Origin of the sequence: Rhodococcus sp. 4CII, from assembly GCF_014256275.1 — a bacterium.
In the GTDB taxonomy this organism is placed as follows: Bacteria; Actinomycetota; Actinomycetes; order Mycobacteriales; family Mycobacteriaceae; genus Rhodococcus_F; species Rhodococcus_F wratislaviensis_A.
In genome coordinates this window covers 2172134-2287476 of sequence record NZ_JACCFE010000002.1, presented here as the reverse complement: position 1 = coordinate 2287476, position 115343 = coordinate 2172134, and the positions used below count along the sequence as shown (strand labels likewise).

General features: G+C 69.1%; 93 protein-coding genes and 2 pseudogenes (2 of these 95 running past the window's edge). 50 read left to right on the top strand and 45 right to left on the bottom strand.

Going from position 1 to position 115343, the window contains the following annotated elements; genetic code table 11:
• The 3 genes and pseudogenes from H0B43_RS11165 to H0B43_RS11155 all read right to left on the bottom strand — a co-directional run.
• Window positions 1-146, bottom strand: the 5' end (the start) of a protein-coding gene (locus H0B43_RS11165; protein WP_185727833.1) for an iron-siderophore ABC transporter substrate-binding protein. 919 nt of this gene lie to the left of the window's left edge; the window shows 146 of its 1065 coding nt (coding positions 1-146); its start codon is at window positions 144-146; its stop codon lies off the left edge, out of view.
• Window positions 143-7254 (bottom strand): annotated as a pseudogene (locus tag H0B43_RS11160) (amino acid adenylation domain-containing protein). The gene H0B43_RS11165 and the pseudogene H0B43_RS11160 overlap by 4 nt, the downstream one beginning before the upstream one ends.
• 99 nt (window positions 7255-7353) lie before the next feature.
• Window positions 7354-8001 (bottom strand): isochorismatase family protein, encoded by a 648-nt coding sequence (locus tag H0B43_RS11155; RefSeq protein WP_185730015.1) that lies wholly within the window; start codon window positions 7999-8001, stop codon window positions 7354-7356.
• Between the two features lie 222 nt (window positions 8002-8223).
• Between H0B43_RS11155 and H0B43_RS11150 the strand changes: the two genes are divergently transcribed.
• The 5 genes from H0B43_RS11150 to H0B43_RS11130 are packed head-to-tail and all read left to right on the top strand — an operon-like array spanning window position 8224 to window position 11853.
• Window positions 8224-8820, top strand: a complete 597-nt coding sequence (locus H0B43_RS11150; protein WP_185730016.1) for a DUF4178 domain-containing protein — start codon at window positions 8224-8226, stop codon at window positions 8818-8820.
• Complete coding sequence (locus H0B43_RS11145; RefSeq protein WP_185727835.1) at window positions 8817-9377, top strand: DUF2617 family protein; 561 nt, start codon at window positions 8817-8819, stop codon at window positions 9375-9377. The genes H0B43_RS11150 and H0B43_RS11145 overlap by 4 nt, the downstream gene beginning before the upstream one ends.
• Entirely contained in the window at window positions 9365-9778 is a 414-nt protein-coding gene (locus H0B43_RS11140; protein WP_185727836.1) for a DUF4247 domain-containing protein, read from the top strand. Before H0B43_RS11145 ends, H0B43_RS11140 begins: the two co-directional genes overlap by 13 nt.
• Window positions 9779-9806: 28 nt before the next feature.
• Complete coding sequence (locus tag H0B43_RS11135; RefSeq protein WP_185727837.1) at window positions 9807-10277, top strand: DUF350 domain-containing protein; 471 nt, start codon at window positions 9807-9809, stop codon at window positions 10275-10277.
• Between the two features lie 4 nt (window positions 10278-10281).
• Window positions 10282-11853 (top strand): polyamine aminopropyltransferase, encoded by a 1572-nt coding sequence (locus H0B43_RS11130; RefSeq protein WP_185727838.1) that lies wholly within the window; start codon window positions 10282-10284, stop codon window positions 11851-11853.
• A gap of 6 nt (window positions 11854-11859) precedes the next feature.
• On the opposite strand, the pseudogene H0B43_RS11125 reads toward H0B43_RS11130, so the two are convergent.
• Window positions 11860-12207, bottom strand: a pseudogene (locus tag H0B43_RS11125) (IclR family transcriptional regulator); the annotation flags it as partial.
• Between H0B43_RS11125 and H0B43_RS11120 the strand changes: the two are divergent.
• The 8 genes from H0B43_RS11120 to H0B43_RS11085 all read left to right on the top strand — a co-directional run bounded on the left by H0B43_RS11120 (window position 12194) and on the right by H0B43_RS11085 (window position 19518).
• On the top strand, window positions 12194-12397 hold the full coding sequence (locus H0B43_RS11120; RefSeq protein WP_252189822.1) for a hypothetical protein: 204 nt from the start codon (window positions 12194-12196) through the stop codon (window positions 12395-12397). The pseudogene H0B43_RS11125 and the gene H0B43_RS11120 overlap by 14 nt on opposite strands.
• 70 nt (window positions 12398-12467) lie before the next feature.
• Entirely contained in the window at window positions 12468-13022 is a 555-nt protein-coding gene (locus H0B43_RS11115) for a MarR family winged helix-turn-helix transcriptional regulator (protein ID WP_185727839.1), read from the top strand.
• Between the two features lie 99 nt (window positions 13023-13121).
• Window positions 13122-14321, top strand: coding sequence for a homogentisate 1,2-dioxygenase (locus H0B43_RS11110; protein ID WP_185727840.1), 1200 nt, complete (start codon window positions 13122-13124; stop codon window positions 14319-14321).
• 2 nt (window positions 14322-14323) lie between these two features.
• Window positions 14324-15181, top strand: coding sequence for a hypothetical protein (locus H0B43_RS11105; RefSeq protein WP_185730017.1), 858 nt, complete (start codon window positions 14324-14326; stop codon window positions 15179-15181).
• Window positions 15178-16359, top strand: a complete 1182-nt coding sequence (gene fahA, locus H0B43_RS11100) for a fumarylacetoacetase (RefSeq protein ID WP_185727841.1) — start codon at window positions 15178-15180, stop codon at window positions 16357-16359. The genes H0B43_RS11105 and fahA overlap by 4 nt, the downstream gene beginning before the upstream one ends.
• A 43-nt stretch (window positions 16360-16402) precedes the next feature.
• Window positions 16403-17185 carry an enoyl-CoA hydratase gene (locus H0B43_RS11095; protein ID WP_185727842.1) on the top strand — a complete coding sequence of 261 codons (783 nt, stop codon included), beginning with the start codon at window positions 16403-16405 and terminating at the stop codon, window positions 17183-17185.
• 157 nt (window positions 17186-17342) lie between these two features.
• Window positions 17343-17951, top strand: a complete 609-nt coding sequence (locus H0B43_RS11090) for a hypothetical protein (RefSeq protein ID WP_185727843.1) — start codon at window positions 17343-17345, stop codon at window positions 17949-17951.
• Between the two features lie 43 nt (window positions 17952-17994).
• Window positions 17995-19518: an acyl-CoA synthetase gene (locus tag H0B43_RS11085; RefSeq protein ID WP_185727844.1), complete on the top strand. Its 1524-nt coding sequence runs from the start codon at window positions 17995-17997 to the stop codon at window positions 19516-19518.
• Between the two features lie 24 nt (window positions 19519-19542).
• On the opposite strand, the gene H0B43_RS11080 is transcribed toward H0B43_RS11085, so the two are convergent.
• Window positions 19543-20577: a LacI family DNA-binding transcriptional regulator gene (locus H0B43_RS11080; protein ID WP_185727845.1), complete on the bottom strand. Its 1035-nt coding sequence runs from the start codon at window positions 20575-20577 to the stop codon at window positions 19543-19545.
• Between the two features lie 147 nt (window positions 20578-20724).
• Between H0B43_RS11080 and H0B43_RS11075 the strand changes: the two genes are divergently transcribed.
• The 6 genes from H0B43_RS11075 to H0B43_RS11050 all read left to right on the top strand — a co-directional run bounded on the left by H0B43_RS11075 (window position 20725) and on the right by H0B43_RS11050 (window position 27579).
• Window positions 20725-21897 carry an acyl-CoA dehydrogenase family protein gene (locus tag H0B43_RS11075; protein WP_185727846.1) on the top strand — a complete coding sequence of 391 codons (1173 nt, stop codon included), beginning with the start codon at window positions 20725-20727 and terminating at the stop codon, window positions 21895-21897.
• A complete protein-coding gene (locus H0B43_RS11070; RefSeq protein ID WP_185727847.1) occupies window positions 21894-23030 on the top strand; it encodes a CaiB/BaiF CoA-transferase family protein in 1137 nt (378 codons plus the stop codon). The genes H0B43_RS11075 and H0B43_RS11070 overlap by 4 nt, the downstream gene beginning before the upstream one ends.
• A gap of 137 nt (window positions 23031-23167) precedes the next feature.
• Complete coding sequence (locus tag H0B43_RS11065; RefSeq protein ID WP_185727848.1) at window positions 23168-24535, top strand: MFS transporter; 1368 nt, start codon at window positions 23168-23170, stop codon at window positions 24533-24535.
• Window positions 24536-24549: 14 nt separating this feature from the next.
• Window positions 24550-25212 carry a response regulator transcription factor gene (locus H0B43_RS11060; protein ID WP_185727849.1) on the top strand — a complete coding sequence of 221 codons (663 nt, stop codon included), beginning with the start codon at window positions 24550-24552 and terminating at the stop codon, window positions 25210-25212.
• Window position 25213: 1 nt separating this feature from the next.
• On the top strand, window positions 25214-26641 hold the full coding sequence (locus H0B43_RS11055) for a HAMP domain-containing sensor histidine kinase (protein WP_185727850.1): 1428 nt from the start codon (window positions 25214-25216) through the stop codon (window positions 26639-26641).
• Window positions 26638-27579, top strand: coding sequence for a TAXI family TRAP transporter solute-binding subunit (locus tag H0B43_RS11050; RefSeq protein ID WP_185727851.1), 942 nt, complete (start codon window positions 26638-26640; stop codon window positions 27577-27579). Before H0B43_RS11055 ends, H0B43_RS11050 begins: the two co-directional genes overlap by 4 nt.
• Before the next feature lie 9 nt (window positions 27580-27588).
• On the opposite strand, the gene H0B43_RS11045 is transcribed toward H0B43_RS11050, so the two are convergent.
• Both H0B43_RS11045 and H0B43_RS11040 read right to left on the bottom strand, forming a co-directional pair.
• Window positions 27589-28353: a trans-aconitate 2-methyltransferase gene (locus H0B43_RS11045; protein WP_185727852.1), complete on the bottom strand. Its 765-nt coding sequence runs from the start codon at window positions 28351-28353 to the stop codon at window positions 27589-27591.
• A 51-nt stretch (window positions 28354-28404) separates the two neighbouring features.
• The gene (locus H0B43_RS11040; RefSeq protein WP_185727853.1) at window positions 28405-29562 is read right to left on the bottom strand and encodes an acyl-CoA dehydrogenase family protein; all 1158 of its coding nucleotides are present in this window, start codon (window positions 29560-29562) and stop codon (window positions 28405-28407) included.
• A gap of 327 nt (window positions 29563-29889) precedes the next feature.
• On the opposite strand from H0B43_RS11040, the gene H0B43_RS11035 reads away from it, so the two are divergent.
• The 6 genes from H0B43_RS11035 to H0B43_RS11010 all read left to right on the top strand — a co-directional run bounded on the left by H0B43_RS11035 (window position 29890) and on the right by H0B43_RS11010 (window position 35969).
• Window positions 29890-31221 carry an MFS transporter gene (locus tag H0B43_RS11035; protein WP_185727854.1) on the top strand — a complete coding sequence of 444 codons (1332 nt, stop codon included), beginning with the start codon at window positions 29890-29892 and terminating at the stop codon, window positions 31219-31221.
• Window positions 31222-31306: 85 nt separating this feature from the next.
• The gene (locus tag H0B43_RS11030) at window positions 31307-32440 is read left to right on the top strand and encodes a thiolase family protein (protein ID WP_185727855.1); all 1134 of its coding nucleotides are present in this window, start codon (window positions 31307-31309) and stop codon (window positions 32438-32440) included.
• A 34-nt stretch (window positions 32441-32474) separates the two neighbouring features.
• Window positions 32475-33239 carry an SDR family NAD(P)-dependent oxidoreductase gene (locus tag H0B43_RS11025; protein ID WP_185727856.1) on the top strand — a complete coding sequence of 255 codons (765 nt, stop codon included), beginning with the start codon at window positions 32475-32477 and terminating at the stop codon, window positions 33237-33239.
• A gap of 17 nt (window positions 33240-33256) precedes the next feature.
• A complete protein-coding gene (locus H0B43_RS11020; RefSeq protein ID WP_185727857.1) occupies window positions 33257-34906 on the top strand; it encodes an AMP-binding protein in 1650 nt (549 codons plus the stop codon).
• Window positions 34907-34990: 84 nt separating this feature from the next.
• The gene (locus tag H0B43_RS11015) at window positions 34991-35344 is read left to right on the top strand and encodes a hypothetical protein (protein WP_185727858.1); all 354 of its coding nucleotides are present in this window, start codon (window positions 34991-34993) and stop codon (window positions 35342-35344) included.
• Window positions 35337-35969 carry a Dabb family protein gene (locus tag H0B43_RS11010; protein ID WP_185727859.1) on the top strand — a complete coding sequence of 211 codons (633 nt, stop codon included), beginning with the start codon at window positions 35337-35339 and terminating at the stop codon, window positions 35967-35969. The genes H0B43_RS11015 and H0B43_RS11010 overlap by 8 nt, the downstream gene beginning before the upstream one ends.
• A gap of 3 nt (window positions 35970-35972) precedes the next feature.
• On the opposite strand, the gene H0B43_RS11005 is transcribed toward H0B43_RS11010, so the two are convergent.
• From H0B43_RS11005 to H0B43_RS10980, 6 genes are all read right to left on the bottom strand, one after another.
• A complete protein-coding gene (locus H0B43_RS11005) occupies window positions 35973-36782 on the bottom strand; it encodes an enoyl-CoA hydratase/isomerase family protein (RefSeq protein WP_185727860.1) in 810 nt (269 codons plus the stop codon).
• Window positions 36783-36910: 128 nt separating this feature from the next.
• Window positions 36911-37798 carry a LysR family transcriptional regulator gene (locus H0B43_RS11000; protein WP_185727861.1) on the bottom strand — a complete coding sequence of 296 codons (888 nt, stop codon included), beginning with the start codon at window positions 37796-37798 and terminating at the stop codon, window positions 36911-36913.
• Between the two features lie 3 nt (window positions 37799-37801).
• Window positions 37802-38689, bottom strand: a complete 888-nt coding sequence (locus H0B43_RS10995) for a LysR family transcriptional regulator (protein ID WP_185727862.1) — start codon at window positions 38687-38689, stop codon at window positions 37802-37804.
• A 47-nt stretch (window positions 38690-38736) separates the two neighbouring features.
• Complete coding sequence (locus H0B43_RS10990; RefSeq protein WP_185727863.1) at window positions 38737-39498, bottom strand: crotonase/enoyl-CoA hydratase family protein; 762 nt, start codon at window positions 39496-39498, stop codon at window positions 38737-38739.
• 11 nt (window positions 39499-39509) lie between these two features.
• Window positions 39510-40577 carry an MBL fold metallo-hydrolase gene (locus H0B43_RS10985; protein WP_185727864.1) on the bottom strand — a complete coding sequence of 356 codons (1068 nt, stop codon included), beginning with the start codon at window positions 40575-40577 and terminating at the stop codon, window positions 39510-39512.
• Complete coding sequence (locus H0B43_RS10980) at window positions 40574-42142, bottom strand: long-chain-fatty-acid--CoA ligase (RefSeq protein WP_185727865.1); 1569 nt, start codon at window positions 42140-42142, stop codon at window positions 40574-40576. The genes H0B43_RS10985 and H0B43_RS10980 overlap by 4 nt, the downstream gene beginning before the upstream one ends.
• Before the next feature lie 167 nt (window positions 42143-42309).
• Between H0B43_RS10980 and H0B43_RS10975 the strand changes: the two genes are divergently transcribed.
• Window positions 42310-42681 (top strand): helix-turn-helix transcriptional regulator, encoded by a 372-nt coding sequence (locus H0B43_RS10975; RefSeq protein WP_185727866.1) that lies wholly within the window; start codon window positions 42310-42312, stop codon window positions 42679-42681.
• Window positions 42682-42689: 8 nt separating this feature from the next.
• A complete protein-coding gene (locus H0B43_RS10970) occupies window positions 42690-43886 on the top strand; it encodes a CaiB/BaiF CoA-transferase family protein (RefSeq protein WP_185727867.1) in 1197 nt (398 codons plus the stop codon).
• A gap of 116 nt (window positions 43887-44002) precedes the next feature.
• On the opposite strand, the gene H0B43_RS10965 is transcribed toward H0B43_RS10970, so the two are convergent.
• From H0B43_RS10965 to H0B43_RS10930, 8 genes are all read right to left on the bottom strand, one after another.
• On the bottom strand, window positions 44003-44431 hold the full coding sequence (locus H0B43_RS10965; RefSeq protein ID WP_185727868.1) for a hypothetical protein: 429 nt from the start codon (window positions 44429-44431) through the stop codon (window positions 44003-44005).
• 190 nt (window positions 44432-44621) lie between these two features.
• Window positions 44622-45224, bottom strand: a complete 603-nt coding sequence (locus tag H0B43_RS10960; RefSeq protein WP_185727869.1) for a hypothetical protein — start codon at window positions 45222-45224, stop codon at window positions 44622-44624.
• A gap of 182 nt (window positions 45225-45406) precedes the next feature.
• Window positions 45407-46477, bottom strand: coding sequence for a class I SAM-dependent methyltransferase (locus H0B43_RS10955; RefSeq protein WP_185727870.1), 1071 nt, complete (start codon window positions 46475-46477; stop codon window positions 45407-45409).
• Window positions 46478-46528: 51 nt separating this feature from the next.
• The gene (locus H0B43_RS10950; protein WP_185727871.1) at window positions 46529-47335 is read right to left on the bottom strand and encodes an energy-coupling factor ABC transporter ATP-binding protein; all 807 of its coding nucleotides are present in this window, start codon (window positions 47333-47335) and stop codon (window positions 46529-46531) included.
• Entirely contained in the window at window positions 47320-48084 is a 765-nt protein-coding gene (cbiQ, locus tag H0B43_RS10945) for a cobalt ECF transporter T component CbiQ (protein ID WP_185727872.1), read from the bottom strand. The genes H0B43_RS10950 and cbiQ overlap by 16 nt, the downstream gene beginning before the upstream one ends.
• Window positions 48085-48086: 2 nt before the next feature.
• A complete protein-coding gene (locus H0B43_RS10940) occupies window positions 48087-48434 on the bottom strand; it encodes a PDGLE domain-containing protein (RefSeq protein ID WP_185727873.1) in 348 nt (115 codons plus the stop codon).
• Window positions 48431-49126, bottom strand: a complete 696-nt coding sequence (locus H0B43_RS10935; protein WP_185730018.1) for an energy-coupling factor ABC transporter permease — start codon at window positions 49124-49126, stop codon at window positions 48431-48433. The genes H0B43_RS10940 and H0B43_RS10935 overlap by 4 nt, the downstream gene beginning before the upstream one ends.
• A gap of 96 nt (window positions 49127-49222) precedes the next feature.
• A complete protein-coding gene (locus H0B43_RS10930; RefSeq protein WP_185727874.1) occupies window positions 49223-50149 on the bottom strand; it encodes a DNA-3-methyladenine glycosylase in 927 nt (308 codons plus the stop codon).
• Between the two features lie 73 nt (window positions 50150-50222).
• Here H0B43_RS10930 and H0B43_RS10925 point away from each other — a divergent pair, with 73 nt between their 5' ends.
• Window positions 50223-50744 (top strand): ribonuclease H, encoded by a 522-nt coding sequence (locus H0B43_RS10925; RefSeq protein WP_185727875.1) that lies wholly within the window; start codon window positions 50223-50225, stop codon window positions 50742-50744.
• 70 nt (window positions 50745-50814) lie between these two features.
• Window positions 50815-51690: an amidohydrolase family protein gene (locus tag H0B43_RS10920; RefSeq protein ID WP_185727876.1), complete on the top strand. Its 876-nt coding sequence runs from the start codon at window positions 50815-50817 to the stop codon at window positions 51688-51690.
• Window positions 51691-51700: 10 nt separating this feature from the next.
• Here the strand turns inward: H0B43_RS10920 and H0B43_RS10915 are convergent, their stop codons facing one another.
• From H0B43_RS10915 to H0B43_RS10905, 3 genes are read right to left on the bottom strand one after another with little or no spacing between them, the layout of a single operon-like run.
• The gene (locus tag H0B43_RS10915) at window positions 51701-51883 is read right to left on the bottom strand and encodes a hypothetical protein (protein ID WP_185727877.1); all 183 of its coding nucleotides are present in this window, start codon (window positions 51881-51883) and stop codon (window positions 51701-51703) included.
• 28 nt (window positions 51884-51911) lie between these two features.
• A complete protein-coding gene (locus H0B43_RS10910; protein ID WP_185727878.1) occupies window positions 51912-52718 on the bottom strand; it encodes an ATP-binding cassette domain-containing protein in 807 nt (268 codons plus the stop codon).
• Complete coding sequence (locus H0B43_RS10905) at window positions 52715-53407, bottom strand: FadR/GntR family transcriptional regulator (RefSeq protein WP_185727879.1); 693 nt, start codon at window positions 53405-53407, stop codon at window positions 52715-52717. The genes H0B43_RS10910 and H0B43_RS10905 overlap by 4 nt, the downstream gene beginning before the upstream one ends.
• A gap of 94 nt (window positions 53408-53501) precedes the next feature.
• Here H0B43_RS10905 and H0B43_RS10900 point away from each other — a divergent pair, with 94 nt between their 5' ends.
• Entirely contained in the window at window positions 53502-53963 is a 462-nt protein-coding gene (locus tag H0B43_RS10900) for a PPOX class F420-dependent oxidoreductase (protein ID WP_185727880.1), read from the top strand.
• A 12-nt stretch (window positions 53964-53975) separates the two neighbouring features.
• Here H0B43_RS10900 and H0B43_RS10895 read toward each other — a convergent pair whose 3' ends face one another.
• The 6 genes from H0B43_RS10895 to H0B43_RS10870 are packed head-to-tail and all read right to left on the bottom strand — an operon-like array spanning window position 53976 to window position 60764.
• Window positions 53976-55118, bottom strand: a complete 1143-nt coding sequence (locus H0B43_RS10895; protein WP_185727881.1) for a CaiB/BaiF CoA-transferase family protein — start codon at window positions 55116-55118, stop codon at window positions 53976-53978.
• A complete protein-coding gene (locus H0B43_RS10890) occupies window positions 55115-57328 on the bottom strand; it encodes an acyl-CoA dehydrogenase (protein WP_185727882.1) in 2214 nt (737 codons plus the stop codon). The genes H0B43_RS10895 and H0B43_RS10890 overlap by 4 nt, the downstream gene beginning before the upstream one ends.
• Before the next feature lie 11 nt (window positions 57329-57339).
• Entirely contained in the window at window positions 57340-58209 is an 870-nt protein-coding gene (locus H0B43_RS10885) for an SDR family oxidoreductase (protein ID WP_185727883.1), read from the bottom strand.
• A 10-nt stretch (window positions 58210-58219) separates the two neighbouring features.
• Window positions 58220-59095 carry a MaoC/PaaZ C-terminal domain-containing protein gene (locus tag H0B43_RS10880; RefSeq protein ID WP_185727884.1) on the bottom strand — a complete coding sequence of 292 codons (876 nt, stop codon included), beginning with the start codon at window positions 59093-59095 and terminating at the stop codon, window positions 58220-58222.
• A gap of 5 nt (window positions 59096-59100) precedes the next feature.
• Window positions 59101-59532 carry an SRPBCC family protein gene (locus H0B43_RS10875; protein ID WP_185727885.1) on the bottom strand — a complete coding sequence of 144 codons (432 nt, stop codon included), beginning with the start codon at window positions 59530-59532 and terminating at the stop codon, window positions 59101-59103.
• Between the two features lie 47 nt (window positions 59533-59579).
• On the bottom strand, window positions 59580-60764 hold the full coding sequence (locus tag H0B43_RS10870; RefSeq protein ID WP_185727886.1) for a lipid-transfer protein: 1185 nt from the start codon (window positions 60762-60764) through the stop codon (window positions 59580-59582).
• 102 nt (window positions 60765-60866) lie between these two features.
• Between H0B43_RS10870 and H0B43_RS10865 the strand changes: the two genes are divergently transcribed.
• Window positions 60867-61562: a TetR/AcrR family transcriptional regulator gene (locus tag H0B43_RS10865; protein ID WP_185727887.1), complete on the top strand. Its 696-nt coding sequence runs from the start codon at window positions 60867-60869 to the stop codon at window positions 61560-61562.
• Between the two features lie 23 nt (window positions 61563-61585).
• Window positions 61586-63871, top strand: coding sequence for a serine/threonine-protein kinase (locus H0B43_RS10860; RefSeq protein WP_213015123.1), 2286 nt, complete (start codon window positions 61586-61588; stop codon window positions 63869-63871).
• Here the strand turns inward: H0B43_RS10860 and H0B43_RS10855 are convergent, their stop codons facing one another.
• Window positions 63872-65134, bottom strand: a complete 1263-nt coding sequence (locus tag H0B43_RS10855) for an Nramp family divalent metal transporter (protein ID WP_185727888.1) — start codon at window positions 65132-65134, stop codon at window positions 63872-63874.
• Window positions 65135-65301: 167 nt separating this feature from the next.
• On the opposite strand from H0B43_RS10855, the gene H0B43_RS10850 reads away from it, so the two are divergent.
• Window positions 65302-66480, top strand: coding sequence for a hydroxylase (locus tag H0B43_RS10850; RefSeq protein WP_185727889.1), 1179 nt, complete (start codon window positions 65302-65304; stop codon window positions 66478-66480).
• Between the two features lie 38 nt (window positions 66481-66518).
• On the opposite strand, the gene H0B43_RS10845 is transcribed toward H0B43_RS10850, so the two are convergent.
• Window positions 66519-67820: a bifunctional o-acetylhomoserine/o-acetylserine sulfhydrylase gene (locus H0B43_RS10845; RefSeq protein ID WP_185727890.1), complete on the bottom strand. Its 1302-nt coding sequence runs from the start codon at window positions 67818-67820 to the stop codon at window positions 66519-66521.
• Window positions 67821-68153: 333 nt separating this feature from the next.
• A complete protein-coding gene (locus tag H0B43_RS10840; RefSeq protein ID WP_185727891.1) occupies window positions 68154-69563 on the bottom strand; it encodes a PLP-dependent aminotransferase family protein in 1410 nt (469 codons plus the stop codon).
• A gap of 50 nt (window positions 69564-69613) precedes the next feature.
• On the opposite strand from H0B43_RS10840, the gene H0B43_RS10835 reads away from it, so the two are divergent.
• Genes H0B43_RS10835 through H0B43_RS10825 form a run of 3 tightly spaced genes read left to right on the top strand, consistent with a single transcriptional unit; the run spans window position 69614 to window position 70931 of the window.
• Window positions 69614-70072 (top strand): carboxymuconolactone decarboxylase family protein, encoded by a 459-nt coding sequence (locus tag H0B43_RS10835; RefSeq protein ID WP_185727892.1) that lies wholly within the window; start codon window positions 69614-69616, stop codon window positions 70070-70072.
• Complete coding sequence (locus H0B43_RS10830) at window positions 70024-70251, top strand: hypothetical protein (RefSeq protein ID WP_185727893.1); 228 nt, start codon at window positions 70024-70026, stop codon at window positions 70249-70251. The genes H0B43_RS10835 and H0B43_RS10830 overlap by 49 nt, the downstream gene beginning before the upstream one ends.
• A gap of 32 nt (window positions 70252-70283) precedes the next feature.
• Window positions 70284-70931 carry an IclR family transcriptional regulator gene (locus H0B43_RS10825; protein WP_185727894.1) on the top strand — a complete coding sequence of 216 codons (648 nt, stop codon included), beginning with the start codon at window positions 70284-70286 and terminating at the stop codon, window positions 70929-70931.
• 5 nt (window positions 70932-70936) lie between these two features.
• Here H0B43_RS10825 and H0B43_RS10820 read toward each other — a convergent pair whose 3' ends face one another.
• Entirely contained in the window at window positions 70937-71479 is a 543-nt protein-coding gene (locus H0B43_RS10820) for a gamma carbonic anhydrase family protein (RefSeq protein ID WP_185727895.1), read from the bottom strand.
• A gap of 213 nt (window positions 71480-71692) precedes the next feature.
• Between H0B43_RS10820 and H0B43_RS10815 the strand changes: the two genes are divergently transcribed.
• The 4 genes from H0B43_RS10815 to H0B43_RS10800 all read left to right on the top strand — a co-directional run bounded on the left by H0B43_RS10815 (window position 71693) and on the right by H0B43_RS10800 (window position 77691).
• A complete protein-coding gene (locus tag H0B43_RS10815; RefSeq protein ID WP_185727896.1) occupies window positions 71693-72910 on the top strand; it encodes a CaiB/BaiF CoA-transferase family protein in 1218 nt (405 codons plus the stop codon).
• Window positions 72911-72924: 14 nt separating this feature from the next.
• Window positions 72925-73794 carry a hydroxymethylglutaryl-CoA lyase gene (locus H0B43_RS10810; protein WP_185727897.1) on the top strand — a complete coding sequence of 290 codons (870 nt, stop codon included), beginning with the start codon at window positions 72925-72927 and terminating at the stop codon, window positions 73792-73794.
• A 28-nt stretch (window positions 73795-73822) separates the two neighbouring features.
• The gene (locus H0B43_RS10805) at window positions 73823-75193 is read left to right on the top strand and encodes an SLC13 family permease (RefSeq protein WP_185727898.1); all 1371 of its coding nucleotides are present in this window, start codon (window positions 73823-73825) and stop codon (window positions 75191-75193) included.
• A gap of 221 nt (window positions 75194-75414) precedes the next feature.
• A complete protein-coding gene (locus tag H0B43_RS10800) occupies window positions 75415-77691 on the top strand; it encodes a bifunctional SulP family inorganic anion transporter/carbonic anhydrase (RefSeq protein WP_185727899.1) in 2277 nt (758 codons plus the stop codon).
• A 1-nt stretch (window position 77692) separates the two neighbouring features.
• On the opposite strand, the gene H0B43_RS10795 is transcribed toward H0B43_RS10800, so the two are convergent.
• Window positions 77693-78589: a diiron oxygenase gene (locus tag H0B43_RS10795; RefSeq protein WP_185727900.1), complete on the bottom strand. Its 897-nt coding sequence runs from the start codon at window positions 78587-78589 to the stop codon at window positions 77693-77695.
• Between the two features lie 99 nt (window positions 78590-78688).
• Complete coding sequence (locus H0B43_RS10790; protein WP_185727901.1) at window positions 78689-80251, bottom strand: MFS transporter; 1563 nt, start codon at window positions 80249-80251, stop codon at window positions 78689-78691.
• Window positions 80252-80341: 90 nt separating this feature from the next.
• Between H0B43_RS10790 and H0B43_RS10785 the strand changes: the two genes are divergently transcribed.
• Window positions 80342-81013, top strand: a complete 672-nt coding sequence (locus H0B43_RS10785) for a TetR/AcrR family transcriptional regulator (protein ID WP_185727902.1) — start codon at window positions 80342-80344, stop codon at window positions 81011-81013.
• Between the two features lie 203 nt (window positions 81014-81216).
• Here the strand turns inward: H0B43_RS10785 and H0B43_RS10780 are convergent, their stop codons facing one another.
• On the bottom strand, window positions 81217-82281 hold the full coding sequence (locus tag H0B43_RS10780) for an adenylate/guanylate cyclase domain-containing protein (RefSeq protein WP_185727903.1): 1065 nt from the start codon (window positions 82279-82281) through the stop codon (window positions 81217-81219).
• 235 nt (window positions 82282-82516) lie between these two features.
• Here H0B43_RS10780 and H0B43_RS10775 point away from each other — a divergent pair, with 235 nt between their 5' ends.
• Window positions 82517-83230 carry a DUF6319 family protein gene (locus H0B43_RS10775; protein WP_185727904.1) on the top strand — a complete coding sequence of 238 codons (714 nt, stop codon included), beginning with the start codon at window positions 82517-82519 and terminating at the stop codon, window positions 83228-83230.
• 121 nt (window positions 83231-83351) lie between these two features.
• Window positions 83352-84005, top strand: coding sequence for a S1 family peptidase (locus H0B43_RS10770; protein ID WP_185727906.1), 654 nt, complete (start codon window positions 83352-83354; stop codon window positions 84003-84005).
• Between the two features lie 68 nt (window positions 84006-84073).
• Here H0B43_RS10770 and ilvD read toward each other — a convergent pair whose 3' ends face one another.
• Together ilvD and H0B43_RS10760 are read right to left on the bottom strand one after the other, a co-directional pair.
• Complete coding sequence (gene ilvD, locus H0B43_RS10765) at window positions 84074-85768, bottom strand: dihydroxy-acid dehydratase (RefSeq protein WP_185727908.1); 1695 nt, start codon at window positions 85766-85768, stop codon at window positions 84074-84076.
• 37 nt (window positions 85769-85805) lie between these two features.
• Window positions 85806-86372: a TIGR03086 family metal-binding protein gene (locus H0B43_RS10760; RefSeq protein WP_185727910.1), complete on the bottom strand. Its 567-nt coding sequence runs from the start codon at window positions 86370-86372 to the stop codon at window positions 85806-85808.
• Window positions 86373-86456: 84 nt separating this feature from the next.
• Between H0B43_RS10760 and H0B43_RS10755 the strand changes: the two genes are divergently transcribed.
• From H0B43_RS10755 to H0B43_RS10740, 4 genes are all read left to right on the top strand, one after another.
• Window positions 86457-87455, top strand: coding sequence for an aldo/keto reductase (locus tag H0B43_RS10755; protein WP_185727911.1), 999 nt, complete (start codon window positions 86457-86459; stop codon window positions 87453-87455).
• A 45-nt stretch (window positions 87456-87500) separates the two neighbouring features.
• Window positions 87501-88778: a nitrate/nitrite transporter gene (locus H0B43_RS10750; protein ID WP_185727913.1), complete on the top strand. Its 1278-nt coding sequence runs from the start codon at window positions 87501-87503 to the stop codon at window positions 88776-88778.
• A gap of 82 nt (window positions 88779-88860) precedes the next feature.
• Window positions 88861-90441, top strand: coding sequence for an FAD-binding oxidoreductase (locus H0B43_RS10745; protein WP_185730020.1), 1581 nt, complete (start codon window positions 88861-88863; stop codon window positions 90439-90441).
• Window positions 90438-91352 carry a diacylglycerol kinase gene (locus H0B43_RS10740; protein ID WP_185727914.1) on the top strand — a complete coding sequence of 305 codons (915 nt, stop codon included), beginning with the start codon at window positions 90438-90440 and terminating at the stop codon, window positions 91350-91352. Before H0B43_RS10745 ends, H0B43_RS10740 begins: the two co-directional genes overlap by 4 nt.
• A gap of 3 nt (window positions 91353-91355) precedes the next feature.
• Here the strand turns inward: H0B43_RS10740 and H0B43_RS10735 are convergent, their stop codons facing one another.
• Window positions 91356-91739 carry an RNA-binding S4 domain-containing protein gene (locus H0B43_RS10735; RefSeq protein ID WP_185727916.1) on the bottom strand — a complete coding sequence of 128 codons (384 nt, stop codon included), beginning with the start codon at window positions 91737-91739 and terminating at the stop codon, window positions 91356-91358.
• Between the two features lie 25 nt (window positions 91740-91764).
• Complete coding sequence (locus H0B43_RS10730; RefSeq protein WP_185727917.1) at window positions 91765-93255, bottom strand: MFS transporter; 1491 nt, start codon at window positions 93253-93255, stop codon at window positions 91765-91767.
• A gap of 174 nt (window positions 93256-93429) precedes the next feature.
• Between H0B43_RS10730 and H0B43_RS10725 the strand changes: the two genes are divergently transcribed.
• Entirely contained in the window at window positions 93430-93849 is a 420-nt protein-coding gene (locus H0B43_RS10725; RefSeq protein WP_185727918.1) for a hypothetical protein, read from the top strand.
• Window positions 93850-93861: 12 nt separating this feature from the next.
• Here H0B43_RS10725 and H0B43_RS10720 read toward each other — a convergent pair whose 3' ends face one another.
• Window positions 93862-95307 (bottom strand): MFS transporter, encoded by a 1446-nt coding sequence (locus H0B43_RS10720; protein WP_185727920.1) that lies wholly within the window; start codon window positions 95305-95307, stop codon window positions 93862-93864.
• Between the two features lie 338 nt (window positions 95308-95645).
• Between H0B43_RS10720 and ubiG the strand changes: the two genes are divergently transcribed.
• Window positions 95646-96479, top strand: coding sequence for a bifunctional 2-polyprenyl-6-hydroxyphenol methylase/3-demethylubiquinol 3-O-methyltransferase UbiG (ubiG, locus tag H0B43_RS10715; RefSeq protein WP_185730021.1), 834 nt, complete (start codon window positions 95646-95648; stop codon window positions 96477-96479).
• On the opposite strand, the gene H0B43_RS10710 is transcribed toward ubiG, so the two are convergent.
• The 3 genes from H0B43_RS10710 to H0B43_RS10700 all read right to left on the bottom strand — a co-directional run bounded on the left by H0B43_RS10710 (window position 96476) and on the right by H0B43_RS10700 (window position 99428).
• Window positions 96476-97324, bottom strand: a complete 849-nt coding sequence (locus H0B43_RS10710) for a 3-hydroxybutyryl-CoA dehydrogenase (protein ID WP_185727921.1) — start codon at window positions 97322-97324, stop codon at window positions 96476-96478. The genes ubiG and H0B43_RS10710 overlap by 4 nt on opposite strands.
• Before the next feature lie 74 nt (window positions 97325-97398).
• On the bottom strand, window positions 97399-98559 hold the full coding sequence (locus H0B43_RS10705; protein ID WP_185727923.1) for an acyl-CoA dehydrogenase: 1161 nt from the start codon (window positions 98557-98559) through the stop codon (window positions 97399-97401).
• A gap of 158 nt (window positions 98560-98717) precedes the next feature.
• Complete coding sequence (locus tag H0B43_RS10700) at window positions 98718-99428, bottom strand: TetR family transcriptional regulator (protein ID WP_185727924.1); 711 nt, start codon at window positions 99426-99428, stop codon at window positions 98718-98720.
• Between the two features lie 118 nt (window positions 99429-99546).
• On the opposite strand from H0B43_RS10700, the gene H0B43_RS10695 reads away from it, so the two are divergent.
• A protein-coding gene (locus H0B43_RS10695; protein WP_185727925.1) for a non-ribosomal peptide synthase/polyketide synthase crosses the window boundary here: on the top strand, window positions 99547-115343 show its 5' portion. 10978 nt of this gene lie beyond the right edge of the window; the window shows 15797 of its 26775 coding nt (coding positions 1-15797); the start codon lies at window positions 99547-99549; the stop codon falls past the right edge of the window.

Sequence of the window (115343 nt, the reverse complement as noted above, 5' to 3'; positions counted from 1 at the left end):
AAGGCCGACGCGTCGGCCTGTCCGGTCGCGGATCCCGCCGCGTCGGTCGAGTCGGACGTCGACTCGCTGCAGGCACCGGCGAACAACGCGGTTGCCGCCATCATCACGATTCCGGCTCTACGCCAGTATCTTCCGGACGTTTTCATCGATCTCCCTGTTCTCTTACTTGTTGGGGTCTGGGTGTGAGCCGAATGCGGCGAGGGCCGCGTTCACGACGGTGCCGACTTCCCCGATCCAGCGGGGCTGAGTCATGTCCTTGTGCTCACAGTCGAGGTCGTGGTTGACGATCGTGCCGGTCACGAACGGCTGCCACAGGTCGTAGGTCGCGGACGTCGCGGGGTTCCGGGCCGCCGTGAAGAACAGCAGGTCGGAGTCCACCACGATCTGCGAGGGTTCGGATTCGAGGCGCACGGCGTTCGCGAAGTTGTCGATCATCGCGGCCGGGGTGTGCTCGTTGATCCCGGCGAGGGCGCTGCCCTCGCCGCGCAGGATGTCGATGACCTGCTGCCGGGTCAGTCCGTCGCCGCGGTGCGGCTCGGTGTCGGAGGCGATGAGCGGTTCCGGGTCGTAGCCGACCATGTAGAGCAACGCGGCGAGTGCGTCCTGCTCCGTCGGCATCGACGCCCACGCATCGGAGGGGAAGGAGTCGAGCAGGACGAGCATGCCCAACTCCTCGCCCTGATTCTGCAGGGCGCCGGCGATGGCGTGCGCGACGACGCCGCCCAGCGACCATCCGAGAAGGTGATAGGGGCCCGTCGGTTGCACGGTTCGCATGTGCTCGATGTATTCGGCGGCCATGTCCTGCAGCGTTTCCGGCGGTCGCGTCGACGTCGACAGGTTGGAGGCCTGCACGCCGTACAGCGGGTAGTCGTCGTCGATGTGCCGAAGCAGACCCGAATAGCCCCAGCTGATTCCACCGGCGGGGTGGAAGCAGAACACCGGCGGCCGGGACCCCTCGGTGCGGAACGGCAGCAGAACGGCCAGGGCGTCGGCGTCGGAGTCGTCGTCGAGGCGGTCGGCGAGTTGCGCCACCGTGGGAGCCGCGAACAGCGACGCGACCGTCGCGCTCACCGACAGCCGGCTCGAGATCGCGCTCATCAGGCCGGCCGCCATCAGCGAGTGGCCGCCGAGGTCGAAGAAGCTGTCGTCGATGCCGACCCGCTCGATCCCGAGGGCCTCGGCGAACAGCTGGCACAGCACCTCCTCGCGGGCCGTGCGCGGTCCCCGCTCGGACACCTGCAGCGACAGGTGCGGGACGGGAAGCGACGACTGGTCGAGCTTGCCGTTGGGGAGGGAGGGGAACTCGTCGACGGCGATGAACGCCGCCGGGATCATGTAGTCCGGCAACCGGCTCGCGGCGCGACGGTGCAACTGGTCGGGATCGATCCGGCCGCCCGGCACCGACGTGGCGTACGCGACGAGCCGTTGATCGCCGGGACGGTCCTCGCGCACCACGACGACGATGTGCTCGACGTCCGGGTCACCGGACAGCACGGCCTCGATCTCGTTGAGCTCGATGCGGAATCCGCGCACCTTGACCTGGGAATCGGCCCGGCCGGTGAAGTAGATCTGGCCGTCGCGGCCCCACCACACGACATCCGACGTCCGGTACATACGACCGCCCGGGTCCGCGAACGGGTCGGCGACGAAACGTTCCGCGGTCTTGGGGCTCTGGTTGCGATATCCGCGGGTGACGCTGTCGCCGGCGAGATACAGCTCGCCGGACACACCCGGCGGCACCGGTCGCAGCGCGTGGTCGAGGACGTAGGCGTGCTTGCCCGGATCGACGACGCCGATGGGGACGGGGCCTTCGTGTCCCGGTTCGACGAGGGCCAGGGTCGCGTTGACCGTGCACTCGGTGGGGCCGTACGCGTTGAACAGCCGGCGGCCGGGTGCGTACCGCTCGATCAGCTGGGGTGTGAGCTTCTCGGCGCCGAGCATCAGGTCGACGCCGTCCGGGATGGGGTGCTCCGGCGGGAACGCGGCGGCGAACGACGGTGGCACGCCGACGAAGTTCACGTCGTGTTCGGTGATGACGCGGGCGAGCGGTTCCCCGGGAACACGGTCGGCATCCGTCGCGACCACCAACGTTCCACCCGACAGCAACCCCCACATGATCTGCCAGAACGCGAGGTCGAAGCTGATCGACGAGAAGTGCAGCGCACGAGTGGTGTGGTCCATGCCGATCACGTCCGACTGCAGCGACAGCAGGTCAGCGATGCCCCGGTGGGGGACGACGACGCCCTTCGGCACGCCCGTCGAGCCGGATGTGTAGATGAGGTACGCGGCGTCGTCGAGTCGCAGTGGCCTGCTCCGGTCGGCGTCCGTGGGGGCGGTGACCGGCTGGGAATCGAGCAGGGCCTGCACGTCCGGATCGTCGAGGTCGAGGAGGGGCACGCCGGTACCCAGCGGCGTGCGGTCGGGCACGCCGACGGACGAGGTGACGATCGCGACCGGGGTGCCGTCGGCGAGCATGTGCGCGATCCGGTCGGCCGGGTACGTGGGGTCGACGGGGAGGTACGCCGCACCGCTCTTGAGCACCGCGAGAACGCTGACGATCAGCTCGGCGGAGCGGTCGAGGGCGAGCGCGACCACGTCCCCTGGCCCGGCGCCACGCGAGATCAGCAGGTGCGCAATCCGATTCGCCCGCTCGTCGAGCTGCCGGTAGGTGAGGGAGACCGCGGGCCGCACGCTCGCACCGACGGCGAGGGCCTCGGCGCCGGGTGTCTGCGCCACCTGCTCGGAGAAGTACTCGTCGAACGTGCGGGACGGGACGGAGTGCCCCGCGTGGGACCAGTCCCCGAGCACCCGGCCTCGCTCCTGCGGGGTCAGGATGTCGAGCCGGCCGATTCGCTGCTCATGGTTCTCGACGAGTCGCTCGATCACCACGGCGAGGCGGTCGGCGAGCGATTCGACCGTCGCAGCATCGAAGAGTTCGGTGGAGTACTCGAACGTGACGTCGACTCCGCCGCTGTCCGGGCGTTCCTGGAAACGCAGCGCCAGATCGAATTTCGCGGACGTCGCATCGAGCATCCGCACGTCGGCGGGGGTCCCGTCGAATCGTTCCTGCGCGCCGTCCAGCTTCCAGTGCGAGAGCATCACCTGGAACAGCGGGTGGCGGGCCGAGGACCGCGGGGGATTGACGAGTTCCACGATGCGGTTGAACGGCACGTCGGCGTGGTCGACGGCGTCGAGGTCGACGGCCCGGACCCGGTCCAGCAGTTCGTCGAACGTCGGGTCGCCCGACACATCGGTGCGCAGGACGACCGTGTTGATGAAGCAGCCCACCATCGCGTCGAGGTCGGGGTGACTGCGACCGGCGACGGGCACACCGAGGGCGATGTCCTCACCGGCCCCGAGTCTTTCGAGGAGCACGGCCACCGCGGCGTGGACGATCATGAAGAAGCTTGCGCGCCGCTCGGCGGCCAATCGGTCGACGGCGGCGTGCAATTCGGGTGAGAGGCTGCGGCGCACGGTGTCGCCGCGATGCGTCGGCAGCGCGGGGCGCGGCCGGTCCGTGCGCCAGCCCAGTTCGAGCGGCAGTCCGGCCAGTTGGTTCCGCCAGTAGTCGAGTTGGCCGCGCAGCAGGGCGGTGTCCTCGCCGGTGCCCACCCCGATCCGATCCCGTTGCCACACCGCGACATCCGGGTACTGCAGCGGCAGCGGCTCGAACGCCGGTGCGCGGCCCGCCCGGCGCGCGTTGTAGGCGAAGGCGAGGTCGTCGAGAAGCTTCGACTGCGACCATTCGTCGCCGATGATGTGGTGCATCAACAGCACCAGGGTGTGCTGGGGCTCGTACAGGACGGCCCGCAGCGGCGGCTGGTCCGTGAGCCCGAGACCCACGGTCGTCATCGCCCCGATGTGTGCCTCGATGTTGCCGACGTTGTCGACGCGTTCGAGCCGGACCTTCGCGCGTCCGGCGGGAAGCACGACCTGGTGCGGCATCGCGTCGACGAGGGGAAACACCGTCCGCAACGACTGGTGCCGGGTCACGACGTCCCCCAGCGCCGCGGACAGGGCGTCGGGTTCGAGGCCGTCCCCGAAGTCGACCGCCAGGGCCAGCAGGTACGCTCCGCCGCCGGCCGCGCCGTCGAGGAACCACAGGCGTTCCTGCGCCGGCGACAACGGCACCGGGGTGCCCTCCGGGAGGTCGCGGGGGATCGGCCTGTTCGCCGACGTCCGCTCGTCGGCGTCCTCGACGAGCGCGGCCACCGCGGCCACGGTGGGATTCTCGAACACTGCCGCAACCCGCAGCGGCACACCCAGTTCCGCGGTGATCGCGGACACGAGGGCGGCGGCGAGGAGGGAGTTGCCGCCGAGCGCGAAGAAGTCGTCGTGGACGCCGACCTGCTCGGCGCCGAGCACCGAGGTGAACAGCGGCAGGATCCGGGCTTCGGTGTCGGTGCGCGCGACGTCGTCGGCCTGTCCGAGCCACCGCGGGGCGGGCAGCGCGTCCTTGTCGACCTTCCCGTTGTGGGTCAACGGCAACCGGTCGAGCAGCACCAGTGCGGCCGGTGTCATGTATCCGGGAAGGGACCGGACGACGTGCGCCCGCACCTGCTCTTCGACCACGTCGGGCGACGCGCCCGGCCGGGGCACGACGTACCCGACGATCCGCTGGTCGCGGCCGGCCTGCTCGTGCACCGTGGCCACCGCCGCCTGCACGTCGTCCACCGCGGTCATCGCGGCGGTGATCTCGCCGAGTTCGACACGGTACCCGCGTAATTGGATCTGGTCGTCGATCCGGCCGTGGTAGTGGAGAACGCCCGCCGCGTCATAGCGTGCGAGGTCGCCGGTGCGGTACATGCGCGTCCCGCCCGGTGTGAACGGGTCGGCGACGAACCGCCCCGTCGTCAGGCCGGGACGCCCGAGGTAGCCGGGGGACAGTCCGGGGCCGGACACGTAGATCTCGCCGGTGACACCGGGCGGCACCGGGCGCAGCCCCGCGCCGAGAACGTAGGTGCGCAGGTCGCCGAGCGGAACCCCGATGTCCACGGCGTCGGCCGCGGTGACCTTCGTCGCGGTGACGTGCACGGTGGTCTCGGTGATTCCGTACATGTTGACGAGTTCGGTTCCCGCAACCGTTTCCGCGGCGGCGAACCAGGCGCGCAGCACGGCGGGATCGAGGGCCTCACCGCCGAACACGACGTACCGCAGTCGCAGTCGGTCGAAGGAGTCCGCGCGGGCGAGCGCGTCGACGAGATGCCCGAATGCGGACGGCGTCTGGTTCAGCACGGTGACGCCCTCGTCGACGAGCAGCGCGGCGAGGTCGGCCGGCGACGTCAGGGTGGCCTCGTCGACCGTGACGAGGCGGCCACCGTGCAGCAGCGCGCCCCAGATCTCCCAGACGGAGAAGTCGAACGCATACGAGTGCAGCAGCGGCCAGCAGTCGTCCTCGGTGAACGTGAACCATTCGCGGGACACGTCGAACAGCCGCATCACGTTGCGGTGTGGAATCGGAACACCCTTGGGCACACCGGTGGACCCGGAGGTGTAGATGATGTACGCGATGTCGCCCCCGTGCACCGCATTCGCGAGTTCGCCGATCTCGGACGATTCGGCGTCCTCGTCGATCCGGGGAAGGTCGCCGAGCAGGTCGGCGGATCCGATGCCCAGCGACGGCTGCGCATCCCGCAGGATGAACCGGGCACGCTCGGCGGGCGACGACGGGTCGATCGGCAGGTAGGTCCCGCCGCTGCGGAGGATCGCGAGGACGGCGACGATCAGGTCGGTGCCGCGGGGGAGGTTGACGGCCACCACCGTGCCGCGCCGGGCGCCGGCCGACCTCAGGCGCGACGCCAGTGCGGCGCTGCGGCGCGAAAGTTCCTGGTACGTAAGATCGTTCACGGCCACGCGGTCCGGGTGGGTACGCGCCTGAGCGAGAAAGGCGGAGACGATGCTGTCGCTGTCGGGCAGTGCGGCGCCGGTGGTCCGGTCCAGTCCGGCGGCCAATCGCCACCGCCGCAGTTCGTCCGGGGCGCAGACGTCGACAGCGGAGACGGGTTCCGTCGCCGTGGAGATGTTTCGGAGGTAGTGCGCGAAGCGGTGGGCGTGATCCCGGATCTCGGTCGCGCTGTACACCTCGGGGTTTCCGGCCCACTCGAGGGTGAGCTCGTCCCCGGCGCCTGACACGGAGATCACCACGTCGTCGACCGGGCCGGTGGCGAGTTGGTGCACCAGGCCGAAGGTGGGGCCGAACGCGATTCCGGCGGCGAACGGTTTGACGTTCACGACCGGTCCGCCGGTGACGCTGCCCCCGGCGTCACGGACTCGCTGGAACGGGCGCGTGTCCGACAGCGCCGCCGCCACCCGCGCGATGACGTCGGCGAACGTCGGTTGCGATCCCAGCGTAATGCGGAGCGGCACAATGTTCGTGGCCGTCACGGGCGAGGTCAGCTCGATGCCCTGCCGTGCCAGCACCGGGACGCGCAGCCGGATCTCCTCGGCTCCCGTGTGGGCGCCCAGGTATGCGGCCGCGGTCGCGTAGACCGCTTCGACCCAGGTGGCCGCCCGCGCCGTGGCCGCGTCGCGGAGGCTCTTCGCCGTTCGGGGGTCGATCGGGATCGTGCAGCGATGCGGGTCGGGGGCGGGCCTGCGCGCGGTGTCGCTGAACCCGGCCGGACGGCCGGTGCCTCGGGGCGCCTCGACGTCGGGTGTCGCGGCATCGAAATCCCGGGCCGCCTCCACATGCGCCCGCAACGACGGGAACTTCGCCGGCCGTGGCTCCGTGCCCGCGATCCGCGCGGCGTACAGCGCCGCCACGCGCCGGGCGAGCAGTGAATACCCGTACGCGTCGAGCAGCGCGTGCGGAGCGCGAAGGTACCAGAGCACACCGGATTCGATCGTGATCACCGCCGTCCGCACGAGGGGAGCGGCGGAGTCGAAGTCGAGCGGTGCGCGCACGTCCGCGTGCATCCACTCCAGGGCCGCAGCCCTGCCGAGTTCGAGGCGTTCGACATCGGGTGCGCGGAGCGGATCGTGCGCCTGGACGACGTCGGCCGAATCGGCACCCGGCTCGGCCACGAAGCGGACCGAGAGCACCTCGGCCTCCTCGATCACCGTGCGCACCGCCGCCGCGAGGGCCTCGACGTCGACCGAGGCCCCGATCTCGACGTACTCGGCCGTCGTGAAGGCCGCCCCTGTCGGGTCGAGGTGGTGCCCCGCCCACAGTTCGCGCTGGGCGGAGGTCAGGCCGACGACGGCCGTGTCCGCTCCGGTCGGCAGGGCGGACGGCGACGAGATCGAAAGGGACATCTAACAGGCACTCCTGATGCTTTCGGCATTCGGGCTCGGGACTTTCGGCCTACTCAGCGTGTCAGGTTAGCCTAACCACATGTTCTGTGGTGACCCAGCTCAGCCGACCTCGAGCGGGGAGAGCGCCGAGACCAGCGCGTCCGTGGTGGTCACCGAACCGCAGCGCTTCGACGCGTAGGTGAGCGCCATGAGGTGCTCGTCTCGGCTGAAATCCGCAGTCGCGTCGGAGACCAGGAACGGCTGCACGTCGGACATGAACGCCTCGGCGGCGCTCAGCATGCAGCCCATGTGCGTGTAGACGCCGGTCACGATCAGCTGGTCGCGGCCGTGGTGGCCGAGCAACTGCCGCAGGTCGGTGCGCTGGAAGGCCGAATACCGCCATTTGGTCACCTGGATGTCGCCCTCGCGCGGGGCGAGCGGCTCGACCACCTCCGTGTCGCGACCCGACGTCAGTCCCGGCCCCCAGAGGTCGGCGAGAATGCCGCGACGCGACGGGTGCTGGTCGCCCGGCTGCATCGTGTAGATCACGGGAATCCCAGCTTCCGAGCAGAGTTCGCGGATCCGGACCATGTTCGCCAATGCGGTGGCCATCGGCTCGGCCCGGACGTCGTACGCGTCGATGAAGTAGTTCTGCATGTCGTGGACCAGCAGTGCGGAACGCCGCGGGTCGAGGCGCCAGGGCACTTTCGATTCGGGGACCTCGTGCATCTCCGGGATCGTGTAGGTCGGGATGGACGGGATGGCCATATGGTTCCTCACTGTCGGTCTGATCGGCTTCTTGGCGTATGCCGCGCGAATCTCGGTGAAGGACAGCGCTCCGCCCCACCGTTTGCGCATTCGGTTAGGCTAGCCTTTGCTACCTGGCTCTGCAATCGCCAGGTGTGGTGGTGCGCGGCGCACAGTAAGGTGACTGAGCGGTGGGGACCTGTCGCGGCCTCACGCGCCGAAGCCGTCGACCGGGAGAGACTGTTGACCACGCTGCTGTTACTGCTGCTGATCGTCGTCGTGATCGTGGGAATCGTGCTGATCCTGCGGAATCGGGCCGGGAAGAAGGCAACTCCTGCCGCCCGGGTCGATCCACTCGCCGACTACCCGGAGGTCTACGACCCGTACAAGATCGGCGTCGGCGACATCGTCACGTACGCGGGAATCGATCACGTCGTGCGCGGAACCATCACCCTGGACGAAGAGGGATACATCTGGCACGAGCACCTCCTCGACGGATCGACCGGTCAGCGGTGGCTCACGGTCGAAAACGACGAGGGCAACCTCGACATGACGCTGTGGATGCGGCGCGAGGGCACGGGACTCGAACCGAACGGTGACGTGATCCTCGACGACAGGGTGCACCGCCAGATCGAACGGGGCACGGCCTCGTTCACCGCCGAAGGCACCACCGGCACCGCACCGCAGGGCATCGTCGACTACGCCGACTACGAGACGGCCGACAAGTCGGGTCTGCTGTCCTTCGAACGCTGGGCGCGGACGCAGTCGTGGGAGGTCTCCACCGGCCGCGCCGTCACCCGCGGCGAACTCACCGTCATCCATTCCGGCCCCTCGCAGTGACGCTGCACGTCCTCGACGTCGAACCGCGCGATGTGACGGCGGCGGCGCTCGGTCTCGTCGTGAACGCCGAAACCCCGCTTCCGCTGGCAGAACTCACCATCACCTCCGGTGACGACACGGTGACGTTGGGAGTTCTCGGCGCGTCGCACGCGGTGACGGCGCGTCTCGCGGGCCGGCGGATCACCGAGCAGGTGTCGTGCGACGCGGTCCGGGCGGGCGGCAGACCGCTGCCCGCATCCGACGGCGCGCACGGGTACCGGTTCGATTCGACCACCGACGTCGTCGACCGTGCGCGTCTCGAGCAGACCGCCGACTGGCTCCGCCGACAGGCCACCGAGGTGGACGGCTGGATCTGCGGGGCATTTCCCGGAGACCACACCGCACTGACCGCACTCACGGCGCGGCGAGACGAGTCCGGCGGATGGTCCTGGCAGACCTGGCATCTGTACCCGGGAGACCATCTGTACTCGGGAGGCCATCTGTACTCGGGAGGCCATCTGTATGGGGGAGACAGGGGCGGGGTGATCGTGAAGACGCGAAGCAGGTGGCAGCCGTGAACCGGTTCAGGAGACTCGTGCCGATGCTGATCCTGGTGTCGGCCGTGACGGCGTGTGGCGGCGGCGTCCGCGACTACATCGCCGACACCTACGCCCTGCAGAACACCGCGGGCGATGCGAAGACCTACACGTCGAAAGACCCGGTGGGCACGACTGTCTCGAACATCGTGTCCGAGGAGCAGCCGGCGGCGCGGAAGGCCGACGGCGGCAGCGAATACCTGCGCTACGACGACGACATCGTCACGGTCAGCGCCGGGCCGGGCGGCGGCAGTCTCGTCCGCGTCGAAGACATCGACGGCCGCTACCGAAGTGGTGGATTCGCTTATCTGGGGCCCGGTTTCAACCCCGGTTCTCCGGCGGGCGGCGCCAGCGGCAGCGGCGGATCCGGGAGCGCGAAATGATACAGAACCCTCGAGTCGGGAGAAGTACGTGAACACCACCTACACGGCGGCAGCAACGGAAATCGGCAGCGTCGACGTCGGACTGCTCGCCGTCGGCATGCTCGGCACCCTGGCGTATTTCGTCGTCGGCATCGCCGTCCTCGGGGTCGGATTCGCCGTCCTCGACCTCGCCACTCCCGGCAATCTCCGGCACCAGGTGTACGTCGACAAGAACCCCAACGCGGCGATCCTGCTGGCATCGAACCACCTTGCCCTCGCCGTCGTCGTGGTCACGGCCATTCTCACCAGTTCCGACGGGTTCGCACAAGGACTCGCCGACTCCGCGGTCTACGGGCTCTTCGGTGTGCTGCTGCAGGTGATCGCGCTACGCCTGATGAACGTGCTGCTGCCGGGGCAACTCGTCGGCCTGGTCGGGAACCCGCAGATGTGCGGTGCCGCATGGGCCGTCGGTGCGAGCCTGTTCGCCATCGGCCTCGTAAACGCCGCCGCGCTCACCTGATCTCGTGAATGCTCCTGCCATAGAGTCGGATTCCCGTGATGCACTCGCCCTGGGGCCACGGGCCCGGGCTTTCCTGCTGGCCGCGGTGGCCGCGTGCGCGGCGTGCGGGCTGATCTACGAACTGGCCCTCCTGACACTGTCGGTCAGCCTGACCGGCGGCGGAATCACCCAGACTTCCCTGATCGTCGCGGGTTTCGTGGCCGCGCTCGGTGTCGGCGCCCTCGCCGCCAAACCGCTGCTCTCCACTGCCGCCGCGTCGTTCGTAGTCGTCGAGATCGTCCTCGGTCTCGTCGGCGGGTTCAGTGCGGTGACCCTGTACGTGACGTTCACCTTCTTCGGTTCCAGCGCACTCGTTCTGGTGTTCGGCACCGCCCTGATCGGCGTGCTGGTGGGCGCCGAGGTCCCGCTCCTGATGACGCTGCTGCAATCGGGCCGCAGCGACACCGACGCCGAGAGCACCGGAAAGGTGCTGGCCAACCTGAACGCCGCCGATTACGCAGGAGCCCTGGTCGGTGGCTTGCTCTGGCCGTTCGTCCTGCTGCCGATCGCCGGGATGATCCGCGGCGCCGCGATCACCGGCATCGTCAACCTCGTCGCCGCCGCGGTGGTGGCGCTGATCCTGCTGCGGTGGCAGCTGAGCCTGCGCACCCGCGTGCTCGCCGTCGTGGCACTGCTCGTCGCGGCCGCGTGCATCGCCGTGCTGCTGGTGCGCGCCGACGGCATCGAGACCACGTCGCGGCAACGTCTCTACACCGATCCCGTGGTCGCCGCGGAACGGTCGCAGTATCAAGAGATCGTGGTCACCGAGCGCGGGGGAGACGTGCGGCTCTTCCTGGACGGCGACCTCCAGTTCTCCAGCGTCGACGAGCACCGGTACACCGAATCGCTGGTGTACCCCGCGATGGCGGACGACCCCAAGCGGGTGCTGATCCTCGGCGGGGGCGACGGCCTCGCCGCCCGAGAGGTCCTGCGACTGCCCGGGGTCGACGAGATCGTGCAGGTGGAACTCGATCCGGCGGTCATCGAACTCGCGAACACACGGCTGTCCGGGCTGAACCAGGGAGCGTTGCAGGACCCGCGCGTGCACGTGGTCCTCGACGACGCCTTCCGATGGCTGCGCGACGCACCCGACTCGGGATTCGACGCCGTCATCGTCGACCTCCCCGACCCCGACACGCCGGCGCTCGGACGCCTGTACTCCACCGAGTTCTACGGCCTCGCCGCCGCCACCCTCAACCCCGGCGGACTGATGGTCGTGCAGTCGGGCAGCCCCTATTCGACGCCGGACGCGTTCTGGCGCACCACGTCGACCGTCGCGTCCGCGCGTCTGGCCGTGACCCCGTACCACGTGCTGGTGCCGAGCTTCGGGGACTGGGGGTACGTCCTCGCCCGGCGCGGTCCCGAACCACCGGCGCTGCGCCTTCCCCGCGACGTCCCAGAACTCCGCTTCCTCGACGAGCCCACCCTCGCCGCGTCCGCGATCTTCCCGCGCGACCGTCCCCGCCGCGAACTCGAACCCGCGACCCTCGACCGACCGCGCATCGTCGACGACATGCGAAAGGGCTACGAGCGCTGACCTGCGTCAGCGCAGCAGGCTGCCGAGCCTGCGGGCCGCGTCGACGACCGCCGATCCCAAGGCTTCCTCGTCGGGCATCTCGAACACCGACACACCCACGCTCGCGAGTGCATCGCCGCGACGGCCGGGAATGGCAGCGGAAACGCCGAGCACGGACGGGATCACCTCGCCGTCGGTGACGGCGTAGCCGCGAGCACGCGCCTCGGTGACCTCTGCACGTTCGCCCTCGACGGCGGGGAGCGAGGCGAGAATCGCCAGTCCTGCCGAACCCCGGTCGACGGGATCGACCTGGCCGGGTCGGAATGCGACGTGCACCTTCGCGCTGCGCGGTTCCACCACCATGAGAGCCCGGATCGACACCATCGCGGCGATGGGCGGATTCTTCGGTCCGTACGTCATCGGAAAGAACGCCACCGCCGACGACGTCACCATCGGCCTGTACTTCCCGATCGCGTGCCTGCTGATCTGTGCGGTCATGCTCGCGTTCCTGAAGATCCCGAAGAAGGAGCCCGTCGAACTGGAAGACGTCGCCAGCGTCAACTAGTTCATGGATATACTAAGAACGACGGTGGCGGGCACCGGGCCCGCCACCTGCTCGCGATAGGGTTCCCTTCATGACCGATGACGCAGCGCCGGCGCCCGTCGAGGTGCCCGACAGTCTCGACTTCTGGTCGTTCATCGAACTGGCGAACAGGCGCCTGAGCACGGAATACGGCTCGACGCACGAACTCGCCACGCAGGTCCTCCTGACGTTGAACCGCGCGTCGAACGTGGTCACGTACGACCTGGAGTCGTCGATTCACCGACCGCGCGGGCTGTCGTGGTCGGGGTTCCGGCTGATGTTCGTGACGTGGCTGGCCGGTCCCGTCGAGTCGAAGACGGCGGCCAAACTCACCGGTATGAGCAGGGCGGCCGTCTCGAATCTGACGAAGACACTGGTCGGTGCGGGTTTGATGGAACGGACCCCGGACGAGCGGGACGGCCGGTCCGTGCAGTTGTCGCTCACGGAGAAGGGCCGGAGCGAGATCGGTGAGATCTACCGTGAGCAGAACGAGCGCGAACATGCCTGGGCGAGTGTTCTCACCGAACCGGAGCAGCGCATTCTCGTCATGCTGCTGGACAAGTTGATCACCAATCGCAGCCAGTTCGACGTCCGCGGGCGCAACTGACCCTGCTCGAGCCGCTGTCGGAATCTGTGCTTGCCAGCACGCCCGTAAATTAGTTAATGTGTTTACTACTACGGACACGCACTTCTAGGGAGGCCGGTCATGGCGTTCTATCGGCACGTGGGCACCATCCCGCCCAAGCGGCACACGCAGCATCGCGACGACGACGGTCGGCTCTACTTCGAGGAGCTGATGGGAGAAGAGGGGTTCTCGTCCGACTCCTCGCTGCTGTACCACCGCCACATCCCGTCGGCGATCGTCGACGCCACGGTGTGGGAGCTGCCCGACCAGAGCACGACTCCCAACCATCCGCTCAAGCCGCGTCACCTGAAGTTGCACGACCTCTTCCCGGAGACGGTCTGGGCGGACACCGACGTGGTCACCGGACGCCGGCTGATCCTCGGCAACGCGGACGTCCGCATCTCCTACGTGGTCGCCGCCAAGGAGTCGCCGCTGTACCGCAACGCGATCGGCGACGAGATGGTCTACGTCGAATCCGGTGCGGCCACCGTGGAAACCGTGTTCGGTGCGCTGGAGGCGAAGCAGGGTGACTACGTCCTGATTCCGATGTCGACGACGCACCGGTGGATCCCGCAGGGTCCGGAACCGTTGCGCGCCTATGCGATGGAGGCCAACAGTCACATCGTCCCGCCGAAGCGCTACCTGTCGCGGTTCGGTCAGCTGCTCGAGAACGCGCCCTATTGCGAGCGGGATCTGCACGGTCCGTCCGACACGCTGCAGGCCGAGGGCACGGACGTCGAGGTGCTCGTCAAGCACCGGACGTCGCACGGGATCGTCGGCACGCGAATGGTGTATCCGCAGCATCCCTTCGACGTCGTGGGCTGGGACGGGTGCCTGTACCCCTATACGTTCAACATCTCCGACTACGAGCCCATCACGGGCCGTGTGCACCAGCCGCCGCCGGCGCATCAGGCGTTCGAGGGCAACAACTTCGTGATCTGTAACTTCGTGCCCCGCAAGGTGGATTACCACCCGCTGTCGATTCCGGTGCCGTACTACCATTCCAACGTCGACTCCGACGAGATCATGTTCTATGTCGGCGGAGACTACGAGGCGCGCAAGGGTTCCGGTATCGGGCAGGGGTCGATCTCGATCCATCCCGGCGGTCATGCGCACGGCCCGCAGCCCGGCGCATACGAACGCAGCATCGGGGCCGAGTTCTTCGACGAACTGGCCGTCATGGTCGACACGTTCCGTCCGCTCGAACTCGGCGAGGGCGCACTGGCCTGCGAGGACTCGGGCTATGCGTGGACGTGGGCGGGGCGGGGGCCGCAGTCGTGACCGTGATTCCCGCCCTGTTCGCCGGTCTCTGCGACGACGCCGCTCTCTTCCCGCCCGGTAACGCACCCCTTCCCGACGCCGTGCCCGCACACGCCCGGCACCGGTCGGCGCTGTACGCAGACCTGGTCGGCCCCTTCGTGTTTCCGGTCGACCGGCTGAACGAACTGGCATCCGGTCCGCTCGAACTGAGCCTCACGCTTCCCGGCGGCCCGGCCACGCTCGAACCCGCACTCGAACGCCTCGCGCAAATCGACGGTGCCAGGGCGGTCGCACTCGAGATCGCAGTGCCGGCCTATCGGTCCGCGGCGGAATTCTTCGCCGCGATGGATGCGGTCGCGGCGCTGACCGGCGGGGTCGACGTGTTCGTCGAGGTGCCGCGCGGCGAACGCCGGGCCGACTTTGTCGACGCCCTCGCCGGCGGCCCCTTCGCGGCCAAGTTCCGGACGGGAGGTGTTGCCGCCGAAGCCTACCCGGACGAGACCGAACTCGGATCCGCTCTCCGCAGCGTGATCGCGTCGGGTGTCCCGTTCAAGGCGACGGCCGGACTGCACCACGCCGTGCGCAACACCGATCCGCACACCGGGTTCGAGCAGCACGGTTTCCTCAACGTGCTCCTCGCCACCCGGTACGCTCTCGACGGTGCCGGTGCCGACCGAGTGGCCGCAGTCCTCGCCGAGCGCGACGGCGCACGAATCGCCCGCGAACTCGGCGACCTTCCCGCCGACGTGGTCGGCGCCGTCCGCACCGCCTTCCGATCGTTCGGCACGTGCAGCATTCTCGAGCCCCTCGAAGATCTCGTCGCGCTGCACCTCGTACCGAATACCGTTCTCGCCTCCGCAGATCAAGGAGCCCACGCATGACCGTCCTCGACATCCCCGCCGATTCCCTCTTCGGGCTGGAGAACCTGCCGTACGGCGTGTTCTCGACCCCTGACTCGGCCCCGCGGGTCGGGGTGCGGGTGGGAGATTCCGTCGTGGATCTCGCCGCCGCGCTCGGTGACGCCGTTTTCGCGCAGCCCACCCTCAACGCCTTCATGGCGCAGGGTCGTGCGCGCTGGACCGAGGTCCGCAGGCAGATCACCGCACTCGTGCAGGGCGACATCGCCGACACCGCGGTCTTCGCGGTCGCCGAGGTGACCATGCACCTGCCCGTGGCCGTCGCCGATTACGTGGACTTCTACGCCTCCGAGAACCACGCCACCAACCTCGGGCGACTGTTCCGTCCCGACTCCGAACCGTTGATGCCCAACTGGAAGCACCTTCCGGTCGGCTACCACGGGCGGTCGAGCACGGTCATCGTGTCGGGTACCGACGTGGTCCGGCCGTGCGGGCAACGCAAGGCTCCCGGGCAGGACGCCCCCGACTTCGGACCGTCCCGCCGCCTCGACATCGAGGCCGAGATGGGCTTCCTCGTCGGCGTCCCCACGAAACTGGGGGAGACCATCGCCCCGGACGAATTCGCCGACTACGTGTTCGGTGCGGTCGTCGTCAACGACTGGTCCGCCCGCGACATCCAGGCCTGGGAATACGTGCCGCTCGGCCCGTTTCTCGGGAAGAGTTTCGCGACGTCGATCTCGCCGTGGGTGGTTCCCCTCGACGCTCTCGAGGCGGCCCGCATCGACACCCCGACGCAGGATCCGCAGCCGCTGCCGTACCTGCGCGGCGAGGAGAAGTGGGGCCTGGACATCGACCTGGCCGTCGAATGGAACGGGCACGTCGTGTCCCGGCCACCGTACGCACAGATGTACTGGTCGCCGGCGCAGATGCTCGCGCACACCACGGTCAACGGCGCCGCCGCCAGCACGGGCGACCTGTTCGCGTCGGGCACCATCTCCGGTCCGGAGAAGGACCAGCGCGGCGCGTTCATCGAGCTGACCTGGGGTGGGCAGGAACCCGTCGTGGTCGGGGACGAGAAGCGCACCTTCCTCGAGGACGGCGACGAGATCGCCATCTCCGCCACCGCACCGGGCGCAAACGGCACCCGCATCGGCTTCGGTGAGGTGCGGGCCCGCATTGCTCCCCCTGTGAGTACTTCTTAACCGTCGGCGGTTGACAAGTACTCCCGGGTGGTAGGCAGTAGTCATGACCGAGAACTTCGTCGAGACCACTGTCGAGCCGGACGCCGGCGTCGCGTTCCTCACCCTGAACCGCCCCGAACAGCGCAATCCGCTGTCGTCCGAGGCCATGCGGGACGTCACCGCGGCACTTCGGAAACTGGGCGACGACGACACCACCCGCGTCGTCGTCATCAGGGCTGCAGGACCTGTCTTTTCCGCGGGCCACGACATGAGGGAGATGATCGGCCGCACGTTGGAGGACGAGCAGGCGATCTTCGACACGTGCGTCGACATGATGCAGGCCGTGCAGGAGATTCCCCAACCGGTCATCGCGTCCGTCCAGGGCGCGGCCGTTGCGGCGGGCTGTCAGCTGGCGGCGTCGTGCGACCTCGTCGTCGCGTCGTCGAACGCCGTGTTCGGGACGCCGGGGGTGAAGATCGGCCTGTTCTGCTCCACCCCGATGGTGGCTCTCAGCCGCGCGATCGGACGTAAGCGCGCCCTGCAGATGCTGCTCACCGGCGAGACGATCGGCGCGGAGACCGCCGCGGACTGGGGGCTGGTGAACCTGGTGGTCGACCCGGCGGACCTCGACGCGCAGACGCGGGCTCTCGCCGCCAAGATCACGAAGGCCAGCCCGCTCACTGTGAAGATCGGCAAGCAGGCGTTCTACCGCCAGATCGACCTCCCACAGGACCAGGCGTACGCGGCAATGGCCGAGACTATGGCCACCAACGCCGTCACCTGCGACGCCCAAGAAGGCATGCAGGCGTTCGTCGAGAAGCGCACACCGCAGTGGCAGGGAAAGTAGCTCTGTCTGCATTGCGCGGTCCGGCGAACCGGCGAAAAATCAAGTGTGCAGTGGCTGCGGCCGCGGGCCGTCGGTGCCCGCTGACGGTGGACCGCGACGGGTCGGTCACCGAGTTGGTTCTCACTGCGGGGCGATCGTCCCGCGGGAGGTGACATCGATGTTCATCCAGATCATTCAAGGAAAGGTGTCGGACGAGGCCGGCCTCGTCCGGTGCATGGACCGCTGGACCGAGGACCTGCGTCCGGGGGCGACGGGCTTCCTCGGATGCACCCAGGGCCTGTGCGACGACGGAACGTTCATCGCGCTGGCGCGATTCGAATCCGCCGAAGCGGCCCGACGCAACAGCGAGCGCCCCGAGCAGGGCGCCTGGTGGGCGGAGACCGAGCGGTGCTTCGAGGGTCCGGTCTCCTTCATGGACTGCCCCGAGGTGAGCGAGTGGATGGGCGGCGGTTCGGACGACGCGACCTTCGTGCAGGTCATGGAGGGTCACACGACCGACGCCCAGCGGATGCGGGAGCTGCTGGCCGAGTCCGCCGACCGGGTGCACGAGCTGCGACCGGAGATCCTCGGTGGAACGCTATGCACCTACGGTGACGGCGGATACGTCGAGGCGGTGTACTTCACCTCCGAGGCGGAGGCCCGTTCCCACGAGAAGTTGGAGATACCGGACGACCTGAGGTCGTTGTTCGAGGAGGAAGGCCGGCTGACCGACGAGGTGACGTACTACGACATGCACTCGCCGATGTTGGTGTCGGCGGGACGGTGACGAAACTCTGACGGGGTAGTTGGACGTCCTATAACCTTCCTGCATGAGTCTGGATGCGCGTACCGACACCGTCGACGGAGTGCTGCGGCGCTCGGCTGCCAAGTTTCCCGACCGCACGGCGCTGACCTTCGAGGACCGCACGTGGACGTACCGCGAACTCGACGACGCCGTCAGCCGGGCCGCCGCGTACCTGCAGTCGCTCGGACTGTCCGTCGGTGAGCGCGTCGCCGCGTACGGCACCAACTCGGACGCGTACACGATCGGGTTCCTGGCCTGCGCGCGTGCGGGTTTCGTGCACGTTCCGGTCAACTATGCGCTGAAGGGCGAGGAGCTGACCTATCTGGTGTCGCAGTCCGGAAGCGCCGCCGTCCTGGTCGACCCGGCGCTGAGGGACACCCTCGACTCGGTCCGGGACGTGCTGGACCTCCGTCACGTGGTGCCCCTGCGCGACGCCGACGACTCACTGCTCGCCCACAGCGCCTCCGGCGCCGTGCCCGCGCTCGCCGTGCCGGTCGCGTCCACCGATCTGGCGCAGTTGCTGTACACGTCGGGGACGACGTCGAAGCCGAAGGGCGCCATGATGACTCACGGCGTTCTCGTGCACGAGTACGTGTCGTCCGTGATCGCCCTCGCGCTGAGCGCGGATGACAATCCGCTGATCTGCATGCCGCTCTACCACTCGGCGGGCATGCACGTCTTCATGATGCCCTACCTGTCGGTGGGCGCCACGGTGAATCTCATGCAGACACCGGACATCCCGGAGATCCTGCGGCGCATCGAGGCCGATCGCATCGGCTCGCTGTTCCTGGCGCCGACGGTGTGGGTGCCGCTCGCCGGACATCCGGATCTCGAGACCCGCGACATCTCGTCGTTGAAGAAGGCACAGTACGGCGCGTCGATCATGCCGGTGACGGTGCTGAACAGGCTCCGCGATCGCTACCCGGACCTCGGCTTCTACAACTGTTTCGGACAGTCCGAGATCGGTCCGCTCGCCACGGTGCTGCAGCCCGGGGAACACGAGGAGCGGCCGTCGTCGTGTGGCAAGGCGGTGTTCTTCGTCGAGACGCGGGTGGTGGATCCGGACGGCAACGACGTTCCGGACGGCAGCCCGGGTGAGGTGCTGTATCGGTCGCCGCAACTGTGCCAGGGCTACTGGGACAACCCCGACGCCACCGCGGAAGCGTTCCGCGACGGCTGGTTCCACTCGGGCGACCTGGTGACGCGGGACCCGGCGGGGTACATCACCGTCGTCGACCGCATCAAGGACGTGATCAACACCGGCGGCATCCTGGTGGCGTCGCGGGAGGTCGAGGACGCCGTCTACACGCATCCGGACGTGGCCGAAGTGGCCGTCGTCGGGACGCCGGACGAGAAGTGGATCGAGGCGATCACCGCGGTGGTGGTGTTGCGGGACAGCGCGTCCGGTGTGACCCCGGACGGGTTGATCGCCCACGTCAAGGAGCGCATCGCGCCGTTCAAGGTGCCCAAGCAGGTCGTGTTCGTCGACGAGTTGCCCCGCAACCAGAGCGGGAAGCTGCTCAAACGGGAACTGCGGGCCAAGCTCTGACTACTTCCGCGGCGAGCTGCGCCTTCAGCGCAGTGTCGACTCCCGCTCGACCAATTCGACGGGAAGCTTCACCGATTCGACGTCGTTGCCGGCGATGAGCGACAGGAGATGACGCACACCCGTCGCGCCGATCAGGCGCGCGGGTGACCGGACCGTGGTCAGCGGCACCGGCAGCTGGGCGACCACCGGGATGTCGTTGTACCCGATGAGTGCGAGGTCGTCGGGGATCCGCAGTCCGAGGTCCCGGGCGACCCCGAGTACGCCGATGGCGATGGTGTCGCTGACGGTGAAGATCGCCTCGGGGCGCGAATCCGGTTCCAGGAGAACGGTGGCCGCGGCGACACCGCCGGACACGTCGAAGTCGGAGCGGACGACGCGATCGGGCCGCAGTTCGATGCCGTTTTCGGCGAGCGCGTCGCGGAACCCGGCGAGGCGGTCGCGGGATGTGCTTGCGTGTTCGGGGCCCGCGATGGCGGCGATCTCGGTGAAGCCCCGGTCGAGGAGGTGGCGGCCGGCGAGATAGCCGCCTCGGTGGTCGTCGCCGGAGACGAACGGCAGACCCACGTCGGCGTGCCGGTTGAGTTGCAGCATCGGCAGGGCTCCCACCGACAGCGAGTCGACGAACTCCCGTCCGGGGCTGTGCAGGCTGCTGAGCAGCAGTCCGTCCACCTGCCTGCTGACGAGGAATTCGATGGCGCGGCGCTGCGCTTCGAGGTCGTCGGGTGGGCTCGACAGCAGTACCGAATAGCCGGCCTGCGTGGCCGTCTCCTCGATGCCCTGGAACATGGTCGCGACCACCCCGTCGGTGAGTCGCGGCATGACGACGCCGAGGGTGGTGGTCTTGCGGGTCCGCAGGCTCGCGGCCCACAGGTTGGGCTGATAGCCGAGTTCCACCGCGACCTCGCGCACCCGCAGCGCGGCCTCGGACCAGCCGTCGGCGGGTTCGGGCTGGCGGAGCACCCGGGACGCCGTCGACACGTGGACGCCGGCGCGTTCGGCGATTTCGCGGAGGGTCGGCGGACGCCCGGAGGTGCGTGTCGGGCGGTCCGGCAGGTTCACGGGCAATCCTCGCGCTCGGGGACGGGTAGCCGGCGGGCGCGTGGTTGACGGCCGCCGGAATGCGCCTTAGTCTACGGGACGAAATCGTTCGTGCAATCGTTCTCGCGAACGTTTGCACACCAGCCCCACCGGCCCCGTGGAGGAACAATGTCCGACCCGCAGTCCCTGTCCCAGTTGTTCGCCCTCGACTCGCTGCTCGACACCGAGGAGATCGCGATTCGCGACACCGTCCGCCGATTCGCGGACGAGAAGATCCGGCCGCACATCGGCGAATGGTTCGAAGCGGCGGCGCTGCCCGTGCGTGAGCTGGCGGAAGGGCTCGGTGAACTCGGTGTGCTCGGCATGCACCTCGAGGGATACGGCTGCGCAGGCATGAGCGCCACCGCCTACGGCCTGGCCTGCCTGGAACTCGAGGCCGTCGACTCCGGAATCCGCAGCCTCGTGTCCGTCCAGGGCTCGCTGGCCATGTTCGCGATCCATCACTACGGCAGCGAGGACCAGAAGCAGGAATGGCTGCCCCGCATGGCCGCAGGCAAGGCGATCGGCTGTTTCGGCCTCACCGAACCCGACTTCGGCTCCAACCCCGCCGGCATGCGCACCAATGCCAAGCGGGACGGTGACGACTGGATCCTCAACGGCACGAAGATGTGGATCACCAACGGGTCCGTCGCCGACGTCGCCGTCGTGTGGGCACGCACCGACGACGGGATCCGCGGATTCGTCGTGCCCACCGACACCCCAGGCTTCTCCGCACCCGAGATCAAGCACAAGATGTCGCTGCGGGCGTCCGTCACCTCGGAACTCGTGCTCGAGGACGTCCGGCTGCCCGGCTCGGCGATGCTGCCGGAGGCCAAGGGACTGTCCGGTCCGCTGGGCTGCCTCAACGAGGCCCGGTTCGGCATCATCTTCGGCGCGATGGGCGCCGCCCGCGACTGCCTGGAGTCCGCCATCTCCTACGCACAGGACCGGCAGGTGTTCGACAAGTCGCTCGCCGCTTACCAGATCACCCAGGTGAAGATCGCCGACATGGCGCTCGAGGTCGGCAAGGGCCACCTGCTCGCGTACCACCTCGGACGTCTCAAGGATCGCGGCGAGGCGCGCTCCGAGCAGGTCAGCACGGGCAAGCTGAACAACGTCCGCGAGGCCATCGCCATCGCCCGCGAGTGCCGCACGATCCTCGGCGCCAACGGAATCACGTTGGAATACCCCGTGATCCGACACGCGAACAACCTCGAGTCGGTACTCACCTACGAGGGCACGTCCGAGGTGCACCAGCTCGTGATCGGCAAGGCGCTGACGGGCGAGGCGGCGTTCCGGTGAGCCAGGAGAGCGCCCTGGGTGGTCTGCTGATCGCCGATTTCGGACGGGTGCTCGCCGGACCGTACGCCACGATGCTGCTCGCCGATCTCGGCGCCGAGGTCGTGAAGATCGAACGCGCCGTCGTCGGTGACGACACGCGGCAGTGGGGTCCGCCGTGGGTGGGCGACGAATCGACCTATTTCCAGTCCGTCAACCGCAACAAGCGATCGTTCGCGTGGGATCTGCGCGACCCCGCCGACCTGGAACAGGCACGCGAACTCGCCGCCCGCGCCGACGTGGTGGTGGAGAACTTCCTGCCCGGCACGATGGACCGGCTCGGGCTCGGCTACGACGCCGTGCGGGAGATCAATCCCGACGTCGTCTATTGCTCCGTGACAGGGTTCGGCGGCGAGAACGACATGCCCGGATACGACCTGCTGATCCAGGCCGTCGGCGGGTTGATGAGCATCACCGGCCCCGAACCCGGCGTGCCCACGAAGGTCGGGGTGGCGGTCGTCGACATCATCACCGGACTGCACGCCGCGGTCGGGATCCTGGCGGCACTCCGGCACCGCGACCGCAGCGGGGAGGGACAGCGGGTCGAGGTGAACCTGCTGTCGTCGCTGCTGTCCGCCCTCGCGAACCAGACGTCGGGGTACGTGGGCGCCGGTGTCGTCCCACAGGCGATGGGCAACCGGCACCCGAGCATCGCGCCGTACGAGGTGTTCCGGACCGGCGACCGCCCGCTGGTGCTGGCGGTCGGGAACAACCGGCAGTTCGCCTCTCTCGTCCAGGTTCTGGGTGTGCCCGAACTCGCCGGCGACGAACGATACGCGACCAACACGCAACGGGTGGCGCACCGCGAGCAACTGGTCCGGGACATCACCGATGCGCTGTCCGCGGGTTCCGCGGACGGATGGTTCGAGAAGCTGACCGCGCAGGGTGTGCCGTGCGGTCCGCTCAACGACATCGCCGACGCCGTGGCGCTGGCCGAGCGGCTCGGGCTGACCCCGGTGGTCGAGATCGACGATCCCCGCCGCGACCGGCCGGTGCGACAGGTCGCAAACCCGATCCGGCTCAGCGCCACCCCGGCGACCTATCGCAGCGCCCCGCCGCGGTTGGGCGAGGACACCCCGGCCGTGAGTACTTGTTGACGTCCCGCGGTGAACGAGTACTCACGGGGGCACTTGCCTAAGGGAGTGTTAGGAAGCCGCCGGACCCCTTCCGAATCGATGTGACCTGACCCACTGTGGTGGGAACGCAGAGATCCAGGGCATCGAGAGGAGTCCCCGTGAGCACCACATCGACGGGTGAACGCCGAGTCATCGGCAATGTTTTGAAGGGTTCGGTCGGCAACCTGATCGAATGGTACGACTGGTACGTCTACGCGGCGTTCAGCGTGTATTTCGCGAAGGAGTTCTTCCCCGAGGGCGACACCACCGCCCAGTTGCTGTCGACGGCTGCCGTGTTCGCCGTCGGGTTCCTCATGCGTCCGATCGGCGGCTGGATCATGGGACGGTACGCCGACCGGCGCGGGCGCCGGTCGGCGCTCACCCTGTCGGTGACCGTGATGGCGGCGGGTTCGCTCGTCATCGCCGTCACGCCGTCCTACGCGAGCATCGGGCTCGTGGCACCGGTGCTGCTGGTGATCGCCCGGATGCTGCAGGGGCTGTCGGTCGGCGGCGAGTACGCCACCAGCGCCACCTACCTGGCCGAGGTCGCCTCGCCCGGACGGCGCGGGTTCTACTCGAGCTTCCAGTACGTCACGCTCGTCGCCGGGCAGTTGATCGCGCTGGGTGTGCAGATCGTCCTGCAGCTGACGTTGTCCGCGGAGGCCATGCAGTCGTGGGGCTGGCGGATCCCGTTCCTGATCGGCGCCGCCGGTGCGGTTGCGGTGATGTGGCTTCGCCGCACGATGGACGAGTCGGAGGCGTTCACCGACGAGGTGGAGGCCAAGCGCGACGACGATGCGCCGGCGAGTGGGCCGAAGGAAGGTTCGCTCCGGATGCTGCTGCAGTACCCCCGCGAGTGCCTGCTGGTGTGCGCCCTGACGCTGGGCGGGTGCGTGGCGTTCTACACGTACACCACGTACATGCAGAAGTACATGATCAACACCTCCGGCATCTCCAAGGACACGGTGGCGTGGATCAACTTCGCGGCCCTGCTGGTATTCATCGTGCTGCAGCCGATCGGCGGCGCACTGTCCGACCGCATCGGGCGCCGCAAGTTGCTCATCTTCTTCGGTGTGGGCGGCACCCTCCTGACCGTGCCGCTGATGACGGTGCTCGGGAAGACGACGAACCCCCTGATCGCGTTCGGGCTGATGATGCTGGGGCTGATCGTGGTCACCGGATACACGTCGGTGAACGCGATCGTGAAGACCGAATTGTTCCCGACGAAGGTCCGTGCGCTGGGGGTCGGTCTGCCGTACGCCCTGACGCTGGCGATCTTCGGCGGAACGGTCGAGACCGTCGCCCTGGCCCTGAAGCGGGCCGGCCACGAATCGCTATTCTTCTACTACGTGACCGGGTGCATCGCCCTCTCGCTCGTCGTCTACGTCTTCATGCGGGAGACGTCGGACGGATCGCCGCTCGACCGGACCGCCGGCCGGGAGGGCTCCCCGGACGACGACGTCGAACTGGTCGACTCGCGGAGCTGATCGAAGGGACCGAAGTGCAGATCGCGGTGGTCGAGGACGACGACGGGGTCGGCGACGCACTCGTGGAGGCGCTGGGCTCCCACGGCCACGAGGCGGTGCGGATGCGCCGCGGCTCCGATCTCCTTCTCGGCCATCGCGGTATGGACGCGGTGATTCTCGACCTCGGTCTCCCCGACGCGGACGGCCTGCAGGTGCTCCGGCAGCTGCGGGCCGTCAGCGACGTTCCGGTGGTGATCCTCACCGCCCGCGACGACGAACGGTCGGTGGTGCGGGGACTGCGCGGCGGGGCGGACGACTACCTCGTCAAACCGGCGCGGCTCGCGGAATTGCTGGCCCGGCTCGACGTGGTGACCCAGCGGCGCCGGGCGGCCGGACCGTCGGCTGCGGAGAAGAAGGTCACCGAGGGTGACGTGGTGGTGGATCTGGATGCGCGTGAGGTCGAGGTCGGGGGAGTGCCGGTTGCGTTGACGGCCAAGGAGTTCGAGCTTCTCGAGGTGCTGGTGGTGCGCCCCGGCGCCGCCGTGAGTCGTCAGCAGTTGATGGATGCCGTGTGGGGGGATGCGTACGTGGCGATCTCCCGCACCCTCGACGTGCACATGACCGGGCTGCGGGCGAAACTGGGCCGCCCCGGGCTCATCTCGACCATCCGCGGGTACGGCTACCGCTGGGGCACGTGACGTGCGCCGCCGGGTTCTCGCCGTTCTGCTGGTGTTCGCGGCCGTTGCGGTGGTGGCGTTCGCCGTCCCGCTGGCCCTGGCGACCGGTGCGGGGCGAACGCAGGACCTGCGGCTGAGCCGGGAGGCGGACGCGACGCATTTCGCGAGCCTCGCCGGGCAGTCGCAGGCCCCCGGGAGCGCCGCGTTGCTGCGGGAGGAGGTGGCCCGCTACCACGAGTTGTACGGCGAGGGAGTGCTCATCGTCGACGCCAGGGGCAATCTCCGTGCGGGGGCCGGACTGTCGCCGGACGACCCCGGCGTGGCGTCGGCGATCACTGCCGGACTGCGCAACCAGAAGCAGGGGATCAGCGGTTCGCTGACGCCGTGGTCGGCGGACCGTGTTCTGGTAGCCGTTCCGGTCGGAACCGGGGCGCAGGTGGACGGCGCCGTCGTCATGAACGTGTCGACGCGCGCTGCGCGCGAATCCATCCGGACGTCGTGGCTGGTGATCGCCGCGGGCACGCTCGGGGCGCTGGCAGCGGTGACCGCTGTCGCGATTGCGCTGTCCCGGTGGACGGTTCGCCCTCTCGGTGCGCTCACCGCCAGGGTCGGTGCGCTCACCGAGGCGGTCCCGTCTCCGAGCCCGCGGATGGGTCGCAACTCCGGGCGGCCGTCCGGCCGGTACAGCGGACCGCCGGAGGTGCAGGAACTGGCGAAGGCGTTCGACACCATGTCGGGCGCCGTCCAGGCGTCGGGTCAGGCGCAGCGTCAGCTGATCGCCGACACCGCCCATCAACTCCGAAATCCTCTCGCAGCCCTGCATATCCGGCTCGATTCACTCGGCCCGCATGTTGTCGCGGCCGGTGCCGAAACCTACCGCCGGACGGGGATGGAGGTCGATCGGCTCGGCGGGATCCTCGACGGATTGCTGGCGCTGGCCGTCGCGGAATCACCGGCCGAATCCGACGCCACCGAGGACGAGTCCGCGCACGGCGGTTGCGACGTCGGTGCCGTCGTCGCGGACCGGGCCGACGCCTGGACGGAGGCTCTCGGGGAGTCGGCGATGGACCTCGTGCTCGGGCAACCCGGCGAACCGCTGGTCGCCGACTTCCGGTCCAGTCACCTGTCGCAGGTCCTCGACGTTCTGCTCAGCAACGCGCACGCCTACGCCGGTCGTGGATCGACGGTCCGGATCGACACCGAAAGGTCCGACTCGGGAATCGAGATCCGGGTGAGCGACGACGGGGCGGGGGTGCGCGAGGACGAGGTCGGCCGACTGTCGTCGCGGTTCTTCCGCGGGTCCGGGGCGGGGCGGCAGGGCACCGGGCTCGGACTGTCGATCGCGACCGCACTCGTGGAGGGCGGCGGTGGATCGCTCGCGATCGCGGCGGCAGCGCCACACGGTCTCCAGGTGACGCTGACGCTCCCGGAACCGGCGGTGACTTCGTGATCACGCGGCGCGCACTGCTGCGCGGCCTCGTCGCCACGGGAGCGACCGCGGTGACCGGCCCGGTGCTCGCCGCGTGCTCGGGCAGCGGCAGTGACCCGCTCCGACTCGCGGCCGGTGAGGAGGGCGGGTTCTTCTGGGAGTTCGCGCAGTTGACGGCCGAGGCCGCGGACCGTGCCGCGTTGCCGGTGACCATCGTCCCCGTGCGGACCGCCGGGTCGATGGACAATCTGGCGGCGCTGGCGTCCGGAGACGCGGAACTGGCCCTGAGCCTCGCCGACGCCGCCGCGGCGGCCATGGAGGCCGGCGCCGGGTTCACCGCCCTCGGCAAGGTGTACGAAAACTACATGCAGCTTGCGGTGCGCGCCGACTCCGGGATCGAGGACACCTCGCAGCTGCGCGGAACGCGAATCAGTCTGGGTGCCAACGGCTCCGGTGCGGAACTGACGGGTGAACGGATCCTCGAGGTGCTGGGTCTGGCGGGGGCCGGGGACGTGACGCGACTGCACCTGTCGATGATCGATGCGGGGAAGGCCCTGCGCGCCGGCACCGTCGACGCGGTCCTGTGGGCAGGCGGGGTGCCCACGCCGTCGTTCGCGAATCTCGGGATCCCGCTGCGCCTACTCGACCTGTCCGCCGAACTGGAACTGCTGCGGGTGCGATTCGGCCCGCGCTACGAGCCGGTGCTGATTCCACCCGGCACGTACGGACAGCAGACGTCGGTCGCGACGATCGGTCTCGCCAACCTGCTGCTCGCCGTCCCGGCCGTCTCCGACAGCGCCGCCGGCGCCGTCGTCGACGTGCTCATCGACAGTGCGGCGGAACTGGTGCCGGCCCAGGCGACGGGCAGTCAGTTCCTGGACCGGCAGTCGCTGATCGTCACCGCCGGGGTGCCGCTGCACCCGGGTGCGGCCGCGGCGTACCGCAGGCATCACGGTTGAGCTGGTCGATCACTGCACCTGGGCGACGACGAAGATGCGCCGGAACGGGAAGAACGTGGTCCCGTCCGGTCGGCGGGGATACGCCTCGTCCAGGAGCGGGACGAGTTCCGTGCGGAACCGGTCCCAGTCCTGCGCCGAGAGTGCGTCCTTGACGGGGCGGAGCGCCGTTCCGGTGATCCATTCCAGCACCGGATTCTCCCCGGTCAGTTGCTGGACGTACGTGGTCTCCCACGCGTCGACGGCGCACCCGGCGTCGGCGAGCAGTCCCGCGTACGTGGCGGGTTCGTCGACGACCGCGCCCTCACGGAACGGCAGGTCCGGCAGCGACCGGGACCAGCGTTCACTGCCGGCGAGGTCCCGGACGACCGCGTGCGACGGCGCGTCGAAGTTGCCGGGAACCTGCACCGCGATCCACGCCCCCGGCGTCAGTTGAGTCGGCCAGCGACACAACAACTCCCGGTGCTCGGGTACCCATTGCAACGTGGCATTGGAGACGACGACGTCGGTGTCGGGCTTCGGCGTCCAATCGCGCACGTCCTGCCGTTCGGCGTCGAGGCCGCGTTCACGCGCGGCCGCGACCATGTCGGGTGAGCTGTCGGAAGCCTCGAGGACGGTGTCCGGCCATCGTTCGGCCAGGCTGACGGTCAGGTTTCCCGGGCCGCAGCCGAGGTCGACGACGCGGCGCGGTGACCGCGCGTCGACCCGCGACAGCAACTCGAAGAACGGGCGCCCGCGATGGTCCGCGAAGGCGAGGTACTTGTCCGGATCCCACATGTTTCTCCTCCTCGCCCCCAAACAGTACGCTCATACTGTTGGTTTGTCGGGTCAGAGGCCGAGATCCTTCGCGATGATCGTCTTCATGACCTCGCTCGTGCCGCCGTAGATGCGGGAGACGCGCGTGTCCGCGTACAACCGGGCGATGGGGTATTCGAGGATGTAGCCGTACCCGCCGTGCAGCTGCAGGCACTTGTCGATGACGCGGCCTGCGGCCTCGGTGCAGAACAGCTTCGCCTTCGCGGCGTCGGCGACCGTCAGTTCGCCGGCGTCGTGCAGTTCGAGCGCACGATCGGCCATCAACTGGATCGCCTCCACCTCGGTGGCGCACTCGGCGAGCACGAACTTGGTGTTCTGGAACGCCGCGACGGGCTTGCCGAACACCTTGCGCTCCTTGACGTACGCGATCGCGTGCTGCAAGGCCGCGGCCGCGGTCGCCGACCCGCCGAGCGCGATGGAGAGACGTTCCTGTGCGAGGTTGTGGGTGAGGTAGCTGAAACCGGCCCCTTCCTCGCCGAGGCGGTCCGCCACCGGCACCGTCACGTCGGTGAAGGACAGTTCGGCGGTGTCCGACGCCTTCAGGCCGATCTTCTCGATCTTGCGGCCCACCGCGAAACCCTCGGCGGTCGTGTCCACGACGAGGATGGTCAGGCCGGCCCGGCGGTCCTCGGGAGTGCTGGGCGCGGTGCGGCACACCACGAGGATCCGGTCGGCGAGCGCGCCGCCGGTGATGAACGTCTTCGCGCCGCTGAGGACGTAGTGCGACCCGTCCGCCGACAATTTGGCCGTCGTCGCGATGTTCGCGAGGTCCGAACCGGTGCCCGGCTCGGTCATCGCGATGGCGAACATGATGTCGCCGGAAGCGAATCCGGGGAGCCACCGCTGCTTCTGCTCGTCGTTCGCGTACTCCAGCAGGTACGGCAGGATGAGGTTGGTGTGCACGGAATAGCTGCCGAACGTGACTCCGGCGGCCGCCGTCTCCTCGCCGACCACCGCGGCGAACTTGAAACTCTTCTCACCGCCGCCGCCGAACTCCTCCGGCACCTGGATCCCGAGTACCCCGAGCTCGCCGAGGCGGCGGTAGAAGTCGCGCGGCGGATGCCCCTCACCCTCCCACTCGTGGTGGACGGGAGCGACTTCCTTGGCGATGAAGTCGCGGATCGTCTTCCGGAATGCGTCGTGATCTTCGTTGAACACCGTACGCTGCACGGGTTTTCTCCTTCGAATTACAGTGCGTACCTGCGCAGTACGCCTTTGCTGATGAGCAGCGGCGTCTCGCGCATCAGGCGGGTCCGGGCGAGGCGGCTCATAGGTCGAGAATGCCCGATCCGCGAGGGGTCGGCTAGAGGTGTTCGGCTATCGGTCGAATAGCGCACGCCAATGCACGGGCGGCGCCCCTGCGCGAAAGCGCCGGCGACCCATAGGCAGATGTAGCCGGTGCCTTCGCCGAGTGCGTATTGATCGGGGGCACCCCCGTCCGTTGAATGAACCCAGATACTGTGACCCACGCCACCACATCTTCCGAAGGATCACCACGTGACCCGACCTTCTGCCCTCATCGACCGGACCGTCGCCATCGGATCCGAGTCGCGCAGCCGTGCCTGGGGCCTGACCGGCCTCCTCGTGCTGCTCTACGTCGTCAACTACGCCGACAAGGCGGTTCTCGGCATCATCGCCCAACCGCTCGCCCACGAGCTGGGGCTGAACGCCTCCCAGATCGGACTGGTCGGCAGCCTCTTCTTCCTGACGTTCACCGTCGGCGGGTTCTTCGCCGGCGCGCTCAACCGCTGGATGCCGCTGCGGTGGTCGCTGATGGTCCTGGCGCTCGCCTGGGCCGTCGCGATACTTCCGCTCGTGGTCGTCGCGAGCTTCGTGGTCCTGCTGGTCAGCAGGTTGCTGCTGGGGCTCGCCGAGGGGCCGAGTTCCGCGCTGCTCCACACGGCGGCCTACTCGTGGCACGCACCCGCCAAGCGTGGACTGCCGAGCGCGCTGCTCGCGGGAGCCGCGTCGATCGCGAAGATCGCCGTCGCCCCGGTCCTCGCCTACGTGACCGTCACCTTCGGTTGGCGCTACGCGCTCGTCGCGCTGTCCGTGATCGGAGTGCTGTGGTGCGTCGTCTGGCTGACGGTCTGGAGCGAGGGCCCGTACATTCGCAGCGGCAAGGGCGGCGATACCGCGCCCGCCGCCGGGGAGATCGCCGAACCGGCGGTGCCGTGGGGGCGCATCTTCCGGACCCGCACCTTCATCAGCGGCGCACTTCTCGTGATGAGCGTCTACGCGCTGGTCGCCGTCGTGCTGACCTGGCTGCCCTCCTATTTCGAGGTGGGCCTCGGGTACAGCAGGCTGCAGGCCGGTTCGATGTTCGCGTTCCCAAGCCTCGCCGGACTCGTCCTGATGCTCCTCTCGTCGGTGATCGGCGACCGCCTCCTCGCCCGCGGATCCACGTCCCGACTCGTGCGCGTCGTCGTGCCCGCCGTCGGGGTGCTGATCTGCGGAGCGATCCTGCTGGCACTTCCGTCCATCACCACACCCGCGGTGGCCGTACTGGTCGTCTCCGTCGGTTACGGCTTCGCCGCCTCGGTCTTCCCGCTGCTCAATGCGGCGATCTCGGAGATCTGCCCGCCGCGGCAGACCGCAGGCACCCTGGGCGTATTCCTCGCCGTGATGGCGATCGGTGGCCTCGTCGCCCCCTACGCGACCGGTCTGATCGTCGACGCGGCCGCCTCGCCCGCCGAGGGTTACGCCACCGCGTTCCAGGCGCTCGGACTCGTCGCCGCCGTGTGCGCCGTCGGAGCCCTGCTCCTCGCGAACCCCGAGCGCGACAAGAAACTGGTGCGGGGCGACGCTGCGGTCATAGGCACGAACTAACCCTGTGATCGGCCGAAAGTCGTTGTGCCGACGACCTCGCCCGTGATTGATTCGAATCACACCCCTCAGATCGAAGGAACCCACCATGCGCGATGCAGTGATCGTCGACGCCGTCCGCACGCCCATCGGGCGGCGAGGCGGTTCCCTCTCCGGAATCCACCCCGCCAACCTGTCGGCGCACGTCCTCGAGGCCCTCGTCGCGCGCACCGGACTGTCCCCGGACGAGATCGGCGACGTCGTGTGGGGTTGTGTCAGCCAGGTGGGGGAGCAGGCGGGCAACGTCGCCCGCACCGCGGTGCTCGCCGCAGGCTGGCCCGAGACGGTGCCGGGCACCACCCTCACCCGGGCGTGCGGATCGAGCCAGCAGGCAGTGAGCTTCGCCGCCGCCACCGTCATCGCCGGCCACGAGGACGTCGTCGTGGCCGGTGGTGTCGAGTCCATGAGCCGGGTACCGATGGGCAGCGCCAGCAAGAACGGCGAGCACTTCCCGGCGGCCGTCCTCGACCGCTACGGCATCGACGGGTTCAGCCAGGGCACCGGCGCCGAGATGATGGCCGCGAAGTGGGGCCTCTCTCGTCAAGTGCTCGACGAGTACTCGCTGCGCTCGCACGAGCGCGCGGCGCACGCAGTGGACCGCGGCGCGTTCGACGGGCAACTCGCCCCGCTCTCCGACGTCCTCGCCGGGGACGAGGGGATCCGCCGCGGCGGTTCGCTCGAGTCACTCGGCAAGCTGAAGACCGTCTTCAAGGAGGACGGCGTGATCCACGCCGGGAACTCCTCGCAGATCTCCGACGGCGCGGGCGCGCTGCTCGTCACGACGAGCGAGAAGGCCGCGCAACTCGGACTGACTCCGATGGCCCGCATCCACACCTGCGCCGTCGCCGGCGACGACCCGGTCATGATGCTGACCGGACCGATCGCCGCGACGGAGAAAGCGCTGTCCCGGGCAGGGTTGAAGATCGACGACATCGGCGCGTTCGAGGTGAACGAGGCGTTCGCGCCCGTCCCCCTCGCCTGGCAGGCGGAGACCGGCGCCGCGACCGATCGGATGAACCCGCTCGGCGGTGCCATCGCGGTCGGTCATCCGCTCGGCGGTTCCGGCGCGATCCTCATGACCCGCCTGGTGCACCACATGCGGGACAACGGAATCCGGTACGGGCTGCAGACCATGTGTGAGGCGGGTGGCCTCGCCAACGCCACCATTCTCGAACTTCTCTGATCCGGCAACATCTTTCGAAGGGAACATCCGCACGATGGAACTCAAGGGAATCTCGACGGCCGTCACCGGCGGCGCATCCGGGCTCGGGCTCGCGACGGCACGCCGCCTCGTGGACGCGGGCGCCCAGGTCACGCTCATCGACCTGCCGAACTCCGACGGACAGGCGGCGGCGAAGGAATTGGGCAGCGCCGCCCAGTTCGCGCCCGCCGACGTGACCGATTCCGAGCAGTTCGCGGCCGCACTCGATGCCGCCGACGAGCGCGGCGGGCTGCGCGGGCTCGTGCACTGTGCCGGAGCCGGACGCCGGATGCGCATCCTCGACTCCGACGGCAAGGCGGGCTCGGTCGACGACTTCGAATTCGTGATCCGGCTCAACCTCGTCGGCTCGTTCAACGCCCTGCGCCTCGGCGCGGAACGGATGGCGCGGCTGGACGAGGTCGACGGCGAACGCGGCGCGGTGGTGCTCACGGCGTCCGTCGCCGCGTTCGAAGGCCAGATCGGGCAGATCAATTACACCGCGTCCAAGGCCGGCATCGTCGGCATGACCGTCACCGCCGCCCGGGACCTCGCCAGCCGCAACATCCGGGTGTGCACCATCGCGCCCGGCATCATGGACACCCCGCTTCTCGCCCGGCTCCGCGACGACGTGCGCGCGTCGCTGGAGAAGTCGGTGCCCAATCCGTCGCGTCTGGGCAAGCCCAGCGAGTTCGGGCAGCTCGCCTGCCAGATCCTCGAGAACGGCTACCTCAACGGCGAGACCATCCGCCTCGACGGTGCCATCCGCATGGCACCTCGCTGACGAACAGAGGACCGAACGTGAACAATGCTGCACCGGCACTGCACTACCCGGATCTGACGCTGGCGGCGTTCCCGCCCGGCATGGCGCGCCTGTACGGAGACCGGGCCGCGGTGGTCGACGGCGACACGGTGTGCACCTATCGCGAGCTCGACGAGCGGTCGGGTGCCTTCGCCGCGGCGCTGCGGGACGCGGGTGTGACCGAGCGCGACGTGGTGCTCCTGCATCTGGGCAATTGCGTCGAATTCGTCGTGGCCTACTACGGCGCGCTGCGTGCCGGAGCGACCGTCACCCTGGTCAATCCGCTGCAACCCGCCCCCGGTCTGCGGTCGCAGATCGTGGACACGGCCGCGGTCGCGGCCGTCACGCAACCCGCGCAGCTGGGCACCCTCGTCGAGGCGGCAGAGGGCACCACCGTCCGTACGCTCGTGGTGGCCGGACTCGCCGCGGGCGGGGGACGCGGCCAGTTCGGGTTCGACGAGTTCGTCGACGGATACGCCGCCGTGCCCTTCACTCCGGACGTGACCGGGGACGACGTCGCCCACCTCGCCTACACGGGCGGGACCACGGGGGTGTCGAAGGGTGTGCGGGTGCTGCACCGCAACGTCGTCGCCAACGTGACGCAGATGATCGCCTGGCGGGCAGGCCACGAGGTCCGCGCCGGCGAAGACGGCGGAATCGAGTTGCGGCCCATCGCCGGTCTCGAGGACCGCGGTGTCGTGCCCGGTGCCGGAGCCACCGTCGTGGTCTCGCCGTTGTTCCACGCCCACGCCCTGATCAACCTGTCGTTCCTGCTGCTGTGCGGGGCGACGCAGGTGTTCGCCGGACGGTTCGAGCCCGGCCGCATGCTGGACCTGATCGAGACGCACCGCGCCACTTACATCACCGGGAGCCCGGCGATGTGGCACGCCGTCGCCACCCATCCCGACGCCGCGACCCGGAACACCGATTCGGTGCGGGTGGTGTCCTCGGGTGCGGCGCCGATCGACCACATGACGCTGGAGGCGCTGGGCCGGGCCTTCCCGTCGGCGAGCGTCGTCGAGGGGTACGGGCTGACCGAGGGCACCTGCCTGGTGGCGTCCGCGCCGCTGACCGGCGCCGTCGCGTACAAGATCGGCAGCGTGGGCCTGCCGGTGTTCGACACCGAGGTGCAGATCCGCGCCCAGGACGATTCCGGTGCCGTGCTGGACGCCGGTGCCCGCGGCAAGCTGTGGGTCCGCGGACCGCAGGTGACGGACGGCTACCTGAACCATCCCGAGATCACGGCGCAGCAGTACGTCGACGGCTGGCTCGACACCGGCGACATCGCCTACGCGGACGAGGACGGGTACCTGTTCATCTGCGACCGCACGAAGGACATGCTGATCTACAAGGGCTACAACGTGTATCCGCGTGAACTCGAAGAGATCCTGGTCTCGCACCCGGACGTGTCTTCCGCCGCCGTCGTCGGCCGGGAGGCCGGCAGCGTCGGTCAGGAACCGGTGGCGTTCGTCGTGCCGACGCCCGGCACGAAAATCGATGGGGATGCGGTGTCCGCGTTCGTCGCGGAGCGGGTGCTGCCGTACAAGAAGGTCCGTGACGTCGTGGTCGTCGATCAGCTGCCGACGTCGGCGGCGGGGAAGATCCTCAAGACGAAGCTGCGTGAGCAACTCGCGACCGCGGTGACCTAGCGTCTTCTCCCACTGGGCGGACGCCACTCTATGCCGTGCTCTCTTCTCTCCCTACCGTTCTGGGTGGGGGAGAAGGGAGCACAGATGACATCGGCAGATTCGCTCGTATACATCGTCGACGACATGGTGGTGGCACCCGGCCGGGGGCGCGCATTCCTCGCCGCCTACCTGGAGTGCTATGCGCCGGGCGCGACTGCGCGTGGGCTGACGCTGGACCGTGTGCTCGTCTCCCCGCCGGTATGGCTGGAGGACGAATCGAACACCGTGACCGTCACCTGGACCGTGCGGGGTGCTCGCGAGTGGTGGCGGCAGAGCCTCCTCGCGCGCCACGATGCGGAGGTGCTTCGCTGGTGGGCCGGCGCCGACGAGTTCCTCACCAGTCGGCGACGCACCGTCTCCTGCTCGTCCGCGGACGTGGAGGCCGTGGCCGATGTATAAGGTGACCACGCTCATTCACCTCGTCCCCGGCGTCGACGCCTCCGCCGGTACGGCATTGGCCGTCCGGCTGCACGATGCCGCGGCTCCCACGGCTCGGCGCGTTCTCGTGACACCGGTCCTGGCCGGGGGAATCAACGGCGGTGACGTGATCGCGCACCTTCATTTCGACGACGAATCCCAATGGCGCGCCGTAGAACCCGAGGTCACTGCTCAGTTGCGCACGTCCGAGATCGGGCACGTAGACAGCGTCGGCTACACGGGCGTGCCCGCTCCCACCCGGGGTGCTGTCGAGCCGACCATCTATCGGACACTGCTGGTGGCGGTGGACGATGCGGCCGACCCGGAGGTGGTGGAGCAGTTCGAATCCGAGACGCGGGCGATGCCGAACTACATCCGCACCATCGGGACGTCGCAGCTGAGCAGGGTGCACGAGTCGGCCGGTTCGGCGCAGTGGACCCACGTCTGGGAGCAGGAGTACGCCGACCTGGACGGGCTGACGGGGCCGTACATGACACACCCGTACCACTGGGCGCACATCGATCGGTGGTTCGATCCCGAACGCGGCCCGCGGATCGTCACCCGCCTCTGCCACAGCTTCTGTGCAACCGACGGCGCGATCATCTAGCTGCTACGTCGGTTGCGGTACCTGCCACTGACCGCTGAAGGCGGGGGGACGCTTCTCCACGAAGGCGCGTACCGCGGCCGGTGCGTCGGTGGCGAAGTTGATCGCCTGCGCCCGCGCCTCGTTCTCGAGCGCCTCCCGCAACGACGACGCCGTGCCGTCCTCGATCAGCCGCGCCGACTGCATGACCGCCACCGTCGGTGACGCCGCGAGACGTGCGGCCAACCGGGCGACCGTGCCGTCCAGTTCCTCGGGATCGACGAGTTCGCCGACCAGCCCCAGCGCGTCCGCCTGCTCGGCGTCGATCATCTCGGCCAGCATGACCAATCGTTTCGCGGGGTGCAGCCCCACCATCCGGGGCAGCAGCCACGAGCCGCCGAAATCGACCGACAGTCCGCGCCTGGCGAAGATCTGGCTGAATTGTGCGTCACGCGAGGCGATGAGCAGATCACACAGCAGCGCCAGGTTCCAGCCGGCTCCCACGGCGTAGCCGCGTACCTTCGCGATCAGCGGCTTGGGGAACTCGGCGACGGCCACCGCCGTCGCGTTGATCCGACGCATCCGGTCCAGGGGGTGCATCGGTGCGCGCTTGTCGAGGTCCGCGCCGCTGCAGAAGTCGCCGCCCGCGCCGGTGAGGACCACGACGCGGGTGGCGTTGTCGAGGGCGAGTTCGCCCAGGGCCTCCCGCAACGCGATCCAGGCGTCGAGGGTCATGGCGTTGCGGCGTGCGGGCCGGTTCAGTGTGATTGTCGCGATCGCGCCGTCCCGGCTGATCAGGACGTCGGATTCGGTCGGGGTGACGGATTCGATGCTCATGCGCGGCTCCAGACGTGGGCGCGGTTCCCGGCGACGCCGGAGTGGTCGACGCCGTGCCGCCCCACCAGTCGATCATCGGAGGCGTTCGGCCGCAATGTCGTGATGGGACATGCGGGATGAGGTGAAACCTATGACTCGACGCGGGCCGCAGTGGTCCGCCGCACGAGTTCGATGAACGCGTGCCCGGCGGGCGAGAGCATGTCGGGGTCGAACGCGATCCCGAACGCGCGGGCCACCTTCGGCTCCACCGGGCGGACCACCGCGCGGTCCCGCACCGCCTCCGCGACCGACCGCTCCAGTAGGGTGCCGCCGATCCCGGCCAGTACCAGGGGAAGTCGCGCCTCACGGTGCTCGGACAGCGCCGCCAGGTGGGGGCGTGCCCCGGCGCGACGGATCGACTCCTCGATCTCGTCCGCCACGGAGTGGCCGCGGGGGACGAAGACCATCGGGATGTCGGGCAACGCGGACAACGGAACCGGACCCTCCGGCACGTCGGTGCCCGGCGGATACACGAGCCAGTACTCCTGCTTCCCGAGTTCGACGACCTCCAGCCCGGCGTCGTCGAGCGGGAAATGCGCCACCACGAATTCGCAGTGACCGTCCTCGATCAGCGACCCGGCCTGGGCCTCGTCCTTCAGTTCCCCCAACCGCACCGACACGTTGGGATGGGCCCGGCGAAATTCGGTGACGAGGTCCACGACGGGACCGAGCGCCAACGCCGGGAACGCCATGATGTCCAGCCGGCCCGCGAGCGCACCGTCGGAGGTGGCGAGGAGATCCTCGACGGCGGTGACGTCGCGCAGGATCTGCCTGCTGGGCCCGACCATGCTGCGTCCGGCCGCGCTGAGCACCATGCCCCTGCCGATGCGGTGGAACAACTGCACCCCGAGTTCGCGTTCGAGCCCGCGCAGCGCCTGCGAGATGGTGGGCTGTGCGACGCCGAGCGACGCGGCTGCCCCGTTGATGCCCTCGTGTTCGACGACGGCGAGGAAGTACTCGACCTGACGTAATTCCATCGCTCAGTTCCTCACTCGCGCGCCGGCGGGCGGGGTCCGCTGCGCGATCGACACGAATGCAGCGGCAGCCGGTGATCCCGGGCCGGACCGCTGGACGAGCCCGACGGGGCGGGTCAGCTTCGGTGCCAGCGACCGGATCGAGACGCCGCGCAACTGTTGCTCGGCGACCAGTCGCGGCAGGACGGTGGCCCCGGCGCCCCGCATCACCAACTCCCACGCGGCACTCGGGTGTGCGCAATCGATGACCACGTTCGCGGTGGCGCCCACGAGATCCGTGATCAGGGCGGCGTCGCTCTTGTCCCCCAGATCCTGGATCAGCGGAATGTCGCTGAGGGCCGACCGGGGCACCGGATCGGGGAGGGACTCCGCGAGGTCGCCGGGCAGGGCGAGCACCAGTTCCTGGTCGCCGATGGGAACGGACCGCAGGGCACTGAGATCGACGGACAGGTCGATCACCCCGAGTTCGGCCTCGCCGCGGCGCAGCGCGCCGAGGACGCCGGTAGGGCCGTCGCCGTCGATGACGCGCACGGTGACGTGCGGGTATTCCCGGCGGAACCGTCGCACCAGGTCGACGATCGGGTCGATCGAGAACGCCGAGTAGGTGACGACGTCGACACGGCCGGAGACGAGTTCGCGTACCGCCGCGACCTTGGCCTTGGCGCGCTCGACGTCGGCGAGGATGCGCCGGGCCGCGACGTCGAGGGTGCGCCCGTCCTCGGTCAGCTCGAGACGCCGCCCGGTGCGGTCGAACAGGGTGACACCGAGGCGACGTTCGAGAGTGCGGATGGCCTGCGACAGCGACGGTTGCGAGATGTAGAGGGACTGCGCGGCCCTGGTGATCCCGCCGTGATCGACTACCGCGACGAAGTAGGTGACGAGATGCAGGTCCACGCGGTCATCGTACGGAAGCGGCGGTGCGGGCTGTGCCGATCACGCCGCTAGCGGCCACGCCACACCGGCGGGCGCTTCTCCGCGAAGGCCCGGGCACCTTCCTGCGCGTCCTCGGAGGCGAACACCGGATCGAGGAAACGTCGCTGCGCGGTGAACGCGTCGGGATCGGTGTAGCCGACGGACATCGCGACGACCTGTTTGGTGGCCCGCACCGCGAGGGGACCGTTGGCGGCGACCCGTGCCGCCAGTTCACGAGCGGTGGCCAGGGCCTGTCCAGGCTCGGTGACCCGGTTGACGAGTCCGTGCGCGTGCGCGACCTCAGCGGTGAGGGGATCTCCGGTGATCGCCATCTCCATCGCGATCGGATACGGCAGCACCTTCGGCAGTCGCAGCAGCCCGCCCGCGGCGGCGGCGAGACCCCGCTTGACCTCGGGGATTCCGAACTTGGCGTCGCGGGCGGCGACGATCAGGTCGGCCGACAGCGCCAACTCGCAGCCGCCGGCGAGCGCCCAGCCCTCGACCGCCGCGATGAGCGGCTTCGTCGGGGGCGCCTCGGTGAGTCCGCCGAACCCGCGACCGGGCAGCGACGGCCGCTCCCCGCGCGTGAACGCCTTGAGATCCATGCCCGCACAGAAGGTTCCTCCGGCGCCGGTGAGGATCGCGATCGTCAGATCGGGCCGCGCCTCGAATTCGTCGATCGCGGCGGCGAGCGCCTTCGCGACCTCGAGGTCGACGGCGTTCTTCGCCTCCGGCCGGTTCAGGGTGATGACGGCGACGCCGTCGGCGAATTCGGTGAGAACCACGCTCATGGATGTGTTCCTTACGGGGTGGGGGCAGGGGCCGCCGCGGGTGCAGTGGTCCAGCGTTCGGGAAGGCCGCCGAGCGAGCGGATGTCGCCACGGTCGGCCAGGACGAGCAGGTGGGCGTGCGTTTCCCGGACCGCGAGCCGGAGCAACCGGTCGGACATGGAGTCGAACGGGCGCGACCACGAGATCCGCGTCGAGATCTCCCACGCCGTCGATTCGGGCTGGGCGCCCAGTGCCGCGACGATCTCCGCGAGGCGGTCCTCGTGGTGGCCCATCAGCTGCCGCGCGCGGTCTGCGATTCCCCGGAACCGGTATTCGTGGGCGGGCAGCACCTCACCGTCGGGCATCGACGTGGTGGCGTGCAACGACAGCAGATATCGGTGCAGCGGGTTCTCCAGCTCGCCGGGGACCGTGGAGATGTTGGGACTGATGCGGGGCAGCATGTGGTCGCCGCTGAACAGCAGTCCGTGCGTGTCGTCGACGAACGTCAGGTGGCCGGGGGTGTGTCCCGGTGTCCACACCGCCTTCAGGTCCCAGCCCGGCAGGTCCAGCGCGGTGCCGTCACCGAGTACGACATCCACGGCTTCGCCCGGACCCAGCCGGACGAGGTCGACGCGGGCGGCGGAGAGGATCCCGGTGGGCGCCCCGAGCTGGGCGAGCTGGATGTTCCACGTGCGTTCGTCGTCTGCGGCGTCCGCCGGTGAATGGTGGCCGAGCAGAGCGGCATCCGCGTCGTGCATGGCCAGTGCCGCGCCGCTGACCTGCCGCAGCCTGGGCGCGAGACCGAAATGGTCGGGGTGCAGATGGGTGATCGCGGCGAACCGGACGTCGGTGACGTGGTGCCCGGTCTGCGCGATGCCGTCGACGAGCGCCCGCCACGATTCCTCGGAATCCCAGCCGACATCGATCAGGGCCAGGCCGTCGGGCAGGGCGAGCGCGTAGATCAGGACGTAGCGCAACGGGTTTCGCGGCATCGGCACCGGAATCGACCACAGCCCGGGGCGGACCTGCTCGACCGGCGGCAGGACGCCGCGGGCCCAGGCCTCGCGCTGGACGGTGCCGACGTCCTCGGTGACGATCACGCGCGCACCGCCGCGTCGCGGAGTGTGTCGCGCAGTGTGCGTTTGAGAATCTTCCCGCTCGCTCCGCGCGGCAGTTCGGCGACGAAGACGATCTCCCGCGGCTTCTTGTACGACGCGAGGCGCTCCGCGGTGAAGGCGATCAACTCCTGCTCATCCGGCACGACCGCCGGATCCACGAGCCGGACGACCGCGGTCACGGACTCACCCCAGGTCCGGTGCGGCACACCGACCACCGCCACCTCGGCCACCGCCGGATGCTCGGCGAGCACCGATTCGACCTCCACGGGATACACGTTCTCGCCCCCGGTGATGATCATGTCCTTCACCCGGTCGGTGACGAACAGGTATCCCTCCTCGTCGAGGTACCCGGCATCGCCGGTCCGGAGGAACCCGTCCTGGGTGAGCAGTTGCGCGGTCTCCTCGGGCCGGTGCCAGTAGCCCGCGACGTTGTTACGGGAGCGGCACACGATCTCCCCGGACTCGCCGATCGCCAGCCGGGCCCCGGTCACCACGTCCCGGATCTCGACCTCGACACCCGGCATGGGTTTGCCGGCGGAACGCAGCAGGTGCGCGCGATGCCCGGACGGGTCGTGGTCCGGGGCGGTGAGGGCGGTGACCGACCCCGTCGTCTCCGTCATCCCGTACCGCTGCACGAATCCGCAGCCGAGGCGATCGATCGCACGCCGGAGCAGTGCGGGGGTGATCGGCGCCGAACCGTACGCGACCAGTTCGAGGCTCGACACGTCGTAACGTTCGAGGTCCGGCACGTCGAGGAGCATCTGAAGGGTCGAGGGGACCAGGAAGGCATGGGTGATCCGGTGCCGGTCGACGAGAGCGGCGACCCGCCGGGCATCGAACGCGCCGAGCAGCACCACATGGACACCGGCGGACAGGCAGGTACTGAGCCAGCCGGCGCCCGCGATGTGGAACAACGGCAGGGCGTCGAGCGCCACCGAGCCGCGCTTCCACCGGTAGATCAGCTGGCCCTCCGGCTCGTTGTGCAGGTTGCGATGGGTCGCGACCACACCCTTCGGGAAGCCGGTCGTGCCCGACGTGTAGAGCTGCAGCACCGCCGCATCGGGGTCGTCCCCGAACCCCGGGTCGGTGGCGGTGCCCGAGGCGAGCAAGCGGTCCCACGTCCACGTGCCCGCCGGCAGGACGTCCGCTTCGGGCGCGTCGACGAGCACGACGGTCAGGCCGGGGAGCGCCTCGCGGACCGCGTCGGCGGCGGCGGCGAATTCGGCTTCGACGATCAGCACGCGGAGTTCGGCGTCGACCGCGATCGCGGCGGCTTCGGCGGCGGGCAGGCGCCAGTTGAGCGGGACGAAGACGAGACCCGCCTTGGCGGCGGCCACGAACGTCTCGACCCCCTCGGTACGCATCCGCAGCAGCGCCCCGACCCGGGTGCCGCCGGATGCCAATGCCGACAGCGCGACCGCGATCCGGTTGGTCCGCCAGTCGAGCTCGGCATAGGTCAGGGTGGTGTCACCGCAGGTCACTGCCGGTGCTCCGGGCCGCTCAACGGCATGGTCACGCACGCGCTGGGGAAGATGCAGACCGCTCACATCACGCTCCTCGAGGACTGGTCGACGCCGGCGGGAACCGGGTGACGCGTCCTGCCAGTCGACCACCCGGGTGAGCGCGGAAACAAAGACACAGAGCCGAACGGACAGTGAGGAATCGCCTATGGATGCACGGCGGGACGGCGTCGCGGCGTTTGTAGACTGACGTGATGGCCGCCACCCCCGCGCTGAACCCCGAGGATGTTCAGCGTGCTGCGGCGGCACTGCACACCCCCGACATCGACGGCTGGGCGGGCCGCTTCGAGCTGCTGTCGGACGGCAACCGGCTGCGGCTTCTGCTGTGCCTGCACCACGCGCCCGACATCTGCGTCGGCGACCTCGCGGCGGCACTGGACATGACCGGGACCGCCGTCTCCCACGCCCTGCGGCTGCTCCGGAATCAGGGCTGGGTGTCGGCGACGAGGGACGGCCGTTCGATGCGGTACCGGCTGACCGACGACACCGTGCACGAACTCCTGCACACAATCGGGGCCACGCACTATCACAATCACGATCACACGGGAGCCGAACAGGAAAGGTGAATCCCGACATGGAGAACGACCCCGGACTGCTGCCGCTCGACGGCATCACCGTCGTGGCACTCGAGCAGGCCGTGGCCGCTCCGCTCGCGACCCGCCACCTCGCGGACATGGGCGCGCGGGTCATCAAGATCGAGCGCGTCGGCGAGGGCGACTTCGCCCGCAATTACGACGACGCCGTCTTCGGGCAGGCGTCGCACTTCGTGTGGCTGAACCGGGCGAAGGAGTCGTTCGGCGTCGACCTGAAGTCGGAGGTCGGGCGGGCCGCCGTCGCGGCACTGATCGCCGGCGCCGACGTCTTCGTCCAGAACCTCGCACCCGACGCCGCCGACCGGCTGGGATTCGGCGCGGAGGAATTGCGGGCGGGCAACGAAGAACTGATCGTCGTGAACATGTCGGGTTACGGGTCGGCGGGACCGCGGCGCGAACGCAAGGCGTACGACATGCTGGTGCAGGCCGAAACGGGAATGATCTCGGTGACCGGCACACCCGACACCGCCACGAAGACGGGTGTCCCGGTGTCCGACATCGCGGCGGGAATGTACGCGTTGACGTCGATTCTCAGTGCCCTCTTCCGGCGGAGCCGAACCGGGGTGGGGGCGCGGATCGACGTGTCCATGTTCGATGCGACCGCCGAGTGGCTGGGCCACCCGATGTACATGAAGATGTACGCCGACAAGCAGATTCCGCGGGTCGGGCTCGGGCACGCCGCGATCGTCCCCTACGACGCGTACCCCACCCTCGACGGGCAGATCCTCATCGGTGTGCAGAACGACCGCGGCTGGCGGCAACTGGTGACCGACGTGTTCAAACGCCCCGACCTCGCCGACCATCCCCGGTTTGCGACGAACATGCTGCGCGTGCGGCACCGGGCCGAGGTGGACGCACTCGTGGCCGAGGAAACGCAGCGTTTCACGAGCGCCGCCCTCGACGACGCTCTGTCGGACGCCGGTATCCCGGCCGCGGAACTCAACGACATGGGCGGACTGATCGAGCATCCGCAGTTGGAGCGGCGTGACCGGTGGCGCGACATCGGCACCGAGGCCGGCCCGATCAGGGCCATGCTGCCGCCGATGACGTTCTCCGACGTGGAGATGCGGATGGGTGACGTGCCCGCGCTCGGCGCGCACACCGACCGGATCCTCACCGAACTGGGCTGGTCGGCGGAGGACATCGCGCACCGGCGCGCAGAGGGCGTCGTCGGCTGAGGCACCGGACCCAGTCGGACCAGTTAGCGCACTAACTGGTCATGCATCAACTAGTCGTGGGCGAACACACCACAGCCCCGGCCCGAGTGAGGCCGGGGCTGCGGCACGCTCTTCGCTCAGGGTGTGGCGAAGAACTGCTCTACGGCCGGCTGCGCATTGGGGTTGCCCACGCCGATGCCGATGACGGCGCCCGCGATGGTGCCGACCACGGCACCGACGATGCAGCCGGCGATGAAGTTGGGGAAGATCGACACGCACCCGATGGCCATGCCCACGTTGGAACCGATCGCCATGCCCTGCAGGCCCGCGTTGTTCCAGCCGGTATTGATCTCGTTGGTCATCTTGTCGAAGGCGTCCTGCTTGGAATCGTTCTCCGGGAAGAACTGCTCGGCCACCTGGCTGTTGCCGCCGTCGGCGGTCGGGGTCATCAGCGGCTGCGACCAGTCGATTCCCTGAGGTGCAGGATCGGCGTACGCCGTTCCCGCCCCGACGGCCATCGCGGAGACGACGAGTATGGACAATGCCAGAGTCTTGAAGATTTTCATGGAATTTCCCACCATGTCGTAGGACGAACACGGCCCCCACCTGAGTGCACCGAAATCGTTGTGCGTGGACCATATTCGCTGGAAAACCGGAACGGCTACATGCATATGTGGGTGCGCGGTGATGCTCCCCGTGTGCGAACTAACCCATAGCCCTCCCGAAAATCGTTTCCGGAGTCGGACGGAACCCCTGCTACAGGGTTCCGAGGAATTCGTACACCGCCGGTGTCGCAGCGGGGTTCGCGTTGCTGATGCCCGTGACGGCGCCGATCGCTCCGCCTACCGCCGCACCGGGGAGGCACCCGCCGAGGATGAGGAAGATGCACCCGGCGACGAAGCCGATGCCTGCGCCGATCGCGGTCGCAGTTCCGCCGCCGTTGTTCCAGCCGATCTGCAGTTGCTCGACCATGTTGGCGTACGCCGAATCCCTGTCGACCGGGGTGAGTGGGAGGATGCCCGCGACAGGGGTCGTCGTGGGTGTCAGGCTCAGGAACCGGCCGGCGTCGGTGATGAGCGGATCGATCGCGAACTGCACGCCGGCGATCGAATAGCGCAGGGGGATCGTGCCCACGGGGGTTCCGGCATCGTTGACGATCTCCACGGCGGCGGCCGTCCTCGACAGGGTGAACAGTCCTGTGTCGATCACGGTGCCGACCGACCGGCCGTCGGGGCTCAGGCTGGTGTGCGAGACGACGGCCTGATCAAGTGGAGCGGGGGCGGCGTATGCGGTACCCACTCCGACACACAGGGTGGCGATCAGCAGCGCCGCAAGCGCTGTCACTCTATGCAGTTTCATGGTGTTTCCCATGCGTAGTAGCGGATGACAAACGACAAATCTGGTTCGACCTGGCGCTCCACAGTTGCCCCGACCGGCGAAAGCGTCCGTAACCTGCCTACTGCAGACATCTTCCCCCTTCGGACGCCCCAGTTTTCGGCCTTTTCGCAAAATACGTACGTATCGGGCTATCGGCCCAGTATTTACACCGTGAGTCGGTAGAACCGCCAGAACCCGAAATCCTCAATGGGCAGCACGTCCATCGATCCGAAACCGGCCGCCTCGGCGTAGCCGCGCAATGTGCTCGGGCGCATCACCGTTCCGGTGCCGGCACTGGGCGTGTGGTTCATGCCGTCCGGAAGGCACACGGTGAGACTGAATCCGTACATCAGCCGTTCGAGGTCGCTACCGGGGGCGGAGAACTCGTCGTCCACCGCCTCGTCCATCACGATCATCGCGCCGCCCGGGGCCAGCGCGCTGCGGACCGCGGACAGCACCTCGACCGGTGCGGGCATGTCGTGGATGCACTCGAACGCGAAGGCCGCGGTGCAACTGCCCTCGGGAATTCCCGCCGCGTCCGACTCGGTGATCGTGATCCGATCGGCGACATCCGGTCTGCCGCCCACATTGGACCTCGCGAGTTCGACGGTCGCGGTGTCGATGTCGTAGCCGTGGAGCCGCGCATCCGGGTAGGCGCGCGCGAGCGCGATCGTCGACCAGGCGCCACCGCATCCGACGTCGGCGATGGTGGCCCCAGGTGTCCGCAGCAGCGCATCCACCTCGGGAACCGACGCCAGCGCGCCGGGAAGAACCTGCTCGTACCACGGCCGATTCATATCGGCCTGCGACTCACGGGCATCCGCGCCGAACTGCGCCCATCCCACGCCGCCGCCCGTCCGATACGCCTCGAGCAGCGCGGGCATCTGCGTGGTCGCCGCGACGAAGATCCGCGCGAGTGGCGCAAGATAGAGCAGACTCTGCTCGTCCGTGAGCACTTCGGCGGCACCGGCCGGCAGCGTGAATGTCCGCGGCTCCGACGTGTCCACCGTGAGAAGTCCCGACACGGCCTGCTGTTCGAGCCACTCCCGCGCATACCGCGGATGAGTGGAGGTGCGTTTCGCCAGTTCGTCCGCCGTCGCAGGCCCCTCCGACTTCAGGCTGCGGTACCAGCCGAGGCGGTCTCCCAGATGGACCGCGAGGAGGTCGATCGCGCCGAGCGACGCGTCGAAGAGGCGCTGAGAGACGGCTTCGGCGTCGGCGTCGGGTGTGGACATCGCAGACCTCCGATGGGAGTGCGGGGCGAAGCTCTGTCTCCCCATCGTGAGCTACCGCGTCGGCGGTGTCACGGATCGTTCGCGCGGCGAATGAGGGTCCGCCGTGGGAAGCCGGAAACCCCACGGCAACTCGAGGCGGTGGGCGGCGAGCAGAGCGGGATCGCCCAGCAGTTCGAGAATCGGACCGTCGGCCACCAGGCGTCCCTCGTCGAGGATCACAGCGCGCGTGCACAACTGGGCCGCGTACGGAAGGTCGTGGGTGACCAGCAGGTGCGTGGTGTCGATACCCAGCAGGACCTCGGCCAGTTCGCGTCGTGCGACGGGATCGAGGTTGCTCGACGGTTCGTCCAGCACGAGAACGTCCGGGACGCACGCCAGGACGGTCGCCAGTGCGACCCGGCGTCGCTGGCCCACCGAGAGGTGCGCCGGATTGCGATCGGCGTGCGCGGTCATGTCGACGGCGACCAGCGCGTCGCGCACCCGGTCGTCGAGCGCGGTCCCGGTGACCCCGAAATTGACCGGACCGAACGCGACATCCTGCGCGACTGTGGGCATGAACAACTGGTCGTCGGGGTCTTGGAAGACGATGCCGACCCGGCGCCGGACCTCACGCACCGCGTCCCGGCCGGTGTCCTGCGACAGCCCGACACCGCCCACGGTGACGCGTCCTTCCGTGGCCGTCAGAATGCCGTTGAGATGCAACATCAGCGTGGTCTTCCCGGCCCCGTTCGGACCGAGGACGGCCACCCGTTCACCAGGTTCGACGGTGAGGTCGATCCCCTCGAGCGCTACCCGGCCGTCCGGATACGCGAACGAGACACCCTCGAGATGCACGGCCGCGATCATCGGAGCACCCATGCGGTGAGACAGATCGCCACCGCGCCGGCGGCAGGAGCGAGGCCGCGTCGCCACGTCGAAGCGGTCGCCGGGGGCGCCCCGATCGTCGGGACCGAACCCGTGAAACCCCGCGACAGCATCGCCAGGTGCACGCGCTCGCCGCGTTCGTAGGATCGCACGAACACCCCGCCGACACCCCGGGCGGTCGCGCCGATCTGCCGGAACGTGCGGGGATCGTCGCCGCGGGACAGCCGGGCGGTGCGCATCCGCTCGACCTCGGCGGTGAGCAGATCCAGGTAACGCAGCATCAGGACGACGATCGTGGTGAGCATCGCGGGCACGCGGAGCCGCGCCAGACCCAGCGGCAGGTCACGGGCCGGAGTCGTCGCGGCGAGTGTCAGCGAGACGAGCACACCGAGTGTGCCCTTGGCCAGAATGCCCCATGCCGCGTACAGGCCGGGGACCGACAGCGACAGTCCGAGTGCGGTGACGCGCGCGCCGCCCTCGGCGAACGGCAACAGCACCGCGAGTGTCACGAACGGCAATTCGATCAGCATCCGCGGCGCGATCCAGCCGGGGGAGACGCCGGCGATCCGCCACAGCACGATCAGAATCGCCAGGTACGCGGCGAACGCCCAGAACACCTCGCGGGGCGTCGCGACCACCGCGAACACAAACGCGACCGCACACGCGATCTTGACCTCGGCGGGCAGTCGGTGAACGGGGGAGGCGCCGTCGAGGTACAGCGGATGGGCGTGACCGGCTCCCACGGTCAGGGGCTCGTTCGGTTCCGCCGTGCGCGGGCGAGGAGCCGGAACAGGCCACCCGCGACGGCGAACGTCGCGGTCACCCCGATCACGCCGGCGATCCCGGTGAGGTGCGACCGCCCGCCCACCGTGTAGTCGGCGAGGGGCGACTCGGACAGGTGGTGGGTGGACGCGTTCCGGGCGATGCAGTCGCCCGTAAGCGCCTGACCGGTGTCGGTCTCCACGGTCTGGCACCCACGCGTCGTCGCCGCGTCCAGGCCGTCCGGACTCGCACTGGCGAGGTACGAGACGGCCCCGGCGATGATCAGCGCCACCAGTGCGAAGCCGATCAGGAAGCGGCGCAGGGAGATCATGTCCGCACCTCCGCTCGCCGGGGTGCCGTCCGCAGCAGGTACACGAGGTCGGGTCGCGCCTTCGCGACGGCGGTCACGGTGACGGCGGTGATGAGGCCCTCCCCGACGCCGATCAGCACGTGCGCCCCGAGCATGTAGGCCGCGACTGCGCCCAGCGATGTCGAGCCGGTGGACGCGGCCTGACCACCGATCGCGTACTCCAGTACGAAGCCCGTCGACGCGGCGACGGTTCCGCAGAGCGCGGCGGCGAACGCGAGGCCGCCGAGGAGGCGGAAGTCGATCCGCCCCCGGAGGATGACGAGCGGACGCAGCACCAGAGCGACGCCGTAGCCGGCGACCACCCCGATGATCGCCATGTTGGTGACGTTCGCTCCCAGGGCCGTCAGTCCGCCGTCGGCGAACAGCAGGGCCTGCACGATCAGCACGATCGAGACGCACAGCATGCCCGTGTACGGGCCGACGAGGATCGCGGCGAGCGCGCCGCCGAGGAGGTGCCCGCTCACACCGGGGAGGATCGGGAAGTTGACCATCTGGACCGCGAAGATGAACGCCGCGACGAGGCCTGCCATCGGTGCGGTGCGTTCGTCGAGTTCCGCCCGGGCCCGCCACGCGGCCACCGACAGTCCCAGTACCGCGACGACGACGAACAGCAGCGAGGTCGGCGCGTTGATCAATCCGTCGCTCATGTGCATCGCCACGGGTTCCACGACGCCTCCTCGGCAGGCAGCTGTCCTTCGGAGTCTAGTTTCTCGTATGAACACTTGAACAGGTGTTCACGGGTGAGACTTTCAGTGCCAGCTGTGGTCGACGAGCGGCGTGCGGGCACCGAACTTGGGTTTGACGGCCTGCCCACTGACCTCGAGCAGTCGCACCGCCCGATGGCGGTGGGGCCGGAGCGGAGCCAGATACTCCACCATCCCGGCATCGTCGAGGGGCGTGCCGAGCAACGACCATCCCACCATCGCCGCCAGGTGATAGTCGCCGACGGACAGCGCGTCGGGGTCGCCGAGCGCGCGCTGGGACACCTCCGCGGCGGTCCAGATCCCGACACCCGGCACGGACATCAGCCGACGGTTCGCCTCCTCGCGGGGGAGGTCGACGATCTTCTCGAGCCGGTCGGCGACCTGCGCGCAGCGGACGATCGTGCGGGATCGGGCGGGGTCCACGTTGGCGCGATGGAACTCCCACGACGGAACCCGCCGCCACACGTCCGCGGTCGGGGGCAGCCGCATCCCGTCGGGAGCGGGACCGGGGGCGGGCTCGCCGAACTTCCACACGAGACGCCGCCACGACGCGAACGCGGCGATGCCGTGCACCCGCTGCTCGAGGATCGCGGGCACGAGCGCCTCCAGCACCCGGTCGGTGCGGCCCAGTCGCAGATGCGGGAACCGGCGGTGCGCTTCGACGAGGATCGGATGATCGGGGGCGAAGTCCTCGCATTCGTCGTGGTCGCCGACGAGGCGGCCGAGCCCGGCGGCCAACTCGCGGGCGCCGTCACCCCAGGCCTGGCATCGCACCGTGTGCCGATCGGTCTGGGTGAGGCGATACGTGACGGGGCCCGACTTCTGCATCGACGTCCGCCAGATCGAGCCGTCGGCGGCCCGCCGGTGGCAGGGGTCGCCCCTGCCCCGCTGCAGGGGCTGCACCGTCATCGCGACGTCCAGGGGACGCCGCGCGGTCACGGTGGTCTCGACCACCTCGAGCGAAGCCGTCATCGAGTGCAGCGTATTCGACCGTGAGGGCGACCGCTCCCGGCGGCTGTCGGAGCGCGCACGTAAAGTCCCAGCCATGATCATCGTGAGTACCGACGGATCCTGCCTCCGCAACCCCGGTGGGGCCATCGGCTGGGCATGGGTCAATCACGAGGGTCCCAGCCAGTCGGGTGGCGAGCCCTCCGGGACCAATCAGATCGCCGAGCTGCGCGCGCTGCTCGAAGCGATCACCGCGCATCCCGGGGCCGATCCGCTCCTCATCGAGTCCGATTCCCAGTACGCCATCAAGTGCGCGTCGGAGTGGCTGCCCGGATGGAAGCGCAAGGGCTGGAAGACGGCGGCCGGTGCGCCCGTCAAGAACCTCGCTCTGGTGCAGTCCATCGACCGCGCGATCAACGAACGCTCCGGGCCCGTGCGGTTCCGCTGGGTGCGCGGGCACGTCGGCAACCACTACAACGAGATGGCCGACGTCCTCGCCGGGGAGGCGGCCCGGGCCGTCGCATCCGGTGCGGCCGTGCCTGCGCCCGTTCCCGCGCCGGCTCCGGCAACGGTCGCGCCGTCCACGCCCGAGACCGAGGACGCGTTCACGCTGTTCTGAGTCCGTCCCTGTCGTCATCGATGTCATCTGCCGGTGTTCCGTGTTCGGGACCGTGTCGAGGAGAAATTGGTTGAGCGAGGATCTGCGAGTACGGGAATTCTGGCGTGGGCTGGGTCTGCCCGGCATCATCGATGTCCACACCCATTTCATGCCCGCGAACGTGATGGAGAAGGTGTGGAGGTATTTCGACGCCGTCGGTCCCTTCACCGGGCGGGAATGGCCCATCCACTATCGCCACGAAGAGGACGTCCGCGTCGAACATCTCCGCGGGTTCGGCGTCCGCCGGTTCACGTCGATGATCTACCCGCACAAGCCGGACATGGCGGTGTGGCTCAATCAGTGGTCCGTCGAATTCGCGCAGCAGACCCCCGACTGCCTGCGGACGTCCACGTTCTTCCCCGAGGAGTCCGCGGCCGGGTACGTCGCCGAGGCGATCGAGTCGGGCACCCGCGTCTTCAAGTCCCACATCCAGGTCGGGCAGTACTCGCCCAACGATCCGCTCCTCGACTCCGTGTGGGGTGTGCTGCAGGAGTCGGGGGTCCCGATCGTGATCCACTGCGGGTCGGGGCCGGCACCCGGCACGTACACGGGCCCCGAACCCATCGCCGAGTTGCTGTCGCGATACCCGAGGCTGCACCTGATCATCGCCCACATGGGTTTGCCGGAGTATCGCGAATTCCTGGACCTGGCCGCGCAGTTCCCCAATGTGTACCTCGACACGACGATGGCGTTCACGGACTACGCCGAAGCGGCCACTCCGTTTCCCCGCGACCAGATCCACCGGCTGACGGATCTGCAGGACCGGATCGTGTTCGGCAGCGACTTCCCGAACATCCCGTACCCGTACCTGGACGCGCTCGAGGGGCTCACCCGCTTCGACCTCGGTGAGGCGTGGCTGCGGGCGGTCTGCCACGACAACGCGGCACGGTTGTTCGCGATCGACTGATCGCCCGGGGTCACGACAGGTCGCGGAACGTCATCACGAAGCCGGCCATCGCCGCGAGGACGGCCAGGACGTAGATCGGTACCTGCACCCAGACGGGTGCGGTGCGGTTCACGATCATCGCCGCCGCCATCGCGACGACGATGAGCACCACACCGTAGAACGGGGTGCGCTGCGGGTGGTCGCCTCGTGCCATGCGTACCAGTGTGCACCGCGTCCGGGTGCTACCCGACCGCCTCGGGGACCCGCGTCTGCGCGACCCACCGGCCGCGATTGCGGGTGATCTCGATGGGGTGGTCGAAGCATTCGCTGATATGTGCGGTGGTGAGGACGTCCGCGACGTCACCCTGCGCGATCACCCGGCCGTCGCGGATGAGGACGGCATGCGTCGTGGTGGTGGGGATTTCCTCGAGGTGGTGGGTGACGAGGATGCTGGCGAGGGCCGGGTACGTTGCGCGCAGTTCGTCGAGTGCGGTGAGGAGTTGTTCTCGCGCAGCCAGATCGAGGCCGGTGGCGGGCTCGTCGAGCAGGAGGAGTTGCGGCTCCGCCATCAGGGCGCGGGCGATCAGGGCACGACCTCGTTCGCCCTGGGACAGGTTGGGCCACAGGGCGTCCGCGTGTTTCTGCATGCCGAGGGAGACGATCAGCTCGTCGGCGCGGGCGATCTGCTTCGCGGACGGCGACCACCGCGGCACGAAATCTGGCGTGTTGGTGAGGCCGGTGAGCACGACGTCGCGCACCGTCAGCGGCGCGTCGATCCGGTATCGCGGATTCACGTGCCCGATATGGGCGCGCAACTCGCGCATGTCGACCCGGCCCAGCTGGTGGCCGAGCACGTGGACGGTTCCGCGCGTCGGGTGCGCGACCGCGCCGAGCATGCTCAGCATCGTGCTCTTGCCTGCACCGTTCGCGCCGAGCAGCACCCAGTGCTGTCCGCGTTCGATGCGCAGGCTGATGTCGCTGAGCAGATACCGTCCGCTCCGCACGAGGTCGACGTGCTCGATGCTGACGACCGAATCCGGGGTGGTCACTGATTTCCGCCTTTCCGCAGAATCGACATGGTCGGGTCGAGGTTGGCGGCGGTGGCGGCGACGGCCGCGTCGGCGTCGCCGGCTTCCAGTGCGCGCACCAGATCGTCATGGGCGCAGCTGGTGTCGGGCCGTCCCGGTTCGTGTTCGACGAGTTCGGCCAGTGCGTCGACGAGGAGCGGCCGGATCGAGTCGAACAGGGCGGACAGGATCGAGTTGCCGGCGATCTCCAGGATCGCGGCGTGGAAGTCGAGGTCTGCTGCGACGAACACGGCGGTCGATGCGGTGGTGCTGTCGTGCCGGGTGGACAGCTGTTCTCGCAGCCGCCGGAGGTCCTCGGGGCGCGCGCGTTCCGCGGCGAGCCGGGCGGCCTCGATCTCGAGGGCGCGCCGCACCTCGTACACCTCGAGCAGGCGGGCGCGGCGCAGCAGCTTCCCGAGGCCCGCACCGCTCGCGGGGGGCGCAGCGACGAACGTGCCGACGCCGTGCCGCACGTCGAGCAGGCCGTCGCGGGCGAGCAGTCGCACGGCCTCGCGCACGGACGACCGGCCGACGCCCAGTTCGGTGGCCAGTTCGGCCTCGCTGGGGATGCGGCTACCGAGCGTCCACTCGCCGTCCCGGATCCGGGCGGTGAGGAGTTCCTCGAGCTGGGGGACCAGCGGTCCGCTGCGGAGGGTGGGATGTCCGACCATGGGGCGACGCTAACACAGTCCTCAGACGTCTGAGGACTGGCCCGGGGCATAGGGTGAATCGGCAAGGACCACCGCAGCAGAGGAGAGGTGCACCATGGCAGTCGCCACCGCAGACCGTGTCACACGGGAACAGTTGCTCGACTTCGTCCGGCCCCGACATCGCGTCGTCCTGATCACCCGGAAGCGCTCCGGAGGCCTGCAGATCTCCCCGGTCACGGCGGGACTCGACCAGGAGGGGCGGATCGTCGTCGCCACCTACCCGCAGCGCGCCAAGGCCGCGAACGTGCGACACGACCCCGCCGTGAGCGTGTGCGTGCTCTCCGACGAGTTCAACGGCGCCTATGTGCAGATCGACGGCACCGCCGAGGTGCTGGACATGCCCGATGCACTCGAACCGCTGGTGGAGTACTTCCGCGGCATCTCCGGTGAGCACCCCGACTGGGACGAGTACCGCGACGCCATGCGGAAGCAGAACAAGAGCCTCATCCGGATCACCATCGACGAATGGGGACCCATCGCGACCGGTGGCTTCCCGCCGGACGCCGATCGCGGATAGGCCCCCCGTCGACTACTCGACCGCGCCCGCGTTCCGGAGTTGCGCGATGCCCGGCGCGTCGTAGCCGGCCTGCGCGAGGATCGCATCGGTGTCCTGCCCCGGCCGCGGGGCCGGCCGGGGCACGGGCGCCGGGGTGCGGCTGAAGCGCGGCGCCGGCGCGGGCTGGCGGATGCCGCCCACGTCGACGAACGTCTCCCGCTGCCGGTTGTGGGGATGTTCGTGCGCTTCCCACGGCGACAGGACGGGCGACACGCACGCGTCGGAATCCGCGAAGAGAGCGGCCCATTCGTCCCGCGGCCGCGTCGCGAACACCTCGGCGAGGCGTTTCTTCAGGTCCGGTGCCGCGTCGAGGTCGTACTGCAACGGCAGATCCTCGCCGCTCAACCCCAGCACGTCGAGGAGTTCACCATAGAAGTGCGGTTCGACGCACCCCACCGCCACGTGCAGGCCGTCGGCGCACTCGTAGGTGTCGTAGAACGCGGCGGCCCCGTCGAGGACATTCTGCCCGCGACCTTCCTGCCACAGGCCGGCGGCGTTCATGCCGTGGACGAACGCAGTCAGTAGCGCCGCGCCGTCGACCATCGACGCGTCCACCACCTGTCCGCGGCCCGACCGGGACCGCTCGTGCAGCGCGGCCAGGATCCCCATCGTCAACATCAGTCCGCCACCGCCGAAGTCGCCCAGCAGGTTCAGCGGCGGCACCGGCCGCTCGCCGGCGCGCCCGATGGGTTCGAGCGCGCCCGCGAGCGCGATGTAGTTGATGTCGTGCCCGGCGCGCGGGGCGAGCGGTCCGTCCTGGCCCCACCCGGTCATGCGCCCGTAAACCAGACCGGGGTTGCGGGACAGACAGTCGTCGGGTCCGATGCCCAGACGTTCCGCGACGCCGGGACGGAAGCCCTCGACGAGGATATCGGCGCCCTCGACGAGCCGCAGGACGGCCTCGAGGCCCTCCGCTGTCCGGAGATTCACGGCGATCGACCGCCGCCCGCGGTCCAGCACCCCGGAGGGCGCCATCAGCCCGGTGCCGCCGTCGCCGGCCCGTTCCACGCGGATCACGTCCGCGCCCAGATCGGCGAGGATCATGCACCCGAACGGGGCGGGTGCGAGGCTTGCGATCTCGACGACGGTGAGCCCGCTCAGCGGCCCGCCGGTCACGACACCCCCTGCGCGTCGCGCGGCAGTCCGAGCATGCGTTCGCCGATCACGTTGAGCTGCACCTCGGTGGTGCCGCCGTAGATGGTGGTGGCACGCCCGGCGATCAACTGTTCCATTGCCTTGTCGCTCGGCTCACCCGCAATGCTCACGGCACCCGCCGCCCCCAGTTCCGCGACGACGAACTCGGCGATCGACTGCCCGAGCCCCATACCGAGCAGCTTCCCGACACTCGACGTGGTGCTCACGTCGGCCCCCGACAGTTGCTTCAGCACGATGCGGGAGCCGATCAAATCGACGGCCTGGCTCTCGGCGACCAGTTCGCCGACGCGGAAGCGCGCCAGCGGTCCGAGTTCCCGGCCGCGCGCGAATTGCAGCAGATCCTTGTCGGTGGCATAGGCCTCCATCTTCTGGCTCAGCGCGACCCGCTCACCGGCGAGGGTCGTGCGGGCCACGTTCCAGCCGTCGTTCACGTTTCCGACCACGTTCTCGTCGGGGATGAACACGTCGTCGAGGAAGACCTCGTTGAACAGGGCGGACCCGGTCATCTCGCGCAGCGGCCGCACGGTCACGCCCGGCGTCGACATGTCCAGTACGAAATACGTGATGCCCTCGTGTTTCGGTTTGGCCGGGTCGGTGCGGGCGATCAGCATGGCCCAGTCGGAGAACTGTGCGACCGTGGTCCAGATCTTCTGCCCGGTCACCTTCCAGCCACCGTCGACCTTCTCGGCCTTCGTCGTCAACGACGCGAGGTCGGAACCGGCTCCCGGCTCGCTGAACAGCTGGCACCACACCAGATCGCCCCGCAGGGTGGGGACGGCCAGATCCCGTTTCTGCGCGTCGGTGCCGTGGGCGACGACGGCCTGCACCGCCCAGCCGCCCATCAGCAGCTGAGGCATCGAAATACCCGCCGCCCTGATCTCCTGGGCGATGACGATCTGCTCGAGCGGGGATGCGCTGCGCCCATAGGGTTTCGGAAGGTGCGGCTGCACCCAGCCGCCGTCGCCGAGCGCGATCAGCTGGTCGTCCTCGTCGAGGCCCACCAGCGGGGCGAGTTCCGCCCGCACGGCGGTGCGGATCGCCTCGGCCTCGTCCGGCAGTTCCAGCTCGGACGTGCGCGCGGTGCCGGCGAGCGACTGCTCGGCCACGCGGGTGGCCCGCTCCTCCCGGGTGCCGAGGAGCCCCCGGATAGACAGGGCCCGGCGGTAGTACAGGTGCGCGTCGTGCTCCCAGGTGAATCCGATGCCGCCGTGGACCTGGATGCAGTCCTGCGCGCACTGCACCGCGGCGTCGGGAACGACGACAGCGGCGATGTCCGCGGCGAAATCGGCGGTGTCGTCGCTGTTGTCGAGGGCGGAGGCGGCGTCCCACAGCACCGCGCGCGCCTTCTCCAGCGCGATGCCCATGTGGGCGCACTTGTGCTTGACACCCTGGAACTGGCCGATCGGACGCCCGAACTGCACCCGGGTCTTCGCGTATTCGGCTGCGGTGGAGACGCACCAGGACATCACGCCGAGCGCCTCCGCGCCGAGAATGACCGTGGCCACGGACCGGACGCGCCGCTCGGTGAGCCCGTCGAGGATCCGGTCGGCTCCCACCTGAACGTCGGTGGCGGTGATTCGCGCCGAACCGCGGAGCACGTCGATGCTGTCCTGCACGGTAACGGTGACGTCCGCGGAATCGACGACGGCCCAGCGGATGTCGTCGCCGACGCTGATCGGGATCAGCACGGTGTCGGCGTGTTCGCCGCCGAGCACGGCGTCCGCGACACCGGTGACACGGTACCCGCCGTCCCGCGGCGACGCCCCGAGTGACTGGCCCAACGCGACTGCGGCGGTGCGTGATCCGTCGAGGAGACCGGGTAGCAGTTCGATTCCGACCTTGGAATCCGCGGCCGCCACGAGGGCGGCGGACAATGCGGTCGGGACGAGGGGGCCCGGGGCCGCCGTCCGCCCCAAGGCCTCGAGCGCCACCGCCAGCGTGAGGAGCCCGGCGCCGTGACCGCCCTTGTCCTCGGGGATGTGCAGCCCGAGCAGGTCCTGCCGCACGAGTGCATCCCAGAACGGCGGGAACTTGTCCTCGCTCGGAGAATCGACCGCGGACCGGACGAGATCGGGGGTGATGGTGCGTTCGGCGAATGCGCGGACCGAGTCGGCGAGGGCCCGGTGTTCCTCGGTGAGCCCGAGCCCGAGTTCGTACGTGTTCTTGGCCATGTCGGTGCCCTTCAGCCGAGGCGGTCGGCGAGGTCGGCGACGGTCCACGGGCCGTCGCTCTCGATGGTCGTGACGTCGTGCCAGCCGGCGAGTTCGGAGATGGCCCCGCCCTGCACGGCGAACACCTTGCCGGTGATCTTGCAGTTCGCGTCGGCGAGACGTGCGACGAGCGGGGAGATGTTGGCGGGGCTGAACGCGTCGAACTCGCCCTCCGGCACCTCCTCGGCGAACAGTGCGCCCATGCCCGGGGTGGCCAGCGTCAGCCGGGTGCGGGCGATCGGGGCGATCGCGTTGACCCGGACGCCGTAGCGTTCGAGTTCGTCCGCGGCGACCAGGGTGAGCGCGGCGATGCCCGCTTTCGCGGCGCCGTAGTTGCCCTGTCCCGCGTTGGGCATGAACGTCCCCGACGCAGACGCGGTGTTGACGACGGACGCGTTGACGGTCGCACCCGCTTTGGTCTGTGCCTTCCAGTACGCGGCCGCGTGGTGGAGGGTGGCGGCGTGGCCCTTGAGGTGCACGGCGATGACGGCGTCCCACTGGCTTTCGGTCATGCCCGCGATGAAGGCGTCCCGCAGGATGCCCGCGTTGTTGACGAGGACGTCGAGTCGCCCGAACTCGTTCACCGCCTGGGCGACGAGCCCTTCGGCGCCGTCCCAGGACGCGACGTTGTCGGTGTTCGCGATCGCCCTGCCGCCCGCGGCGACGATCTCGTCGACCACCTGCTGCGCCGGGCCCGCGTCCGCCCCGGTGCCGTCGTTCGCACCGCCGAGGTCGTTGACCACCACGGCAGCGCCCTCACGTGCGAAGAGCAGAGCATGCTCCCGGCCGATTCCGCGTCCGGCGCCGGTGACGATGGCCACCCGTCCGTCGAGTGTTCCCATGTGCGTGCTCCTAGGTTTCTGTGTCCGCGATGACGGCGAGGCCGTCCTTGATGACGAGTTCGTCGCCGACGGTGGTCTCGTAGGCGTACGACGTCGCTCCGCCGGTGGACTCGCCGATCTGCCGGAACTGCGTGGCGATGTCCTGGCCGGGCAGGACGGGTTTCGCGAACCGCACCGCGAGGCGGCGGAGTCGGTCGACCCGGCCGTCGGCGAGCTCGGTGAGCGCCGCCCACGACGTGAACGCCATGGTGCACAGGCCGTGGTTGATGATTCCGGGAAGTCCCGACATGCGGGCGATCTCGTCGTCCAGGTGGATCGGCATCGGATCGCCGGAGGCGGGCGAGTACCGGAACGTCTGGTCGTCGTCGATGTGCTGGGTCAGCGCCGCGACCGCGGCCTGTCCGCGCAGGGACTCGTCGAACCGGTGGGCGGGTGCCTGCTCGCCGAGACCGGCTCCCGCGTCGACCTTTCGGAAGAATGCGGTCATCCACTGCTCGTTGACCAGTTCGCCCTCGTCCGTGGTGGTTTCGACGTAGACGACGACGGTCGATCCGTTCGCGCGACCCTCGAAGCCGATCGGCTTCGCGCGGACCACGAGGGTGTCGCCGGGCCGGATCGGACGGTGGAAGTGGAAATCCTGCTCGCCGTGCACGAGTTTCATGAGCAGTTCGACCGGGGCCACGGACAGTGCGGCCGGTGCCATCGACGTGAACGCGGGGACCACCGCGAACACCGGCGGTGCGACTTCGCCGGCGAGGTGGCGTTCGATGGGATCGTTGGTGGCCGCGGCGTAGTCGGCGATCCGCTCGGCGGTGACGTCGAACCGTTGCGGATCGGTCCACTCACCGAGGCCGTTCGTGTCGAATTCGACTGTGGGGGTGGTCATGCGGATCAGCCCACCATGTCGGCGAATCCGGCGAGGGAGGCCTCCAGATCCGCCTTCGCGTTCTTGGCGACGGCCTTGCCGATGGGGCCGACGATCATCGTGCCGGTGAAACTGGCGTCGATGATCGCCTTGGAACCGGAGCCGTCGGGCTCGACTTTCAGGGTGAACTCGACCGTCACCCCGGCCATGCCGGTGCCGGAGATCTTCACCCTCTCCGGCACCTCCACCTCGGTGACGGTCCACTCGATCTTGTTGGCCATGCCCATCACGGAGACGACCTCGGTGAACTTCGATCCGAGGGCGACCTCGGCGGGGATCTCGCTCTTCCAGGACTGGTGGATGGTGAGCCACTCCTCCCAGCGGGACAGGTTGGACAGGGCGTCCCACGCCTTGTCGGGGGAGGCGGGCAGGGACGCTTCGACGGAAACGGAAGCCATGGTGTACTCCTGGTGCTCGGGGTGAAAGGGATAGGGAGAGAGAAGGATCAGAGTGCGCGGTAGGCGGTGACGACGACGGCGCCGCCGAGGCCGATGTTGTGCTGGAGGGCGACCGTGGCCCCGTCGACCTGACGCCGGTCGGCCGTGCCCCGGAGTTGCCAGGTGAGTTCGCTGCACTGGGCGAGCCCGGTGGCGCCGAGCGGGTGTCCCTTGGAGATGAGGCCGCCGGACGGATTGACCACCCAGCGCCCGCCGTACGTGGTGTCGTCGTTGTCGACGAGTTTGCCGCCCTCGCCCTCGCCGCAGAGGCCGAGAGCCTCGTAGGTCAGCAGTTCGTTGGTGGAGAAGCAGTCGTGGAGTTCGATGACGTCGACGTCGTCCGGTCCGATGCCCGCCTGTTCGTATACCCGGGCCGCGGCCGTGCGGGTCATGTCGGCGCCGACGAGGCTGATCGCGCTCCGGTCGTCGAACGTGCTGGGGAGGTCGGTGACCATGGACTGGCCGACGATCTCCACGGCCTGCCCGGCGAGGTCGTGCTCGTCGACGAACTTCTCGCTCACCACGACCACGGCACCGGAGCCGTCCGAGGTGGGGGAGCACTGCAGTTTGGTGAGCGGCCCGTAGATCGGCTTCGAGCCGAGGATCTCGTCGAGCGTGTACTCGTCCTGGAACTGGGCGTACGGGTTGTTCTGTGAGTGACGGTGGTTCTTCACGCCGATCTTGGCGAACTGCTCCGCCGTCGTCCCGAAGCGTTCCATGTGTTCCTTGCCCGCGGCGCCGAACATGTACGGAGCGGGCGGCATCGCGAACTCCTGAAGTTCGGCGAGCGCGAGGAGGTGGCGCATCATCGGCTGTTCCCGGTCGTCGTACGTGGACCCGAGCGAACCGGCCTGCATCTTCTCGAAGCCCAGCGCCAGCGCGCAGTCCACCTGACCGCTGCGGACCGCCTGCGTGGCGAGGAACAGAGCGGTCGAACCCGTCGAACAGTTGTTGTTGACGTTCACGATCGGAATGCCGGTGAGGCCGAGTTCGTAGACGGCGCGCTGCCCCGACGTCGACTCGCCGTACACGTATCCGACGTACGCCTGCTCGACCAGTCCGTACCCGATCCCGGCGTCCTCGAGTGCCCGGCTGCCTGCCTCGCGCGCCATGTCGGGGTAGTCCCACTCCCGTGCGCCCGGCTTCTCGAATTTCGTCATCCCGACGCCGACGACGAACACCCTGTTACCCATTGCGGCTCCCTGGCTCGGAAAAATGTGTGTGTGACACCCTGTCTCATCAAAGTAAGTGAGACAGACTGTCCAGTCAATAGTCGGATGGGTAACGTATGGCTGATGCTGGACAAAGTGGAAACCGCCGCGTCGCCGCTGGGCGACGGCCGCGCCACGCGTTGGGAGGACCACAAGGCGGAGCGCCGAACCCGGATTCTCGAAGCCGCGATGGACGCCATCAACGAGGACGGCCCCGACGTGGGTGTCCAGCAGATCGCCAACCGCGCCGACGTGCCGCGGTCGGTGGTCTACCGGATCTTCGCCGACCGCGGCGATCTCGACGAGCAGTTGCGTGCCCGCATCATCGAGCGGCTGATGGCCGACCTGGCGCCCACGCTGACGCCGGAGGGAACCGTGCGTGAGGCGATCGCGCGCGCGGTCGAGACGTACCTTCGGTGGATCGTCGAATATCCTCGCCTCCACCAATTCCTCGGCACCGGATCCCCGAGCAGGCGCACGACGGGGTCGCGGGTGGTGACGGGAACGAAGACCGCGATCGCCCTCCAGTTGTCCGGTCTGCTCGCGACGGTCCTCGACGCGGTGGCCGGCAATTCGGATCTGGCGGAGTCGTTGGCCTTCGGGTTGGTCGGACTGGTGGACGCGAGCGTCAACCGGTGGCTGAGCAACCCGCAGTCGGCGCTCGGCAGCGACGAACTGGCCGAGTTCCTCGAGGTGTCGATCTGGCAAGTGCTGCACGGAAATCTGGCGCGGATCGGCGTCGCGATCGACCTGTCGACCCCGGTGTCGGAACTGCAGTAGTCCGCGGGGCATGGCCAGCTACCATGGCTTCCATGCCCTCCCGGCGAGGTTCACCGGCCGCTTCCGAGCAGGTCCGGGTGTCGGACACGGCGGTCGGCGACGCCGTCGCGCGTTTCGCCAGTGCCTGGGAGTCGTCGTCCGCGCCCGATCTCGCCGCGTATCTGCCGGTGTCTCCCGCGCTGCGCCGGGTCACGCTCATCGAACTGGTCAAGGTCGACCTCGAGCACCGCTGGCTCCGCGGCGATCACCCGAAGCGGCTCGCCCAATACTGTGCGGAGTTGCCCGAGCTGCGGCGGTGGCCGCTGCCCCCGGACCTCCTGTACGAGGAATTCCACATCCGGCGGCGCAGCGGCGAGTCGGTCGAGGCGAGCGAGTACACGCAGAATTTCCCTGGGCAGGCCGGCCAGCTCGACGAACTGCTCGGCGCCGGCGAGTACCAGAGCACCGCGCTCCACCGCGGGGAGCCGACATCGGCGGATCCGGCGGGTGGCGGAACGCTCGACGATCTGGAGGCGGGCCAGCGGATCGACGACTTCGACCTGATGACCGGTCTCGGCCGCGGCGCGTTCGCGCGGGTGTTCCTCGCCCGGCAGCGGTCGCTGCAACGGCTGGTCGCCGTGAAGATCTCGCTGGACCACGGCACCGAACCGCAAACCCTCGCCCAGTTCGACCACGACTACATCGTCCGCGTCTTCGACCAGCGGCTTCTCGCGGGCCGCGACCTGAGATTGCTGTACATGCAGTACGTCCCGGGCGGCACGTTGCTCGACGTGGTCGTCCGGGTTCGGGAGACGCCACCGGAGTCGCGCAGCGGCGCCGTGCTGCTCGACGCGATCGACCGGGCCCTGGTCGGGCGCGGCGAGATCCGGCCCAGCGAATCCGAGGTGCGCCGGGAGATCGCGACGTTGACGTGGCCCGAGACGGTGGCCTGGCTCGGCCGTCGGCTCGCGGAGGCGCTCGACTACGCCGGCCGCCACGGCGTCCTTCACCGCGACGTCAAACCGGCGAACGTGCTGCTGACGGCGGAAGGTGTTCCGAAGCTCGCCGACTTCAACATCAGTTTCAGCGGCAACATCGCCGGGTCGAGTCCGGTCGCGTACTTCGGCGGCTCGCTGGCGTACATGGCGCCGGAACAGCTCGAGGCGATCCACCCGGACCGGCCGGGGGCACCCGCCGACCTGGACACCCGCAGCGATCTGTACTCGCTCGCCGTCGTCCTCTGGGAGTTGCTTACCGGCAGAAGACCTTTCGACGACAGCGACGCCGAACTGCAGTCCCACCCGCCGGGTGACCGCACCACCCTCGACGCGATGCTCGCGCGGCGGCGGGGGCACGACGAACCGGCCGCCGACGCACTGCCCGCCGACTGTCCGAACGCGCTGCGGCGGGTGCTGCTGAAATCGCTGGCGCCGGAACCGGGCGATCGGTTCTCGTCCGGCGCCGAGCTCGCCCAGCAACTCGACGTGTGCCTCGACGAGCACGCCCGCGATCTGGTCGATCCGCCGCCGGGGAGCTGGCGGCTGCGGATGCGGCGATGGACGCACCCGATCATGTTCCTGGCCATCGCGGTTCCCAACTTCCTGGCCATCCTCTACAGCTACCAGCACAACAGCACGCTGATCATCAGCAAGCTGCCGCCCGCCGCGCCGGAGAACTTCGAGCGCATCACCCGGATCGACTACACGGTCGCGTTCCTCGTCGGCGCCGTGGGCACGGTGTCGATGGTGATCTACCTGACGGTGGTGGCCGGCGGTCTGCGCCGGGGGCGGGTGTACACCGGCGCCCAGCTGGCCCGGGCGCGCCGGGACACCCTGCTGCTCGGTCAGCGGTGTGCACTGCTCTGTCTCGGACTGTGGATCGTGAGCGGCCTCGTCGTGCCGATCACGCTGGAGGTGAGCGGCAGCCGGGTTCCGTGGAACACCATCGTGCACTTCACGGCGTCACAGCTGGTCTGCGGCGCGATCGCGGTGGTCTACCCGTTCTTCTTCGTGAACTTCTACGCCGTGCGCTGCCTCTATCCGGTGTTTCTGCGGCACGGCGAGATCAGCGCCTCGGACGCCCGGATGTTGAAGCGGCTGGGACGCCGCAGCACGCTCTTCCTCGCGGCGGCCGCCGCCGTGCCGCTGCTCGGGGTCGCGGGAGCGACGTTCATCCCGCCGGAGGACCTGCCGCGGGTGATCGTCGCGCTCCGCGTCCTGTGCGTCGGCAGCGTCATTGCGTTCGTCGGGGCCTATTGGATGTTCCGGATGCTGTCGGAGGACCTGCAGGCGCTGGAGCGCGTCGTGTCCGGTACCCCGCGGCACGAGTGATCAGGCGGAACCGAACAGGGTCAGCCGCAGCAGCGAGACGTTGAGCACGACGATCAACGCCGCGGCCACCCAGGCGGCGACCGTGGTGGCGGTCGCGTTGCGGTGGACGCCCATCAGGTCGCGGCTCGACGTCATCCGCACGAGCGGGATCACGGCGAACGGGATGCACAGACTCAGGACCACCTGGCTGAGGACGAGGGCGAACGTGGGATCGACGCCGATCGCGAGCACGACGAGCGCGGGGATGAGGGTGACCACCCGGCGCAGCAGCAGCGGAATACGCATCGACAGCAGGCCGTACATGATCTCGGAGCCGGCCGCGCATCCGATCGACGTGGACGCCAGGCCGGACGCCAGCAGTCCCACGGCGAAGATGACGGCGACCGTCGGTCCGAGCGAACTCTGAATGGCGGCGTGCGCGCCGTCGATCGAATCGGTGCCGGGAATCCCGCGCAGTGCCGACGCGGCGAGGAGCAGCATGCCGATGTTCACCGCGCCCGCCACGATCAGCGCACCGACCACGTCCCACTTCGTGACCCGCAGCAGTCGGGCGAGACGGCGGCCTTCGAGGTCGTTTCCGTGCCGGTCGCGGGCGAGGGCGGAGTGGAGGTAGATGGCGTGCGGCATCACCGTGGCGCCGAGCATGCTCGCGGCCAGCAGTACCGTCTCGGTGCCCTCGAAGCGTGGCACGAGCCCGGCGAGTGCGTCCGTGCCGGACACGTCGGTGAACGCGAGACCGGTGAGGAATCCGACGGTGATGATCGTCAGGAGTCCGATCACCACGAACTCGAACGTCCGCTGGCCCCGACGGCTCTGGATCGAGAGGATGCCCATCGACACGACGCCCGTGATGAGGCCGCCGACGAAGAGGGGAACGCCGAACAGGAGGTTGAGCGCGATCGCGCCGCCGATCACCTCGGCGAGGTCGGTGGCGATCGCCATCGCCTCCGCCTGCAGCCAGAACGCGCGACGGTTGCCGGTCCGCAGGCGGGTGCCCAGCATTTCGGGCAGCGACTTGCCGGTGACCAGCCCGAGTTTTGCGGACAAATACTGCACCAGCACGGCCATGGCATTGGCGAGTACGAGGACCCAGACGAGCAGGTAACCGTACTTCGCGCCGGCGGTGAGGTTGGCGGCCACGTTGCCGGGGTCGACGTAGGCGATGGCCGCGACGAAGGCGGGTCCGAGGAGCGCGACGGTCCGGAGACTGCCCTTGCGGGGGGTGCGGCGCGGGAGGAGAGGGCTGGGGGCCTCGATGCTCACTGGACTCCTGAGGGTCGTCGCGACGATCAACCTGCTGATTCGTATCTCCGGACTATAGAGTTAGGTGCGACGAACTTTCAAGTGCAGTGAGTAGTTCTGTCCGGAATGACCGCCTGCGGGGCTATATTGACTAGAACGTGTTCTACCTTCGGTGGAAGGGAGTCCCGATGGGTCAGGTTCTCGACAGGATCGACGCCGTCGCCGAGCAGATCCGCGGACAGGCCGTCCAGTCGGAAGCGGACTGCCGGCTCACCGACACGGCCGCCGGCCTGCTACGCGACTCCGGCGCGATCCGGCTGCTGCAGCCCAAGCTGTACGGCGGCTACGAAGTGCATCCCCGCGAGTTCGCCGAGACCGTCATGGGAATCGCGGCACTCGACGGCGCGAGCGGATGGGTCGCCGGGATCGTCGGCGTGCATCCGTGGGAACTGGCCTTCGCCGACCCGCAGGTGCAGGAGGAGATCTGGGGCGAGGACAACGACACGTGGATGGCGTCGCCGTACGCACCGATGGGGGTCGCGACACCGGTCGACGGCGGCTACGCCGTGAGCGGCCGGTGGTCGTTCTCGTCCGGAACCGACCACTGCCAGTGGGCGTTCCTCGGGGCGATGGTCGGCGACGGTTACGGCGGAATCGCGATGCCGCCGTCGTCCCTGCACGTGATTCTGCCGCGCACCGACTATCGGATCGTCGAGGACACCTGGGATGTGATCGGACTGCGCGGGACCGGAAGCAAGGATCTCGTCGTCGACGGTGCGTTCGTTCCGGACTACCGGACGCTGAACGCGTCGAAGGTGATGGACGGCCGCGCCCAGCGGGAGGCGGGCAGGCCCGAGCCGCTGTTCAGCATGCCGTATTCGTGCATGTTCCCGCTCGGCATCACCGCCGCCGTCATCGGCATCACCGAGGGTGCGCTGGCCTGTCACATCGCGGTGCAGAAGGACCGCGTGGCGATCACGGGACAGAAGATCAAGGAGGACCCCTACGTCCTCAGTGCCATCGGGGAGTCCGCCGCCGAGATCAATGCTTCGCGGGTGTCTCTCATCGAGACCGCCGACCGGTTCTACGACAAGGTTGACGCAGGCAAGGAGGTCACGTTCGAGGAACGGGCGATCGGACGCCGCACCCAGATCGCCGCCGCATGGCGTGCGGTGCGGGCGGTGGACGAGATCTTCGCGCGCGCCGGCGGCGGGGCGCTGCACTACAAGACTCCGATGCAGCGGTTCTGGCGAGACGCGCACGCCGGTCTCGCCCATGCGGTTCACGTGCCCGGGCCCACCAACCACGCGAGCGCACTCACCCAGCTCGGCGGCGAACCGCAGGGAATGATGCGGGCCATGATCTAGCCGGAGGCCGAGGCGCGCGCCTCGGCCCCCGGCATCGATCAGAGTGCGGCCGCGGCGAATCCGGTCTCGAGATCGGCGAGGATGTCGTCGATTCCCTCGATGCCGACGGCGAGCCGGACCAGACCGGGCGTCACGCCGGCAGCGAGCTGCTCCTCCGGGGTGAGCTGCGAATGCGTCGTCGACGCGGGGTGGATCACCAGCGACCGCACGTCGCCGATGTTCGCGACGTGGCTGTGCAGGGTGAGCGCGTTGACGAACTTCTTGCCCGCATCGACACCGCCGGCCAGCTCGAACGTCACGATCGCACCCGGACCCTTCGGCGTGAGCTGCCGTGCGCGCTCGTGCCACGGCGAGGACGGCAGACCGGCGTAGGCCACGGACGTGACCTCCGGGCGTGCCTCGAGGAACTCCGCCACCTTCTGCGCGTTGGCGACGTGCCGCTCCACCCGCAGGCTGAGAGTCTCGATGCCCTGCGCGATGAGGAACGCGTTGAACGGGGCGACCGCCGAGCCGAGGTCGCGCAGCAGCTGCACGCGGGCCTTCAGCGCGTAGGCCGGGGCGCCGAGATCCGCGAAGACGACACCGTGGTAGCTCGGGTCCGGGGTGGTGAAATTGGTGTGGCGGCCCTGGGTCCAGTCGAACGTGCCGCCGTCGACGATGACCCCGGCGATCGCCGTGCCGTGCCCGCCGAGATACTTGGTGGCGGAGTGCACCACGATGTCGGCGCCGTGCTTCAGCGGCTGCAGCAGATACGGGGTGGCCACCGTGTTGTCGACGATCAGCGGGATCCCGTTGTCGTGGGCCACCTTCGAGATTCCGGGGATGTCCAGGACGTGATTCTTCGGGTTGGCGATCGTCTCGCCGTAGAACGCCTTCGTGTTCGGGCGGACGGCGCCGCGCCACTGCTCGAGGTCGTCGGGGTCGTCGACGAACGAGACCTCGATGCCGAGCTTGGGCAGCGTGTAGTGGAACAGGTTGTAGGTGCCGCCGTACAGGTACGGGCTGGAGACGATGTGGTCGCCGGCCTCCGCGAGGTTCAGTACCGCAAAGGTTTCCGCGGCCTGCCCGGAAGACAGCAGCAGGGCGGCGACGCCACCTTCGAGGGCGGCGATGCGCTGTTCGACCGCGTCCTGGGTGGGGTTCATGATGCGGGTGTAGATGTTGCCCGGTTCGGCCAGACCGAACAGCGCGGCAGCGTGATCGGTGCTGTCGAACGTGTACGAGGTGGTCTGGTAGATCGGCAGCGCCCGCGCCTTGGTGGTCGCGTCGGACGTCTGCCCGGCGTGGATCTGCTTGGTCTCGAACGACCAGTTGACGGTGGGATCGATGCTCTCGGTCACGAGTGGTGTTCTCCTGAATCTGTGCGGTGGGTGTGGTGAATCAGTTGTCGCGGGTGGCACCGATGACGGGCGTGAGATTCGAAACGGATGCAGTGGTCATGACAGAACGAATCCTTCGACAACGAGGGTGTGCAGGAAGAACCCGGCGTGGAGAGAAATCACGCCGGGACGGGTCCGATCAGGAGATCGGACACCTCGAGGTACACACCAGTGCGAAATCGACATGGCGACGCCGCGTCAGCAGCTCGCCTGAGTCGATCACACCGGATCCGGTCACGGATCAGACTGTAACTGCACGACACGCATTCCGACCAGTCCCATAGGAAATTTCGCTCACGGAGTGGGCAGCGCGCGGCACAGGGCGTCGAGGGTGGCCGCGAAGCGCGCGGACGACGGTGTGCTGTAACCGACGACGAGCCCGTCGGGCCGGCTCGCGGGACCGTCCGGATGACGGAACGTGCGCAGACCCTCCACTGCGAGACCTAGTGACGCGGCCCGGTCGACGGTGGCCGTCTCCGTCCCGGCGGGAAGTTCGAGGACGGCATGCAACCCGGCCGCGATGCCGGTGACGTGCACGTGGGGCGCGCGGGCGGCGAGGGTCTCGACGAGGGTGTCGCGCCGACGGCGGTACAGGGTGCGCATCCTGCGGACGTGCCGGTCGAACGCACCTCGCTCGATGAAGTCGGCCAGGGTGAGCTGGTCCGTGGCGCTGACCCACCGCTCGTACAACCCCTTGACCGCCAGGACGTCGTCGATCAGCCGTTCCGGCAGCACCATCCATCCCACCCGGATGGCGGGGGAGAGGGACTTGCTCACCGTGCCCAGATAGGCCACCTCGTCCGGGGCCAGACCCTGCAGGGCGCCGACGGGTTGGCGGTCGTACCGGAACTCCCCGTCATAGTCGTCCTCGATCACGAACCCACCCGTCGTGCGTGCCCATTCCACGAAAGCCGTTCTCCTGCCGGGATGGAGCGGACCTCCGATGGGGAACTGGTGAGCCGGGGTGAGCAGGCACGCCGACAGTTGCGGACCCGTCGCATCCGGGGTCTGCGCGCCGTGGGTGTCGAGGTGCAGGGGGACGGTGCCGACGCCGGCGTCGCCGAGCAGTTCGCGGTGCAGATGCAGCCCGTACCCCTCGACGGCGATCGGTCCCGCCACGGCGCGGCCGAGCAACCACAGTCCGTGCCCCGAGCTGGCGCTGACGACGATGTGTTCCGAATCGGTGCGCACCCCCCGTGCGCGAGAGAGGTATTCGGCAAGGGCGCGACGGAGTTCGGGGCGCCCCCGGGGATCACCCGGTCCGAACGCGTCGTTGGGTGCCGCGGTGAGTGCCCGTCGGGCCGACGACATCCAGGCGGCACGAGGGAACTCCGCGACATCGGGCGAGCCGGGCATCAGGCTCAGTGCCGGCCGTGCGACGGTGGCGGCCGGGACGTGAGCGCGGCGCGGCGCCTCGCCCGCGCGGTCGGCAACCCGCGTGCCCGACCCCTGCCGGGCGGTGAGCCAGCCCTCGGCCACGAGTTCGGCGTACGCCTCCGCGACGGTGTTGCGGGCGATGCCGAGGTCGAGAGCCAGGGTGCGGGACGGCGGGAGGGTGGCGCCTGCGACGAGCCGTCCCGAGCGGATCGACTCGCGCAGCGCGGAGATCAGGTGTGCGCGCAACCCGGGCGAGCGTGCCCCGCCGGACCCCGTGAGGTCCACGTGCAGGTCGCGGCCCAGACCCGAATTGGCCCAAGAATCCATGACTGAATTGAACCATGAAGATGGGCTATTGCGCGCCTACTGTTGTTCGTATGACCACAACAGAGCGCAAGACCCGGGTCGATCTCGCACGCAAGGCCCCCGCCGTCTACAAGGCGATGATCGCCCTCGACGCCGCGGCTCGGCAGGGCCTCGACCCGGAGTTGGTCGAGCTGGTGCTCACCCGGTGCTCCCAGATCAACCACTGTGCCTGGTGCATCGACATGCACACCGCCGATGCCCGCAAGATCGGCATCAGCGAACAGAAGCTGTACCTCCTCAATGCGTGGGAGGAGGCGCACGGTCTGTACACCGACCGGGAGCGCGCGGCGTTCGCCCTCGCCGAATCGATCACGGTGCTGACCGACGGCTTCGTTCCCGACGCGGTGTACGAGGAGGCGGAGGAGCACTTCGACGAGACGGAACTGGCCCAGCTCATCTCGCTGGTGCTCACGATCAACGCGTGGAATCGCATCGCCGTGAGCACCCGCAAGATCCCGCGCGTTCGCTGATCGAGGGCACGCACCGCTCCGAAGTTTCCGCGGACGGCCTGTTCGCGTTCGATGGCTTCGAAGAGGGCTTTGAAGTTGCCGATGCCGAAGCCGAGGGAGCCGTGGCGTCCGATGAGTTCGAAGAACACGGCGCATCGACTGATGGGAGCGGCCCCGCCCCTGCTTCCTATACAATCTGAATACTTCAATGGGGCAATGGAAATGGACTGTGATGGTTGCGCGGAGTGAGATCGGCGTCGGAGTGCTCGCTCGCGCAGTGGCGATCCTCGATGTCGTGGAGTCGAGTCCGATGGGCGCGAGCGACCTCGCCCGTGAACTGGACCTGTCCCTGTCGACCACGTACCGGCTGGCAACGGACATGGTCAAGCACGGCCTCCTCCGGAAGGATCAGGAAGGCCGTTTCTATCTCGGTCAGCGCTTCGTCACGACGGCGTTGAGCGATCTCGCGGTCCCGGCTCTGCGCGAATTGGCGGAGAAGACAGGAGAATCCGCGCAGCTGTGGGTGCGGCGGGGCGAGTCGCGGCTCTGTGCGGCCAGCGTCGACTCACAGCACGAGCTGCGGGTCGCGCTGCCCGTCGGAACGCTCGTGCCGCTTCCTCAGGGGTCCAGCGGCCACGTACTCTCCGGAGACTGGGAAGCCGACCCCGAGGCGGTGAAATTGGGTTGGTGGGTGTCGATTTCGGAACGAACCCCGGGATCCGCCTCCATCAGCGCACCGGTTCGCAGGCACGGCGAGATCGTGGCCGCCGTGTGCGTATCGGGTCCCGACGGGCGCATGGGGGAGAACCTGGGTGCCCGGATGGGCCACGCAGTCATCGCTGCTGCGCGGCAGATCGAGAAGTCCGTTCCCGGCGACTGACTCGCTCAGGCGGTGTCGAACGAGGTGACGTCCGCCGACCGATGTTGCTGTGCCAGTTGGCGGTAGACGGCCGCGTTGGCGGCGTTGTGGGTGACCTCGTCGTCGGTGAGTTCGCGGCGAACCTTCGCGGGTACGCCCGCGACGAGTGACCGCGCCGGAATCCGGGTTCCTTCGAGCACCAGTGCGCCGGCCGCGATCAGCGACTGTGTGCCGATCACTGCGCCGTTGAGGACGGTTGCCCCCATGCCCACGAGGGCGCCGTCTTCCACGGTGCAGCCGTGCAGAACGGCGTTGTGCCCCACGCTGACATCCCGGCCCACGACGACGGGGAATCCCGGGTCGACGTGAACGGCCACTCCGTCCTGGATGTTGCTGCCCTCGCCGAGGGTGATGGAATCGCAATCGGCGCGCAGCACCGCGCCGTACCAGACGCTGGTCTCCGCGCCGAGGGTCGCCGCGCCGATCACGGCCGCGGTGGGCGCGACCCAGGCGGTCTTCTCCGCGCGTGGCGAACGTCCGTTGATCGCAACGACGTGTGGTTCTCTCACCGTGTTCTCCTCCTGTCGAGCAGCGGATTCGTGCTGCATTTCGCAGTGTCCCGTCGTTCATTGTCTGTGGCGCGGACTCCAGGCATTGCCAATTGTGACTGCTGCCACTACGTTTATTCTTATCAAACGGGAAGCTAACTGCCAAATAATGAGAAAATGCTGGTAGGGCTCCCGTCGCAATCCAGTACAGATCGACGAGGGAGAACTCTCACAATGCAGGTCCCAGAGAACGGCCCACTGCACGGCATCCGTGTACTGGAACTCGGCAACTTCATCGCAGCCCCGATGGCGAGCCGCATCTTCGCCGACTTCGGCGCCGAGGTCGTCAAGATCGAGCGACCGGGTGTCGGCGACGAACTGCGGGGCTGGCGCCGCCGTCGTGGCGCGACGTCGATGATGTTCCGCACCATCGCCCGCAACAAGCGTTCCGTCACGCTCGACCTCCGGACGGTCGAGGGCCGCGAGATCATTCTCGACCTCGCCGCCAAGTCGGACGTCGTCATCGAGAACTTCCGGCCGGGAACGCTCGAGCGGTGGGGAATCGGGCCCGACCAGCTCACGGCCGCCAACCCGGATATCGTCCTCGTGCGGATCTCCGGCTACGGGCAGACCGGCCCCTACCGGGAGCGCACGGGATTCGGCGGTGTCGCCGAGGCCTTCGGCGGACTGCGGCACGTCACCGGCTACCCGGACCGCCAATCCGTCCGGGCGGCGGCCCCCATCGCCGATACCCTCGCCGGGTTGCACGGCGCGATCGGCGCCCTGATCATGTTGCTCGCCAAGGCGAGACACGGCGAGCATTCGGCACCGCGGGTGGCGGACGTGGCACTGTACGAATCGGTGTTCATGGCGATGGAATCGCTCGTTCCCGACTACGACGCGTACGGCATGGTGCGCGAGCGGACCGCCGGCAACCTGCCCGGCGTGGTGCCGAGCGGTGTCTATCCGTGCGACGGCGGCTCCGTGATGATCGCCGGCAACTCGAGCGGCGTGTTCGGCCGGCTGATGCAGGCCGTGGGGCGCGGCGATCTCGCCGACGATCCCGAACTGGCCGACGGGGATCAGCGATTCCGCCGTGAAGCCGAACTCGACGACGCGATCTCCTCGTGGACGTCGCAGCGGCGTCCCCGCGATGTGGTCGCCGAGCTCGGCGCCGCCGGCGTGCCCGTCGGCGAGGTGTACGACGCGGTGCAAATCGCGGAGGACGAGCACTACAACGCCCGCAGCATGCTGCAGAGCCTGAAGGTGTCCGTCGACGGCGAGCCCGAAGAGGTCCGATTCCCCGGGGTCGTCCCGCAGCTCGACGGCGAGCCCACGCAGATCCGCTGGGCCGGACCCGAGCTGGGTGAGCACACCGACGAGATCCTCGGCGGACTGCTCGGGCTGTCGGGCGACCGGCTCGACGACTACCGCGCCCGCAACATCATCTGAATCGGAGGAGTGAAATGACAGTCACCATAACGGATGTCGTGCTTCGGGACGGACTGCAGGACGAGGACGTGGTCGTCTCCACCGACCACAAGCTCGCCGTCGCGGACGCACTCGTCGCCGCAGGCGTCAAGCACATCGAGGCGGCATCATTCGTCTCGCCCACGCGGGTCCCGCAGATGGCGGACGCCGACGACGTGATCGCCCGGCTGCCCCGCATCGATCCGGCGGTCACCTACAGCGCCCTCGCGCTCAATCCGCGTGGGGTGCACCGTGCGGCCGCGACCGGTATCGACGAGATCCAGGTCGTGACGTCTGCCAGCGCCGGGCACAGCACGGCGAACACGGGGCGGAATCCGGACGAGGCGCTGACCGGACTCGCCGAGGCGTTGCGGAAGTACCAGGGCCGGAGTTTCCTCGGAGGTGTGTCGACCGCGTTCGTCTGTCCGTTCGAGGGCATCATCGCCCCCGCCGCGCTGGTGCGGGTGGCGCGCGCGATGGCCGCGATGGGTGTGCGCCGACTCGGGCTGGCCGACACCCTGGGAACGGCCACCACCGAGCAGGTACTCGCCTCGGTCGGGGCGGTCCGCGACGCCCTCCCCGACGTCGAACTGAGCCTGCACCTCCACAACGCACACGGGCAGGCGCTCGGCACCGTGATCGCCGCGCACCGGCACCTCGGCATCACGCACTTCGACAGCGCCCTCGGAGGGTACGGCGGCTGCCCGTTCGCCCCGGGCGCCCACGGCAATCTCGCCACCGAGGAACTGGTAGCGCACCTCCACGCGCACGACATCGAGACGGGAATCGATCAGCAGGCCCTCGGCCTCGCCGTCGACGCCGTCAAACATGCTCTGGCCCAGGCTCGGCCCCTCTCCGCAGTGTGATCTGCGAACTCACCCCGAAAGGCCGATCATGGTCTACGCAATCTCCATCGTCGCTCTGATCGCGATCTTCACAGTGGCGACACTCACCCCGATCAACATGGGCATCCTCGCGTTCGCCGGAGCATTCGTCATCGGCGGCTGGGTGTCCGGGATCCCGGTCGAGGACATCATCGACGCCTTCCCCGGCAGCACGTTCATCATCGTCGGCGGCATCACGCTGTTGTTCGCCATCGCCAAGACGAACGGGACCATCGACCTCGTCATCGAGGCCTCGCTGCGCCTCGTACGTGGCAGGCGGTGGGCGATCCTGTGGATGATGTTCCTGCTGTCCGGTCTGTTGATGGCACTCGGGTCCGTGCTCGCGGTCGGGATGCTCGCCCCCATCGCGATGCCCCTCGCCGCCAAGAACAAGATCAACCCGTTCCTGATGGGCATGGTGATCAGTCACGGCGCCCTGGCCTGCGCGTTCTCGCCGATCAACCTGTACGGCGCGTTCATCAACGGTCTGATGGATTCGACGGGTGTCGGTGCGAATCCGCTGGTCCTGTTCGCGCTGCCGTTCGTCCTCAACCTGGTCATCGCGGTCGTGCTGTTCCTGATCTACGGCCTCGACCTGATCGGGCACCGCACGCCTCGCCCCGCCGGGACGGCAGGCACCGAGGAGGTGTCCGACGGAGGAGGGTTCGGACGTTCCTCGCGCCGGTCGTCCGGTGGCGGCGCCCCGGGCGGGAACACCGCGACGCTCACCGATCGCGAGGTCATCGAGGAAGCATTGAGTCACGAAGGCCTGAAGCCGGTCAAGATGGACAGGTACCGGTTCGCGACACTCATGGGCATCGGGTTCCTCGTCGTCGGGTCGGTCGCGTTCGGGATCGACGTCGGCGTCAGCTCGATCTGCATCAGCGCGGTGCTGCTGTTGATGGCGCCCAAGTCGCACCCCAAGGTCATCGACAACGTGGCATGGCCGGCCGTGGTGCTCGTGTGCGGGATGCTCACCTACATGGCGGTCATGACGCAGAACGGCACGCTCGACTTCCTCGGTGACGCGGCGTCGGCTCTCGGATCGCCGTTGCTGACCGCGCTGATCCTCTGCTACGCCGTCGCGATCATCTCCGCCTTCGGTTCGTCGATCGGCACGCTCGGCATCGCGCTGCCCCTCGCCGCACCGATGCTCGCGATGGGTGAGGTGGGTGCCGTGGGATTCGTGGCGGCTCTCGCGTTCTCCGCGACCGTGGTCGACGTCAGTCCGTTCTCGACGAACGGCGTGATGGTGCTCGCCAACGCACAGGTCGAGGACAAGGCCCGCTTCCAGCGCAGGATGCTGGCCTACTGCGGGCTGATCGTGCTGTCGGCCCCCCTGTTCGTCTGGGCGCTGGTCGTCGTGCCGACGTCTGTCTAGGTCTTCCCGGCCGTGCCGGTCACCGTATTACGGCGGTGACCGGCACATCTCACGGTGCGGGGCCGGTCGGGGTGAACTTTGTGTACTTTAATCTTCATCGAATGGACTGTTGTCCAATAGCTTTCGACACACTTGGATGAAAACTGCTGGCACAGTGACACATGCCACAGTATCCCGTCCGATTCGGGCGTTTCGTCGCTCTTCGCCCGTAGGGTGTCGACATGTCGTCGATCCTCGAGAACGAGAAAGCACCCCCATCCGGTGCCCCCGCCCCCGGACCGACCCTCGGTGAAAGGTTTCGAAACAACGCGCGATACGACCTACCCGCGTCACTCGTCGTCTTCCTCGTCGCACTACCGCTGTCGCTCGGTATCGCCATCGCGTCCGACGCCCCCATCATGGCGGGGCTCATCGCGGCGACCGTCGGCGGTGTGGTGGCGGGATCGATCGGTGGCTCACCGCTCCAGGTGAGCGGGCCCGCCGCCGGATTGACCGTGGTGGTAGCGGAATTGGTTGCCACCTTCGGCTGGCAGGCAACGTGCGCGATCACCGTCGCCGCCGGGCTCCTCCAGATCATCTTCGGGCTCAGCCGAATTGCGCGCGCCGCACTGGCCATCGCTCCGGTGGTGGTCCACGCCATGCTGGCCGGAATCGGAATCACGATCGCCCTCCAGCAGATTCACGTTCTCCTCGGTGGCAGTTCACACAGCTCGACCGTCGAGAACATCACCCAGCTCCCCGGGCAGCTGACGTCCGCCCGGTACGGCGACGTCCTCCTGGGATCGGTCGTCATCGTCGTCCTGCTGTCCTGGAAGAAGATCCCCGGCAAACTCCGGGTGCTCCCCGGTCCACTGGTGGCCGTCGTCGCCGCCACCGTTCTGTCCCTGGCCCTCCCGCTCGACATCGATCGAATCACGTTGGACGGCTCCCTGTTCGACGCCGTCGCGCTGCCCTCGATGCCCGACGGGCCGTGGCTCGCGGTGGCCACCGGTGTGCTCACGGTCGCCCTGATCGCCAGCGTCGAGAGCCTGCTGTCCGCGGTCGCCGTCGACAAGATGCACGGCGGGACGCGGTCGGAGTTCAACCGCGAACTCGTCGGCCAGGGTTCGGCCAACATGATCTCGGGTCTCATCGGTGGCCTGCCGGTCACCGGCGTGATCGTGCGCAGCTCCACCAACGTGGCCGCGGGGGCACGCACCCGGGCGTCCGCCGTGCTGCACGGCGTCTGGATCCTCGTCTTCGCCGCGCTGCTCACCGCTCTCGTCGAGCAGATTCCGATGGCAGCGCTCGCCGGCCTCCTCATCGTGATCGGCATCCAGCTCGTCAAACTCGCCCATCTGCGCACCGCACGGCGCACCGGCGATCTGTGGGTGTACGGCGTGACCGTGGCCGGCGTCGTCTTCCTCAACCTGCTCGAGGGCGTGATCATCGGCCTCGCACTCGCGGTGATCCTGCTGCTCTGGCGGGTCATCCACCCCAGGATGCGGGCCGAACCGATCGGCGCCGAGGACTCCGGGCGGTGGCGCGTGAGCGTCGAGGGTTCGTGCAGCTTCCTGTCCATGCCCGCACTGACCGGACTTCTCGCGAAGGTGCCCGAGGGTGCGCACGTCACCGTGGAACTGGCGGTCGACTTCCTCGACCACGCCATGTTCGAAGCAATCGACGACTGGAAGCGTCACCACGAGAACAACGGTGGCACCGTCGTGATCGACACGCTCGGTCCCGTCGACATGGACGAGGTCGGTGCGGCGCCGCCCCGGCGCGGCGTCGGGGTGGCGAGCCCCCGCGGGTTCGCCCCGTGGAAGAGCTGGCAGCCGCGGCACCACGACACCGGGGAGAACGCCACCCCGGCGGCACTGCGACCCGTCCTCGCGGGAGTGTCGGAGTACCACCGGCGCAACGCGGCTCACCTGCAGCCGCACCTCGACGACCTGCACGACGGACAGCGCCCCGACTCGCTGTTCCTCACCTGCGCCGATTCACGCATCGTCCCGAACGTGATCACGAGCAGCGGACCCGGCGACCTGTTCACGGTCCGCAACGTGGGCAACCTCGTCCCCACCGGCAGGCAGGACGTGTCCGTCGAGGCCGGGCTGGCGTTCGCGCTCGAAGAACTCGAGGTCAGCTCGGTCATCGTGTGCGGTCACTCCGGCTGCGGCGCGATGAAGGCCGTCCTGGCAGAGACACCCGCAGGCACCGGCGGATCCGAGGACGCCGTCGAGCGGTGGCTCACCTTCGCGCACCCGAGCCGGAAGGCGTTCGACAGCGGTCACCCGGTCGCGCGGGCCGCGGCCGAACTCGGGTTCGACGAGGTCGATCAGCTGGGGATGGTGAACGTCGCGGTCCAGGTGCAGACCCTCCAGCGCCATCCCCTCGTCGGCGCGGCGGCGGCCGAGGGCCGAGTACGCGTCGCGGGAATGTTCTTCGACATTCCGTCCGCGCGCGTACTCGAGATCACCTCGACCGGTGTGTCCTACCTGGACCACGTCCCCGCATGATTCAGAGGAGATGGACCCTCTTGTAGAGCCGCTTCGACGGGCCGCCGACGAGGCCGACGCTATCGAGGAACTGCATCAACTTGGAACCGGACGTCCGGACGGTGTCCTTGTAGTGCTGGTTGTTCTTGGCCTCGGCGGCGGCCCGCTTCGGGTCGAGACCCGCGTTCTCGTAGACCTCCTTGCGGATCATGCTCTTCATCACGAAGTACACGACCGCGGCGGTGTTGAGGCGCTCGATCTGGAGGCGGGCCCAGCTTGCGCCCTGGATGCGTCGTCCGACCTCTTCGCGGGCGAAGCGGATGTGGCGGGCCTCCTCGAGGACGTGGATCTTGCTCACCGTGCGGGTGACGGGCTGCACCCGCTCGTCCTTCATGAAATCGCGCTGCATCATGTCGAGGATCTCCTCGGCGGCCATCACGCTGGCGTACGCGTTGGCGCCGCGAAAGAACCCGCCCCAGATGCGGCCGAGCTTGTGAATCGCCGGGTGGGGGCCGTAGCTCGGCATGTTCAGGCGTTCGCCGGCGCGGGCGAACATCACCGAGTGGCGGCACTCGTCGGCCACCTCGGTGAGGGCGAACTGGACGTGCCGCGAGTGCTTGTCGCGGCCGTACACGTCGCGCAGGAGCATCTGCATGAGGAGGATCTCGAACCACAGTCCGACGCTCGAGACGCTGGCGGCCTCGTGCTTGGTGAGTTCGATCTTCTGCTCGTCGGTCATCTCGTCCCAGAGGGCCGTGCCGTAGAGCGTGCTCCACTCGGGGGTGAGACCGAACTTGTCGTCGGGAATGGGAGCTTCCCAGTCGACCTCGACCATCGGGTCGTAGGACTTGCGTGCCGACGACGCCAGCAGTCGCTGGGCGGTCTCTTCGCGGTCGGAGACGACGATCGATGCGGTCATCACTACCCCTTGATCTGTGACTAGGCGGTCAACTAACTGTGACATTCAGTAACTGATACTGGACGATACAGCGACGGCGGTCACAAGGGCAACGTCCGATCAGTCGACGTCGGCCAATTCCTTGGTCGATTCGGGCGTCGGCGCCGACCCCTTCCGTCCGGGAGCCCACACCGCGAGCAGCAGCGACGCCGCGAACAACACGCAGGCCAGCACGATGGACGCCTCGTCGAAACCCTTCAGAAATGACTCACGCGCGAACGTCGCGAGCTGCTCGCCCTGCGGTCCGGCAACGTCGGCGACCTGCAGCGCCGCCGCCAGCGAACTGGACACCGGCTCCTTCGCGGCCTCCGGAACCGCGTCGACCGCGGGCTGGATGTGGGTGCCGTACCCCGCGGCCAGGACGCTGCCCGCGAGGGCGACCCCGATGGCCGATCCGATCTCGCGCGCCGTGTCGTTGACGGCCGACGCCACACCCTGCTTCTCGTCGGGTGTGTTCTGCACGATCGCTGCCGTCGCGGGCGCCGTGCACAGTCCGATGCCGACCGCTGCGACGACGAGCGGGAAGCACACCCCTGCGTAGCTCGAGTGCGCGTCGAGCCGCACCAGCAGGAGGATTCCGAGACCGAGCAGCGCCGCACCGGACGCGAGCAGCGGCCGGAGCCCGACGTACGGGATGAGCATCGGCATGACCGCGGACATCGCGACGACCGGTACCGCGATGGGTGCAAGCGCGAGCGCGGACTGCAGCGGCGAGTAGTCCAGCACCAGTTGCAGGTATTGGACCACGAGGAAGAACAGGCCGAGCGAGGCCAGGAACTGCAGCAGAAGCGACATCGAACCCGAGCCGAACGCACGGTTGGCGAACAGCCGGACGTCGAGCAGGGGGCGCTTTCTGCGCAACTCGACGAGGGCGAACGCGGCCGCGGCGGCGAGCCCGCCGACGAGCAGTCCGAGTACGACCGGATCCAGCCAGCCGCGTTGCGGGGCCTCGATGGTTCCCAGGACGAACAGGCCGACCGCGGCGGCGATCAGCCCGGCTCCCGGCAGGTCCAGCGGCGGGCGCTCGGTCTCCCGGGACGACGAAATGGTGAATCCGGTGACGAAGATGAGGGCGGACACCACCGTGAGGCTGATGAAGATGGCGTGCCACGACCACTTCTCGAGCAGAAGGCCGGAGACGAGCAGGCCGGCGATCGCACCGGAACCGGCGACACCCGACCAGATGCCCACGGCCCGGCCCCGATGCGCGGGCGGAAAACCCGCGGTGAGCAGAGACAACGTCGCGGGCATCACGAGGGCGGCGCCGACGCCCGCCAGCGCCCGGGAGCCGATGATCCACTCGGGTGCGTCGTCGACGATGGGAATGGCGGTGGCGGCGCCGAAGATCAGCAACCCCGCCATGAGCAGCCCGCGCCGGCCGTACCGGTCGCCCAGCGCCCCCGCCGGAAGCAGCAATGCGGCCAGCGTCAGCGTGTAACCGTCGACGATCCACGTCAGCTGGCTCTGGGTTGCGCCCGTGTCGCGGGCGAGGTCGGGGAGCGCGGTGTTGAGTGCCGCCATCGCCGCGACGACGAGGGCGACGGCGCAGCACGAGACCGTGAGCATCCAGATCTGCCGGAGGGTCCAGCCGGTGGTGGTGTCCTGCGGGTCTCGCGAGCGCACGATGTGGTCCCTCCGTGGAAGTAACGAGACTGTCAGTATCGTAGGTAGACTGGCGGTTCACAAGAGGTCGGGCAGCGGCAGGAACGGGCGGTGCAGATGAGCGAGCAGGATCCCCGCAGGCAGCGCTCCCGGGCGCGACTTCTCGACGCCGCGACAACTCTTCTCGCGAGGGGCGGCACGGACGCCGTCACCATCGACGCCGTGACCAAGCTGGCGAAAGTGGCCCGCGCCACGCTCTACCGGCATTTCGACAACGGCACCGAGCTGGTGGCCGCGGCGTTCGGGCGGCTGATTCCGCCCGCTCCCACGGTGCTCGCCGAAGGCGACCTCCGGGACCGGCTGGTCGAACTGATGGTCAGTCAGGCGTCACTCATCGAGAGCGCCCCGATGAACGTGACCGCGATGTGCTGGCTCGGCATGGGACCCGCACTGGACGACTACTCGAGCGCGGACGCGATCGAAGCGGACAAACCGGAACTGCGGACGCTGCGGCAGACGATCGTCGCGCAGTACCGGGCGGCGTTCGACCAGGTCTTCGGGACGCCCGAAGCGGCGGAACGCCTCGGCCGATTCGACTACGACCTCGCCCTCGCGCAGCTCATCGGCCCCCTCGTCTTCACCCGGCTCGCCACCCTCACCCCGCTGGGACGCACGGCGTGTGAGCAGATCGTCGACGACTTCCTCGCAGCACGCGCCGCCCAGGTCGAAGCGGGTGCCGCCGCGCCGACGCTGCGCGAGATACCGCCTGCTCAGGCGTTATGACGTCGACAGCTCAGCGTGTCGTCATTACCGTGTCAGTGCGCGCGGCACCCGATGCCGCGCCTGTCGAATGAATGGTGTGGGAAGGTTTCTCGATGATCACTGATGCACTCAACTGGCTCCTCGGCGCGTGGGGCGGCGTTGCCGCCGGCAGCAGCGGATACTCCATCCCGCCCGGAACCCTTCCCTTCGGAAGCTGACGGTCGTCAGCCGTCCCGGTCTCGGCGCAGCACGAACTGCTCGAGTCTGCGTATACCTCGAACGCGTCGTGGGCGTAGCTGTTTGACGTAGTAACCGGGAACGTCCTCGATCTCGTGGGCGAGCTCCTCGTCGATCAACACCGTGCCGGGACGCGCCGAACCAGTGAGTCGCGCCGCGGTGTTGACGACGGAGCCGTACAGGTCGCCGAACCGGACGAGCACCGGCCCCATCGCGAGACCGACCCGCAATTCGGGGTCCGCCTCGTCCGGCAGCACCCGCTCCTGCAGCCGCAGGGCGATCTCCGCCGCATCGGCCGGCGATTCGACGGCGAACATCACCTCGTCGCCGACCGTCTTCACCACCCACCCCTGATGTCCACCGATCACCGTCGTCGACGCCGACTCGAATCGCTCCAGCAGATCGGCCAGCTCCCGTGCGCCGAGCTGACGCGTCAGGGACGTATATCCCACGATGTCCGCGAAACCGACCACGAGGGTCCGGCTCGCGACCTCCTCACCGGGATTCCCCACGTTGCGGCCGGTGGTCGAGGCGACGTGCCTGCGCCACACGTACGCCTGCAGCGACTCGACCGCGGGCAGGATCTCCGCGGTGAGCTCACGCACCTGCTCCCGGATCGCCCGCTCGTCGCTGCCCGCCGAACCCGCGAGCTGATCGATGATGTGTGTGCTGATCAGCGACACCTGCCATTCGGCGAGCCGCGACAGCGACTGACCGAGCGCCCGGGCCGCCGCCACTTCACGTTCCGGCGAAATGATCCCCCGGTCGACGAGCGACGCGATGGTCCGCAGCGCCGCCGCGTCCCCCTCCGTGAACATGACACTGTCCGGGTCGATGTCGATCGCGAATCCCATCGACACCCACAGGCGGTCCGCCCGCTCTAGGGAGACCCCCGCGGCATCGGCGATCTCGGCCCGGGTGAACCGTCGGGGCCCGCCCAGCAGCGACTCCTCGAGATCGGACTGGACATCGCGGAGCAGGGTCGGGGAGATCTCCGTCGTCGCTACCGACTCGTCCGGCTGTTCGCTGTTGTCGGAGGGTTCCGAGGTCACGTTGTTCCTCTCGATGCGTTCGCCTGCATGCCTGGACGCGGTGCGTCCATCCCATAAAGACGCGGTGCGTCCATTCCATCAAGACGCGGTGCGTCCATTCCCATCAAGACGCGGTGCGTCCACCGCCCCTCAATCTGCCACTGGGCGAGCCCGTCCGATGGGAAACGTCGGTGGCGTGTGCGAGAGTTGCGGTGCTCACGAGCGTAACCAGGAGACAGACCAGAAAGGACAGCGCATGCCGCCCCGTAGACGTTCCGGCGCCGCCGCACCGGATCACCTGACCGCGGAGAATCTCGAGACCCTCGCTGCCGCGATCGCGGAAGGCAAGCGGGCCACCGTGTATCTGCGCGAGGCGATGCCCAGCCTCGGGCTCGAGGCCGGCGCCTCGGCGAAAGTGATCGCGGTGCAAGGCAATACGGTCCAGATCCGCCCCAAGGGTGTAGACGACGAGCTTCCCTTCGAAGCGGAGGAGCTTCTGATGAGACGCATTCCGGCGCCCAAGCAGGCCGCCGCACCCGCCGCCCCCGCGGCGCCGGTCGTGCATCAGGAGATCGAACCCGGTCCGCCGCCCGCCGCCAGGGCTCCCGCCGCGAGGACCGTCGCGACCGCGCAGCCCACCGCCACCCCGGCCCCGAAACCGGCGGCGGCACCGGCCAAGCGCACCAGCAAGAAGGTGCCCGCGGGAGTGAGCGTCACCATCCACGCCGGGGCCGACAACGACTGGAGCGTCACCGTCGCGCACGGCACGAAGCGTCCCGGCAAGGCGGTTTCCGTCTCGCCGGACGCCGTCGAGCGTGCCGTCCGGGAACTGGGGGAGGAGACCGCGATCGAGGCGGTCGAGTCGATCATCGTCGCCGCACGCAACCTCGCGGCGGCCCGGGTCGACGAGCTGAGCCGGCAACTCGAGGACGCACGCAAAGCGCTCGAGGCGCTCGGCGCCGTCGACTAGCGCCCGGACGAGCAACGGTCGCGGTCCCTACATCTGCATTCCCGCACGCAGGGCTTGTGCGGGTGGGATTCTTATGGAGAGACACGCGGCCGTCGGGGCTCATCCGGGAAGGTTCGAAAAAATGTTGAAACGATTCGCGGCGGTTGTTGCGGCAACAGCGGGAATTCTGGGATTCGTTGCGGCGGGGTCCGCGACAGCAGCTCCGGCCGCCGTCTTGGGGGGCGGTTCGGGGATTGTGGTGAACGACGAACTCGTCTGTTCGCTCACCACCATCGGGCACGACAACGCGGGCCGGCTCGTCGGACTGACGGCCGGCCACTGCGGTGAGGCGGGCTCGTACGTGGTGGCCGAGGCGAACCAGGACGCCGGCATCGTCGGCACGTTCGTCGTCTCCAATCCGGCCCTCGACTATGCGGTGATCCAGTTCGACCCCAACAAGGTCGTCCCGGTCAACCGGGTCGGGGGCGTCACCATCACGCAGATCGGCGCACCCGCAGCCTTCCCGCAGGTCGCGTGCAAGGAAGGCCGCACCACCGGAAACACGTGCGGCATCGTCTACGGCGACCTCATGCAGACCGGGGAGACGTGGACCCAGGCCTGCGTGATCGAGGGTGACTCCGGCGCACCGATGGTCGTCGGCACGACCCTGGTGGCCATGGTCAACGCCTACCTCGCGGCGCCGTGCGTCGGCCCGGAGATCGGCACCAACCTCAACTCGATCGTCAACGACATGAACGCGAGCGGCGGTCCGGGGGCGGGCTTCCGGCCCATTTAGGCGCCTGCGGCGCCCGTGACTGGTTAACGAGTCTCTGGACTCGCTAACCACTCACCGGCGCGAAGCGCCTACCCGCAGACGGCGCCGCCCGAGGCGGAACCGACGAGCTTCGTGTACTTGGCGAGGACCCCGCGGGTGTAGCGCGGGGGCAGCGGCTCCCACCCGTCCTTCCGAGAAGCCAATTCCGCTTCGTCGACGAGCAGTTCCAGCGTGCCCGTGCCGACATCCAATCGGATCTGGTCGCCGTCGCGGACGAACGCGATGGGACCTCCGTCGACGGCCTCCGGCGCCACGTGGCCCACGCACAGTCCGGTGGTGCCACCGGAGAAACGACCGTCGGTGAGCAGGAGGACGTCCTTGCCCAGGCCGGCGCCCTTGATCGCCCCCGTGATCGCGAGCATTTCGCGCATCCCGGGGCCGCCCTTCGGCCCCTCGTAGCGGATCACGACGACGTCGCCGTTCGTGATGGTGCCGTCCTCGAGAGCGTCCATCGCGGCCCGTTCCCGTTCGAAGACGCGGGCGGTGCCGGTGAACACGTCGGAGTCGAAACCGGCTGATTTCACCACCGCACCACCCGGAGCGAGGGAACCCTTGAGGATCGTGATGCCGCCGGTCGGGTGGATGGGTGCGCTCATCGCGCGGAGCACCTTGCCGTCCGGGTCGGGAGGCGCGATGTCCGCCAAGTTCTCGGCCATGGTCCGGCCGGTGACGGTGAGGCAGTCGCCGTGCAGCATCCCGGCGTCGAGCAGGGCCTTCATGATGACGGGGACGCCGCCGATGTGGTCGACGTCCTTCATCACGTGCTTGCCGAACGGTTTGACGTCCGCCAGGTGCGGGACCCGGGCGCCGACGCGGGAGAAGTCGTCGAGCGTCAATTCGACGTCGGCCTCGCTGGCAATCGCCAGCAGGTGCAGCACGGCGTTGGTGGAACCGCCGAACGCCATGACCACGGCGATGGCGTTCTCGAACGCCTCCTTGGTGAGGATGTCCCGGGCGGTGATGCCGCGGCGGAGCAGTTCGACGACCGCTTGTCCGCTGCGCCGCGCGAATCCGTCGCGACGGCGGTCGGTGGCGGGCGGGGACGCGCTCCCGGGCAGCGACATGCCGAGCGCCTCGGCGGCACTGGCCATGGTGTTCGCGGTGTACATCCCGCCGCACGCGCCTTCGCCGGGACAGATGGCGCGCTCGATGGCGTCGACGTCCTCGCGGCTCATCAGGCCGCGGGAGCAGGCGCCGACCGCCTCGAACGCGTCGATGATGGTGACGTCGCGTTCGGTGCCGTCGGACAGTTTCGCGATGCCCGGCAGGATCGACCCGGCGTAGAGGAAGACGCTCGCGAGATCCAGGCGGGCCGCGGCCATCAGCATGCCGGGCAGTGACTTGTCGCAACCGGCGAGCAGCACCGACCCGTCGAGACGCTCGGCCTGCATCACCGTTTCCACGCTGTCGGCGATGACCTCGCGGGACACGAGCGAGAAGTGCATGCCCTCATGGCCCATCGAGATGCCGTCGGACACGGAGATGGTGCCGAACTCCATGGGATATCCGCCGCCCGCGTGGACGCCGTCCTTGACGGCCTTCGCGAGCCGGTCGAGGGACAGGTTGCACGGGGTGATCTCGTTCCAGGACGACGCCACCCCGATCTGCGACTTGCCCCAGTCGTCGTCGCCCATGCCGACCGCACGGAGCATTCCGCGCGCTGCGGTCTTCTCCAGTCCGTCGGTGACGTCGCGGCTGCGGGGTTTCGGATCCGAGGTACTCATGTTTCCCAGCGTAGGCGGGAGCCTCGGCGCCGGTTGGTTAAATGCGTTGCCGGGGATCGCGACCGGTGAGGGCGATCAGGCGATCCTGCAGCGGCGCGTCGGCGGGGACGTCGACGGGGTCGTCGAACAGACCGCTCTCGGACAGCATCTCGCGTTGGCCGTCGAGATCGGACCAGACGCCGGCGACGAGGTGCGCATCGAGCGTGTCGTCGGATCCGGTGGCCTTGGCGAGGTCCCACGCGTGGATGGTGACGTCGGCGATCTGCTGCCGCAGATACGGCTCGAGCGGGACCGTGCCGTAGGACAGGTGCACCTGCGTATGCGGGTCCGTCGACAACCATGCCCGGATGGCCGCGTCCGAATACCGCTCCCATTCCGACCGCATGTCGCCGTGCAGGGGCTCGATGTCCGGGGTCGCTTCGCCGACCGTCTTCCCGGCCAGTAGTGGAGGAACCCATTGCTGTTCCTCGATGACGTGCCGCACCAGATGCGTGACGTCCCATTCGCGGTCCGGGGTGGGCGCCGACCAGTCGGTGATCGCGGCGACCCGTGCACCGAACTCGCGGTGGGCGATGCGGGCGAGTTCGAACCAGTCGAATGGCATGCCCTCAGGGTAGAGGCAGCCGGCTCACGATCACCGCGATTCCAAACGATGCACCTGTCGGGGGGCTCGGGAAGGATGGGGCGCATGACCAACATCCCCACCGTGCAGTTGTCCGAAGGCTTCACCGTCAGTGCCCAGGGCTACGGCGCCATGTCCGTCGCCCCCGTGTACGGCCCCGTCGACGCCGCGGAGGCGCTCGCGACCCTCCACCACGCCATCGACATCGGCGTGACCTTCATCGACACAGCCAATGTGTACGGCGACGGCGCGAGTGAGATCGCGGTGGGCACGGTGCTGAAGGAACGGCGCGACGAGGTGCAGTTGGCCACCAAGTTCGGGCTCGTCGGCAACATCGCGAACGGCCGGCGCAGCATCAACGGCAAGCCCGAGTACGTGTCGCAGGCTCTCGACGAATCGCTGACCCGGCTCGGTGTCGATACCGTCGACCTCTACTACCTGCACCGCGTCGACCCCGAGGTGCCCATCGAGGACACCGTCGGTGCGATCGCGGAACAAGTGAAGGCCGGGAAGGTCCGCAACATCGGACTGTCCGAGGCCACCGGCGACGAACTGCGTCGCGCGTCGCGGGTGCATCCCATCGCCGCGGTCCAGAGCGAGTGGAGCATCTGGAGTCGCGACGTCGAGAAGCACGTGGTTCCCGCGGCGGCGGAACTGGGCATCGGCTTCGTGCCGTACTCGCCGGTCGGCCGCGGCTTCCTCACCGGAACGTACGACCCGGCCGTGCTCGGCGACAACGATCTGCGCCGGCGCTTCCCGCGTTTCGGCGACGACGCGTTACCCGCGAACCTGAAGGTGCTGGACGTCGTCCGCGAGGTCGCCGCCGAGCTCGACGCGACACCCGCCCAGGTGTCGCTGGCGTGGCTGGACGCAAAGGGCCGCGAGTTCGGACTGCCGTCCGTGTCGATCCCCGGCACCCGGTTCGCGGCGCGGGTGACGGAAAACGCGGGCGCGCTCGCGCTGACGCTGACCGAGGGGCAGATCGCGCGCCTGGACCTGCTCGCGGACCTCACCGTCGGCGAGCGCACGGCCGATCCGACCTGGGTGTCGCTGGGCCGCGAGTGACTTCACCCAGCGGGTAATGCCTGCTGGCGGGTAGTTTGATCTGCGATGAACAGAGTGTGGTTGGTGTGGGGCGTCGGGGTTGTCGCATATATCGTCGCCGTCCTGCATCGAACCTCGTTCGGTGTGTCGGGCCTCGCGGCGTCGGAACGATTTTCGATCAGTCCGAGTGTGCTGTCGAGTTTCGTCGTGCTCCAGATCGTGGTGTACGCGGGCATGCAGATCCCGGCCGGTGTGCTCCTCGACCGGTACGGGTCGCGGGTCATGATCGCCGCCGGCGCGCTCATCATGGCGTCGGCGCAGATGGTGCTCGCTCTCACCGAATCGCTGCCGTTGGCCGTCGCCGCGCGCGTGTTCGTCGGCGTCGGCGATGCGATGACGTTCATCTCCGTGCTGCGCCTGGTGCCGCAATGGTTCGCGCCGCGGCGGGTGCCGCTCGTGTCCCAGCTGACCGGCATCTTCGGTCAGATCGGCCAGATCCTGTCTGCGCTGCCGTTGATGCTGCTGCTGAACGGGCCGGGCTGGAGTTTCGCCTACGGCACGGCGGCGTCGCTCGGGTTGCTGTCCTTCGTGCTGGCTGTGTCCGTCATCCGCAACGCGCCGCCCGGTCTCGAGGTGGTGGCCGCACCCGCCGGACTGCGGGAGGTGGGAACGCAGATCCGCGCGGTGTGGCGGCGGCACGGCACCCGGCTGGGCTTCTTCACCCACATGGGCACGCAGTTCTCGATGACGACGTTCGCCCTGCTGTGGGGCGTGCCGTATCTGAGGTCGGCGCAGGGGTTGTCGGCGGCCGAGGCCGGTTCGCTGCTGACGCTGTCGGTGATCTCGGCGATCGTGGCCGGGCCGATCATCGGCATCCTCAGCGGCCGCTTCCCGATGCGCCGCTCGTATCTGGTGCTGGCGATCATGATCAGCAACGCGGCGATGTGGACCGTCGTGCTGGCGCTGCCGGGACCGGCGCCGATCTGGTTGCTGGCGCTTCTGGTGATGGTGATCTCGGTGGGCGGCCCCGGTTCGATGATCGGATTCGACTACGCCCGGATGTTCAACCCGAGCACCAGCATGGGAACCGCGCAGGGCATGGTCAACATCGGCGGATTCCTGGCGTCGCTGCTTGTCATCCAGGCGATGGGACTCATTCTCGACGCGATGGGCGGGTACTCGTTCGACAGTTTCCGGGTGGCGTGGCTCGTGCAGTACCCGGTGTGGATCGTCGCGATCACGGGCGTGCTGGTGACCCGCGGGAAGACGCGACGGCAGATGGGATTGGTTCTGCGGCCCATCCGGCAGGTGTGGCGCGAGCGCGGGGGCCGATCCGGGGGCTAGTTACACTCTTACATGATGTGTAACACTATAACGCATGAGCAATGAGCGATCGGAAGATCACGACGTCCTGACGGCACCCCCGATGCAGTGGGACGCCTGGGGTGCGCCGGAGAAGCACAAGGTGCTCTCCGACGGGGTCGCGGGACTGTTGCACCAGGCCCTCGGTGTCACGATCAGGGAGCCGTCCGGCCGAGCGGCGGAAGACGTCGTCCTGGCTCCGAGCGCGTTGACCGAGACGCACCTCGCCGCGCTCGCGGGCCTCGTCGGAGCACGGTTCTGCAGCACCGCGCACGCCGACCGGCTGCTGCGCTCCGGCGGCAAGAGCACCCTCGACCTGCTGCGCCGGCGCAGCACCGAACCGCAGAACGCCCCCGATGCGGTGGTCATCCCCGGCACCGACGCCGAGGTCGCCGACGTGCTCCGATACTGCGCCGACAACGGCATCGCCGTGGTGCCGTTCGGCGGCGGCACGAGCGTCGTCGGCGGACTCGACCCGGTGCGCGACCGATTCGACGCCGTCGTCTCGCTGGACCTGCGCCGCTTCGACGCGCTGATCGACCTCGACGCCGACTCCGGCATCGCCACCCTGGGTGCGGGCGTCACCGGTCCCCGCGCGGAGGAACTGCTCGGCGACCACGGCTTCTCGCTGGGGCACTTCCCGCAGAGTTTCATGTTCGCGACCATCGGCGGGTTCGCGGCCACCCGGTCGTCGGGGCAGGCGTCCGCGGGATACGGGCGATTCGAGGACATGGTGCAGGGTCTGCGCGTGGTGACCCCCACCGGGACTCTCGACACGGGGCGCGCCCCGGCGTCCGCGGCGGGTCCGGATCTGGGCGAACTATTCGTCGGGTCGGAGGGAACGCTCGGCGTCATCACCCGGGTCCGGGTACGGGTGCACGCGATCCCCGAATCCACCGTCCGCGAGGGGTGGCGCTTCCCCGATTTCGAGACGGGCGCCGCCGCGCTGCGCGCGCTGCGGCAGGAGGGCGCGGTCCCGACCGTGCTGCGGCTGTCCGACGAGGCGGAGACGGCGGTGAACCTGGCCACCACCGACAAGATCGGGGAGGAGACCGTCACCGGCGGCTGCCTGGCGATCACGACGTTCGAGGGCACCGCCGCGCACACGGCGGAGCGGGCCGCGGAGGCTCGCGCCGTCCTGCTCGCGCACGGCGGCGCGTCGCTCGGCGAGGAACCCGGAAACGGCTGGGAGCACGGCCGTTTCGACGCACCCTACCTGCGCGACTCGCTGCTCGACGCGGGAGCGCTGTGCGAGACGCTGGAAACCGCAACAAGGTGGGGCAACCTCGCCGCACTCCGCACGGCGGTGACCACCGCGCTGACGGAGTCGCTCGCCGCGCAGGGCACCCCGCCGCTCGTCCTCTGCCACATCTCGCACACCTACCCGACGGGTGCCTCGCTGTACTTCACCGTCGTGTCCGCGCAGGCGGACGACCCGATCGAGCAGTGGCGGAAGGCCAAGACCGCCGCCGGGAATGCGATCGTCGCGGCCGGCGGAACCATCACGCACCACCACGCGGTCGGAGTCGACCACCGCCCGTGGATGCGCGACGAGATCGGCGACCTGGGCGTCGCGATTCTGCGGGCGGTCAAGGACGCGGTCGATCCCGCCGGAATCCTCAACCCCGGCAAGCTGATTCCGTGAGCACCCAGAAGGTGATCGAGAAGGTCACCGTCCTCGTCAATCCCCTCGCCGGGCACGGCCACGCGCCGGTGGCCGGGCGCAAAGGGGTCGCGCGCCTGCGGGAGCGCGGAGTCGCCGTCACCGAGATCATCGGCACCGACGCCGACCATGCACGCATGCTGGCCCGCCGGGCGATCGACGACGGCACCGACGCGCTCGTCGTCGTGGGCGGAGACGGCGCCATCAGCATCGGGTTGCAGGCGGCCGCGCTGTCCGGGACCCCCGTCGGACTGATCCCCGCGGGCACCGGCAACGACCACGCCCGCGAATTCGGCATCCCGGTCGGCGACCCCGTCGCGGCGGCCGACGTCATCGCGGACGGCGAGGTGCAGGAATCCGACCTCGCCAGGATCACCCTCGGCGACGGCGCGGTCGTGTGGGCGGGCACCATCGTCGCCAGCGGTTTCGATTCGCTCGTCACGGACCGCGCGAACCGAATGTCGTGGCCGAAGGGACCCATGCGGTACAACCTCGCGATGCTCGCCGAACTGACGCAGTTGCGGCCGCTGCACTACCGCATCGACCTCGACGACGAGACCGTCGAGGTCGATGCGACGCTGGTCGCGGTGGGCAACGGGCGGTCGTACGGCGGCGGGATGCAGATCTGCCCGAACGCGGACAAGACGGACGGCCTGCTCGACGTCACGGTCGTCGACCACGGCCCCCGGACGCGGCTGGTCCGGTTGTTCCCCCGGGTCTACAAGGGAACCCACGTGAACCTGCCGGACGTCCAGACCTACCGGTCACGGACGGTGCGACTGCATTGCGAGGACATCACGGCGTACGCGGACGGCGACCGCGTCGGCCCGCTGCCGGTCACCATCGATGCCGTGCCGACGGCGCTGCACATCCTCAGCCACACTCCGGCCTGAGGGTCACAGACCCCGCAGCCGGTCCATGTCGCGGCGTTCCCGCTTGGTCGGCCGGCCCGCACCCCGGTCGCGTTGCGGAATCGACGCCAGCACCTCCCGCGGCGGAGGCGGCGGTGTGTTGTCGGTGAAGCACTCGACGGCGATCGCCGCACCGACCCGTTTGGTGATCGGCCGGACGACCTCCACGATGCGTTCGGTGCCCGCCGCCCGGATGCGGACCTCGTCGCCGGCCTTGACCGGTTGCGCGGGTTTGGCGGTGGTGCCGTTGACCCGCACGTGACCCGACCTGCAGGCGGCCGCCGCCGCGGATCGCGTCTTGAACAACCGGACCGCCCAGGTCCAGCTGTCGACCCGGACACTCGCAGGGTCGGAACCGGAAATTGCCACCCGACCAGGATACGAAACGGGTGCGTCAGTCGTTCGGCGGCGTCGGACCCGACCGGGCGGGTGAGGGCTGCACGGCCGGTCCGGTGACATCGCAATGCGGTTTGCAGGCAACCGATTCCGGGACGGGAACACGCGGGGTGGGTTCGGGCGCGGCGGGCGCCCGGATCAGGGCTGCGGCGATGACCGCACCGACCAGGAGCAGCGCGACGCAGAGGTACATCGCGATCCGGAAGCCGTGCGAGAAACTGTCGGGGTCCACCAGACTCTCGGCATCGATCCCGGCGATGCCGGGGAGCGCGGCCACCGCCAGCAGCTGGCTGGTGCGGGCGACCGCGTTGTTCACTCCGGACGCGATCCCGGACTGTTCGACCGGCACCGATCCGAGCACGGCGGCGGTCAGCGGGGCGACCATGGCGGACAGTCCGAGTCCGAAGACGAGGACGCCGGGAAGCACGACCGTCCAATAGGACGCATCCGGTCCGATCCGCGTCATCAACAGCAGACCGATCGCTGCGAGTGCCGGCCCGACCGTCATGGGCAGTCGCGGGCCGTGGGTCTGGGCGTAGCTGCCTGCGCGGGACGACAAAGCCAGCATCGCCAGCGTGATGGGGATCGTGGCCACCCCGGCCGCGACGGGCGAGTATCCGGCCACCAACTGCAACTGCAGCACGAGGAGGAAGAAGACACCTCCGAGCGCCGCGTACACGGCGAGCGTCACCAGGTTCGCCGCCACGAACATGCGCGACGCGAACAGGCTCGGCGGCACCAGCGCGTTCGGGGACCGTCGCTCCACGACGACGAACGCGACCAGTGCCGCGGCGCCCACCACCCCGGCGACCGGGTTCCTCTCGATCAGACCGTAGGTGAGCGCGCCGAGACCGATTACCGCGCACCCCGACCCCAGTACGTCGAGGTGATCGGGCGGATTCGGGTCACGGCTCTCGGGAACGTGCCGCATCGACGCCCACACCACGAGCGCGGCGAGCGGAAGATTGAGCAGGAACACCGACCGCCAGCCCGCCACCTCCACGAGCCAGCCACCCAGCAGCGGTCCGATCGCCCCGGCCACCCCGCCGAATCCCGACCACAGTCCGATGGCGGCGCCCCGATCGTCCTCGTGGATGGACGCCGAGATCAGCGCGAGGCTGCCGGGGGTCAGCATCGCCGCACCGACGCCCTGCAGGATCCGGGCGATCACGAGCAGGGTGATGTCGGGGGCGATGCCGCACAGCAGTGACGCGACCGCGAACCAGACGGTTCCGCAGACGAAGACGCGGCGCCGTCCCCAGCGATCCCCGAGCGCCCCGCCGAGCAGGATCAGCGACGCCAGGGCCAGGGTGTAGCCGCTCAGCGTCCACTGCAGTCCCGCGACCCCGGCCCCGAGGTCCTCACCGATGTGCGGCAGGGCGATGTTCACCACCGTGCCGTCCAGGAGCGCGAGACTCGAGCCGAGGACGGTGGCCACCACCACCCACCGTCCCTGCCGGGTGCTCAGGCGCAGAACCGTATCGGTCATCTCCCCATGGTGCGCCGCGGTCCGCGGGGTGCGGCGCTCGTTGCGATTTCTCGCGTCACGTTCGGCATACTCGGGCTACGGCAACGATCCGAACAGTATCTTCTTCACACTCGCCCTGCGGCGGCCGTGCACGTGCGACACTTTCGGCCACGCACCTCGATCTACGGAGAACTCATGGACATCATGCGCAAGGTCGCGGTAGGGGCCGTCGCGGTGGCCGGCCTGTCTTTCCTCGCGGCGGGAACAGCCGCCGCAGACCCGGTGCCGGCACCCATGCCGCCGCCGCTCCCGGTGCCCATGCCGGTCCCACTGCCCGCAGGCACGTATGTCGGCACGACCAACGTTCTCGGCGGCGACCTGATCTGGAAGGGGAAGACGTTCGGGCCCGGGTGGGTGATGGACAACTTCGGTGTCTTCTTCCCGTACATCTTCGGTATGACCACACCGGAGGCGAGCGGCGCACTCGTCACCGACTACAGCCCGTCCGGGCTTCCCTTCCTGACCGACCGGATCACGCCGAGGCCGGACGGGACCTACGAGGGCACCGTCTACGTCAACGGCAACCCAGTGGCCGGGTACGCCCTCCACAAATAGGCGGCTCGGTTCTCACGCCTTCGACGACGTGAGCGGTTCGGGACTCGGGCTCGGCGACGAGGGGACGGGACGGCGCGTCGGAATCGCCAGGGTGATGGCTGCGGCGACGAGTGCGACCCCGCATCCGATCAGCAGACCGGTCCGGAATCCGCCCTCGGTGGGCAGGGTGTGGCCGGCGACCTGAATGCTCATCTGCGCCAGGACCACTCCGACCACGGCCGCAGACACCGAGGTGCCGACCGAACGCATCAGCGCGTTGACGCTGTTGGCGGATGCCGTCGCGGATTGCGGCACGGCGCTCATCACCAGGGCGGGCATCGCCCCGTAGGCCAGGCCGACGCCGGAGCCGCAGATGCAGGTCACCACGACCAGCCCCCACGTCGATCCCATCAGGAGCATCGACGATCCGTAGCCGAGGGCGATGACCAGGCTTCCGACGAGCAGCGTGACCTTGGGTCCGCGAGTGGACGAGAGCTTGGCGCCGAGGGGGGACACGGCCATCATCATGAGCCCTGAGGGAGCCATCCACAGGCCCATGGCCAGCATCGACTGGCCCAGTCCGTAGCCGGTGGACGCCGGTAGCTGCAGGAGCTGCGGAACGATCAGGGACTGCGCGTACATCGCGAAACCGACGACGACGGATGCCGCGTTGGTGAGCAGCACCTGTCGTCCGGCGATCACCCGCAGATCGACGAGGGGCTCGCGGGTGCGCAGCTCCCACCAGCCCCAGGCCGCCAACACGATGACGGTGGTGGCGAAGAGGCCGAGGGTGGTGCCGCTCGCCCATCCCCAGTCGGCGCCCTTCGACACGGCGAGGAGCAGGGCCACGAGTCCGATGCCGAGCCCGACGGCGCCGACGGGGTCGAATCGGCCGCGGGTCCCGTGGACGGGAGTGGCAGGCATGACCAGCCAGAGCAGCACGGCGATCAGCGCGCTCAGTCCCGCGGCGCCCCAGAACAGCACGCGCCAGTCGGAGCTCTCGGCCACCGTCGCGGCGAGGGGCAGGCCCAGGGCGCCGCCGATGCCCATGGACGAGCTCATCAGGGCGATGGAGGAGTGCAGACGCTCGGGCGGCAGCAGGTCGCGCAGGGCGCTGATGCCCAGCGGGATCATGCCGACACCGATGCCCTGCAGTCCACGGCCGATCACCATCGGCGCGAGGGACGTGGCCAGCGCGCAGACGACCGAGCCGAGCACGAGCGGCACCGTGCAGACCAGCATCATCTGCCGCTTGCCGTAGAGGTCGCCGAGGCGTCCGGTGACCGGGGTAGCCACCGCGCCCGCGAGCAGTGTCGCTGTGATCACCCAGGACGCGTTCGAGGCGGTCGTGTCGAGCAGTCGCGGCAGGTCCCCGATCAGCGGGACCACGAGGGTCTGCATGAGTGCGGCGACGATGCCGGTGAACGCCAGCACGGCGACGAGGCCGCCCGGGCGGACGGCGGGGGTCGGAGTGTCCACGCAAATCTCCTCAACTCTGCGAAATGCAACTTGTGCACCATACACACGCTGTGCATGGTGCACAACGTATGTACTCTGCATATTCGCTCAGCGGCGGGTGCGAAGGTAGGCGAGGGCGACTCCGCATGCGACCACCGCGACCACCGCAATCACCGACGCGCTCACCGCGAGGTCCGCCGGGTCGCCGAAGTCGCCGGACGCCAGCGCGACGGCCGGGACCAGTCATGCGTGCGAGATCCTGAAAGTCACCCCGAGCATCACGTACCGACGCCGGCCTTGAAGTGACCGACGCGCAGGAGAAGGGTGGACGTCGTCGCCGTGATCTCGGCAGAGAAGGGGTGGTCCGCTTGGTCATCGACAACGACGTCTACAACCGTGTGGGTGAGTCGTGGTGGGAGGAGGGCAACCCGCTCAACCTGCTGCACGGAAGTCTCACGCCGGCACGATTCGACTACTTCCGTGCGGTGCTCGGCGCAACGGTCGGGCGCGACGTGTCCGGACTCCGCGCCCTCGACGTCGGTTCGGGCGGTGGATTTCTCGCGGAAGAGTTCACCCGCATCGGTTTTCGGGTGACGGGCATCGATCCGTCCCCGGTATCGGTCGAGACCGCGCGCCGTCACGCCGCCGGCTCGGCGCTCGACATCGAGTACCGGATCGGGTCCGGTGAACGGCTTCCGGTGCCGGATGCCGCGTTCGACATCGTCTACTGTTGCGACGTCCTCGAGCACGTGTCGGACCTCGATGCGGTGATCGCCGAAACGTCCCGCGCGCTGAAACCCGGCGGCCTGTACCTGTTCGACACCATCAACCGCACCGTCGCAAGCAAACTCGTCGCGATCAAGATCATGCAGGAGTGGCGAATGACCCGGATGTTCGACACCCCCATCCACGACTGGTCGATGTGTATCCGCCCGGCCGAGCTGACGTCGATCCTCGACCGGCACGGTCTGCGGCGCGCCGAGATAGTCGGGCTCGGGCCGCGGTCGAAGAACCCCCTGCGGTTGCTCGACCTCGCCCGGGCCGGCGGAACGCGACTCAGCTACGGCGAGTTGAGCCGCCGGCTCGACTTCGGGCAGATTCGGAGCACCGCCATCTCCTACATGGGTTACGCCGTCAAGAACGGCGAAAGCCCGCCGCGGCAACGCGACGGGCTCCCGGACGGGCGGAACTAGCTGTAGTCGTAAAAGCCCTTGCCGCTCTTCTTGCCGAGGTGCCCGGCATCCACCTTGCGCTTGAGCAGCGTCGGGGGAGCGTAGTGCGGCTCTGCGAACTCCGCGTACAGCGACTCCGCCGCCGCGAGGGTGATGTCGAGGCCGACGGTGTCGATCAGCGTCAGCGGGCCCATCGGGTAGCCGCAGCCGCCCTTCATGGCCTCGTCGATGTCCTCGGCGGTGGCGTACCCGGATTCGAGCATCCGGACCGCCGACGTGAGGTACGGGATGAGCAGTGCGTTCACGATGAAGCCCGCGCGGTCACCGGCCCGCACCGTCTTCTTGCGCAGCGTGTTCTTCGCGTAGTCGGTGACCGCGGTGACGGTCTCCTCCGACGTGACCAGGCTGACCACGATCTCCACCAGCGGCATCACCGGCACCGGGTTGAAGAAGTGGACACCCACGACCTGCCCGGGGCGCTGCGTGGCGTTGGCCATCTTGATCAGCGGGATCGACGACGTGTTGGACGCCAGGATGCCCGCCGGCTTTACGATCTTGTCGAGCTTCTGGAAGATGTCGACCTTGAGTGATTCGATCTCCGGCGCCGCCTCGATCACCAGGTCGCGGTCGGCGAAGTCCTCGATGTCGAGGGTGACGCGCACGCGGGCGAGCGCGGCGTCCGCGGCAGCCTGATCGAGCTTGCCCGCCTTCACGCCGCGGGCGAGGGACTTCTCGATCCGGGCCTGCGCGGCCTCGGCGAATTCCGGCTTGGTCTCGAGGATGAGAACCGAGCTGCCAGCCTTGATACATACCTCGGCGATGCCGGCACCCATGGTGCCGCCGCCGATCACGCCTACAAGTTCCACAAAATCTCCTCACGTAGCCGTGCGCCTTTTTGGTAGCGGGAGCTACCAAAAAGGCGCACGGGCGGCGAAGCCGCCTACTTCAACAGTGCACGCGACATCACGACGCGCTGGATCTGGTTGGTGCCTTCGTAGATCTGAGTGATCTTCGCATCACGCATCATCCGCTCGACAGGGAAGTCGGTGGTGTAGCCGGCGCCGCCGAACAGCTGGACGGCGTCGGTGGTGACCTCCATCGCGACGTCGGACGCGAAGCACTTGGCGGCGGCCGAGATGAAACCGAGGTTCTTCTCGCCACGTTCGGCGCGGGCCGCGGACGTGTAGACCATGAGGCGGGCGGCCTCGACCTTCATCGCCATGTCGGCGAGCATGAACTGCACTGCCTGGAAGTCGCTGATCGACTTGCCGAACTGCTTGCGGTCCTTGGTGTAGGCGAGGGCGGCGTCGAGGGCGCCCTGCGCGAGGCCGACGGCCTGCGCGCCGATGGTGGGACGGGTGTGGTCGAGGGTCTGCAGCGCCGTCTTGAAACCGGTGCCGGGTTCGCCGATGATGCGGTCGCCGGGGACCTTGCAGTTTTCGAAGTACAGCTCGGCGGTGGGCGAGCCCTTGATGCCGAGCTTCTTCTCCTTCGGTCCGACGACGAAGCCTTCGTCGTTCTCGTGGACCATGAACGCGGAGATGCCGTTGGCGCCCTTGTCGGCGTCGGTGACGGCCATGACGGTGTACCAGCTGGACTTGCCGCCGTTGGTGATCCAGCACTTGGAGCCGTTGAGGATCCAGTCGTCACCGTCTGCCTTGGCGCGGGTGCGCATGCCGGCCGCGTCCGAACCCGCTTCGCGCTCGGACAGCGCGTACGACGCCATGGCCTCGCCGGAGGCGAGCTGCGGCAGAACCTGCTGCTTGAGTTCCTCGGAACCGTTGAGGATGAGACCCATGGTGCCGAGCTTGTTGACGGCGGGGATCAGGGAGGAGGAACCACAGACGCGGGCCACTTCTTCGATGACGATGCAGGTGGCGACGGAGTCGGCGCCCTGGCCGTCGTACTTCTCGGGGACGTGGATGGCGTTGAACCCGGAGTTCACCAGGGCGACGCGGGCCTCCTCGGGGAAGCGCGAATCCTCGTCGACTTCCTTCGCGTACGGGGCGATCTCCTTCTCGGAGAGCGCGCGGATCGCGGACCGCAGTTCGTCGTGCTCTTCACCGAGCTTGAACAGATCGAAGTCCGGATTTCCGGCCATGGGGCGCTCCTTGCTGAGTTCTCGACGGCACCGTGTCTGAGGCACTCCGTGCCAGGTTGAGGTTCGTTCAGGTGTGCCGCAACGGTGGTGGTTGGCGTACTACTGCCACTGCAATACAGTCAACCACGGCACTGAGTGCCAGTCAAGGGTGGTTGTCGTCACCCGGCCGCCCACCGCCCCCGCCGAAACAGCTGGGCCTCGATGCGCCCGGTGATCTCCTCCACCGGAGTCCCCGGCGGATACGACACCACCAGCACCGCGTCCCGGTCCTGGGTCGATGCCCCCGGGGCCACCCCGAACGTCCGGCGCACGTCGAGCAGGGCCCGCTCGAGTTCGTCGGCGGTGGCGTCGGGGTCGCCCTTGATCATGTTCCGGAGCAGAAAGTTGTGGCACGCGGTGACGGCGGCCGCGAACCCGATGACCTTCAGGACCGGTTCGGTGGGTACGACGCCGCGCAGGTAGTCGACGAACAGCCGCTCGTAGCGGAAGCCCGTGACGATCTCGCGGTCACGGAGCGCCGGAACCCGCTGGACCACCTGGTACCGGCGCTCCGACAACTCGCGGTTCTCCCGGAACCGGTCGAAGACCAGGCCCGCCGTCCGGCAGACCGCAGCCCAGGGATCGTCGGATTCCCCGGACAAATAGTCGCCGGCCTGCTCCAACAGCGATTCGTGATCGGCGAAGATCACGTCCTCCTTGGAGCGGAACTGGCGGAAGAACGTCCGCCGCGACACCCCCGCGGCCGACGCGATCTGTTCGACGGTCGTCGCCTCGTAACCGTTCTCGGAGAACAGCCGGATGGCCTGCGCCACGACGTGCACGCGGAAGTCCGCGGGTTCGGTCCCTGGGGTGTCGACGCGCTCGGTCATGAGGCCCAGTATCCATCGGCGCCATTGGACCCGCAGCACCCTGGACCCGGCGCATCGCGTGGGCGGATACTCGAAAGAGTGCGTCCGTCCTGGTTGGACGGGGCGAGGTCGAGTTCGAGTGTGCCCTGGAGATGGTGAAGGACCCGTTCCGGGGGCGGGGGAAACGCGCCGCCCCGCGGACGTCCATGGGCCGGGGGAGCGATGGGTCGATGTGGCTCGGGGAGGCGGCGAGCCGATTCCCCTGTCGGCGGCGCAGCGGGCCACGTGGTTCGCGCAGCAACTCGAGCCCCGGGTTCCGATCTCGATCGCCCAGTACGTCGAATTCTTCGGTGCCCTGGACATCGACCTGCTGCGGCAGGAGACGGTGGAGGCGGGCCGCGAATTCGAGTCGCCCTTCCTCAAGGTGTTCGACGTCGACGGACAGCCGCTGCAATACGTGGACCATCAGACCGACACCTCGATCGCGTACGTCGACTTCCGCGACGAGGACGACCCGGTGGCGGCGGCTCACGCGTGGATGGAGCGGGACTACGTCACACCCCTGGACCTGAGCGCCGATCGCCTCGTGGAAACGTCGATCCTGCAGACCGGCGACGCGCACTTCCTGTGGTACAGCAGGATTCACCACGTCGCCCTCGACGGTTACGGCGCCATGACGATGCTGCGCCGCATCGCACACCGCTACTCCGCGAAAGTTGCAGGAGTCGAACCGGATCCGAACCGGACGGCGAGCCTGCGGCGGTTGTACGACATCGATATTCGGTACCGGACGTCCGACCGTTTCGTGACGGACCGGGAGTACTGGGCGCAGCGGGTGGCCGGCCTCGAGGGGACGACGCTGGCGCGGACGCCGGGACACGTGTCGGCGACGAGCACGGTGGAGAGCGCAGTCCTCTCGGACGACGTGGTGGCCGTTCTGGATTCCCGCGACAGCCTGTCGGCGGCGACCATCATCGCCGCCGCTGCATGCTATCTCGCGCGGCGCACCGGAAGAACCGATGTGCTGGTGACCATTCCGGTGTCGGCCCGGACCACCGCGGTGTTACGCAATTCCGGCGGCATGCTCGTCAACGTGGCTCCGATGCCCGTCCACGTCCGCGCCGAGGACACCGTGGCGAAGCTGATCGAGAAGGTACAGCGTGAGCTGGTGGCGGCACTGCGGCATCAGCGGTGCAGCCTCGACGACATCCGCCGCGACGCCGGGGAGAGCGCGGCGACGGGACTGTACGGGCCGATGGTGAACGTCATGCTGTTCCGTCAGGAGGTCGCGCTGGGCTCGCTTCTCGGCGACTTCCACATCGTGACGTCCGGTCCGGTCGAGGACCTGCTGATCAACGTCTATCAGAGTGGTACACCCACCCGGATCTTCGTGGACTTCCGCGCGAACCCGAGCCGCTACGAGGAGCCGGAGCTGCGGGATCACCACCGGCAGTTCGTCGAGTTGCTCGAGGAACTGGCAACCGCGGATCCGGACTCGCGGCTGGACAGCATCCATGAGTCCAGTTCGCGTGCGGGCGAACAACTCCTGCGAGAGTCGGAGGACGTCGAATACTGGCGACGGACGCTGGCCGGGCTGCCGGACCTGTTGCCGTTGCCGACCGACCGGCCGCGGCCCGCGACGTCGTCGCAGGCGAGTGACCGGGTCACCGTCGTGGTGCCGGCCGCGGTGCACGGCCGGGTGGCGGCACTGGCCGATGCGGTGGACGCCGACACCGGCACCGTCTTCCTCACGGCATTGTCGATTCTGCTGGGCCGGGTCACCGGGAGCGGCGACATCGCCGTGGGAACGGCGGTGGATGTGGGCGACCGCCACGACGCCGTGGTGATTCGTTCGTTGTATTCGGGCGGGACCTCCTGCCGCGACTTCCTGTCGCACGTCCGGGACGTCGTCGCCGAGGCGCGCCTGCACACCCGTGTCCCGTTCGAGCGTCTCGTCGGAGATCTCGACGTGTCGCGGTCGGACGCCTACGCTCCGATCGTCCAGGTGCTGCTGGACACCCGGCCGCAGGGCGCGCACGGTGCCGCCCTCTCCGGCGTCGACCTGTGCGTGTCCGTGACGGAAGCGGTCGGCGAGGGGGGTGAGCCCGAGGGGGTCTCCGTCGAATTCGGTTTCGCCGCAGACCTGTTCGATGCGCACACGATCCGGGTGGCGGCAGAGCGGTTCCGCCGCATCCTCGAGGCGATGACGGCGGGCCCGGACGTTCCGGTGGGCGACATCGAGATTCTCTCCGACGAGGAGCGTTCCGCACTGACCCCGGTGCGGGGACAACCGGGCCGGTCCGAGCGTTCCCTGCCCGCGCTGTTCGCGGATGCGGCGGCCCTCGATCCGGCGGCGACCGCCCTGTCGAGGCAGGGCGAGGACCTGTCGTACGGGGAGTTGGACCGGTGGTCGACGCGGCTGGCCCGGGTGCTGATCGACCACGGGGTGGGGCCCGAATCGTTCGTCGCGCTGGCGTTGCCGCGTTCGTTCCGGTCGGTGGCGTCGGTCTGGGCCGTCGCGAAGACCGGTGCGGCGTTCGTTCCGGTGGACCCGAACTATCCGGCCGACCGGATCGACTACATGCTCGCCGATTCGGGCGTGCTGCTGGGTCTGACGGAGGCGTCGGTGCGCGGCAGCATGCACGATTCCGTTCCGTGGGTGGTGTTGGACGATCCGGACTTCCGGGCCGACTGCGACACCCGGCCAGACAGTCCGGTGACCGATTCCGACCGGGTTCGGCCGCTGCGGCTCGACCATGCCGCGTACGTGATCTACACGTCCGGTTCGACGGGGCAGCCGAAGGGTGTCACCGTCACCCACCGGGGGCTGGACACTTTCGCGGCCGACCAGCAGGCCCGGTTCGGCGCCACCAGATCGTCTCGGACACTGCACTTCTCCACGCCGAGCTTCGACGCGTCCCTGTTCGAGTACCTGCAGGCCTTCGGTGTCGGCGCCACGATGGTGGTCGTGCCGCCGTCCGCGTACGGCGGCGCCGAACTGGCCGACCTGCTGCGGTCCGAACGGGTCACCCACGGCTTCGTCACCACCGCCGCGCTGGGCACGATTCCACCGGACGGGCTCGACGACTTCCTCGACGTCGTGGTGGGCGGGGAGGCCTGCCCGCCCGAACTGGTTGCCCGGTGGGCGCCCGGCCGCCGGCTGTGCAACGCGTACGGCCCCACCGAGACCACGATCATGTCGAACATCAGCGCACCGATGACCCCCGGTGACCCGATCACGCTGGGCGGGCCGATTCGCGGCGCGGAGGAAGTGGTGCTCGACGCCCGGCTCCATCCGGTGCCCGTCGGCGTGCCGGGTGAGCTGTACATCGCGGGACCCGGTGTGGCCCGGGGCTATCACCGGCGGCCCGGTCTGACGGCCGCACGATTCGTCGCCGACCCGTACGGCCGGGGCCGGATGTACCGCACCGGCGACGTGGTGCGCTGGCGGCCCGACCACACGCTCGAATACCTGCGGCGCAGCGACTTCCAGGTGAAGGTGCGCGGATTCCGGATCGAGCTCGGCGAAATCGACGCGCTGCTGCAGACCCACTCCGATGTGTCGCTCGCCGTCACCATCGGGCGGCCCGGCCCGTCGGGAGACACGGTGCTGGTCTCGTACGTCGTCCCGGCGCCGGGCAGGCCGATCGAGACGACGGAACTGCTGCGGCAGGTGCGGAACCGGTTGCCGTCGTACATGGTGCCGTCGGTGGTCGTGGTGCTGGACGAGATCCCGCTGAACCCGGTCGGGAAGCTCGACCGCGCGGCGCTGCCGGAACCGCGATTCCTGTCCGCCGCGGCCGAGTTCCGGGCGCCCGCCGACCCGGTCGAGGAGACGATCGCCGAGGTCTTCACGGAGGTCCTCGGAGTCGAGCGGATCAGTGTCGACGACAGCTTCTTCGACCTCGGCGGCAATTCCCTGGTGGCGACGCGGGTGATCGCACGCGTCAACGCGGCGCTCGGATCGGACATCGGTGTGCGGGCGTTGTTCGAGGCGCCCACCGCCGAACTGCTCGCGGTCTTCGTGCGGCACGCGGGCACCGAACTCGTCGACCGGCCGCCCCTGACCGTCGGGGAGCGTCCCGAGCGGATCCCGCTGTCGCTGGCGCAGCAACGCATGTGGTTCATCAACCAGTTCGACACGTCGTCGGTCGCGTACAACATCCCGATGGCGGTGCGCCTGACCGGACCCCTGGACGCGGACACACTGGCGGCCGCGGTGGGCGACGTCGTCGAACGGCACGAATCGTTGCGCACCGTGTATCCCGCGTCGCCGGACGGCCCGCACCAGGTGATCGTCGATGCCGCGGAGGTCGTTCCCGATCTCACGCCGCAGGTGGACGGCGACGACTCGCTGCACGAACGGATCGCGACCCTCCTGATCGGCGGGTTCGACGTGAGCGCGGCGGTCCCGCTGCGGGCAACCTTGTTGCGCACCGGTACCGACGAGCACGTCCTGGTGATCGTGGTGCATCACATCGCGGCCGACGGGGCGTCGCTCGCGCCGCTGGCCCGCGACCTCATGGTGGCCTACTCGGCACGCCGGTCCGGGAGCGTGCCGAGCTGGGATCCACTGCCCGTGCAATACGCCGACTTCAGTGTGTGGCAGCGGCGGCTCCTCGGCAGCGCCGACGATCCGGACAGCCTCATGTCCCGGCAGCTGCACTATTGGCGGGATGCGCTCGCGGAGCTCCCCGAGGTGAGCGCCCTGCCGCTCGATCGGAACAGACCCGTCACGAGATCCCTCGCGGGTGCGACGGCACCGTTCTCGATCGACGCGGGCCTGCACCGACAGCTGCTTCTGCTCGCGCGGGAGCACAACGCGACGTTGTTCATGGTGATGCACGCGGCGCTGGCCGTGCTGCTGTCGCGGGTGTCCGGGTCGGAAGACGTCGCCATCGGCACCCCCATCGCGGGCCGCGGCGAGGCGGCGCTGGACGACCTGGTGGGGATGTTCGTCAACACGCTGGTGCTGCGGACGCGGGTCGACCCGGCCGAGGCGTTCACCGACGTGCTCGCCCGGGCCCGCGACACGGATCTGGGTGCGTTCGGGCACACGGACGTTCCCTTCGAGAGCGTCGTCGACGAGCTGGCGCCCTCCCGGTCGACGTCCCACTCGCCGCTGTTCCAGGTGCTGCTCGAATTCCAGAACACCGTTCGCGCGCATCTGGAACTGCCGGGCCTGACCGTCGAGGCCGTGGACGTCGATCCCGGGGTCGCCAAGTTCGACCTGCAGCTGTCGCTCGCCGAATACCACGACGACAAGGGGACGGCCGCGGGCATGGCGGCCGCCTTCCTCTACGCGACGGACGTGTTCGACCGGCCGTCGGTGGAGGGATTCGGCGAACGCTTCGTGCGGGTCCTGCGGGCGGTGGTGGACGATCCGGCGGCGGTGGTGGGCGACATCGCGGTTCTCGGCACGGCCGAGCGGGATCTGGTGCTGGACGGGTGGAACCGTGCGGGGGTCGCCGCGGACGCTCAGACCGTGGTCGAGATGTTCGCCCGGGTGGCCGCGGACACCCCGGACGCCACCGCGGTGGTGGGCGGTGCCGAGACGCTGACCTACCGGGAACTGGACGAGCGGGCGAACCGGTTGGCGCGGTTGCTGATCGCCGAGGGTGTGGGCGCCGAGTCGCTGGTCGCGGTGATGGTCGATCGCACCCCCGCCCTCGTGGTGACGCTACTGGCGGTCCTCGCGGCCGGTGGCGGATACGTCCCGGTCGACGCGAGCTATCCCGCCGAGCGGGTGACGGCGATGTTCGCGGACGCGCAGCCCGTCTGCGCTGTGGTGAGCGCCGAATTCGCCCCGCGGGTACCGGCCGGAATCCCGCGGCTGGTGATCGACGATCCGGAGACGGCCGGCGCGGCGGCGCGGCTGTCCGGGCTGCCGGTCACCGACGCGGACCGGTTGCGGCCGCTGTGGCCGGACGCCGTCGCGTACGTGATCTTCACGTCGGGATCGACCGGCAGGCCTAAGGGCGTGCAGGTGTCCCATCGCTGCCTCGTCACGCTGCTGGCCAACACCCGGGAGCTGTTCGGATTCGACGCCTCCGACGTGTGGACACTCTTCCATTCGTACGCCTTCGACTTCTCGGTCTGGGAACTGTGGGGAGCGCTCGTCCACGGTGGCCGCCTGGTGCTGGTCGACTACTTCACCGCGCGGTCGCCCGACACGTTCCTGGAACTGCTCCGCCGGGAGCGGGTGACGGTGCTGAACCAGACCCCGACGGCGTTCTACCAGCTGACCGAGGCCGACCGGGCGGCCGGCGCCGTCGAAAACGCCGACCGCGCGCCATTGTCGTTGCGGCACGTGATCTTCGGCGGCGAGGCTCTCGACGTCGGACAGCTCGAGCGGTGGTACGCGCGGCACGAAGACCACGCCCCGTTGCTGGTGAACATGTACGGCATCACCGAGACCACGGTGCACGTCAGCTTCCTGGCGCTGGATCGCGCACTGGCCGCGTCGGCCGCTGGTTCGGTGATCGGCGGCGGGCTCCCGGGTCTGCGCGTGTACGTGCTCGACAGCCGGTTGCATCCGGTGCCGCCCGGGGTGGTGGGCGAGCTGTACGTGTCGGGAGACCAGGTGACCCGCGGCTACCTCGGCCGGTCCGCCTTGACCGCAACCCGTTTCGTCGCCGACCCGTTCGACCGCGATCGTGCGGGCGCGCGCATGTACCGGTCGGGCGACGTCGTGAAATGGGGTGCGGGCGGCCGGCTCGAATACGTGGGACGCAGCGACTTCCAGGTGCAGCTCCGCGGATTCCGGGTGGAACTCGGCGAGGTGGAGGCGGCCCTGGCCGCGTGTGCCGGGGTGGCGCAATCGGTGGTCGTGGTGCGCGGCGACGACCGGGACGGCGACCGGCTGGTGGGCTACGTGGTGCCGGAGGCGGGAGCGGACGTCGACCCGGGCGTGGTGCTCGACGCGGTCGGGAGGGCGGTACCGTCGTACATGGTGCCGTCCGCGGTGGTGGTGATCGACGCGCTACCGCTGACCGTCAACGGCAAACTCGACCGGAAGGCGCTGCCGGAGGCCGACTTCGGCACGTCGACGGTGGGATTCGTCGCGCCGCGCAATCCGGTCGAGGAGATCGTCGCCGCCGTGTTCGCCGACCTGCTCGGCGTCGCCCGGGCCGGGGTGAACGACGACTTCTTCGCGCTCGGCGGGAACTCGCTGACCGCGACCCGGCTCGTGGCCCGGATCAACGCCGCGGTCGGCGACCGACTCGGGGTGCGCGACGTGTTCGACGCCCCGACCGTCGCCGGGCTCGCTGCCCGCGCGGAGGTCGGGGCCGCGCGGGCGGCGGCCCGGCCCGCCCCGCGGGACCCGGCGCGGGAGGTCCCCCTCTCGCTCGCCCAGCAGCGCATGTGGTTCATCAACCAGTTCGACACGGCCAGTGCGGCATACAACGTCGCGATCGCACTCCGCCTCGTGGGCGCGCTCGATCACGCGGCGCTGCAGGCGGCGCTCGCCGACGTCGTCGAGCGCCACGAATCGCTGCGCACCGTGTTCCCCCTCACCGACCGCGGTCCGCGGCAGGTGATCCTGCCGGCGGACGACGTCGCGCCCGTTCTCACACCGCGTGCCGTCGCGCCCGCGAATCTCGAGCGGGAACTCCGCCGCCTCCACTCCGCGGGATTCGACGTGACCGCGGAGGCGCCGGTGCGGGCCCGGTTGTTCGCGGCGGACGAGAGCGAGCACGTGCTGGCCGTCGTCGTCCACCACATCGCGGCGGACGGGTTCTCGATGGTTCCGCTCGCCCGGGACGTCCTGTCGGCGTACACCGCCCGGGTGCACGGCGTTGCGCCCGACTGGGTTCCGCTGGCCGTCCAGTACGCCGACTACACGCTGTGGCAGCGCGACCTCCTCGGGGCCGAGGACGACGACGAGTCGCCGCTCGCGCGACAATTGCAGTACTGGACCTCGACGCTCGCCGACGTCCCCGACGTGCTGGAACTGCCGACCGACCGGCCCCGCCCGGCGGCCAGGACCCTCGGAGCGGGCCGCGTCGAGTTCGAGATCGCGGCGGAGCTGCACCACGGTGTGGTGCGGGTGGCCCGCCGGCACGGATCGACCGTGTTCATGGCCCTGCACGCCGCGCTCGCCGTGCTGCTGTCGCGGCTGAGCGCGTCGGACGACGTCGCGGTGGGCACACCCGTCGCGGGACGCGGCGCGGCCGAACTCGACGACCTGGTCGGGATGTTCGTGAACACCCTCGTGCTCCGCACACCGGTCGACGGCGCCTGCACGTTCGCGGAACTTCTCGCACAGGTCCGGGACGCCGACCTCGGGGCGTTCACGCACGCCGACGTCCCGTTCGAAGGGGTCGTCGAGAGCCTGCGACCGTCGCGGTCCACCGCGTATTCGCCGCTGTTCCAGGTGATGCTGGAATTCCAGAACACCGAGCGCCCCGAACTGGAGTTGCCGGGGTTACACGTCGAACCCCTCGATCTCGCGTTCGACACGATCAATTTCGACCTGCAGCTGACTCTGCGGGAGAACGTGGACGCCGACGGACACCCCGCGGGTATCGGTGCGGCGCTCGGGTACGCCACCGACATCTTCGACGAGGCCACCGTGTCCGCGTTCGCCGACCGGCTGGTCCGGATCCTCGCCGCGGTCACGGCCGCGCCGGACGCGCCGGTCGGCGACATCGACGTTCTCGGCGCCGGCGAGCGGGCCGCGCTGACGTCGGTGACCGGGGGCGGCGGGGTGGCGCCGCGCACGCTGCCGCAATTGCTGACGGCGGCCGCGGCGGCGCACCCGGACGCCGCAGCGCTGTCCTTCGAGGGCCGCCGGGTGTCGTACCGAGACCTCGACGAGAGGTCGAACCGGCTCGCCCGACTGCTGATCGACCGTGGCGCCGGACCGGAACAGGTGGTGGCGCTGGCATTGTCGCGGTCGATCGACAGCGTGCTGGCCGTCTGGGCGGTGGCGAAGACGGGGGCGGCGTTCCTTCCGGTCGACCCCGATCATCCCGCCGAGCGCATCGCATACATGCTCACCGACTCCGGCGCCGTCGCGGGCATCACCACGGCCGCGCTCCGGCCCGGCCTGCCACCGTCGATTCCGTGGCTGGTGCCCGCCGATCCCGGGACGGAGGCCGAACTGTCGCTGCTGCCGGCAACGGCGGTGACCGACGCCGACCGCACCTCGGCACTGCACGTCGACCACCCGGCGTACCTGATCTACACGTCGGGATCCACCGGCCTGCCGAAGGGGGTGGTGACCACCCACCGCGGTCTGGCGAGTTTCGCTGCGACGGAACAGGACACGTTCGGTACGACCGCGGAGTCGCGCACCCTGCACTTCGCGTCGCCGAGCTTCGACGCGTCCGTGCTCGAGCTGATGCTCGCAGTCGGACCGGGTGCGACGATGGTGATCGCGTCCCCGTCCGTGTACGGCGGCGACGAACTGGCGGAGTTGCTGAGGCGGGAGCGGGTCACGCACTGCTTCGTCACGCCGGCGGCGCTCGCGTCAGTCGACCCCGCCGGCCTCGAGGGCGTGGAGTGCGTGGTGACCGGCGGAGAGTCGTGCCCGCCCGAACTGGTGGCCCGCTGGGCGCCGGGCCGGGCGATGTTCGACGCGTACGGGCCGACGGAGGCGACCGTGGTGTCGAGCATCAGCGCCGCGCTGGTGCCGGGAGAGCCCGTCACGATCGGGGCGCCGACGCTCGGCTTCAGCGAGGTTGTTCTCGACGCGCGGCTGCACCCCGTCCCGGTCGGTGTCGCGGGGGAGTTGTACCTCGCCGGGCCCGCGCTCGCGCGCGGCTACCACGGGCGGCGCCCCCTCACGGCGGAACGCTTCGTGCCCAACCCCTTCGGACCGCCGGGGAGCCGGATGTACCGGACCGGCGACCTGGTGCGCTGGATGCCGGACGGGCAACTCGACTATCTCGGACGCACCGACTTCCAGGTGAAGATCCGCGGCTTCCGGATCGAACTCGGCGAGGTGGAGTCGGTCCTCCTCGCCCACGAGTCCGTGGCGGCGGCCGTTGCGGACGTGCGCCGCGACGGTCACTCGGGTCATCGGCTGATCGGGTACGTGGTGCCCGAACCCGGAGCGGCCGTCGATCCCACCGCGCTGCTCCGGTTCGCCGGTGAGCGGCTCGCGTCCTACATGGTGCCCGCCGCTGTGCTCGTCATCGCCGCGCTCCCGGTGACGGTCCACGGCAAGATCGACCGGAAGGCGCTGCCGGAACCGGACTTCGGTGCCGGCGTCACCGTCAGCCGCCCGCCGCGCACCGAGGCCGAGGCGCTGCTCGCCGGGCTGTTCCGGGACGTACTGGGACTCGAATCGGTGGGTGTGGACGATTCGTTCTTCGCGCTCGGCGGCGACAGCATCATGTCGATCCAGCTTGTGGCCCGGGCGAAGGCGGCGGGTCTGCTCCTCTCACCGCGCGACGTGTTCGAACGCAGGACCGTGGCCGGTCTCGCCGAGGTCGTCCACCACGAACGCGCGGATGCCGTGGTGCTGGAGGAACTTCCCGGTGGCGGCGTCGGCCCGGTCCCGCTGACACCGGTCGTCGCGTGGATGCTGGAGCGCAGCGCCGGACGGCTGGACCGGTTCTCCCAGGCGGTGCTGGTGACCGCCCCGCCGGGGCTGCGCCGTGACGACCTCGTCGCCGCCGTGGACGCGGTGCTGGACCGGCACGACACGCTGCGCGCACGCCTCGCACGCGACGCGGAGGGGCAGTGGCGGATGACGGTGCTGCCCACCGGGTCGGTGTCGGCCGACGCGCTGATCCATCGCGTGCCCGTGCCGTCGTTCGACGCGAGCAGCTTCGATGCGGTCGCGCGAGGCGCACTGGACGCGGCGGCGGACCGGCTGGATCCGGCCTCGGCCAGCATGGTGCAGGTGCTCTGGTTCGACGGCCCGGGCGGGCAGGGGCGGCTACTGCCGGTCGCGCATCATCTGGTCGTCGACGGTGTGTCCTGGCGGATCCTGATCGCGGATCTCGCGGCGGCGCACGCCCGTGCCGTCGAGGGTGCGCCCGCCGCGCTGCCCGCAGTCGGGACGTCGATGCGGCGGTGGGCACACGGACTCACCGACGCGGTGCGGGACCGCCTCGACGAGGGGGAACGGTGGCAGTCCATCCTGGACGCTGCCGATCCGCTGCTCGGCTCCCGGCCACTGGATCCCGCCGTCGACGTCGACGCCACCACGGGCCGCCGCACCGTCGACGTGCCGGCGAACGTCACCGCGGCGCTGCTCACCACGCTGCCCGCCACCTTCCACGGCGCCGTCGGCGACGGCCTCCTCACCGCGCTGACGCTCGCGTTGATCCGGTGGCGGCGCGACCGCGGAACGAGCACAGCCGACGCGCTGATCAACCTCGAGGGTCACGGCCGCGAGGACCACGTCGTTCCCGGCGCCGACCTGTCGCGCACCGTCGGTTGGTTCACCACCCTGTTCCCGGTGCGGCTCGACCTCACGGGCATCGACATCGATGCCGCCTTCGCCGGCGACGCCCCGGCCGGGGCCGCGATCAAGGCGGTCAAGGAGCAACTCCTCGCCGTCCCCGACCACGGAATCGGATACGGCATGCTGCGCTACCTGGACGCGGACACGTCGCCGGCGCTGAGCCGGTTCCGGCCGCCGCAGATAAGTTTCAACTACCTCGGCCGGGTGGCGACGAGTGCAGGCGACGTGCCCTGGCTGCCCGTCGAGGGAAGCACCGATCTCGGTGGAACCCAGAACCACGACATGCCCGCCGCCTGGGTCGTGGACGTGAACGCGGCGACCACCGTCCGCGGCGGCGAACCCGTGCTGACCGCGACGTGGTCGTATCCCACCGGGATGGTGGCCGCGGAGGACGTGGACGAGCTCGCCGCACTGTGGGTCCAAGGCCTCACCGCTCTGGCCGAGCACGCCGGCAGGCCGGGCGCGGGCGGGCTCACACCGTCGGACCTGAACCTGGTGTCCGTCGGGCAATCCGACATCGACCGGCTCGAGCTCACCTATCCGGACCTCTCGGACATCTGGTCGCTGTCACCGCTGCAGGCGGGTCTGCTGTTCCACGCGCAGCTGTCCGAGCACCGGCTCGACGCGTATCAGGTGCAACTGGTGCTCGATCTCCGCGGCAGCGTCGACTCCCCGAGAATGCGCCGCGCCGCACAGGGTCTGCTCGACCGGCATGCGAACCTCCGGGTGGCCTTCGCCGACACGGGCAGCGGCCCGGCGCAGGTGGTCCTGAATTCGGTGACCGCTCCGTGGACCGACGTCGATCTCGCACATCTCGACGAGACCAGGATCTCCGCGGAACTGGCGGCCCTCCTGGCCGCCGATCGTGCGGTCCCGTTCGACATGTCGACGGCCCCGCTGCTCCGGTTCACGTTGCTGCGCACCGCACCCGACCGGTACCGACTGGTCGTCACCCATCACCACATCCTCCTCGACGGCTGGTCGACACCGCTGGTGATCAAGGATCTGCTGATCCTCTACGCCACCGGCGGCGACCCGGCCGCCCTTCCCCGGGTCACGTCCTACCGTGACTATCTGCAGTGGGTCGGCGCCCAGGACCGCGAACGGTCCACGGCCGCCTGGGTATCCGCTCTCGCCGGCGCGGACGAGCCGACGTTCGTCGCACCCGCGGCGCGCGGTGAGCACGGTTTCGCCAACCCGGAGGACGTGCGCCTCGACGTGAGCGAGGAGAAGACCCGGGAACTCGGGGCGCTCGCCCGGGACCGCGGGTTGACGATGAACACCCTCGTCCAGGTGGCGTGGGGGCTCGTGCTCACCACACTCGGCACCCGTGAGGACGTCACGTTCGGGGCCACGGTGTCCGGGCGCCCACCGGCCGTCGCCGGCATCGAGTCGATGGTCGGGCTGTTCATCAACACGGTGCCCGTCCGGCTCCGCCTGCGCCGCGACGAAACACTCGCGGAACTGCTGCAGCGCTTCCAGAGCGAACAGTCCGCCCTCCTCGACCACCACTACCTCGGCCTCACCGACATCCAGCGCGCCGTCGGACAGGGCGCCGCCTTCGACACGCTCACCGTGTTCGAGTCGTATCCGGTGGACCGGATGGGGCTGACCGAGGACACCGACATCGACGGCATGCGTGTGGCGGGGGTCGAGGGAATCGATTCGACCCATTATCCGTTCACCCTGATGGCGCACGTCGACACGGGACTGCACCTGCGATTGCGGTACCAGCCGGCCGTCTTCGACAGCGAGTTCGCGGAGTCGGTGGCGGCCCGGGTCGCGCGTGCCCTGCAAATCGTGCTGTCGGACATCGATACTCCCCTCGCGCACCTCACCTTGCTGTCGGAGGCCGAACTCAGGGAATTCACCGCGGTTCCCGGCGCCCCCGCCGGACCGCCGCGAACGCTGCCCGAGATCCTCACCGCCGCGGCGGGCGACCGACCGGACGCGCCCGCGATCGTCGTCGACGGACGCGAGACGAGCTACCACGAACTCGACACCCGGTCGAACGCGCTGGCCCGCCTGCTCATCGAACGGGGTGCCGGCCCGGAGACGTTCGTCGCGCTGGGACTCCCGAGATCGGCCGAATCGGTGCTCGCCGTGTGGGCGGTGGCGAAGGCGGGTGCGGCGTTCGTGCCCGTCGACCCGAATTATCCGCCCGAGCGCATCGAGCACATGCTGGCCGATTCCGGTGCGGCACTGGGTGTGACGACGTCGGCTCAGCGCAATCGGCTGCCCGGTTCGGTGCCGTGGCTGGTGCTCGACGAACCGGCATTCGACGGCACCTGGTCGGCCACCACCACCGCCCGCGTCACCGACCTCGACCGCCGATCGGTGCTCGACGTCGACCACGCGGCGTACGCGATCTACACGTCCGGGTCCACCGGCAGGCCGAAGGGCGTCGTCGTCACCCATCGCGGGCTGGCGAATCTGCTCACCGAACAGACCGAGCACTACACCGTGTCGCCCGACTCGCGTTGTCTGCACATCTGTTCGCCCAGTTTCGACGTGGCGATACTCGAACTCGTTCAATCGTGCGCGGCAGGTGCGGCGCTCGTGGTCGCACCACCCGACGTCTACGGCGGTGCGGAACTCGCGGAGTTGCTCCGGCGGGAACGGATCACCCACGCCTGCATCACCCCGGCCGTGCTCGCCACCGTCGAGAACGACGGCATCGAGCACCTCGAGGCGCTCGTCGTGGCCGGCGACGCCGTCGGCGACGAACTGGTGGCCACGTGGGGCACCGATCGCGGAATGTTCAACGGCTACGGACCCACCGAGGCCACCATCCTCACCACGTTCAGCCGGCCGATGGCCCCGGGGGAACCGGTCACGATCGGCGGTCCGGTCCGCGGCATCGTGCTGTCCGTCCTCGACGCGCGGCTGCAACCCGTCCCGGCCGGGGTGCCGGGGGAGCTGTACATCTCGGGACCGGCGCTGGCCCGCGGCTACCACCGGCGGCCCGCGCTCACCGCGGAACGGTTCGTCGCCAACCCGTACGCGGGCGGCCGCATGTACCGCACGGGCGACGTCGTGCGGTGGCGCCGGGACCACACGCTCGAATACCTCGGGCGCAGCGACTTCCAGGTGAAGATCCGCGGTCAGCGCGTCGAGCTCGGGGAGATCGATGCCGTGCTCACCACCCACCCGCACGTCGACTTCGCCGCGACCCTCGGCCGGCCGGGACCGCTGGGCGACACGGCACTCGTGTCGTACGTCCTGCCGCACGACGGCGAGGAGGTGGCGGCGCCCGACGTGCTCGCGTTCGCGGGCCGGATCCTGCCCAAGTACATGGTGCCCGCCGCCGTGGTGGTGCTGGACGAGATCCCCCTCACTCCGGTCGGCAAGCTGGACCGGAAGTCGCTGCCGGCACCGGAATTCGTCTCGTCGGCGATCGGCTACCGGGCGCCCACCACACCCGTCGAGGAGGCCGTCGCGCGGGTGTTCGCGGACGTGCTCGGTGCTCCGCGCGTCGGCGCGGACGACAGCTTCTTCGCACTCGGCGGCGACTCGCTCAGCGCCACCCGGGCGGTCGCGCGCATCAACTCCGCCCTCGACGCCGGGATCGGCGTGGCCGCACTGTTCGACGCACCCGCGGTCGCGGATCTGGCGGTCCGGATCGAATCGGCGTCGCCGGCGTACGTCCGGCCGGTGGCGCTCGCCGTGCGACCGCGCCCCGACCGGATACCGCTGTCGCTGGCGCAGCAACGCATGTGGTTCGTGAACCAGTTCGACCCGTCCTCGCCCGCGTACAACATTCCGGTCGCGTTGCGACTGACCGGCGACCTCGACCGCGCCGCCCTGCTCGCGGCGGTCGGCGACGTCGTGGAGCGGCACGAATCGCTGCGCACGGTGTTCCCCGGTGCGGTCGACGGACCGCACCAGGTGATCGTCGACGCCGGGCGGGCAACCCCGAGTCTCGAATCGATAGCCGTGTCCGGTGACCGCGACCTCCGGGACGCCCTCGCCGGCCTCGTCGACAGGGGCTTCGACGTGAGCGACGAGATCCCCTTCCGCGCCGCCCTGTTCGAGCTGAATCCCACGGAACACGTCCTGGCCATCGTGGTGCACCACATCGCCGCCGACGGGTTCTCCATGATGCCGCTGGCCCGCGACGTCATGCTGGCGTACACCGCCCGGACCGTGGGGGAGACCCCCGGCTGGACGCCGCTGCCGGTCCAGTACGCCGACTACAGCGTCTGGCAGCGGGATGTCCTCGGCGGGGTGGACGAACCCGACTCGGTGATGTCGCGGCAACTCGCCTACTGGACCGACGCGCTGGCCGGTGTGCCCGAGGTACTGCAGATCCCGCTGGACCGGCCGCGGCCCGCCCGGCGTTCGTACCGCGGGGCCGTCGTCGAGTTCGATGTGCCCGCGCGGCTGCACCGGTCGTTGAGTGCGCTTGCCGCCGAGCACAATGCGAGCCTGTTCATGGCCGTCCATGCGGCGTTCGCGGTGCTGCTGTCCCGGCTGTCGGGCACCGGCGACGTCACGATGGGCACGCCGGTCGC

Coding starts and splice junctions, on each gene's coding strand:
- H0B43_RS11155 (WP_185730015.1), bottom strand. CDS start 8,001: ATGGCCATCCCGTCCATCCCGACCTACACGATCCCGGAGATGCACGAG.
- H0B43_RS11120 (WP_252189822.1), top strand. CDS start 12,194: ATGAGAGCCCGGATCGACACCATCGCGGCGATGGGCGGATTCTTCGGT.
- H0B43_RS11115 (WP_185727839.1), top strand. CDS start 12,468: ATGACCGATGACGCAGCGCCGGCGCCCGTCGAGGTGCCCGACAGTCTC.
- H0B43_RS11110 (WP_185727840.1), top strand. CDS start 13,122: ATGGCGTTCTATCGGCACGTGGGCACCATCCCGCCCAAGCGGCACACG.
- fahA (WP_185727841.1), top strand. CDS start 15,178: ATGACCGTCCTCGACATCCCCGCCGATTCCCTCTTCGGGCTGGAGAAC.
- H0B43_RS11095 (WP_185727842.1), top strand. CDS start 16,403: ATGACCGAGAACTTCGTCGAGACCACTGTCGAGCCGGACGCCGGCGTC.
- H0B43_RS11090 (WP_185727843.1), top strand. CDS start 17,343: ATGTTCATCCAGATCATTCAAGGAAAGGTGTCGGACGAGGCCGGCCTC.
- H0B43_RS11085 (WP_185727844.1), top strand. CDS start 17,995: ATGAGTCTGGATGCGCGTACCGACACCGTCGACGGAGTGCTGCGGCGC.
- H0B43_RS11075 (WP_185727846.1), top strand. CDS start 20,725: ATGTCCGACCCGCAGTCCCTGTCCCAGTTGTTCGCCCTCGACTCGCTG.
- H0B43_RS11045 (WP_185727852.1), bottom strand. CDS start 28,353: ATGTGGGATCCGGACAAGTACCTCGCCTTCGCGGACCATCGCGGGCGC.
- H0B43_RS11030 (WP_185727855.1), top strand. CDS start 31,307: ATGCGCGATGCAGTGATCGTCGACGCCGTCCGCACGCCCATCGGGCGG.
- H0B43_RS11025 (WP_185727856.1), top strand. CDS start 32,475: ATGGAACTCAAGGGAATCTCGACGGCCGTCACCGGCGGCGCATCCGGG.
- H0B43_RS11015 (WP_185727858.1), top strand. CDS start 34,991: ATGACATCGGCAGATTCGCTCGTATACATCGTCGACGACATGGTGGTG.
- H0B43_RS11010 (WP_185727859.1), top strand. CDS start 35,337: ATGTATAAGGTGACCACGCTCATTCACCTCGTCCCCGGCGTCGACGCC.
- H0B43_RS11005 (WP_185727860.1), bottom strand. CDS start 36,782: ATGAGCATCGAATCCGTCACCCCGACCGAATCCGACGTCCTGATCAGC.
- H0B43_RS11000 (WP_185727861.1), bottom strand. CDS start 37,798: ATGGAATTACGTCAGGTCGAGTACTTCCTCGCCGTCGTCGAACACGAG.
- H0B43_RS10990 (WP_185727863.1), bottom strand. CDS start 39,498: ATGAGCGTGGTTCTCACCGAATTCGCCGACGGCGTCGCCGTCATCACC.
- H0B43_RS10975 (WP_185727866.1), top strand. CDS start 42,310: ATGGCCGCCACCCCCGCGCTGAACCCCGAGGATGTTCAGCGTGCTGCG.
- H0B43_RS10970 (WP_185727867.1), top strand. CDS start 42,690: ATGGAGAACGACCCCGGACTGCTGCCGCTCGACGGCATCACCGTCGTG.
- H0B43_RS10965 (WP_185727868.1), bottom strand. CDS start 44,431: ATGAAAATCTTCAAGACTCTGGCATTGTCCATACTCGTCGTCTCCGCG.
- H0B43_RS10960 (WP_185727869.1), bottom strand. CDS start 45,224: ATGAAACTGCATAGAGTGACAGCGCTTGCGGCGCTGCTGATCGCCACC.
- H0B43_RS10955 (WP_185727870.1), bottom strand. CDS start 46,477: ATGTCCACACCCGACGCCGACGCCGAAGCCGTCTCTCAGCGCCTCTTC.
- H0B43_RS10950 (WP_185727871.1), bottom strand. CDS start 47,335: ATGGGTGCTCCGATGATCGCGGCCGTGCATCTCGAGGGTGTCTCGTTC.
- H0B43_RS10940 (WP_185727873.1), bottom strand. CDS start 48,434: ATGATCTCCCTGCGCCGCTTCCTGATCGGCTTCGCACTGGTGGCGCTG.
- H0B43_RS10935 (WP_185730018.1), bottom strand. CDS start 49,126: ATGCACATGAGCGACGGATTGATCAACGCGCCGACCTCGCTGCTGTTC.
- H0B43_RS10930 (WP_185727874.1), bottom strand. CDS start 50,149: ATGACGGCTTCGCTCGAGGTGGTCGAGACCACCGTGACCGCGCGGCGT.
- H0B43_RS10925 (WP_185727875.1), top strand. CDS start 50,223: ATGATCATCGTGAGTACCGACGGATCCTGCCTCCGCAACCCCGGTGGG.
- H0B43_RS10915 (WP_185727877.1), bottom strand. CDS start 51,883: ATGGCACGAGGCGACCACCCGCAGCGCACCCCGTTCTACGGTGTGGTG.
- H0B43_RS10905 (WP_185727879.1), bottom strand. CDS start 53,407: ATGGTCGGACATCCCACCCTCCGCAGCGGACCGCTGGTCCCCCAGCTC.
- H0B43_RS10900 (WP_185727880.1), top strand. CDS start 53,502: ATGGCAGTCGCCACCGCAGACCGTGTCACACGGGAACAGTTGCTCGAC.
- H0B43_RS10890 (WP_185727882.1), bottom strand. CDS start 57,328: ATGGCCAAGAACACGTACGAACTCGGGCTCGGGCTCACCGAGGAACAC.
- H0B43_RS10885 (WP_185727883.1), bottom strand. CDS start 58,209: ATGGGAACACTCGACGGACGGGTGGCCATCGTCACCGGCGCCGGACGC.
- H0B43_RS10880 (WP_185727884.1), bottom strand. CDS start 59,095: ATGACCACCCCCACAGTCGAATTCGACACGAACGGCCTCGGTGAGTGG.
- H0B43_RS10875 (WP_185727885.1), bottom strand. CDS start 59,532: ATGGCTTCCGTTTCCGTCGAAGCGTCCCTGCCCGCCTCCCCCGACAAG.
- H0B43_RS10870 (WP_185727886.1), bottom strand. CDS start 60,764: ATGGGTAACAGGGTGTTCGTCGTCGGCGTCGGGATGACGAAATTCGAG.
- H0B43_RS10865 (WP_185727887.1), top strand. CDS start 60,867: ATGCTGGACAAAGTGGAAACCGCCGCGTCGCCGCTGGGCGACGGCCGC.
- H0B43_RS10860 (WP_213015123.1), top strand. CDS start 61,586: ATGGCTTCCATGCCCTCCCGGCGAGGTTCACCGGCCGCTTCCGAGCAG.
- H0B43_RS10850 (WP_185727889.1), top strand. CDS start 65,302: ATGGGTCAGGTTCTCGACAGGATCGACGCCGTCGCCGAGCAGATCCGC.
- H0B43_RS10840 (WP_185727891.1), bottom strand. CDS start 69,563: ATGGATTCTTGGGCCAATTCGGGTCTGGGCCGCGACCTGCACGTGGAC.
- H0B43_RS10835 (WP_185727892.1), top strand. CDS start 69,614: ATGACCACAACAGAGCGCAAGACCCGGGTCGATCTCGCACGCAAGGCC.
- H0B43_RS10825 (WP_185727894.1), top strand. CDS start 70,284: ATGGTTGCGCGGAGTGAGATCGGCGTCGGAGTGCTCGCTCGCGCAGTG.
- H0B43_RS10815 (WP_185727896.1), top strand. CDS start 71,693: ATGCAGGTCCCAGAGAACGGCCCACTGCACGGCATCCGTGTACTGGAA.
- H0B43_RS10810 (WP_185727897.1), top strand. CDS start 72,925: ATGACAGTCACCATAACGGATGTCGTGCTTCGGGACGGACTGCAGGAC.
- H0B43_RS10805 (WP_185727898.1), top strand. CDS start 73,823: ATGGTCTACGCAATCTCCATCGTCGCTCTGATCGCGATCTTCACAGTG.
- H0B43_RS10800 (WP_185727899.1), top strand. CDS start 75,415: ATGTCGTCGATCCTCGAGAACGAGAAAGCACCCCCATCCGGTGCCCCC.
- H0B43_RS10795 (WP_185727900.1), bottom strand. CDS start 78,589: ATGACCGCATCGATCGTCGTCTCCGACCGCGAAGAGACCGCCCAGCGA.
- H0B43_RS10775 (WP_185727904.1), top strand. CDS start 82,517: ATGCCGCCCCGTAGACGTTCCGGCGCCGCCGCACCGGATCACCTGACC.
- H0B43_RS10770 (WP_185727906.1), top strand. CDS start 83,352: ATGTTGAAACGATTCGCGGCGGTTGTTGCGGCAACAGCGGGAATTCTG.
- ilvD (WP_185727908.1), bottom strand. CDS start 85,768: ATGAGTACCTCGGATCCGAAACCCCGCAGCCGCGACGTCACCGACGGA.
- H0B43_RS10760 (WP_185727910.1), bottom strand. CDS start 86,372: ATGCCATTCGACTGGTTCGAACTCGCCCGCATCGCCCACCGCGAGTTC.
- H0B43_RS10755 (WP_185727911.1), top strand. CDS start 86,457: ATGACCAACATCCCCACCGTGCAGTTGTCCGAAGGCTTCACCGTCAGT.
- H0B43_RS10750 (WP_185727913.1), top strand. CDS start 87,501: ATGAACAGAGTGTGGTTGGTGTGGGGCGTCGGGGTTGTCGCATATATC.
- H0B43_RS10745 (WP_185730020.1), top strand. CDS start 88,861: ATGCAGTGGGACGCCTGGGGTGCGCCGGAGAAGCACAAGGTGCTCTCC.
- H0B43_RS10730 (WP_185727917.1), bottom strand. CDS start 93,255: ATGACCGATACGGTTCTGCGCCTGAGCACCCGGCAGGGACGGTGGGTG.
- H0B43_RS10725 (WP_185727918.1), top strand. CDS start 93,430: ATGGACATCATGCGCAAGGTCGCGGTAGGGGCCGTCGCGGTGGCCGGC.
- H0B43_RS10705 (WP_185727923.1), bottom strand. CDS start 98,559: ATGGCCGGAAATCCGGACTTCGATCTGTTCAAGCTCGGTGAAGAGCAC.
- H0B43_RS10700 (WP_185727924.1), bottom strand. CDS start 99,428: ATGACCGAGCGCGTCGACACCCCAGGGACCGAACCCGCGGACTTCCGC.